Below are 111308 nucleotides of genomic sequence, written 5' to 3'. Positions count from 1 at the left end.
CAAGAGCAACCGGACCCATGCTCGGCTCAGCGCGTGGTCCAGTCGGCCAGCGCCTCGGCGCAATCGCGCTCGTCCTTGAACTGCAGCAGATCGTCGGCACGGGTGCGGCCACGGTTCAGCGCTGCCACCGGCAAGCCGGCTTTGGCTGCGGCCTGCACGAAGCGGAAGCCGGAATAGACCATCAGCGAGGAGCCCACCACCAGCACCGCGTCCGCCTGCTGCAGGTGGTCGTGCACGGCAGCCACGCGCTCACGCGGCACGTTCTCACCGAAGAACACCACATCCGGCTTCAGCAGGCCGCCGCAGTGCGGGCAGTCCGGCACCGCAAACGCGGAAAAGTCGGTTTCCAGGTCGGCGTCGCCGTCGGGCGCGATACCGGCCTCCAGCGACTCCCAGCCGGGGTTGGCCTGCAGCAGTTGCTGCTGGAAGTCCTCACGCTCGCTGCGACGTTCGCAGCCCATGCAGCGCACCAGATCCAGGCGGCCGTGCAGGTCGATCACGTTGCGGCTGCCGGCACGCTGGTGCAGGCCATCCACGTTCTGGGTCAGCAGCACCTGCAACTTGCCGCTGTCCTCCAGTGCGGCCAGCGCCTGATGCGTGCCGTTGGGCCTGGCCTGGCCGAAACGCGGCCAGCCCAGCAGGCTGCGCGCCCAGTAGCGCTGGCGGGTAGCCGCCTCGCCCATGAACGCCTGGTAGGTCACCGGCGGCGTACGCTTCCACTGGCCATCGGCATCGCGGTAATCCGGAATGCCCGAGGCGGTGCTGCAGCCTGCGCCGGTCAGCACGAACAGCCGTTGGGCGCGGTCGATGAAGTCGGTGAGCGGCAGGGTCATGGCAGTCAGATGGGGGCGCGCGGGCACCCCCGCAAGCGCGGGCTCAGGCAGCCGGGGCGGCGTCGGGCAGCCGCGGCACGGTCACCGGGTGGCCGTCCTCGCCCAGCGCGATCATCACGAAGTGGCCACGGGTGCACAGCTTGCGCTCGCCGCTGTGCAGGTCTTCGGCGATCAGCTCGACCTCGACCTTCATCGAACTGCGACCAACCTCGACGATGCGACCAATGGTCTCCACCATCTGGCCGATGCGGATCGGCAGCTTGAAATCAACCTGGTCGCTGCGCGCGGTCACCACGGTGCGGCGCGAGTAGCGGGCGGCGGCCAGGAAGGCGGCCTTGTCCATCCATGCCAGTGCCTGGCCACCGAACAGGGTGCCCATGTGGTTGGTGTGGTTGGGAAAGACGATTTCGGCCATGCGCACTTCGGTCGGCGGCACGGTCTCGGGAATGGGGGTCATGGGGGCGGTTCGGGTGTGGGGTAAGACGGATTTTAAGGCAGGTTGCGTGCAGGCGGCGCTACACTTCGGCACCCCCACTGCGTGAACCCACCATGCCCGCCACGTCCGACCTGCTGGCCTTCGCCCTTGTCTCGCTGGCCATGGTGCTGACACCCGGGCCGAACATGATCTACGTGATCTCGCGCTCGATCTGCCAGGGTCGCGTGGCCGGGTTGATCTCGCTGGGCGGGGTGGCGCTGGGCTTCGTGTTCTACATGCTGTGCGCGGCGCTGGGCATCACCGCGCTGCTGATGACCGTGCCGTTCGCCTACGACGCGCTGCGCATCGGCGGCGCGCTGTACCTGCTGTACCTGGCCTGGCAGGCGCTGAAGCCGGGCGGCCGCTCGCCGTTCGCGGTGCGTGACCTGCCGGTGGACGGCCCGCGCAAGCTGTTCGCGATGGGTTTCCTGACCAATGTGCTGAATCCGAAGGTGGCGGTGATGTACCTGTCCCTGCTGCCGCAGTTCCTGCACCCGGACAGCGAAGGCGGCGTGCTGATGCAGTCGCTGGTGCTGGGCTCCACCCAGCTGCTGGTCAGCGTGAGCGTGAACGGCATCATCGCGATGATGGCCGGCAGCATCGCCGGCTTCCTGGCGGCCCGTCCCACCTGGCAGGCAGTGCAGCGCTGGTTCATGGGCACGGTGCTGGCCGGGTTGGCCGTGCGCATGGCGGTGGATGGGCGGCGGTAGCGCCAGGCCCTACCGTAAAAACGAAAAACCCCGGCGTTGGCCGGGGTTTCTCGTTGCGACAGTCCTGACCGGTTCGATCAGAAATTCATGTCGAAGGCGACTTCACCCTTCACGCCCACCTGGTAGGCCGAGGCGCGGCGTTCGAAGAAGTTGGTCAGTTCCTGCACGTCCTGCAGTTCCATGAAGCTGAGCGGGTTGCGCACGTTGTACTTGCGCTCCATGCCCAGGCGATGGAAATGGTTGTCGGCGCAGTGCTGCAGGTACTGGCGCATGTCACGGGTGGAAATGCCCGCCACGCCACCGGACAGCACGTCCTCGGCGAACTGCACCTCACACTCGATGGCTTCGGCCAGCATGTCATAGACATCCTGCTTCATCTTGTCGTCGAACAGGTCCGGCTCTTCCTCGCGGATCACGTCCACGCACTCGAAGGCGAATTCCATGTGCGCGCTTTCGTCGCGGAACACCCAGTTGGTGCCCGAGGCCAGGCCGTTGAGCAGGCCGCGCGAACGGAAGTAGTACACGTAGGCGAACGCGGCGAAGAAGAACAGGCCTTCGATGCACGCAGCGAAACAGATCTGGTTGAGCAGGAACTGGCGGCGCTCGTCGCGGGTCTCGATGCGCTTCAGGTCCTGGATCGAGTCGATCCACTTGAAGCAGAAATCGGCCTTCTTCTTGATCGAGTCGATGTTCTCCACCGCAGCGAAGGCTTTGACGCGCTCGTCCGGATCCGGCAGGTAGTTGTCCAGCAGGGTCAGGTAGAACTGCACGTGCAGCGCTTCTTCATACAGCTGGCGCGACAGGTACATGCGCGCTTCGGGCGCGTTCAAGTGCTGGTACAGGTTCAGCACCAGGTTGTTGGACACGATCGAATCGCCGGTGGCGAAGAATGCGACCAGACGGTGGATCAGGTGACGCTCGCCCGGCGACATCTTGCTGTGCAGGTCGCTGATGTCGATCTGGAAGTTGATCTCTTCCACCGTCCAGGTGTTCTTGATCGCATTCCGGTACATGTCATAGAACTGCGGGTAGCGCATCGGGCGCAGCGTCAGTTCAAAACCGGGATCGAGCAGCATCTGCTTGGGCTTGTCGGCCATGGGTGTTTCCTTGAATTCCTGGGTGAGCGGCCGGGCATGGCCCGGCGCTACCGTGGGTGATGATCATCGGCCGGGGTTGCCGGCCAGCGGCCGGCACTACCGCGCGGCGGTGCCGCTTATTACTGGCAGGCCTCGCAGGCTTCCGGGTTCTCCAGCGAGCAGGCGATGGCCTCCTCCGGGCTGAACACCTTCTCCGGTGCAACGCTGGCCGTGTGGCTGACGGTGGTCTTGGCGATCTTGGTGGCCGGACGCGAACGCAGGTAGTAGGTGGTCTTGATGCCCTGCTTCCAGGCGTACATGTACATGGACGACATCGCGCCGATGCTCGGGCTTTCCATGAACAGGTTGAGCGAGGCGGACTGGTCGATGAAGGCGCCACGGTCGGCGGCCATGTCGATCAGCGAACGCATCGGCAGTTCCCATGCGGTGCGATAGACGTGGCGCAGCGTTTCCGGAATCTGGCTGATGCCCTGGATCGAGCCGTCGGCCAGCTTGATCGCATCGCGCATTTCCGGGGTCCAGTGGCCCAGCTTCTTCAGCTCGTTCACCAGGTAGCGGTTCACCTGCAGGAAGTCACCGGACAGGGTCTCGCGCTTGAACAGGTTGGACACCTGCGGTTCCACGCACTCGTAGCAGCCGGCGATGGAGGCGATGGTTGCGGTCGGGGCAATCGCGATCATCAGCGAGTTGCGCAGGCCGTGTTCCTTGATGCGCTCACGCAGGGCGTCCCAGCGTGCGGCATCTTCCGGCACCACGTTCCAGGCATCGAACTGCAGCTCGCCGCTGGCCGCACGGGTGTCGGCGAAGGACGGGTGCTTGCCGCGTTCCTGGGCCAGTTCCACCGAGGTTTCCAGCGCGTGGAAGTAAATGGTCTCGGCAATCTTCTTCGACAGCGCGCGGGCTTCGGCGCCATCGAACGGCAGGCGCTTACGGAAGAACACGTCCTGCAGGCCCATGCAGCCCAGGCCGACCGGACGCCAGCGCAGGTTGCCGCGACGTGCCGATTCGATCGGGTAGAAGTTCAGGTCGATCACGCGGTCCAGCTGGCGTACGGCCAGGCGCACGGTGTCGGCCAGCTTGTCGAAATCGAACTCGCCGTTGCCGTCGAAGTGGTTGCCCAGGTTGATCGAACCCAGGTTGCACACCGCAGTCTCTTCAGCCGAGGTGACTTCCAGGATTTCGGTGCACAGGTTGGACAGGTGGATCACGTTGCCGGCGCGCAGGGTCTGGTTGCTGGCGCGGTTGCACTTGTCCTTGAAGGTCATCCAGCCGTTGCCGGTCTCGGCCAGGGTGCGCATCATCCGCGAGTACAGCTTGCGCGCGGAGATGGTGCGGTTGGCCTTGCCCTGTGCTTCGGCCTGCAGGTAGGCGGCCTCGAAGGCTTCGCCGAACAGGTCGGTGAACTCGGGCACCACGCGCGGATCGAACAGCGACCATTCCTGGTCCGATTCGACACGCTTCATGAACAGGTCCGGGATCCAGTTGGCCAGGTTCAGGTTGTGCGCACGGCGCGATTCGTCGCCGGTGTTGTCACGCAGCTCGAGGAAGTCCTCGATGTCGGCGTGCCAGGTTTCCAGGTACACACAGGCCGCGCCCTTGCGCTTGCCGCCCTGGTTCACCGCAGCCACCGACGAATCCATGGTCTTCAGCCACGGCACGATGCCGTTGGAATGACCGTTGGTCGACTTGATCAGCGAGCCACGCGAACGCACGCGGGTGTAGCTGACGCCGATGCCGCCGGAGAACTTGGACAGCTGGGCGATGTCGCCGTACTTGGAGTAGATCGATTCCAGCGAATCCTGCGGCGAGTCCAGCAGGAAGCACGAGGACAGCTGCTCATGGGTGGTGCCCGAGTTGAACAGCGTCGGGCTGGACGGCAGGTAGTCCAGGTTGCCCATGCGCTTGTACAGCGCCAGGGTTTCCGGCACGTCTTCGCTCAGCGCGCTGGCGATACGCAGGAAGAACTGCTGCGGGGTCTCGATCACCTTGCGGGTGTGCGGATGGCGCAGCAGGTAGCGGTCGTACAGGGTACGCAGGCCGAAGTAATCGAAGTTCAGGTCCAGCGAGATGTCGATGGCATCGTTGAGCTTGCGTGCGTTGGTCTGCACGAAGTTCAGCAGGCGGTCGTTGATCAGGCCCACTTCGTGGCCACGACCCACCGACTGCGAGAACGCGTGGATTTCCTGGTTGGACACTTCCTTGGCGATGAAGTTGGCCAGCAGGCGCGCGGCCAGGCGGCCGTACTCGGGTTCTTCGCCGATCAGCAGCGCCGCGGTGCGGATGGACAGTTCGTCCAGCTCCTGGGTGGTGGCGCCGTTGTACAGGCCGGAAATGGTGCGGGTGGCCACGCGCATCGGATCGACGGCGTGCAGGCCTTCGGAGGAACGCTGCACCGCGCGGACGATCTTGTTCAGATCCACCAGCTCGGTCGTGCCATTGCGCTTGGTCACACTCATCGCGTTGGACGTCGGCGGCGACGTCAACAGGAACTCGCTTTCCTTCTCGATGGTGGCGCTGGTCTCGGTGGTCACGGCGTGTGTCCTCTTGGCGTGATGGATGGTGGCTCGGTGCATCGGATGACGCGGCCCGGGACGTGACACCCCAGGGTGGCAGACCGGTGTCGCAGGAATTGAGACCTGCGCCTGTGGCTGCTGCTGGCAGTGCTGACCGGTGCCGCTGCGGGCATGGAGGGCGTATCACCGGAAGGTCCGGCGATCCATTCCATGGGCCCGGCGGCTTGGGGTCCCCACAACCGACAGCCACAAGATAGTGGGGGTAGTTGGGTCCGTCAACGCCAAATGTAGTGAAATTCGGCAATCCCTTGCGCCGCAAGGATCGTGCCATCGGCGCCCGGTTTGGACGCTTTGGACCTGCTGGATCGGGCTGCGCAGTCAAGCCCGAAAAGCGTCGTGGTGGCGGTAATCAGCACCCCACCAGCGGAACAATGACAGCTTCACATGACAGGGCCGCGCAGGCGAGGGACAACTCTGTGGATAGGTGGTGGGCAGCCGGTGGGAATCCGGTGGACGGGATGACTTCCGGCCGGTGACGCCCACGCGCTGGCGGCGGATGCTGGTCCTCCGGTTCCGGAGAAGGATGTTCCGATGCGCCTGCGCTTGCCCGCCCTGGCCCTGTTGCCTGCCCTGTTCATTGCTCCGGCGCTTGCCTCCGATGGGCCGGACCTGCGCTCGGACCAGTGCGGCATCCATACCGACTACGACGTGCTGGTGGACAGCGGCGGCATCTGGCTGCGGCATGGCCCGCAGGCACCACATGAGGTGGTGTTCCACGACGGCGAGCTGAGCCTGGACGGCAGGATGGTGACGGTCAGTGCCGCCGACGCTGCGCGCCTGCGGCAGATGGAGGCCGGCGCCCGCCAGCTGATGCCGGCCGTCACCGCGCTGGCCCACGAAGTCTCGGGGGTCACCTTCGATGCGCTGGACGCCGCCTTCGAGGCCATCACCGGCAAGTCGCACAACCGCCAGATGCGCGCGATGCGCGGCGAGATGCAGACCTGGATCGACGCCAGCCTGGGCCGCGGCTATTGGGAACAGGAGTCCTTCGGCGATGGCTTCGACGCGCATATCGACCAGATGGCCGAGACGATGGCCGCGTCGATGACCCGCAGCGTTCTGTGGCAGGTGTTTACCGGTCGCGCCGGAGCCATGGAGCGCCGCGCCGACCGTCTCGACGCAGAGGTCGACCGCCGCATGGAAGCGCGCGGCCAGCAGCTGGAGGCCAAGGCGATGGCACTGTGCCCGCTGGTGCAGTCGCTGGCGGATGCTCACGACGCGCTGGAGGTACGCTACCAGGGACAGCCGCTGCGGCTGCTGGAGCGAGGTGAGAGTGTACGGGTGGAGCACGGCACCGGTTCGGGCCTGCATGTGTCGGCCCGTCCGGATGAGCGGCCACAGGGGGATGCGCTGGCGCCAATCCGGTAGCCACCGCAGCCGGTAGTGCCGGCCGCTGGCCGGCAGCCCATGGGTCCGGATGCGTCGTGCAGATGCCGGCCAGCGGCCGGCACTACCCTCGTTGTCACGCGCGGTGCGGGGTACCCAGGTACTCGGCGCTCTGCATTTCGATCAGGCGCGAGGCGGTGCGCTCGAACGCGCCCTGCAGGCGGGTACCGGTGTACAGCTCGACCGGCGAGGTGCTGGCGGTGCAGACCAGGTTGACGTGGCGGTCGTACAGCTCGTCGATCAGGTTGACGAAGCGGCGCGCGGCATCCTCGTTCAGGCGATCAAAGGCCGGAATGCCCCCCAGCAGCACGGTGTTGAACTCGTGCGCGATCTCGATGTAATCCGACGGCCCACGCGGGCCTTCACACAAGGCGGCGAAGTCGAACCAGGCAATGCTTTTGCCACGCGCGCGTACCGGGATCTTGCGGCTCTCGATCTCGATGTTGCCGGCCTTGGCCGGTTGGCCACCGCTCAGTTCGCCCCAGCGCGTGGCCAGCCATCCATCGCTGTCGTCAGCCAGCGGCGCGCGGTACACCGGTGAACGGGTCAGCGCGCGCATGCGGTAGTCCTCGGTGCCCTCGGCGTACAGCTCCACGCAGTAGCGCTGCAGCAGGCCGATGGCCGGCATGAAGCTCTCGCGCTGCAGGCCGTTGAGGTACAGGTTTTCCACCGCCGTGTTGGAGGTGGTGACCAGGGTCACGCCCTCGGCGAACATCCGCTCCAGCAGGCGCGCCAGCAGCATGGCATCGCCGATGTCGGTGACGAAGAATTCGTCCAGCACCAGCACGCGCAGGTTGCTGCGCCATTCCTGGGCGATCTTCGCCAGCGGGTCGCTCTGGCCCTGGTGCTCGCGCAGGCGCTCGTGGACGCTGCGCATGAAGCGATGGAAGTGGGTACGGTACTTCTGCTTGATCGGCAGGCCGTCGTAGAACAGGTCCACCAGGAAGGTCTTGCCGCGGCCGACGCCGCCCCAGAAATACAGGCCCTTGACCGGCTCGGGCTTCTTCCAGAACGAGGACAGGCGGTCCAGCCAGCCGTCTTCGGCGCTGTCCACCAGGGCCAGGTGGATCCGGTCCAGCTCGGCCAGGGCCGCATGCTGGGCCGGGTCGTTCTGCCAATCGCCGCGTTCCACCCCGGCCGCATAGCGTTGCGTCGGGGTCAGTTCCACCTCGCTCATGCCGCCGTGCCCAGCCAATGCTTGACGCCGTGGGTGAGCGCGCCGCGCAGGTCGATCAGCTTGCGGTGGAAGAAGTGGCTGGTGTCCGGCATGCGCACCAGCTCATGCGGCGCATCAAGGCTGTCCAGCCACTGGTAGACGGCCTGCGGGTCGACGATCTCATCCTGCTCGCCCTGGATCACCAGCCAGCGGGCCGGCGGCGCGATGCCGCCGAAGTCCCAACGGCCCGCCGGCGGCGCGATCGAGATCAGCGCTTCGGGCTGCAGCTCGGCGGCGGCCTTCAGCGAAACGAACGCGCCGAAGCTGAAGCCGGCCAGCCACAGGCGGTCGTCCGGGCGCTGCTGGCGGACCCAGGCGGTGACGGCCTTCAGGTCCTCCTGCTCGCCAACGCCATGGTCGAATTCACCGGCAGAACCACCGACGCTTCGGAAGTTGAAGCGCACCGTGGCGATGCCCAGCTCGCGCAGGGTGGTGGCGGTCATGGTGACCACCTTGTTGTGCAGGGTGCCGCCTTCGGTGGACAGCGGATGGCAGATGATGGCCACGATCGGCTGCACCGGCACATCGGCCTTGGGCAGGTCGATGAGCACTTCCAGCGGGCCAACCGGGCCCTCCAGTGCGATGCAGGCGGTTTCGCCGGGGGCGACGGGGAACGAGGGCTTGTGCATGGCACCATGATAGCGTCCCCCGCCGCTGCCCTGTGCCCGCCCCATGCTCTACCTGTCCCTGGCCGTGATCTGCAGTGTGCTGGTTTCGGTGTTGTTGAAGCTCGCTGGCCGCCGCCAGCTGGATGTTGCGCAGATGGTGACCTGGAACTATCTGGTCGCCGCGACGATGACGGCAGTGGTGCTGCAGCCGCCGCTGGACGCCTTGCGCGCACCGCACGCACCGTGGGTTTCACTGCTGGCGCTGGCGGTGGTGCTGCCCTCGATCTTCCTGGTACTCGGCCGCGCGGTGGCTGTTGCCGGCATCGTCCGCAGTGATGTGGCGCAGCGGTTGTCGCTGCTGCTGTCGCTGGCGGCGGCGTTCCTGTTCTTCGGGCAGACCGCCACGCCGTGGAAGCTGGTCGGGCTGGGCCTGGGCCTGCTGGCGATGGTGGCCATCAGCCTGCGTCCACGCGGCCCGGCAGTGGCCGCTTCCGCCGGCGGCTGGGGCTGGTTGCTGGGCGTGTGGGCCGGCTTTGCAGTGGTGGATGTGCTGCTGAAGCAGGTGGCGCTGTCGGGCACGCCGTCGATGGCGGCGGTGCTGGCCAGTTTCAGCGTGGCCTTCGTGCTGATGCTGGCGCTGCAGCTGTGGCGGCATTTCAGTGGGCGCAGCCGCCTGGCCTGGCGCAACGTCGGTGCCGGCGCGCTGCTGGGCCTGCTCAACGGCGGCAACATCCTGTTCTACGTGCATGCGCACCAGTCGATGCCGGAAAGCCCGGCCACCGTGTTCGCCGGCATGAACATCGGCGTGGTGGTGCTGGGTGCGCTGGTGGGCGTGTTCGCCTTCGGCGAGGCGACCACGCGCTGGAACCGCGCCGGCCTGGCACTGGCGGTGCTGGCGATTGGTTTGATCGCCTGGGGGTGAGTGATGCCTGGGGTCGGATCCCATTCCCACGGAATGGGCTCTGACCCCGGCGCAGGCTTATCTGTCGAAGCCGAGCAGCAGCGGGTCGTGGTCGGAGCTGCGCCATGGGCCCTGCACGTTGCGGCCCTGGTAGCCGCTGGCGTCCTGCTCGTCGGCGTTGCTGTGCCACTCGGCGGCGCCACGCAGGCGCTTGGCCATCGTCGGGCTCAGCAGCGCGTGATCGAGGCGGCCGGTATAGCCGTTGTAGACGTAGCTGTAGGGCTGTTCGACCTTGGCTACCTTGAAGGCATCCTGCCAGCCCAGGTCGTGCAGGGTGCGGATCGGATCTTCCATCGCGTAGGCGTTGAAGTCGCCCATCAGCACCACGTCCTTCACCTTCAGACGTGCGGCTTCGGCCTGCACCCAGGTGTTGAGCTGCCTGGCCGATTCCACACGGGTAGCGTTCCAGCAGCCCTGTCCGTCATTGCGGTCGGCGTCGGCACCGCTGGCCTCGCGGCAGCCCTTGGACTTGAAATGGTTGGCAACCACCATGAACGGTGCACCCTTGCCCTGGAAGGCCTGCGCCAGCGGCGCACGGCTGTGTTCGACGAAGGGACCGTCGAGCTTGGTCAGCGGCTTGCCGAGCGGTTTGAATTCGCTCCTGCGGTAGATGATGCCGACGCGGATCGGATTGCTGCCGGGGCCCTGCCCGGCATCGACGAACGCCCACTGCTTGTCGGCCGCGAGACCGACATTGAGTGCGTCCACCAGTTCGGCGATGGCCGACTGCGGGCCGTAGCCGTCGTTCTCCAGTTCCATCAGCGCGGCGATATCGGCGCCCAGCGCGTTGACGGTAGCGACCAGCTTGCCGACCTGCGCCTTGTGCTCGTCCAGTGTGCGCGCGCCGCGCAGGGTCGGGAATCCACCGCCCTGACCGTCGCCGTTGAAGAAGTTCTCCAGGTTGAAGGCTGCGATATGCAGGCTGCCGGGCACGCTCGGCACGGCCGGCCGCTGCAGTTCCGGCAGCTTCACTGTGCCGTCGACCTGCAGACTGGGGCGGCCCTGCGCATCGACGCGCACGGTGCCTTCCACGTTGCGCAGCTGCATGCCGGTACGCAGCACCGGGTTGCCCGGCAGGTAACCGACGCTGGCCGGGTCACGCGCATCGCTGCCATCGTCCAGCAGCAGGCGGCGGCGTTGGTTGTCGGCCATCACCTGTTCGATACCGGCGCTGCCGGGCACGGCCACTTCGGTCGGCTGCCAGAGGCGGCCATCAAAGGCGACGGTGAGCTGGCCGAAGCGCTCCAGACCATCGGTGCCGGCCAGCGTGAGCGGCGCGGCGATGCGCACGTGCTGGCCTTCCAGTGCACGCCAGTCGGCCGGCGCGGCCGTCAGGGTGACGGTGGCCGGGCTGCGCGGCGCGGTCGCCGGGGTCGACGCAACCTGCGGCTGAGCCTGGGCGAAAGCGGATGCTGGCAGCAGCAGGGACAGGGCAAGGGCGAGGGAACGGCGGCGCATCGACAGACGACTCCACGGAAGAGGCGCACAGACTAACCCTGAAATGTGAAACCCCGCCTGCGCGGCGGGGTTTCGGCCTTGGTCGGCAAAGGTAGTGCCGGCCGCTGGCCGGCAACCTCATGACCTCTGTGCGATGCGTGGTTGCCGGCCAGCGGCCGGCACTACCAGAGGTCATGAGGTTGCCAGCCACCCGCCGGCACCAGCGGGTGCCGCAGAACCCGTTATTTCAGATTGCCCAGCATCCAGTCCACGGTGGCGTGGATCTGCTCCTCGGTGAGCGCCGGGTTGCCGCCCTTGGGCGGCATGATGCCGCCATCCGGACCGGTGTAGCCCTCGATGGCGTGCTTGTAGAGGGTGTCCTTGCCCTGCGCCAGGCGCTTGTCCCAGTGCGAGTGGTCCAGCGTCGGCGCCATGCCCACGCCGGTGGTGTGGCAGGCGGTGCACAGGTTGTCGAAGATCACCTTGCCGTCCTTGGTACCACCGTAGGCCACCTGCGAGGCGGCCTTGGCCAGCGCGGCGGCATGCGCTGCAGCCTGCGCGGCCGCGCCGGTGCTGCCGGCGTACACCGCGCCGGTGGGCGAAATGCGCTGTTCGGTGCGTTTGGCGGCGGTGGGCGACACCTCGGGCGGAATCCGGGTGTGGATGAACGCGGCCAGGAGGATCAGACCGAGGGTGATGGCCATCAACAGCGCGATCACCATGGAGAAGCGTTTCAGGAACTCCAGATCGTAATTCCGCACTCTTCGTTACCCCTGGCTGATAGTCGTTGGACCACGGCTGAGCGACTGCGTGATGGGCCGAGTATAGAACGCACTTTGCGTGCGACAACAGGCGTCAGGGCTGGTGCGGCGCAGCATGCCTGCCCGGTAGTGCCGGCCGCTGGCCGGCATCGCCATGTCTTCGGATGCATCGTGCAGATGCCGGCCAGCGGCCGGCACTACCGGATGACGGGGGCGCCAACAGCCCGCAGGCAGAAACTGCAGATGGCCTCGACCAGCGCGCCTTCGTCGCGGTGCGCTTCACGGCTGGGCGCGGTCGGGCCGACCATCGCTTCGGTGAACGCACCCACCAGGCAGGCGGCGGCAGCGTGCGCGTCCTGCGCCGGCAGTTCACCGGCCGCCACGCCCTCTTCCACCAGGCGCAGGAATACGTCACCAAAGGCACGGCGGCCGCGCATGCGCTCGGCTTCCACGTCCGGGTCCACCGGCTCGACGATGAAGGCGTGGGCCAGCCCAGGGCCAGCCAGGGCACGGCGGACAAAGGCGGTGATGGCCTGGCGCAGGCGCACGCTGGCCGGCTCCGGGGCGCTGGCGATGCGCTCCATGATCGCCACCTCGTGGGCCACGGCGGCATTGAGCACTTCCACGAACAGCTCCGCCTTGGACGGGAAGTGGCGGTAGATCAAGCCGGTGGAGACCCCGGCCTGGGTTGCCACGGCCGTTACCGGCGCGTTGCGCCAGCCGCCGGTGGCGACCAGTTCGCGGGTGGCCAGCAGGATCCGTTCACGGGCCCCGGCCAGGCGTTCTTCCATCAATGCTGAGCGTTTATAGGCCATGTTCTGATTCTAGTTTCAATTTTTGAATTTGTATTCACTTCTTACCCGAACCCCGCTACGCTGGGGTCCAATCGCCCGCGCGGGCTGCTGCTGTGAACAGCTGCCGCTTACCCTTCCGGGTGCGTCCATTCCCCACCTTCCCTCGTGGAGCCATCGCAATGCACGTGCCATCCCTGAACTTCGACCTCGGCGAAGATATCGACCTGCTGCGCCAGAGCGTGGCCCATTTTGCCGCTGCCGAGATCGCGCCGCTCGCGGCCGAGACCGATGCGACCAACCAGTTCCCGTTGGCACTATGGCCCAAGCTGGGCGAGCAGGGCCTGCTGGGCTTGACCGTGGAAGAAGAATACGGCGGCACCGGCATGGGCTACCTGGCCCACGTGGTGGCGATGGAAGAAGTCTCGCGTGCTTCCGGTGGCATCGGCCTGTCCTACGGCGCGCATTCGAACCTGTGCGTGAACCAGCTGCGCAAGAACGGCACCGAGGCGCAGAAGCAGCGCTTCCTGCCGGACCTGTGCAGCGGCGCCAAGATCGGTGCGCTGGCGATGAGCGAACCGGGCGCGGGTTCGGACGTGGTGTCGATGAAGCTGCGCGCGGACAAGCGCGGCGACCGCTACGTGCTCAACGGCAACAAGATGTGGATCACCAATGGCCCTGACGCCGACGTGCTGGTGGTCTACGCCAAGACCGACATGGACGCCGGTGCCAAGGGCATCACCGCCTTCCTGGTCGAGAAGGGCATGAAGGGCTTCTCCACCGCGCAGAAGCTGGACAAGCTGGGCATGCGCTCCTCGCCCACCTGCGAACTGGTGTTCCAGGACTGCGAGATCCCCGAAGAGAACGTGCTGGGCGCGGTCGGTGGCGGCGTGCGCGTGCTGATGTCCGGCCTGGACTACGAGCGTGTGGTGCTGTCCGGCGGCCCGCTGGGCCTGATGGCTGCAGCGATGGACGTGGTGATGCCGTACGTGCACGAACGCCACCAGTTCGGTGAACCGATCGGCAGCTTCCAGCTGATCCAGGCCAAGATCGCCGACATGTACGTGGGCCTGGGCGCCTGCCGCGCCTATGTGTATGCCGTAGCACGCGCCTGTGACCAGGGCCGCACCACCCGCCAGGATGCAGCCGGCGCGATCCTGTACGCCGCCGAGAAGGCGACCTGGCTGACCGGCCAGGCGATCCAGATCCTCGGTGGCAACGGCTACATCAACGAATACCCGACCGGCCGCTTGTGGCGCGATGCCAAGCTGTATGAAATCGGCGCCGGCACGTCGGAGATCCGCCGCATGCTGATCGGCCGCGAACTGTTCCAGCGCACCCTGTAAGGCACCCCATGAGCATCCTAGGCAGCCAGCTGCAACCGGGCAGCGATACGTTTGAAAGCAACCGCGCGGCGATGCAGGCCGTGGTCGACGATCTGCACGCCACCCTCGCCCGCACCGCCCTGGGCGGCAGCGAAGCGGCACGCGCCAAGCACACCGCACGCGGCAAGCTGCTGGTGCGCGACCGCATCGATGCCCTGCTCGACCCGGGCAGTGCGTTCCTGGAAATCGCGCCGCTGGCCGCGCACGGCATGTATGACGACGCCGTGCCTGCTGCTGGCGTGGTTGCGGGCATCGGCCGCGTGAGTGGCGTGGAGTGCGTGATCGTGGCCAACGACGCCACGGTCAAGGGCGGCACCTACTACCCGGTGACGGTGAAGAAGCATCTGCGCGCGCAGGAAATCGCCGAGCAGAACCATCTGCCGTGCATCTACCTGGTCGATTCCGGCGGTGCGTTCCTGCCGCTGCAGGATGAGGTGTTCCCCGACCGCGACCACTTCGGTCGCATCTTCTACAACCAGGCCAACCTCTCCGCGCAGGGTATTCCGCAGATCGCCTGCGTGATGGGCAGCTGCACCGCCGGTGGCGCCTATGTGCCGGCGATGAGCGACGAGACGGTGATCGTGCGCGAGCAGGGCACCATCTTCCTCGGCGGCCCGCCGCTGGTGAAGGCGGCCACCGGTGAAGTAGTGACAGCCGAAGAGCTGGGCGGTGCCGACGTGCACACGCGCATTTCCGGCGTGGCCGACCATATGGCCGACAACGACCTGCAGGCGCTGGCACGGGTGCGCGCGATCATCGCCCAGCTCAACTGGCGCAAGCCCGAAGCAGCGATGGCGCTGCAGCCGGTGGAAGAACCGCTGCTGCCGGCGCACGAACTGTACGGGGTGATCCCGGCCGATACGCGCAAGCCCTACGACGTGCGCGAAGTGATCGCGCGATTGGTCGATGGCTCACGTTTCGATGAGTTCAAGCCGCGCTATGGCGCCACCCTGGTGACCGGCTTCGCGCATCTGCACGGCTACCCGATCGGCATCATCGCCAACAACGGCATCCTGTTTTCCGAGTCTGCACTGAAGGGCGCGCACTTCATCGAGCTGTGCACCCAGCGCAACATTCCGCTGGTGTTCCTGCAGAACATCACCGGCTTCATGGTCGGCCGCAAGTACGAACAGGGCGGCATCGCCAAGGACGGCGCCAAGCTGGTGATGGCCGTGGCCTGCGCCAAGGTGCCCAAGTTCACCGTGGTGATCGGCGGCTCGTTCGGTGCCGGCAACTACGGCATGTGCGGCCGCGCGTACTCGCCCAACTTCCTGTGGATGTGGCCGAACGCACGCATCGGCGTGATGGGCGGCGAACAGGCCGCCAGCGTGCTGGCCACGGTCAAGCGCGATGGCATCGAAGCCAAGGGTGGGCAGTGGCCGGGCGAGGAAGAGGAGGCGTTCAAGGCACCGATCCGCGACCAGTTCGAACAGCAGGGCCACCCGTATTACGCCAGTGCGCGGCTGTGGGACGACGGTGTGATCGATCCGGTCGATACCCGCCGGGTACTGGCCCTGGCCCTGTCGGCCAGCCTCAACGCTCCCCCGCAGCAGACGCGCTTCGGCGTGTTCCGCATGTGACCTGTGCCATGACCGAGTCTGTTGCCATGTTCAGCAAAGTCCTGATCGCCAACCGTGGCGAGATCGCCTGCCGCGTCATCGCCACCTGCCGTCGCCTCGGCATCGCCACCGTGGCGGTGTATTCCGATGCGGACCGCAATGCACGCCATGTGCGCCTGGCCGACGAAGCCATCCACATCGGCCCGGCGGCCGCGCGCGAGAGTTATCTGCGCAGCGATGCCATCCTCGATGCCGCACGCCGCACCGGCGCGCAGGCCATCCATCCCGGCTACGGCTTCCTCTCCGAGAACGCCGACTTCGCCGACGCCTGCGTCGCGGCGGGGATCACCTTCATCGGTCCGCCCGCCAGTGCGATCCGCGCGATGGGCGACAAGAGCGCGGCCAAGGCCTTGATGGCCAAGGCCGGCGTGCCGCTGACGCCGGGCTACCACGGCGACCAGCAGGCGCCGGCGTTCCTGCGCACCCAGGCCGATGGCATCGGCTATCCGGTGCTGATCAAGGCCAGCGCCGGCGGCGGTGGCAAGGGCATGCGCAAGGTCGAGCGCAGCGAGGACTTCGTCGATGCACTGGCCAGCTGCCAGCGCGAGGCGGCCTCGGCGTTCGGCAACGACCATGTGCTGGTCGAAAAGTATGTCGAGCGCCCGCGCCATATCGAGATCCAGGTATTCGGCGGTGGCCATGGCGAGGCGGTGTATCTGTTCGAGCGCGACTGCTCGGTGCAGCGCCGCCACCAGAAGGTGCTGGAAGAAGCGCCGGCCCCGGGCATGGGCGCCGACCGGCGCGCAGCGATGGGCAAGGCCGCCGTCGATGCCGCGCGCGCGGTGGGCTACGTCGGTGCGGGCACGGTGGAGTTCATCGCCGGCCCGGACGGCGATTTCTACTTCATGGAAATGAACACCCGCCTGCAGGTCGAACATCCGGTCACCGAGTTCATCACCGGTACCGACCTGGTGGAATGGCAGCTGCGCGTGGCCGCCGGCCAGCCGCTGCCCAAGCGCCAGGACGAACTGACCATCCACGGCCATGCGCTCGAAGCGCGCTTGTACGCCGAAGATGCCGACCGTGGCTTCCTGCCGTCCACCGGCACCCTGCGCCGCCTGCGCCTGCCGACCCCGTCGGCGAACGTGCGGGTGGACACCGGTGTGGAGGAAGGCGACAGCATCACCCCGTACTACGACCCGATGATTGCCAAGCTGATCGTCTGGGACGTGGACCGCGACGCCGCGCTGCGGCGCATGAGCCAGGCCCTGGCCGACTGCCAGGTAGTGGGTGTGACCACCAATGCCGGCTTCCTGCGCCGCCTGCTGCACACCGATTCGTTCGCCAACGCAAAGCTGGATACCGCGCTGATCGAGCGTGAGCAGACCGCACTGGCGGTGACCGGTGACGGTGAGCAGGCACTGTGGGAACTGGCAGCGATCGCCGCGGTAGCAAGCACACCGGCCGCTGCCGCCGATGTGCGCGACCCGCGTTCGCCGTGGCAGGCACAGGATGGTTGGCGGTTGGGCGCCCCTGCCGCGCGTGTGGTGCCACTGCAGCAGGGAGAGCGGGCGCACACGCTGAAGGTGTGGGCCACGGCCGATGGCTGGCGCGTGCAGTGCGATGACGCCGCGCCGAAACAGGTCGTCGGCCATGCCGATGGCCACACCCTGTTGGTGCAACTGGACGACCGTCGCTGGCGGTTGCAGCTGCAGCGCGACGGCGACCAGCTGTATCTGTTCGGCAGCGATGGCCAGCACCGCTTCACCCTGCACGACCCGGTGGGCGAATCGGAACAGGCCAGCGCCGACGCCGGCAGCCTGCTGGCACCGATGCCCGGCAGGATCGTGGCGACACTGGTGGCGGCAGGCACGCAGGTGAAGCGCGGCACGCCGCTGGTGGTGCTGGAAGCGATGAAGATGGAACACACTCTGCAGGCGCCAGCCGATGGCACGGTGAAGGGTTATCGCGCCAAGGCCGGTGACCAGGTGGGGGATGGCGCGGTGCTGGTGGATTTCGAAGCGGCGTGACCGATGGTGAGCCGGGCGCTGCCCGGCTCACCTGTTGCCCAGAGGTCAGGATTGCGAAGCCGGATTTCCGCGCCAGACCTGCTGCAGCGGGTCGAATTCACTGGTGACCTGGGTGACCGCGCGCCACCCCAGGCCACATATCATCACCGGGCTGGCGTCGATGCCATCCAGCCCCAGCGCCTTCTCCACGTTGATTTCGTTGATTGCCGCAGTCACGTACGCCGCCAGCCCAAGTTCGGTGGCTGACAGCATCCACTGTTGCGAAAGGTGCCCCGCATCAAGCAGCACGGCCCTGTAGGCCTTTGGATGGCGGCGGTATTTCCAGAAGCTGCGTGGGAAGCGTGCCACCTGGATGATGTGCAGCGGGGCGTCGGCGAACCAGTCCTGCCCGGAAACAAAACCCAGCACCATGGCGCGCAGGTCGTCGGTGGCAACGGCGACCGGTCGCAACGCGTGTTCCATCGGATGATAGTGATAGACGCCCGGCGCAAGACCGTCGACAGCCAGGGCGACCACATAGGTTTCCAGCGGATGCAGACCGCCGCCGGAAGGAATGTTCTTCTTCAGGAACTCCATGCCATCCCCCGGCCGCAGTGCAGCGTGTGCCTGCACGGTCCGCTTGAGTACCTGCGCCAACATCGGCAGCGCCAGTGCACGCTGCGCATCGAAGTTGCGGCAGGTTGCACGTTTCTGCAGAAGCTCGTCGCGCGCATCGTCAGGTGTTTCGGGCAGTGCCACAGGGGCGGTGTCTGGCGCGTCGACCGCGACGGGCGGTGCACCGAACCTGTCATGCAGATCCTGCGCCGTGACCAGCTTGCCCTCGCGCATTTCGCGCGCGCTGTTGATACCGCCCCAGCGTCCCATCCGATGCTGCAGCGCCGACAGGGGCCACCAGTTGGCGTCGCGCAGGCGCTGGTCGCGGTCTCGATGCGCTGCCTCACCCGGCTCCTGGCTGATCACCAGACCAACCTCCAGCAGCCGTGCCAGCACGGCGCCTTCGATGCCAACCTGTGCAGACTCCGCCCAGCGATCCGACTCGATGCGGCCCAGCACGTCGATTTCCTCGATGCTCACCTCCACCGGCGCCTCCAGGTGGGCAGCAAGCGCCTGCCAATGCATGCGCGTGGCCAGGCCCGCCTGGCCCTGCAGCAGCAGGGAGAGGTCCAGCGAGACTTCGCTACGGGGTTCGAACATCACGATCGCGCAACGTCGGATCTGCATCTTTCGTCATCCACCAGTGGAACCCGTAGTATGCGGGTTGCCCACATCGGCTGCGGTACTGCGGCGGTGTTCCTGTGCAATGCACACGACGCCCTAAATGCCGAGCGCTGGTGGCCGATACCGTAGGTTCTACTCTGGATGATCGACATGGCTACCGACCCCCGCCTTTCCGCTGAAGACGCCGGCGTACTGCTGGACAACCTCATCAACGATGCCGCGTTCCGCGAACGCTTCGCCGAATCACCGGCTCAGGCCCTCTCCAGCATCGGCCTGGACGCCGCCCTGGGTGAGAAGGACTGCATGAAGATCGACTCGCTCGCTTCGGTGGAGGAACTCACCCGCGTTCGTGACGGCCTGCAGAAGCACCTGGCCAGCTCGCTGACCGCGATGAATGTGGTGTTCTGCTTCGAAGCCGGCAAAGTCGACGAGCGCATCGGCGACTGATTACCGCCTCAGGGCGCGCCGGCCGCTTTGGCCGGTGCGGCCCAGGTCGATACATCGTGCACGTTCAGCGGCTGCCAGACCTGCATCGCCGTGACTTCGGCAATGGCCTGACCACGGTGACGGGCCAGCCATTCCTGTTCTCGGCGTACGCCAGCGTCATCGCGCTGCGCACGTAGTGCATGCAGCAGTACCACGTGCGCCTGCACCGGTTCGCTGCCATCCAGCATCGGCTCGATCAGCGCGCGCGCGGCGTCAGGCCGCTGTCCCTGCAGTTCGCCCATCGCTGCAACCACGCGCATCCATTTACCGACCATCGGGCTGCGCTGAGCGCGCAGCAGTGCCTCGTTCGCATGCAGCCAGCCTTCGGCAACATCGGTCTGTCCCTGCCGCTGGGCCAGATAGACAAGAGCCAGCCACTGCAGGCTGCGGGCCTGCTGCATGGGATCGTCTCGATCTTCCAGCAGCGGCTGCAGCTGCGCTGCGATGGCCTGCAGCTCGGCCTTGTCGCCCGCCGCGCACAACGTGGTCACGCTGGCATGCTGCAATCGCTGCTGCACCTGCATGTCGGCAAGCTCAGGTGCCGGCGCGTCCTCGCGCACGGCTGCCTGCATCGATGCGCAATCACCTTGGTCGGCAGCCAGCAGCAGCTGTGCACGCAGCCGCATCCGCTGCGCCAGTGCATCTCCGGTGCGCAGCTTCACCAGCAGCTGCGCGGCCTGCACATAGCGGCGCTGCGCCACGAATACATCGACCCCGGTGTCATCGGGATCATCGCGGCCACGCAGCCCTTGTGCCTGCACCAGCGTTTCGGCGGCCAACTGCGGTTGGTTGTGCGCGATCTGGATGCGTGCCAACTGCACCATCGGATACAGCCGCAGCGGATCCTGCGGTACGGACGCCGCACGTGCATAGGATTCGGCTTCGCTGAAACGATTGTCCTGCAGCAGCAGCCAGGTCGTGTTGGATAACCCGGCGAAGGAGTCGGGATAGACCTTGGCCAGCGTCCGCCATTGTTCCAGGGCCCAGCCGCCCGGTTCCAGCTCCGCCTGCCAGGCCTTCAGATACAGGCGCTCGCGCGGTGGCAGGCGTTCCTGCTGGGCGAGCGCGTGCTGCATTGCCTCGCGGGCCTGCCGCCCTTCTTCGGTGCGGGCCAGCAGCTTGGCCACGCCCATGTAGGCCAGGGCAAAACCAGGATCGATGTCGATCGCCGCCTGGTAGAGATTGCGTGCTTCCTCGAAGCGGCGCTGGCCCAGGGCATTCTCGGCCAAGGCATAGGCGCGCAGAGCGCGTAGGTCGCGGGTGGAGGCCTTCGGCAGCGGCAGGGACTGTTCCAGGCTGGCCACCGATTCACCGAGGCCGCGGCGCAGACGACCGACGACATCGTCCACCGCGAACATCATCTGGTCAGGGCCGTCGGCGGCGACAGTGAAGCTGCGCACCACCTGCCCGCTGCCGGGTGCCACCACATCGATTCCCAGCTGATAGCCCCCTGCCTTGGGACGTACGGTCGGCAGCAGGACCGCTCGTGCACCTTCGCGCATGGCCACATCGATGGCTGCACCGCGATTCAAGCGGGTATCGCCGGACAGGCGCGCCATTTCCAGGCTTTCGCGGATCTTGCCTTCGGACAGCACATTCACATAGCGCGACTGTTCCAGTGCGATCAGGATCGCGTGGCGGGTCGATTCATCGAACACCGGCTCACCGGTGAAATTCTCAAGGTCGGCCAGCACCACCCAATCGCGCTCTGAGAATGCGATAGCCGGCTCCGGGCGCAGCAGGAACCACCCCCCCACCACGACAGACGCCAGGATCAGGCTTTCCGCCAGCAGCACCACCGGCTGACGCCACAACGGCAGATCACGCCGTGCCTTGGCGTTGGCGCGTGGCAGGCGCAGCGGAGCAAAGCCGATCTCGCCAACTTCAATCACTTCCTGGACGGTCGGCATGCCTTTGAACCGCCAACGCCCGTGCGACTTCCACAGCAGGCGTTCGCCACGCTCGCCCAAGGCATCCGTGGCGCGTCGGGTCAGCGACTCGGCAACCGCCGACATCAGGATCTGGCCAGGGCGCGCCAGGGTCATCAGGCGCGCGGCCATCGGCTTCGCCAGGCCTTCGACTTCCATCGACTTGGCGCCGACCTTGACCGCTTCGGGACTGTTTTCCCAGGTCAGCACATCACCCACATGCAGGCCCGCCCGTGCACGCAGTTCAACCCTGCGCTGTTCGCCCAGCGCCTGAAGGTCGCGCTGGTAATCCAGTGCAAACCCGAGCGCGTCCACTGGGCGCTCGAACAGCAGGAACAGGCCGTCGGAACGGTCGATCAGCTGCCCGTTCCAGCGATGCTGCAACACCAGCACCAGACGGTCGTGTTCCTGGAACAGGGTGGCCGCGGCAGCGTCGCCGATACGCTCCACCAGCTGCAGCGAATCGCACAGGTCGGTAAAAAGCAGCGCCCGCAGTTGGGCGTTATGCGGGGTCGACGTTCCGTTGTCGCCATTCATCGCCTGGATCTCCGCTCATTGTCCATCCGGACCATCGGTCCACCGCAGGCAGTTGCCGCCTGCGCGCTTGGCTTGGTACAGCGCACGATCGGCGCGAGCGTACCACTCGCTCCAGTCCGCGTCAGGGGCCAGCAGGCTGGCCCCGATGCTGGCCAGGCTGACATGCGGGGTGCCATGGCTGCGCTCGAGCAGGCCGTGCACCGCGCTGAGGATGAACTCGGCAGCGTGCTGCACAATCTCGGTGCTGCCCCGGCGCAGGATCAGGCAGAACTCATCCCCGCCCAGGCGGCAGGCCAGGTCATGTTCGCCAGCCATCGAGCGCAGGATGTTGCCCATGCTCTGCAGCACCCGGTCACCCGCCTGGTGGCCGTGGCGGTCGTTGATCTGCTTGAACCGGTCGCAGTCGATTAGCAGCAGCGCCTGCGGCAGCCCTTCTTCCTGCGTACGGCATTCCTGCAGGTACAGGGCCAGGCCGCGGCGGTTGTGCAGGCCGGTCAGTTCATCGGTGCGCACCAGCTCACGCGTGTGGGTCAGCTGGTGGGTGGTGATGTACAGGTTGTCCAGCGCGGCTTCCAGGTCATGGTTGCGCCGCCGCAGCTGGCTGATCAGGGCCTGCTCATTGGTCAGCACGCGCAGGATCGTGCGCCGCAGGAAGTAGGCCACCAGGCCCGGATCGGACTCGACCAGGCGATGGAAATCAGCCGGCCCCAGTTCCAGCACGTGGCAGTCGGCCATCACCCGCGCGCTGGCGCTGCGGGGATGGTCGCCCATCAACAGGCCGAGCTCACCGAAGAACTCATGCCGGCCGAGCGTCTTGAGCACCAGGTCCTCGCCGAAATCCAGCTCGATCAGGCCTTCGAGGATGATGTACATGCACTCGCCGCGGTGGCCGCGCTGGAACAGCCACTGGCCCGCTTCCACCCTGCAGGGCTGGGCGAACCGGGCAAACAGGGCGACTTCTTCTTCGGAGAGCAGCGCATGCACGATCTCGGCCATCGCCGTCTTGGCGATACCGGTTGTCATGTCGATGTTCTCGGCCGCACCCCTGCCGGTCATTCCCTGCACCCGCCGCCAGCGTCCCCTGGTGAGCCGCGGAGCATATCAGTGAATCAAACTGTGCGCCGCTTCTCATTTTTGTGAAGACGCAGCGCTCCAGCTCATGCGCAGGGAAATGCCCCATTCACGCGTGCTGGCGGCAGAAGGAAAGCAAGCCATATCAATATCTTGGCGGCGCCGCGACACCGATTGTCGCAGCGGCCACAGATACAACGACGCCGGCAGATCCCCCGATCTGCCGGCGTCGTCTGGCCCTTCCCTGGCCACCCTGATCGGATCCGCAGCCCCGGTAGAGCCGGCCGCTGGCCGGCTGCCACGCAGCGCCCGGAGCATCGTGTGGTTGCCGGCCAGCGGCCGGCACTACCAGATCATGCTGCGCGTTCGCTGCGCCCGCCGTGGAACTGCTCCTCCTCGGTCGAGCCGGTCAGTGCGGTGGTCGAGGACTGCCCCTGCTGGATCGCCTGGGTCACCGCATCGAAGTAGCCGGTGCCGACCTCGCGCTGGTGCTTGACCGCGGTGAAGCCACGCTCGGCCGCTTCGAACTCGGCCTCCTGCAGTTCCACGAAGGCACTCATCTGCCGGCGCGCATAGCCGTGGGCCAGGTTGAACATGCCGTAGTTCAGCGCATGGAAGCCGGCCAGGGTGATGAACTGGAACTTGTAGCCGTAGCTGCCCAGTTCCTTCTGGAACTTGGCGATGGTGGCGTCGTCCAGGTTCTTCTTCCAGTTGAAGCTGGGCGAGCAGTTGTAGGCCAGCAGCTTGCCCGGGAACTTCGCATGGATCGCCTCGGCGAATTTCCGCGCGAATTCCAGATCCGGCTTGCCGGTCTCGCACCACACCAGGTCGGCATAGGGCGCGTAGGCCAAGCCACGGCTGATGGCCTGGTCCAGGCCATTGCGGGTCTTGTAGAAGCCTTCCACGGTGCGCTCACCGGTGGCGAACGGGGTGTCGTTCGCATCGATGTCGCTGGTCAGCAGATCGGCCGCTTCGGCATCGGTACGCGCGACCAGCAGGGTCGGCACACCCAGCACGTCGGCGGCCAAGCGCGCAGCGTTGAGCTTCTCGATCGCCTCTCGGGTCGGCACCAGCACCTTGCCGCCCATGTGGCCGCACTTCTTCACCGAAGCCAGCTGGTCTTCGAAGTGCACGCCGGCCGCACCGGCTTCGATCATCGCTTTCATCAGTTCGAAGGCGTTGAGCACGCCGCCGAAACCGGCTTCGGCATCGGCCACGATCGGTTGCAGGAAGTCGATGTCATCTTTGCCTTCGGCATGGTGCAGCTGGTCGGCACGCAGCAGCGTGTTGTTGATGCGCTTGACCACTGCCGGCACCGAATCGGCCGGATACAGCGACTGGTCCGGGTACATCTGCCCGGCCAGGTTGGCATCGGCCGCCACCTGCCAACCGGACAGGTAGATCGCCTTCAGCCCGGCCTTCACCTGCTGCATGGCCTGGTTGCCGGTCAGCGCGCCGAGCGCGTTGACGAAGTCGCGCTCATGCAGCGATTTCCACAGCTTTTCCGCACCCAGCCGGGCCAGCGAATGCTCGATATGGACGGTGCCACGCAGGCGCACCACGTCGGCGGCGCTGTAGTTGCGCTGGATGCCTTCCCAGCGCGGATTGGTGTCCCAGTCGTGCTGGATCTGTTCGGCAGTGGGCAGCGTGCTCATGTCTATCTCCAGTTCGGTTCGTGCGGATGCAGCGGGGAAGGAAGCGGCGAGGAAAGTGGCGTGCAGCGATCAGTCGATGCGTGCGTACGCCGGCAGGGTCAGGAAGTCGGTCAGTTCATTGCTGCGGCTCAGCTCGGCCAGCAGGGTGATGGCTTCTTCGATGCGGCCACCACCGGGCAGCGCCGAGGTATCGCCGAGGCGCGCCGGCAGCTGTGCCAGGGTGGTATCGAGCAGCGCCAGGTCGATGGCGGTGCCGTCGTCCAGCTGCTGGCCCGGCGTGTGCAGCCACTGCCACAGCTGGCTGCGGCTGATCTCGGCAGTGGCTGCGTCCTCCATCAGGTGGTGGATCGGCACGCAGCCGTTGCCATCCAGCCATGCGGCCAGGTAGCGCACGCAGACTTCGACATTGCCTTCGAAGCCAGCGCGGGTGATCGTGCCCGGCGGACGCGCGATCAGTTCGTCGCGGCCCACGCGCACGTCCTGGCGCAGCACGTGGTGCTGGTTGGGCGTGGGCATGTGTTCGTCGAAGATCGCCATCGCCACCGGAATCAGCGCCGGGTGCGCGACCCACGTGCCATCGTGGCCGGCGCTCACTTCGCGCAGCTTGTCGGCACGCACCCGCGCCATTGCCTGCTCGTTGGCAGCAGCGTCGTTGTTGATCGGAATCTGCGCGGCCATGCCACCCATCGCATGTGCGCCGCGGCGATGGCAGGTCTGGATCAGCAGTTCCGAATACGCCTTCAGGAACGGCTGGGTCATGGTCACCTGGCCGCGCTCGGGCAGCACGCGGTCAGCGTGGCGGCGGAAGGTCTTCAGGTACGAGAAGATGTAATCCCAGCGCCCGCAGTTGAGGCCGACGATGCGATCGCGCAGCGCATGCAGGATCTCGTCCATCTCGAACACCGCCGGCAGCGTCTCGATCAGCACGGTCACCTTGATCTGACCGTGCGGCAGGCCGAGCATGCCTTCGATGTGCGACAGCGCGGTCTCCCACAGCGCCGCCTCTTCCATGCTCTGCAGCTTGGGCAGGTAGAAGTACGGACCACGGTCCCTGGACTGCAGCGCGCGCGCATTGTGGAAGGCGAACACCGCTGCATCGAACAGGCCGCCGGCGAGGAACTGGCCATCGACGCGCACATGCTTTTCGTCCAGGTGCCAGCCGCGCGGACGCACGATCAGCACCGCCTGCTCGTCGTAGGGGCGCAGCGCGTAGTGCTTGCCCGCCTTGCCGTTGGACGCCGGTGCGGTGTACTGCAGGTCGCCGCGCACCGCGGCAGCCAGCGACTGCTGACCGGCCAGCAGGTTGCGCCAGGTCGGCGAGGTCGAATCCTCAAAGTCGGCCATGAACACCTTGGCGCCGGAGTTCAGCGCGTTGATGACCATCTTCGGGTCGGTCGGCCCGGTGATCTCGACGCGGCGGTCCTGCAGCGCGGCTGGCAGCGGCGCCACGGTCCAGTCACCGCTGCGGATCGCAGTGGTGTCCTGGCGGAAGTCCGGCAGGCCGCCCTGGTCAAAGAACGCCTGGCGCTCGCGGCGGGCCTGCAGCCGCGCCTGCCGGCCGGGTTCCACTGCCCGGTGCAGGGACACCAGCAGGGCCAGCAAGGGCGCCGGCAGCACGGTGGCCTGGCCCGCCACCTGGGTCGCCAGAGCGATGCCCGGCGTGGCCTTGGCGGCGGTGGAGGGGACAGCGGAAGCGACGGCGGACATGGGAGGACTCCAGCGTGGGGGAACGACTCCACCGTGCCGCCGCAGCCCTGTATTTGGCAAAACAGTTTTTGCAATGCTTTACATAAGTTGTGCTAATACTTATGACGCCATGACCACGCGCCCCTCGCCAAGCCCCCGTTTTTCCTACAAATCCGATCGGCTGAAGCCGCTGCGTGCGTTCTGTCAGACCGTGCGTCTGGGCTCGGTCTCACGGGCGGCTGAGGCGCTTTTCGTCAGCCAACCGGCCATCAGCCTGCAGTTGCAGGCGCTGGAGCGTGAGTTGGGGGTGCCCTTGTTCGAGCGCAGCGGCCGGCGCCTGGTGCCCAGCCGCGAGGGTCAGGTGCTGTATGAAATGGCGCAGCCGCTGGTGGAGAGCCTGGACGGCCTGGAAGCGCGCTTCCGCGACAAGGTGCGCGGGCTGGACGCGGGCGAACTGAACATCGCCGCCAACAGCTCGACCATCCTGTACCTGCTGCCGAAGATCGTCGAGCGCTTCCGCCAGCATTACCCCGACGTACGCCTGACCCTGCACAACGCCATCAGCGCCGACGGCACCGACCTGTTGCGCGAGGATGCCGCCGACCTGGCGATCGGCTCGATGACCGATGTGCCGGCCGACCTCAGCTACGCCCCGGCCTACCGTTTCGAACAGGTGCTGATCGCCCCGCATGACCATCCACTGGCCAGCGGTGGCGAGCTGGAACTGGCCGACATCGCCCGGTACCCGCTGGTGCTGCCGCCGAAGCGGCAGATCACTTACCGGCTGGTGGACCAGGTGTTCCAGCGCCACCGCATCGCCTACACCGTTGCGCTGGAAGTGGGCGGCTGGGAAGTGATCAAGCAGTACGTGGCGATGGGCATGGGCATTTCCATCGTGCCGGCGCTGTGCCTGAACGATGCCGACCACGAGCGGTTGGCGGCACGCTCGATGAAGCGTTGGTTTCCGGAGCGGAGTTATGGGGTGATCGTGCGGCGCGGCAAGGCGCTGTCGGCGCAGGCGCGGGCGTTTGTCGAGCTGATCCAGCCGGAGCTGTTCAGTCCGCGCGATTACGACCAGAGCGGGCATTCGGAGCGGTAAGGGGTTCTCGGCAGGGCTGCGCCCTGCACCTGCCGAATCAACGTCAACTGCAACGGCAACGGCAACGGCAACGGCCTGCATTCCGTGGATGGCGGGGTGGTGTGGGTGGGCAGGACACGCCGTAAACCCTTCCATGGGGGCTCGATGGCGCCATCCATGGCGCCAACGGTCCTGCCTACCCACACCACCCCGCCTCTGACAGATTCCTGCGATCTGTCGGGGTCGGATCCCGTTGCTGCGCAACGGGCTCTGACCCCTGCTTGGTAGGGATCGAAAACTTCGGTAGATCCACGCCATGCGTGGATGGGGACTCGTGGGGTCGGGCTGGATAGACTGCATGCATGTCCATCGAACTCCGCCATCTGCGTTACTTCCTTGCCGTTGCCGACACGCTGCACTTCGGCCAGGCGGCCGAGCGGTTGGGCATGTCACAGCCGCCGCTCAGCCAGCAGATCCGGCAGCTGGAGGAACTGATCGGTGCGCGGTTGTTCGTGCGCAGCCATCGACGCGTGCAGCTGACGCCTGCGGGGGAACTGCTGCAGGAACGTGCGCGCGGCATCGTGCAGCAGGTGGAATCGGCGGTGGATGAAGTGCAGCGCGCGCAGCGTGGCGAGCAGGGTGAGCTGCGCATCGGCCTGACCCGGGCCACGCCGTTGTCGCCGCAGATTCCACGTTCGATCCTGCAGTATCGACAACAGTATCCGCAGGTGCGGCTGCAGCTGAGCGAGATGAACACCCTGCAGCAGATCGATGCGCTGCTCGATGGCTCGCTGGACGTGGGCATCATCCGCAAGCGCACGCTGCCGGCCGAGCTGGTGGCGCACAGCCTGTTCGTCGATCCACTGGCGTTGATCGTGCATGCCGACCACCCTGCCCTGCGTCGCCTGTCGAAAGGGGGGACGCTGGCGTTGCGGGATCTGGCGCAGGAACCGTTCGTGGCATTCCGCCGCAGCGCCGGGGCGGGCATCCATGACCACATGATCGCGTTGTGTGCGGCGGCGGGTTTCACGCCACGCATCGTGCAGGAAGCCGGTGAGGCGTCGACGTTGATCAGTCTGGCTGCTGCGGGACTGGGTGCGGCGATCCTGCCTTCGTCGTGCGACCACATACGGGTGGAAGGTGCACGCTTCGTGGCGCTGGCCGATGCTGGCGCGCATTCGGAAGTACAGCTGGCATGGCGCCGCGAGGGTGTGACACCGTTGATCCGCAATTTCGCCGGGCTGCTGCGCGAGGCGTTTGCGGAGGGGTGATACGCCGCGCTGCGCGCTCGCCGGGCATGGCCCGGCGCTATCGTCATCCAGCAGGGTAGGTGCGAAACATGGGCCCGGTAGATGCCGACCTTGGTCGGCGCTTTGGTTCCGGTGCCGACCAAGGTCGGCATCTACCGGGGCAACGGCGGGTCGGATCCGGTAGTGCCGGCCGCCGGCCGGCAACTGTTCGATGGTTGCGCAGCTCACAAGGTTGCCGGCCAGCGGCCGGCACTACCCTTCTGCAGGAAGTCAGGCTGTCACCGGCTGCGGGGCGCGCTGCTGCAGCGCCCAGACGATGCCACCGCCGATCACGGTCAGCAGCGCGGCGAACGCGCACACGCCCAGCCAGTCCCACGCGGCATAGGCCAGGCCGCCCACGCCGCCCAGCACGCTTGAACCCAGGTAATAGGCGAACAGGTACAGCGCCGACGCTTCCGCACGCATCGAACCAGCGCGACTGCCGACCCAGCTGCTGGCCACCGAATGGCCGCCGAAGAAACCGAACGTGACCAGCGCGATGCCCACGGCCATCGCCGACAGCCACGGCATCGCCAGCAGCACGATGCCGGCGGCGATCAGGCCGAAGGAGATCGACAGGATGCGACCGCGCCCATAGCGCGTAGCCTGCTGGCCCATCCACGCCGAACTGATGGTGCCGACGAGGTACACGCTGAAGATCAACCCGACCACGGTCTGGCTGAGGTGGTACGGCGGCGCCAGCAGGTGGTAGCCGAGGTAGTTGTAGAGGGTGACGAACACACCCATCAGCACGAACGAGGTGGCGAACAACCAGGGCAGGCCAGGGTCGGCGAACAGCGTGCGCCAGCGCGCGGGCAACTGGCGCAGGCCATTGCGGCTCGCCTGGAAGTGGCGCGACGGCGGCAGCTGCAGCCACAGCAGCACGGTGCTGGCGACGGCGATGATCGAGACCACGCCGATGCCCCAGCGCCAGCCCCAGTGGTCGGCGATGATGCCGGCCAGAAGCCGCCCGCTCATGCCACCGATGGCATTGCCGCCGATGTACAGGCCCATCGCCAGGCCCAGCGCGCGACTGTCCATTTCTTCGACCAGATAGGTCATCGCCACCGCCGGTACGCCGCTCAGCGCCAGCCCCAGCAGGGTGCGCAGCACCAGCAGGGTGGACCAGTCATCGACCAGTGCGGTGCACAGCGACAACGTGGCCGAGGCCAGCAATGCAACGATCATCAACGGACGCCGGCCGACTGCATCGGACAGCAGGCCCGCCAGCAGCATGGCCACGGCCAGGGTGCCGGTAGTCAGCGACAGCGACATAGCACTGCCCGCAGCGGACACACCGAAGTGGCGGCTGAACTCGGGCAGCAGTGGCTGCACCGTATACAGCAGGCCGAAGGTCGAGAATCCCGCGAGGAACAGCGCCAGCGCGGTGCGGCGGAAGGCCGGCGTTCCCTGCTGGATGCGGGTGTCGGCGGTAGCGTGGTCAGTACGGGGACGGTCGGCGAGGGCCGCCGGAGTTTCGCCAGTCATGGGGGCGGTGGGCCGTGGGGGCGGCCGGAATGGAGGGGACGGGCCTCAGACTAGGCCCGTCCATCCAGTCGATCCATAACCTGATAGGTCAGGATTGATACTTTTGGCATATCGATTCAGCTTACAACCGCTGCCACTCGAAGCCCTCGCCACGGCGGTAATAGACCGCCACCGCACGGCCGTAGATCTTGTCCGCATCGACGAAGCCGAAGAAGCGCCCATCGAAGCTGTTGCCGCGATGGTCGCCCAGCACCAGCACCTTGCCGGCGGGCACCTGCAGATCCGCGATGTCCGGGCCACCGCCCCTGTCCAGGTCGAGGCTGGCGCGGCGCTCCCCGAAGGCTTCGGTGTCGGCCAGGTCAGCGATCTGCAGCGGCTGGCCATTGATGCTCAGGTGACCATCGCGCAGTTGCACGTGATCGCCTGCCACGGCAGCGACGCGCTTGATCAAGCGGGTGCCGTCGGCCGGTGAATCGAATACGGCCACTTCACCACGCTGCGGCGTGCCGGTACCCAGCAGTTCCTTGCTGGTGAACGGCAGGCGCAGGCCATAGGCACGCATGTCCACCACCACCCGGTCGCCCGGTTGCAGCGTGGGCTGCATCGAACCGCTGGGCACGACGTAGTGGTTGGCGAGGGTATCGCGGGCGGCCGCGAGCAGGCCCAACATCACCAGCAGGGGCAGTGCCTCTTTCTTCAGCCAGGTGAGCGCGCGCTCTGGGAACGGCGGACGGGCTACAGCATCCATGTCAGGCTCCGGGTGGTGGGTGGGCGTCAGACCGCAAGGGCAGGCGTGAGGTTCCCGGGCATCCTGCCGGCTTCCCTGCCCGTGCCGACCAATGGTCGGCATCCACCGGGTGCCTTCCAGCCGGACGTTATGAAGGTTTTACGCCCAGGCCCGGCACGGGGCATCGCAGCTTTACGGCCACCACGCGCATCGTGTGCCTACCGCGCCGCAGGGCGCTTTGCGCAAGGTGTTGTATGACCCTCCTGGTGATCCGGCATGCGTCGCCGTCGGTACCGCGTCCGCTGCTGCCGGCCGAGTTGTCCGGCCATCCGGTGCTGTGCACCGACTGCGCCAGCCTGGCCGATGTGCGCCAGTGCCTGTGCCAGCCGCAGGCGCGCAGCGCGGACTGGGTGCTGCTTGATGTCGGCGCGGCCGACGAGGCGCAATGGTGTGCCGAGGGCGGTGCATTGCAGGCAGCGCTGGACGGTCTGCCGGCGGAGTACATCGAACTGCAGTCACCCCATCAGCTTGGTCTGGAAGCGCGCCTGCGCCTGCAGCATGGCCCGGCCGCCGTGGTGGTCGACCAGCGCAGCCAGCAGGCGGGTTATCCGCTGTCGTTGGCCATCGTCGGCCGCCGCCTGGCACGGAAGGGCTGAGCCATGTCGATCTTCATCATCCGTGGCCCGGAAGCGGCTGGCGCGCTGATCCGTACTGCCGCGCCGCTGCCGGCGCCGGTACTGAAATCACTGGTGCACCGTGCGATCGATGCAGGCACCAGCGTGGCGATCCGCGCCTGCGGTTCGGAACAGGAACTGCTGGACGCACTGCGCGTGGCCGACCACAGCCGTGGCGAGGTAACGCTGCTGGATCCGGGCGCGTGTGCCGACAGCCTGCGCCTGCAACGGCTGCTGCCGTACCTGCACAACGCCTACGTGGAAGTGCATGACGACGGCGCGGTGGCCGAGCCGTGCCTGCCGGCCGGCGTCGGCCAGCGCCTGGGCATCGCCGCCGGCTATGGCGCGCAGAGCTATGTGCTGGCGCTGGATATCGCGCTGGATCACCTGGGGTTGGCCGAGCAGGCGAACCGGGTGCATGTAGGGACGTGATGGCCGGGCTGCGGCCGGCACCCGCGGTAGTGCCGGCCGCTGGCCGGCAACCTCAACAGCAACAGCCAAAGCCGGTTTCCTGGGGGATGGCGGGGTGGGTCCGGTTGCGGGGGACGCTGCAAGTACGTGCCTGTAAGCTCGGTCGCGCCATCCATGGCGCTCACGCCCCCGCAACCGGACCCACCCCGCCTTCGATAGATTTCCGCGAACTGTCGGAATGGCATTGTCTGCTCTTGGTGGGTGTCGACCTTGGTAGACACATGGATCCACGCCATACGTGGATGAGCGACAAACTGCGGAATCTGTCGATGGCATCGACGCAAAAAAAAACGGCGGGGTTGCCCCCGCCGTTTTTTCTTTCGTACTTCAGCCCGCGCTTACTTCAGGCCGCGGAACTTCAGCAGCGGTTCCACCGACGGGTCCTTGCCGCGGAAATCGCGGTACAGGGTCGACAGTTCCACGCTGTTGCCGCGCGAGAGGATCTTGTCGCGGAATTCCTGGCCGTTGGCGGCGTTCAGGCCACCGTGTTCGGTGAACCACTGGTAGGCGTCATGGTCCAGCACTTCGGCCCAGAAGTAGGCGTAGTAGCCGGCCGAATAACCGCCACCCCAGATGTGGTCGAAGTAGGTGGTGCGGTAACGCGGCGGCACCTGCGGCAGGTCGACCTTGAACTTCTTCAGCGCGCTGGCTTCGAAGGCGCCGACATCCTGCAGCGGGGCATCGGCCTTCTGCGTGTGCCAGGCCAGGTCGAGCAGTGCGGCCGACAGGTACTCGGTGGTCGCATAGCCCTGATTGAAGCTGCGTGCCTTGAGGATCTTGTCGACCAGTTCCTGCGGCATCGCTTCGCCGGTCTTGTAGTGCTTGGCGTAGTTGGCGAACACCTTCGGGTCCAGCGCCCAGTGTTCGTTGAACTGCGACGGGAACTCGACGAAGTCGCGCGAGGTGGCGGTGCCGGCGATCGACGGGTACTTCACGTTCGAGAACATGCCATGCAGTGCATGGCCGAACTCATGGAACAGGGTGGTGACGTCGTCGAAGCTGATCAGCGCAGGCTGGCCAGCGGCCGGCTTGGTGAAGTTGCAGACGTTGTAGACCACCGGCTTGGCACCGGTCAGGCCGTCCTGTTCGACGAACACGTCCATCCAGGCGCCACCGGACTTGCTGTCACGCTTGAAGTAGTCGGTGTAGAACAGGGCCAGCGAGGTGCCGTCCTTGTCGAACACTTCGTACACCTTCATGTCCGGGTTGTAGGTCGGAATGTCGGTGCGCGGCTTGAAGGTGATGCCGTACAGCTGGGTGGCGGCGTAGAAGACGCCGTTCTGCAGCACGTTGTCCAGCTCGAAGTACGGCTTGATCTGCGACTCGTCCAGATCGTACTTGGCCTTGCGCACCTGCTCGGCGTAGAAGTCCCAATCCGAGGCGGCTACCTGGAAACCACCCTTCTGCGCGTCGATCACCTTCTGGATCTCGCCGGCTTCGGCACGTGCCTTGGCGGTGGCGGCAGGCACGGTGTCGGTCAGCAGCTTCAGCGCGGCCGCCGGGGTCTTGGCCATCTGGTCGCCCAGCTGGTAGTCGGCGAAGGTGTCGAAGCCGAGCAGCTTGGCCTTCTGCGCACGCAGCTGGGCCAGGCGCTGCACGGTCTGCCGGGTGTCGTTGGCATCGCCGCGCTCGGCACGGGTTTCCGAAGCCTTCAGCACGGCCGCGCGCTGGTCGCGGTCGGTCAGCGAGCCGAGCACCGGCTGCTGGGTGGTGTTCTGCAGCGGCAGCAGGAACTTGCCATCCAGCTTGCGGTCCTTGGCGGCGGCAGCGGCATTGTTGACCGCGTCGTCGTCCAGGCCGGCCAGCTTGGCCTTGTCGTCCACCACGACCACGGCAGCGGCGGTTGCAGCCACCAGACGGGTGTGGAACTGGGTGGACAGCGTGGTTTCTTCCACGTTGAGCTTGCGCAGGCTTGCCTTGTCGGCGTCGGACAGCTGTGCGCCCGAGCGCACCAGGCCATCGTAGTAATGCTCGACCAGACGCTTCTGCACCGGATCCAGGCCCAGCGTCTCGCGCTGGTCGTACAGCGACTTCACGCGGGCGAACAGCTTCGGATCGAGATTGATCTCGTCCTGGTGCGCGGCCAGCTTCGGCGCCACTTCTTCCTGGATCTTCTGGCGGGCATCGTTGGTATCGGCCTGGACCAGGCCGAAGAAGATGCGCGACACGCGGGTCAGGGTCTCGCCGCTGCGCTCCATCGCCACGATGGTGTTGTCGAAGGTGGCCGGCTCGGCGCTGTCCGCGATCTTGCGCACGTCGGCCAGATGCAGGCGCATGCCTTCTTCGAAGGCCGGCAGGTAATCGCTGTCCTTGATCTTGTCGAACGGCGGTGCCTGGAACGGCAGGCTGCTGGCGGCCAGCAGCGGGTTGGTGGAGGCTTCGGCCGGCTGCTGGGCCGGTGCATTCTGGGCTTCGGACACGGGGGTGGACTCCTTGCCGGAACAGGCCGCCAGCGCCAGGCTGATGGCGGCGGCCAGGACTACGGTACGCGACATGTAAAACGCTCCTTGGGCAGACGGTACGGGATGGCAGCCGTCCACCCTACTCCTGTCACGGGCGCCCGGCATGTGCCGGACGTGGCGTCTACGCTGCCGGCAGCGATCGGCTCAGACCGTGCCGCGGGTCTTGCCGATCCAAGGCCGGTAGAACTCGCGGATGGTCGCCATGTCGGCGGCATCATCGCCGGTCGGCGTGAACAGCGGACCGATGCCGATGATCTTCTCCGGGTAATGGAAATAGGCCGCCAGGATCGGCACGTCCGCCATCCGCGCGATCTTCAGGAAGCCGGCCTTCCATTCCTTGACGGCCTTGCGGGTGCCTTCCGGAGTGATCGCGAACCACATCTTCTCGTTGTTGCGCAGCAGGTCCACGGCCTGGCCCACGGTGCCCTGCGGCGAGCTGCGGTCCAGCGGGATCACGCCGAGCCTGTGCAGCAGCGGGCCCAGTGGCCACCAGAACAGCGAGGCCTTGCCCAGCACCTTCACTTTCATGCCCAGTGCGATCTTCGCGGCCATGCCCCACAGCCCGTCCCAGTTGGACGAATGCGGGGCGATGATGAAGACCACTTTCGGCACATCCGGCAGGGTTCCGGTCACTTTCCAGCCGCCCATGCGCAGCGTGCAGCGCGCCAGCCAGCGCAGGAAACGGTTGGGCTTGACCTGCGGCATGTTCGGCGGAATGGCCGGCAGCAACGGCGTCGGGTTGTTCAAGCAATCACTCCCAGTCACGTGATGAGCGCCCGCGCTTGATCTGCGCGCGCCCGCGTTTGGCGTCCAGACGACGCAGTTTCGACCCGAAGGTCGGCTTGGTGGCCTTGCGTGGTTTGGGCACGCTCAGCCCGGCCTGGATGAAGGCCGCCAGCCGCTCGCGCGCATCCTCGCGATTGCGATCCTGGGTCCGGAAACGTTGCGCGTCGATGACCAGCACACCTTCGCCGGTCATGCGCCGGTCGCGCCGCGCCAGCAGGCGCTCGCGCAACGGCTCGGGCAACGAGGGCGAACCGGCCACGTCGAAACGCAGTTCCACCGCGGTGGAGACCTTGTTGACGTTCTGGCCGCCGGCCCCACTGGCACGCACGAAACGCTCGACGATCTCGCCGTCGGGGATTTCAAGCTGCGCGCTGATGGTGACCGGTCCACTGCCCATCCGCGCATTGTAGCGGCAGCCACGTTTCCGTGGCTGCCATCGCGCGCCGTATGCCGCCGATCAGGCACCGAACACGCCGCCTTCGCCTTTGCCGGGGGTATGCTTGCCGTCCCGTGTACTGCAGGACGCTCCGCATGATCCGCTTGGTTCCCTCCGTGTTGCGCCGCGCAACCCTGCTGCTGGCGCTGGCCGCAGCAAGCGCGCCGGTGCTGGCCGCAGCCCCCACTGATGGCGACATCAACCGCCTGCTGTCGGCCTCGCGTGCGCAGAGCATGATCGACACCATGCTGCCGCAGATCGAAGCGATGCAGCAGCAGCAGTTCCAGCAGGTCGCCGCACAGCGCCAGCTCAACGCCCAGCAGCAGGAACAGCTGCAGCGCATCCAGGCCCGTACCAGCCAGACCCTGCGTCAGGCACTGTCGTGGCAGCAGCTGCGTCCGATGTACGTGGACCTGTACAAGAAGACCTTCAGCAAGGAAGACGTGCTGGCAATGGCCGAGTTCTACGAGAGCCCGGCTGGCCAGAGCCTGCTCGACAAGACTCCGGCACTGATGCAGAACGTGATGGTGGCGATCCAGACGCGCATGCAGCCGCTGTTCGCCGACCTGCAGAAGGATCTGGAAGTGATCGTCAACGAACCTGAAAAGAAGTGAGGTAGTGCCGGCCGCTGGCCGGCAACCCCAGGACGTTGGGAACCGCGCAGTTGCCGGCCAACGGCCGGCACGACCCTCAGGCGTCGGCGACCTGCCAGCCGAACAGGTCCAGCGCCTTTTGGAACTCACCGTCGACCGGGGCGCGCACGTCCACCGTGCCGCCATCCGGATGCGGGAAGCGCAGCCGCTCGGCATGCAGCAGCATGCGGTGTACACCCTGCATGCGGAAGTTGCGGTTGTGCCGGCCATCACCATGGCTGGTATCGCCGATCAGGTGATGTGACAGGTGCTTCAGATGCCGGCGGATCTGCCGGAAGCGCCCCGTCTGCGGCTGGCAGCGCAGCAGCGCGTAGCGCGAACTGGCGAACTCCCCCACTGGTACCGACAGTTCGCCGGCTGCCAGGCGCTGGAAGTCGGTGATCGCCGGCTTCTTCACCGGCTTGCCCGGGCCGCCGTCCAGATCGTGGTCGACCTGCCAGGCCTCCTCGGCCGGCCAGCCGCGGCAGATCGCCAGATAGTCCTTGCTCACTTCGCCGCCCATCAGCGCCTTGCCCAGCATGCTGGCAGCGTCGCGGTCGAAGGCCAGCAGCAGGCAGCCGCTGGTGGCGCGATCCAGGCGATGGACCAGGAAGATCGGACGACCCAGCTGCTCGCGCAGGCGATCGGCGAGGAAATCATCTTCGCCACGGGCCAGCTTGCTGTCGTGGACCATCAGCCCGGCCGGCTTGTTGACCACGGCCAGGCGTTCATCCAGGTGCAGCAGCTGCAGGGGCGCGGTTTCAATCTCGACCGCAGCGAGGGTGTCGGGTTCGGTGCTCACCGCGCGATTATCCGGATGACACGCTGAATAGGGTAGTGCCGGCGAATAGGGTAATGCCGGCCGCTGGCCGGCAACGTTGAGGTGGCCCAATGAGTGCGGTTGCCGGCCAGCGGCCAGCACTACCGAAGCAGACCACGACCGGCGTTACAGGGGCCCGCACGGTCAGGCGTTGCGCAGCGCCAGCAGTTCGCCATTGCCCACCGGCACCAGGCTGGTGGTGAACAACGCCGCGTCGGCGGCCAGCAGGCCGCGCAGCGGCTCCATCTCAGCGGCATGCGAGGTGGCGTTGTCGACCACCAGCAGGCCACCGGGGCGCAGTACGCGACGCAACTGTGGCCACCAGCCTGCGTACTGCCCGCGATTCGAATCCAGGAACAGCAGGTCGATGCAGCCATCGGCCGCCTGCGACAGCCACTGCCCGGCATCACCGTGGACCAGTTCGATACGCTCGCCCAATCCACTGCGGGCGAAATTCGCACGGGCCATCGCCACCTTGTCGGCGGCGAACTCCAGCGTGATCACCCTGCCATCAATGGCAGCGGCGGCCTCGGCCAGCCACAGCGTGGAATAGCCATTGGACGTGCCGATCTCCAGCACGCGCCGCGCGTTGCCGAAACGCACCAGCACCGACAGCAGTTCACCGGTATCGGCGGTGATGTTGAGCATGCGCCGGCCGCGCTCGGATTCGCGAGCGTCGTTGTGGGTGCCGAAGCGGGCCAGTTCATCTTTCAGTGCAGCCAGATCCATCGGCTCGATCTCCGCAGTACGGGCAAACGCCGGATGGCGATGCGCCAGCACCATTCTCGCTGCTTCCAAAGCGCATGTCCGCATCTGTCTATTGACGTCATCGGCCTCCATGGAGCCCTGCAGCGGCTGCCGGAGGCCGATGCCTTGTCACGCCACGTTGTTGCGCGGCAAGGCCTGGGCGGAGCATCGACCCATTTTCGTAATGTTCCTAGGTCCTTTTTCACCTGGCCATTGCGATAGTCCGCGCCCGCAGCAGTGCGTTCAACGCGTCTGCCGCATTCCCTCTGGATTCCCGCAAGGACACGGCCATGGCCCACGACATCCTGGCAATCGGCGCCCACCCTGATGACATCGAACTGGGCTGTGGCGGCAGCCTGGCCAAGCTCGCCTTCGCCGGCGCCCGCATCCACGCCCTGGTACTCAGCCGGGGCGGACGCGGCTGTCACGATGGCGCTGACCGCAGCGACGAATCGCATCGCGCGCTGCGGCAACTCGGCGCCCGGCAGGTACTGCAGCATGATTTCCCGGACACCTGTTTTCCGTCCTGCCGCAACGCCATCATCAGCGCGCTGGAACAGGCGTGCGAAGCCATCCAACCGCAACGCGTCTACACGATGTGCGGCGAAGACCATCACCAGGATCATCGCACCGTCCATGAAGCCTCGATCGTTGCCTGCCGCAGCGTCCCGCAGATCCTGTGCTACGAAAGCCCAAGCACGCTGCCGCAGTTCGCACCGCAGGTGTTTGAAGACATCAGCGTGCAGCTGGAGTTGAAGATCCGCGCACTACGCGAGCACGCCAGCCAGGGGGATCGCCATTACATGCAGGAAAGCCACCTGCGCTGCCATGCCCAGTTCCGCGGCCAACAGGTGGGTATCGGCCCCAGCGAGGGCTTCCTGCCCCATCGGCTGGTGCTGTGATGAAAACCCTGCTGTTCCTGGCAATGTGCGCCTTCATCATCGTGCGTCTGCTGGTCCACGCAACGCGCAGGCCCAGTGTGAAGCTGCGCAGCATCGATGCGATCGTGCCGGCCTACAACGAAGCACCGTGTCTGCGACGCTCGCTCACCGATCTGCTGCAGAACCCCTACATCGCGCGGGTGATCTGCGTGAACGATGGCTCCACCGATACCACCGCGCAGGTGCTGGACACGCTGCAGCTGGAGTGGCCTGGTCGCCTGCTTGCCGTGCACCAGGCCAACACCGGCAAGGGCGGTGCGCTGATGCACGGCCTGCAGCATGTGACCACCGCCCAGGTATTCCTGACCGATGCTGACACCCGCGTCGATCCGCGCAGTACCGGCCTGGGCCACCTGCTGGCGGAAATCGAACAGGGCGCCGACGCGGTGGGGGGCGTGCCATCGTCATGCCTGCAGGGTGCCGGCTTCCTTCCGCACGTACGAGCCAGCCTGAAGCTGCCGATGATCGTCATCAAGCGCAGCTTCCAGCAGTGGCTGGGCGGAGCGCCGTTCATCGTCTCTGGCTCCTGCGGGCTGTTCCGCACCAGCATACTGCGCAAGGTCGGATTTTCCGACCGCACCCGGGTCGAGGACCTGGACATGTCCTGGTCGCTGGTGGCCCAGGGCTACCGGGTGCGGCAGAGCATCCGCTGCGTGGTGTACCCGCAGGAATGCAGCACGTTGGTGGAGGAATGGCGACGCTGGCGGCGCTGGATCGTCGGCTACGCCGTATGCATGCGCCTGCATCGGCGGTTGCTGCTGACCCGCTTCGGGCTCTTCAGCATCCTGCCGATGATCCTGCTGGCGCTGGTGGGGATCGCCGCTGGGCTGCAGGTGGCATTTGGCGCAGCTACGGTGCATGGCCCCGCTGGCCTGGTAGTGGCGATGGTGCCGCTGGTCTGGATCGGCATCGTGATGGCATTGGGTGTGGTCAGTGCCGTGCACCACCGGCGTCCATGGCTGGTACCGGCCGCAGCGTTCTCCGTGCTGTATGTGCTGCTGGCCTATGCGGTCTGGTTGATCCACGGACTGAAGGGGATGTTCACCGGCCGCGAGCCTGCACGCGACAAGCCGACGAGGTATCCGCATGTGGTGGAATGACCTGGAAGCAATGGCCGGCGAGCTGGCATCACTGCGGCCCCACCTCGATCCACGCGCGGATATATCGCCACAGGCCACGATACGCGGCGCGGTGCATGTCGGCGTCGGCAGCCGCATCTGCGACGGCGCCCACATCCAGGGGCCGGTGTCGATCGGACGCGACTGCCTGATCGGCAATCATGCGCTGCTGCGTGGTCCGCTGCGCATCGGTGACGGCACCCGCATCGGCTTTGCCAGCGAGCTCAAGAACTCCGTGGTTGGCCAGCGGGTCAGCATCGGTCCGCAGTGCTTCATCGGCGACAGCCGCATCGACGACGACGCCTATCTTGGCGCCCTTGTGCGCACCAGCAACCATCGCCTCGACGGCGCGTCGATCGCCGTGCATGTCGATGGCCAGATCATCGACAGCCAGCGCGACAAGCTCGGCGCGTGGGTCGGTGCAGGTGCGGCTCTGGGCGTCGGCGTGATCATCCTGCCCGGTCGCATCGTCGCACCGGGTAGCCAGTTCGGCCCGCGGATCACCGTGGAACGGAACCTCCCGGCAGGCCGCTATCGCCTGCTGCAACACCTGCATTCCCAACCCCTGGAGTAATCACCATGCGATTCATCAATCGTGGCGCGCTGCCGTGCGCCCTGCTGCTGGCTGCGGCCAGCGCCCATGCCGGTGTCGATCGTGTTTCCCTGCAACTGGACCACACCGACTACAACGAAGGCTTCGGCAAGCGCGACGTGCAGACAGTGGATGTGGCAGGTCGTACCGGCGCCAGCCGCTGGCACCTGGGCCTGGCCCACGGTGAGCGCGATTACGGCACTTCGCGCTACAGCGGAAACCGGGTGCAGGGTTCGTTGCATCACGACTGGTCAGCCACCGTCGCCACGCGTACATCGGTGATTGCGTCCAACGACGATCCGGTCTTCGTCAACCGCCAGATCAACCAGGACATTCTGTGGAAGGTGGCCGGACAGACCGTGCTGAGCGTGGGCGGCAAGTACGCCGAGTACCACGGCAGCGGCTACGTCAGCGGATGGTCGATCGGTGCCTCCCACTACTTCCCGCGGGTTACGGCATCGGTCAAGCATGAACGTCACCGCCAGTCCAACGGGCCCGATGGCCATGGCAGCACCGTGTCACTGCGTCTGAAGGACCGTCAGGGGCATGGCTCGACCCAGCTGTGGCTGGGCAGTGGCACGTCGGGCTATACCGCCGACGCCGACCCGCTGCTGCTGCGCGAGCACGATGCCAAGCGCCTGTTCCTGCGCCGCAGCCAGCCGCTGGGAGAGCACCTGGTGCTCGACGTCGGGCTGGGCAAGACCTGGCACAAGACACGCCTGGATCGCTTCCAGAGCGTGCATACGCAGGTGGGCCTGGGCTACCGCTGGTAATCCAGCCGGCGACGACGGTCCGCTGTCGTCGCCGTTTCAGCAGGCTGCGGTCATCGCCACCACGCACGCGCCAGCGCGAACACGCCAACGGTACCGGACAACCAGCTCCACGCCGGCACGTCACCCCAGTACCAGCCCGGCGGCTGCAGCACGTACATCAATGCGGCAATCGCCAGCAGACCGACGCCGGTGATCGCCCCGACCGCGCGCTTCTGCAAGCGCTGCAGGCTCGCATCGAGCGTGACCAGATCGCGCGAACGCATCGCCAGTTCATGGCGACCTTCCACCTGCTGGGTCAGCCAGGCGTGCACCAGGCGCGGCATGTCCGGCGCATGGGTCATGATTTCCGGCAGGCGCTTGCCGATCTCGCGCACCACGCGGCGCGGGCTGTAGCGCTCGCGCAGGATCTTCGCCAGTACCGGCTTGGCCACGGCCCAGATGTCGATCTGCGGATCGAGCTGGCGGCCGACGCCTTCGATGTTGAGCAGGGTCTTCTGCAACAGGATCAACTGCGGCTGCAGCGTCAACTGGTAGCGCTGGGCCACGCGGAACAGCTTCATCAGCACTTCGGCCAGCGAGATCTGCGACAGCGGGCGGGTGAAGTACGGCTCGCACACCGAGCGCACCGCTGCTTCCAGATCATCGATGCGCACGTTGTCGGGCATCCAGCGCGCCTGCACGTGCAGTTCGGCGATGCGGCGATAGTCGCGGTTGAAGATGGCCATGAAATTCTCGGCCAGGTAGTACTGATCTTCCTGCGAGAGCTGGCCCATGATGCCGAAGTCCAGCGCGATGAAGCGCGGGTTGTCGCGGCGTGCCGGATCGATGTCGACCCAGATGTTGCCGGCGTGCGCGTCGGCATGGAAGAAGTTGTCGCGGAACACCTGGGTGTAGAACACCCGCACGCCCTTGGCGGCCAGCGCCTTGCGGTCGATGCCGGCTTTGTCCAGCGCGGCGATGTCATCGGAGGGAATGCCCCACACGCGCTCCAGGGTCAGTGCACGCTCGGCGGTATGACTCCAGATCACTTCCGGCACGTACAGGTCGTCGGAGTTCTCCCAGAAACGGCGCAGCACGCTGGCGTTGGCCCCTTCGCGCTGCAGGTCCAGCTCGGCGGCCAGGGTGTTCTCGACCTCGGCCACCACTTCACGCGGACGGATCTTGTCGGCACGCGGATGGGTGCGCTCGACCAGCGTTGCCAGCGAGTTGAGCAGGGCGATGTCGGCGTCGATCTGCTTCTCGATGCCCGGGCGCAGCACCTTGACCACCACCTGGCGGCCATCGGCCAGGGTAGCCGCGTGTACCTGCGCTATCGACGCCGAAGCCAGCGGTTCGGTATCGAAACTGGCGAAGGCTTCGCTGACCGGCAGGCCGAGCGCTTCCTCGACGATGCGGCGCGCGGCGTCGCCGTCGAAGGGCTTGACCCGGTCCTGCAGCAGGGTCAGTTCATTGGCCACGTCCGGCGGCACCAGATCGCGGCGGGTCGACAGGATCTGACCGAACTTGACGAAGATCGGCCCCAGGTCCTGCAGCGCCAGTCGCAGGCGCGCACCGCGCGACTGTGCGGCGATGTCGGCCGAAGCGCGCGGCACGAACGGCTTGGCCAGGCGCAGCCAGCGCTCTGCAGGCGTGTCCTGCAGCAGGTCGTCGAGGCGGTAACGCAGGATCACCCGGCCGATGCGGCTGGCCCGCAGCAGGGCCTTCATGCGGCACCCCGCAGGCGCTGCACGCGTGCGCCGAGGCGCTCGACATCATCGCGCAGTACGTCCACGTCGTCGTGGAAGGCATCCAGTTCGGCACGTGGCACCACGTCGCGCGATTCCTCGGTGATGAATTCAGCGGCGCTGTGCGCCAGATCGATCGCGCCCTGGCGAGCGTGTTGCAGGGCACTGCGCAGAGTATTGGCCACCTGCACGCCCAGCACTTCGCCGAACACGCTGACAAACGGCTGCTGCCAGTCCGGATCGAAGCCCTTGGCCAGCTGCTGCAGGCGGCGCGCCAGTTCGGCATCGCCGGCCACGCGTACGCGGCCCTTGCTGTTGTCAGCACCTTGGCGGGCGCGCGCCAGCAGCGGCAGCTGCGCCAGCACGCCGGCCAGGCTGCTGCGCACGGCCAGGTCGGCTTCCTGAGCATCCACCGGGCCCACCCGCAACTGGTTGCCGTCGACGCTGATGCGCATCGCCAGCGGCGGTGCGTCCAGGGTCAGGTCGATATGGCGACCGTCGAGGCTGGCCAGTGCATGGCGGGTATCCGGATCCAGCGCCAGCGCGCGGTTCAGGGCGATCTGCAGAGCGCGGCCAGCGACCGGCTTGAGGGACTTGAGCAGGGAAAGAGCCATGTGCGCATTCTACCTGCGTGGGTGGTGGGCTTGGGCCGGGCTGCCGCCCGGCACCCGCAGATGCAACGTCAACGTCAACGTCAACGTCAGAAGCAGTCTGCTGAGGGAGTCGGGGTGGGTCCGGTTGCGGGGGACGCCGTAAACCCGTCCATGGGGGCTTGGCCGCGGCATCCATGCCGCGGACACCCCCGCAACCGGACCCACCCCGCCTTCGACAGGTTCCCGGCAGCCATGGTGCTTGCGGTAGTGCCGGCCGCTGGCCGGCAACCTCGAAACGGGTGATGGAACACGGGTTCATCTGTGCCTCACGCGGAAGGCAGATGAAGGTTCATGCTATGGGGCCACGCAACGCACAGGACATCGCACTTCCATGGCACGGACCCGGGTCGGCATCATCTTCGGTGGCAGGTCTTCCGAACACGAGGTTTCACTGCAGTCGGCGAAGAACATTCTCGATGCGCTGGATCGGGAGCGCTTCGAACCGGTGCTGGTCGGCATCGACAAGCAGGGCCAGTGGCACCTGAGCCAGCCGGATACCTTCCTGCTCAATGCGGATGATCCGGCGCGCATCGCCCTGCATGCTTCCGGTACCGCGTTGGCGGTGCTGCCCGGTACCGAGCAGGCGCAGCTGCAGCCGACCGATGCGGGCAGTGCGCTGGGGCAGATCGACGTGGTGTTGCCGATCGTGCACGGCCCGCTGGGCGAGGACGGTGCGCTGCAGGGGCTGCTGCGCATGGCCAACCTGCCCTTCGTCGGTTCGCCGGTGCTGGGCTCTGCGGTGGCCATGGACAAGGACGTGACCAAGCGCCTGCTGCGTGATGCGGGCCTGCAGGTGGCGCCTTGGGTGTGCATCCGTCGCCATGAAGCCGATGTGGTCGATGTCGCGGCGCTGATCGAAGTGCTTGGCCTGCCGCTGTTCGTCAAGCCGGCCAACCAGGGCTCATCGGTGGGCGTGAGCAAGGTCAAGGATGCAGAGGGTTTCGCTGCGGCATTGCAGACCGCGCTGCGCTACGACCACAAGGTCCTGGTGGAGTCGGCCGTAGTCGGCCGCGAGATCGAATGTGCGGTGCTCGGCAATGAGCGGCCGCAGGCCAGCATTTGTGGCGAGGTCGTACTGCACGACGAGTTCTATGCCTACGACACCAAGTACATCAACGAAGACGGTGCTGAAGTGGTGGTGCCGGCCGCAATCGATGCGGCAACGCAGGCGCGTATCCAGCAGATCGCGTTGCAGGCCTATCAGGCGCTGGAGTGCGCCGGCATGGCGCGGGTCGATGTGTTCCTCACCGCCGATGGCCAGATCGTCATCAACGAAGTGAACACCCTGCCCGGCTTCACCCGCATCAGCATGTATCCGAAGCTGTGGGGTGCCAGTGGCGTCGACTACACCACGCTGATCACCCGCCTGATTGAACTGGCGCTGGAACGCCACGAAGCCGATCGCGGATTGCATAGCGCGGTGCGTTGACCGCGCTTCGGTAGTGCCGGCCGCTGGCCGGCAACCCCGGGTGATCGAGGTTGCCGGCCAGCGGCCGGCACTACCCGCTCAAGCGGTCATGTGCGCTTGCGGAACATCGAGATCACGGCGAGCACCAGGAACACCACGAACAGGATCCAGGCGATGTTGCTGGCGGCACCGGCAATGCCGGAGAAACCGAGCACGGCGGCGATGATGGCGATGACAAAGAAGATGACGGCGTAATGCAGCATGGTGCTCCTCGCAGGTGGTCGGCCGTGGGTGGCGTTGGGTCCATCCTGCGCATCTGCCGGTGTGCAACCGGTGATGGCGATCTCTGCGCGTAATGAAGTCTTCAGCGCGGTGAAGCCGCCGTCATGATGCCGCCCTCAGCCGTCGCAGTCCTTCTTCGATGCTGACCTGCGGTACGTAGCCGAAATCACGACGTGCCGGCTCCATGCTGTACCAGTGCGGCGTGCACAGCTGCTCGGCCAGGAAGCGCGTCAGCGGCGGCTCGCCACGCAGGCGCAGCAGCGGCCACAGCCGCTCGCAGATCGCGCCGATGCGGTACGCCGTCTTGAAGCTGATCGCCTTGTCCACGGTTGGAGCACCCACCGCCTGCAGCAGCTTGTTGACCAGCTCGCGCATCGGCAGCGGCTCGCCATTGGAAATGAAGTACGCCTTGCCGGCGCACGCAGCGCCCGGTGCCAGCGCCTCGAAGGCGAGGAAATGCGCCAGCGCGGCGTTGTCGATGTAAGTGGTATCGACCTTGTTGTTGCCGTCGCCCACCAGGCGCAGGCGGCCAGCGCGTGCACGATCGGCCAGGCGCGGCACCAGCTGCTGGTCGCCCGGGCCCCAGATCAACCGCGGACGCAATGCCACCGTCGCCAGAGTGGCGTCATTGGCGGCCAGCACCCGCTGTTCGGCAATCGCCTTGGTCGCCGCATACGGTGCCTGGAAATCCTCGCCATAGGGCACTTCGTCCGCACCCAGTCCTTCCACCGGGTGCGTGGCGCGATGGGTCACGCTGGGCGTGGAGGTGTAGACCAGCTTGCCGATGCCATGTGCGCGGCAGGCCGCGATGACGTTGTCGGTACCGACCACGTTGGCCTGGTGGTAGCTGTCATAGCTGCCCCAGGCGCCGGCCTTGGCACCGTTGTGGAACACCGCATCGACGCCGGCCACCGCATGCAGCACCGCCTGCGGGTCGGCCAGGTCGCCGCGGATCTGGCCCACACCCAGCGCCTGCAGTTCCGGGTAATGGCTGCGGTTGAACGCCAGCACCTGGTGGCCACGTTCGACCAGGCCTCGGCACAGCGCCTGGCCAAGGAAACCACCACCACCGGTGACCAGGATCTTCATGCGCGCTTCTCCAGTTCGGCGCGGGCCCAGACGGCGAGCTTCTCGCGGCCGATCTTGGCGTTGTGACGGATATCGACGGGGAACGCCGGATGCATCAGCACGTGTTCCAGCTTCATCTCGGGCAGACGCGCAGCGGCCGTGGCCTGCAGCGCCTCGCGCAACGCAGGGCTGTCGGACTGGCCACGCTGCAGCTCCACGCACAGCACCGGCACCTGCGCACCGGCTGCGCCGACGCCGACCAACGCGGTGCGTGCCACCCCGGCCACGGTGTTGAACACCGGCTCGACCTGTTCGGTGTACAGCGGCCCGTACGCGGTTTCCACGCGATGGGTCTTGCGGCCACAGAACCACAGCCGCCCCTGCGCATCGAAGTAGCCGACATCGCCCATGCGATGCACGATGCGGACGCTGCCATCGGCCAGGGTTTCGCTGATCTTCGCCGCCGCCGTCGCCTGCGGACGGTTGAAGTAACTGTCGGTGGCGGTCGGCCCGGCCACGGTGATCTCGCCGACTTCATCCACGGCCAGCACGCGCGCCTGCGACCAGTCCGGCAGCGGCGCGTCGTCGATGGCGATGATGCGCACTTCGTTCGGTGCGACCACGCTGCCGACGCAGGTGCCGGCACCGCCCTCGGTGGCCGCGCGCGTACGCTCCAGCTCGCGCCCCTCCACCACTGCCACCGGCAGGCACTCGGTGGCGCCGTACGGTGTCCAGAACTGGGCATCGGCCGGCAGCAGGCTGCGGATGGTGGCGACCACGTCCGGCGGCACCGGCGCACCGGCCGAGGTCACCCGGGTCACCGTCGGCAACGGCCGCCCGTGCCGCGCCAGCACCCGCATCAGTGCGGGCGAGCCGAACAGCTGGGTCACGCCGAAACGCTGGATGGCGTCATGCAGGCGCGCCGGGTCGGCCTGGGCCGGCCGGGTCGGGTCCATGTCCGGAATCACCGAGGTCAGGCCCAGTGCCGGATCGAACAGCGCAAACGGCGGGAAGGTCGGCAGGTCCACCCCGCCCGCCTCCATGCCGAAGGCGCTGCCCAGCAGCTCGATCTGGCCGACGAAGTGGCGGTGGCGGTAGACCACGCCCTTGGGCACGCCGGTGGAGCCGCTGGTGAACAGGATCGCCGCCGTGTCCTCGCCATCGGTGTCGGCCAGCATCGGGCCGCTGTTGGCGCCGGCACGCTCCAGCGCGGCCAGCGTGGTACCGCCCCAGCCCAGGCGGCGACCGACCGTGACAAGACGGGTCGCCGAAGGCGCCCAGCGCAGCGCCAGCCGCGCCACGTGGGCCAGCGGGATGCCGATGAAGGCCTGCGGCTGTGCCTCGTCCAGGCACTGCTTCAGCGCGCGCTGGTCGATGCCCGGATCGACCAGCACCGGCACCGCGCCCAGCTTGAACAGGGCGAACATCAACAGGAAGAACTCCGGCGACGGCCGCACCATCACCACCGTGCGCACCCCGCGGCCGATCCCGTAACCGGCCAGGCCGGCCGCCATCGCATCGCTGCGGGCGTCCAGCTGGCGGTAATCCAGGGTCACGTCGTAGGCCGCCATGCCGTTGCCGGCGCCGCGGCGGCCGGGGCAGCGGATGGCGATCTGGTCGGGGCGTTCACGCGCCAGCTCGGGCAGCCGCGCGGCGATGTTGCAGGATCGGTTCATCCGTTCATTGTCGCCGCTTACGGAATTTCTTGCGCGGCGGCCGCCAGCGTGGAAAATCCGCATCCTCGTCCCTTCCCCGATGCCGCCCGAGGCGGCTTGCCCATGCAACATCCCTGCATGACCTGCGGCGCCTGCTGCACCCAATACCGCGTGGCCTTCCACTGGATGGAATCGGACGAGGTCACCCCCGGCGGCGTGCCGCACCAGCTCACCGAGGTGCTCGACCCGCACCGCCTGTGCATGCGCGGCACCCATTCCAAGCCGGTGCGCTGCGTGGCGTTGGACGCGCAGATCGGTGTCTATTCGCGCTGCACGATCCACCCCAACCGCCCCAGCGTGTGCCGCGAGGTGGATGCATCGTGGGAGTACGGCAAGGCCAGCCCGCAGTGCGACAAGGCCCGCATCGCCTATGGGCTGGATCCGCTGACCCTGGCCGACTGGCGCTGGCGCGATGAAGCAGGCAACGACGACGACCACCCGGATGACAACGGCAACAGCCCGTCGCCGCAGGCCCCGATCGCGGCATGACGGGTAGTGCCGGCCGCTGGCCAGCAACCTCGTGAACCCGGCGCGCGTTGCGCGCTTGCCGGCCAGCGGCCGGCACTACCGGGAATATCCGGGTAACAGGACTACAGCGGATTCGCGTCCAGGAACGCGCGGATCTCCGGCACCAGCACTTCATGCTTGTCTTCCAGCACGTAGTGGCCGGCATCCTCGAAGGCATGCACCTGCGCCTTCGGCAACGCCGCCTGGAAGCCCTTCAGGAAGTGGTGGTCGAACACGAAATCACGCAGGCCCCAGCCGAGGAAGGCCGGTCGATCGGCGAACGACGGCAGCGCCTTGCCGGCGCGCTCCAGCAGTGACCACGCCTTGTCGGCCGGCGACAGCGGAATGTCCTGCATGAAACGGATGGTGCTGATGCGGTTGGCATAGCTGTTGTACGGCGACACGTAGGCGCGGCGCACATCGGCCGGCATCTTCCGCTCCACGCCCAGCCACGAGGCACCGGAGGAGAACGCATTGAAGGTACGGATGATCCACTCGCCGATCTTCCAGTGCCGGCCCAGCGCGATCTGCCACGGCATCTTCTTGGCCGCCGGCATCGGGAACGCGGCGGTGTTGAGCACCACCAGGCGCTTGACCTGGTCGTGGTGCGACAGCGCCCAGCCGAAGCCGATCATGCCGCCCCAGTCGTGCACGGCCAGCGTCACCGGGCCGGTGATGCCCAGATGCTTCAGCAGCGCATCCAGATCATCCACCCGCGACTGCAGCGTGTACTCGTAGCGGCTGTCGTCGGGCTTGTCCGACAGGCCCATGCCGATATGGTCCGGCACGATGCAGCGGTACCTGTCCGACAGGCCGGCCACCAGCGTGCGCCAGTAATAGCTCCACGACGGGTTGCCGTGCACCATCACCACTACCTCGCCGTCGCGCGGGCCTTCGTCGAGATAGTTCATCGACAGGCCGGGGCGGACCTCGAAACGCTGCGGGTGGGCGGGGTAACCGGGAAGCTGGGACATCGGATCGCACCTGTAAAAAGGGCCGGTAAACCGGCCCTTGGAATCAACGCAGCGGGCTGCTTACCAGACCACTTCAGCCATCGAGCAGTTCAGGCCAGAACCAATGCCCAGAAGCGCGATGCGATCGCCCTTCTTCAGCTTGCCCAGCTGCTTGAGCTTGCTCAGCACGATCGGCACCGAGGCCGGACCGATGTTGCCGTGCTCACCGAAGATGGTCATGACCTTCTTCGGATCGATGCCGAAATTCTTGATGAACGCAGCGGTGTGCGGCTGGCTGACCTGGTGGATGACGAACTGGTCCAGCTCTTCCACGGCCCAGCCCAGTGCGATCTTGGCGGCGGCGAAGGTCTTCTGGGCCAGCTTGATGCCCTCGATCAGCAGCATGCGGGTGTCGGTGACCATGCGGTCCAGGTTGCCCAGGCACAGCTGGTTCCACTCGGTGGCCGAACGGGTCACGCCACCCTTGTAGCGCGGCGCGTCGGGGACCAGCTCCGAACGGGCCATCACCATCGCGGCCGCACCGGAACCGGTGGTCAGCGCCGCCAGCTCGTTGCGGAAGTCGTCGGCGGTGACGTCCGGCGCGGTCATCCGCTCCAGTGTCTTTTCGTACACCAGGTTGGCGGTCTCGCCATCCACCACCAGCGCGTAGTCGATCTCACCGCGCTCGAGCATGCGCGCCGCGATGTCCATGCCGTTGATGAAGGCCAGGCAGGCATTGGCGACGTCGAAGGTCATGCATTCGTCGCTGACACCGAGGTTGCCGGACACGATGGACGCGGTGGACGGCTCCAGGTAGTCACGGCTGACCGAGGTGTTGATCAACAGGCCCACCTGCGTCGCATCGATGCCTGCGTCTTCCAGCGCCTTGCGGCCGGCCATGGTGGCGGCGTCGGACGCCAGCACGCCGTTGTCCCACAGGCGGCGCGCGTGGATGCCGGCGATATCGCCGAGGACATCGGTACGGATACCAAGGCGATCCAGCGTCGGCTGCAGCCGTTCGTTGATTTCCTTGGTCGTCAGCGTGTGCGGCGCATCAATGTGAGCCAGGCCGGCAATCGAGACATTCTTGAAGAGCATCGAGGTTAGCGCCAAGGCTCAGGCAAAGGGGGCGCTATTCTATAACCCCCCGGGCCTTCACCGCATCTTTACGAATTCAGCCTTGGCCGTATGGTGAAGGATTCAGCGCGGCGGGCACTGGAAAGCGGCGAAGCGCTGGCTGCCATCGGCGGGGGCTGCAGCGGCCTGCACGGCATTGGCGCCGGTGGTCGGAGCCTCGTTGCGAGCCAGGGTTTCCAGCTCTTCCTGCACACGTAGCGGGTTGCGGTTGTAGAAGCCGACCTTGCTCTTCACGGTCACCACCACTTCGCCCTTGGAGATGCACCCGGCCGGTACCGGGCCTGCCGGCAGCACGCGGGTCGCCTTGCCGGCTGGTTCGATCGGCACCCAGGTACAGGCGGTGACGGTGAGCAACAGGGACGACAGCAGCAGAACGCGCATGGGCAGGATCCTGGAAGGGAATGTCAGGAGTGTGCCTGAACCGTCTGAATCAGGGATAGCCGAGGCGGGGTCGGATCCCCCGCAGGGGGCTCTGACCCCGGTTCGGAGTCACGGGGTTGCCGGCCAGCGGCCGGCACTACCGCGGCAGGCCTGCCCGCCGAAGCGGGCAGGCCTCTCCCTTATTTCTTGACCGGGTTGCCTTCGGCATCGATCACGGTCACTTCGCCCAGGTTCAAGGCGCGTACGGCCGCTTCGGTCTGCTTGAGGTCACCCACCACCACCCAGGTCAGCGCCTGCGGCTTGATCTCCGCCGCCGCCTGCTGCACCTGTGCCGGGGTCATCGCCTCGATCTCGGCCTTGCGACGCAGGACATAGTCGTCCGGACGCTTGAACTGCACGATCGTGCCGATGGTCGCGGCCACCGCGCTGGCGGTCTCGTAGGCACCGGGCAGGCTCAGGGTCTGGATGTTGCGGATGCGCGCCACTTCAGCGTCGGTCGCCGGCTTGCTGCCGTTGGCGAACTCGGCGATCTCCTTGCGCATTTCGGCCATGGCCGGGCCGGTCTTGTCGATCTGCACCGGTGCCATCGCCATCCACGGGCGCTGGCCCACGGTGTTGCTGGCGCTGGTGCGGGCACCGTAGGACCAGTGCTTGTCCTCGCGCAGGTTCATGTTCAGGCGCGAGGTGAAGTCGCCACCGATCACACCGTTGGCGATGTCGAAGCGGGTCGAGCTGGCGTCGCTGGACGGCGGCACGACCTGGCCGGCGAACAGGTTGGCCTGCACCGCGCCCGGCTGGTCGATCAGGAACACGCGCGGGCTCTTCGGCAGCGCCACGGCGGTGGTGGCCTTGATCGTCGGCGCATCACCGGTGGCCTTCCAGTCACCCAGCTGCTTGTCCAGCAGCGGCACGATCTCGGCCAGGGTGGTATCACCCACCACGATCAGGGTGCCGTCCTGCGGACGCAGCCAGTCGCGGTGGAAGTCGACCAGATCCTCGCGGCCCAGGCTGCTGATCGCCGCTTCATCACCGCTGCCGGTGAACGGAATGGCGTAGGGGTGGCCCTTGCCGTACAGCAGCGGCGGCAGCACGCGCATCGCCACCGCACCCGGGTTGACCTTCTCCTGCTGGATGCCGGCGATCCAGGTCGCCTTGACCCGGTCGATCTCGCTCTGCTCGAAGCGCGGCTCGCGCAGCAGGCTGGCATACAGCGCCAGCGACGGCACCAGGTTCTCCTTCAGCGCGGACAGTTCCACGTCCACCGAATCCAGGCCGGCGGATGCATCGAGGTCCGCACCCAGCGCATCGGCCGCATCGGCGAAGGCCAGCGAACCCAGCTTGCCGGCGCCTTCGGTCATCAGGCTCATGGTGAAGTTGGCGGTGCCCGGCTTGCGGCCCTGGTCAGCGGTGAAGCCGCCCGGGAACTGGTAGCTGAACTGCACCACCGGAATTTCATGGCGCTCGGCCAGCACCACCTGGGTGCCGTTCTTCAGCGTGGCGCGCTGCAGTGCCGGGAACTTCAACTGCGGGAACTCGCGGGTCTGCGGCACGCCGGCCTTGCGGTCCACCTGCTCGGGCAGGGTGCTGTACTTGCTGTCCACGGCCGGCACGTTGAACGGCTTCGGCGCCTGCGACGGATCTTCCTTCAGCGCAACGCGCTCACCCGGCTCGACCACCAGGGTGTGGCTGCCCTTGTCCAGCCACTGCGCGCCCAGGCGCTTGAGGTCGGCAGCAGTGGCCTTGTCGATGTTGGCCAGCGAGGTGCGGAAGCAGCCCGGGTCGCCGGTGTACACCGTGCATTCGGCGAGCGCGTCGGCCTTGCCGCCGAAGCCGCCGATGCGCTCGATGCCGCGGATGAAACCGGCACGGGAGCCGGTCTTGGCGCGTGCCAGTTCTTCGGCGGTCGGGCCCTCCTTGAGCAGGCGCTCGATTTCCTCATCGATGATCTTTTCGACCTTGGCCGGATCCTGGCCCTGCTTCACGGTGGCCATCACCATGAAGTTGGAACCCAGCTGCGAGGCATAGGCGCCGGCGCTGATGTTGTCGACCAGCTTGTCCTGGTGCTGCAGGCGCTGACTCAGGCGCGAAGACTTGGCGCCGCCGAGCACGTAGGCCAGCAGCTGCAGCTGGTCGACGTCGGTGGTGCCGACCTGGGCGACGTTCCAGGCGCGGTAGATGCGCGCCTGCGGCACCTTGTCGGTCATCACCTCGCGGGTGTCGGCCGGGCGCTTGGCCACGTCCACCTTCGGCTGCGCCATGCTCGGGCCGGCCGGGATGCTGCCGAAGTACTTGGCCGCTTTCTCCTTGGCCGTGGCCAGATCGATGTCACCGGCCAGCACCAGCACTGCGTTGTTCGGGCCATACCAGGTGCGGAACCAGGTCTTGACGTCATCCAGCGAGGCGGCGTTGAGATCGTTCATCGAGCCGATCACGCTGTGGTGGTACGGATGGCCCACCGGATACAGCGCGCGGTTGAGCTGTTCCCACACCTGGCCATAGGGCTGGTTCTCGCCCTGGCGCTTCTCGTTCTGCACTACGCCACGCTGCTCGTCCAGCGCAGCCTGGTCGATCGCGCCAACCAGATGGCCCATTCGGTCCGATTCCATCCACAGCGCCATGTCCAGCGCGGTGGTCGGCACGTTCTCGAAGTAATTGGTGCGGTCGGTATTGGTGGTGCCGTTCTGGCCGGTGGCACCCACCTGCTTGAAGGGCTCGAAGTACTCGCCGCCGTGGTTCTCGCTGCTCTGGAACATCAGGTGTTCAAACAGATGCGCGAAGCCGGTACGGCCGGCGGGCTCGTCCTTGCTGCCGACGTGGTACCAGATGTTGACCGCAACGATCGGTGCCTTGCGATCGGTATGCACCACCACGCGCAGGCCGTTGGGCAGGGTGAACTGCTCGAACGGGATATCGACCTTGCTGGTCGCGGCCGGCTTGGCCGCCAGCGCGTAGGTGGGCGCAAGCGTGCCGAGAGCAGTACTGAGAGCAACAGCGAGCAGCGCGGCGCGCGGGCGCAGGGTGAGCGACATATCCGGGTCCTTGGTCACGTAGGTGAATCCCGATCCTAGCGCGGGCGTGCCACCACCGGTATCGGCCACCAGTCACTGGGGGTGATCGGCCACATCGGCCATCGCGATCGGCTTTTCGGGGTCACGAACGGCGGTGATTCACGTCCGGACAGTGTCCGCGGCACCCCGAATGGACAGGTGTCCGCCCGGCGGACACTTTTCATACGCCATAAAACCCTTATGAATCAATGATTAAAAGTTGGCACGGGGATTGCTCTGTCCTTCCTGCGCCAGCAAGGGCTTCAGACAAAACCTGACTAAAGACTGAACAAAAGCAGGAAATCGAAAATTCCGCTTGCATCCCCAGAACTGGTGTTCTACCTTACTACCACACCACCTCTCACCAACACTAAACAGGCCCCGTCATGAACGCCAAGACCATTGCCATCGCCATCGCCCTGATCGCCGGCACCGCGGTTGTTTCGTCGGTGCAGGCCTCCGAATCCATCAAGACCCTGTCCACCGTGCAGGTCCGCCCGGCCGCCGACCAGCTGGTCCAGCAGGCCTGGGAACAGGCCAGCGGCATCCGCACCCTGGCCACCGTTGAAGTGCGCCCGAGCGCAGACCAGCTGAGCGAGCGCGACGGCTTCATCGCCGCCCCGGTCGTCGCCGCGCTGCCGATCACCACCCTGGCCTCGGTTGAAGTGCGCCCGAGCCTGGAGCAGCGTGTCGCCCTGGCTGCCGAGCACGAAGCCCAGCGCTACGCCGCCACCCTGGCCGCCGCCGCCACCAGCGTCGCCAACCAGGTGATCGTCAACCTGCCGGCCCTGCAGGTGCGTCCGAGCGCCGCCCAGCTGCAGGCCTTCGCTGCCGAAACCGCCCAGGTCCTGCTGCGCCCGTAAGCGACGTCCGCCCTGCCCATCCCAGGGCGTGCGTCGTAAAGGCGGCGGCCGTCGCAGGTACACTGCGCCGATGAATGCCGCGCCCCAGTTCCACGTGATCCTGTTCCAACCGGAAATCCCGCCCAACACGGGCAATGTGATCCGGCTCTGCGCCAACACCGGCGCGCAGCTGCACCTGGTCGAGCCGCTCGGCTTCGCACTGGAAGACAAGCAGCTCAAGCGCGCCGGCCTGGACTACCACGAGTACTCGCGCCTGCAGGTGCATCCAGACCTGGACACTGCGCTGGCACGGATCGCACCGAAGCGGTTGTTCGCCCTGAGTACGCGTGCCAGCGTCCGCTATGACAGCGTGGCGTTCGAAGACGGTGATGCCTTCCTGTTCGGCCCGGAAAGTCGTGGCCTGCCGCAGGACGTGCTCGATGCCCTGCCCGATGGTTGTCGCCTGCGCCTGCCGATGCGGCCGGACAACCGCAGCCTCAATCTGTCAAATACCGTTGCGGTGGTGATGTACGAAGCGTGGCGCCAGCACGGGTTTGCCGGCGGCCAGTAGATCCACGCCATGCGTGGATGCCCTTCGCGGGTAACCCCAGCGCCAACCAAGGTTGGCGACTACCGCCATCCCGGTAGATCCACGCCATGCGTGGATGGATTTCAGAACGCGTTGATGCCGGTCAGCTCACGCCCGATCACCAGCTGGTGTACGGTCTCGGTGCCTTCATAGGTGATCACCGATTCCAGGTTCAGCGCATGGCGGATCGCCACGTGCTCGGTGGTGATGCCAGCGCCGCCCAGCAGATCGCGGCATTCGCGGGCGATGTCGATCGCCATGCGGCAGTTGTTCCACTTGGCCAGGCTGACCTGCTGCGGCTGCACCTGCCCCGCCTCCTTCAGGCGACCGAGCTGCAGCGCCAGCAGCTGCGCCATGGTGATGCGCCGGGCCATCTCGGCCAGCTTGATCTGCGCGCTCTGCGTGGCGGCCAATGGACGGCCGAACAGCACGCGCTCCTTGGCATAGCCCAGCGCTTCGTCCAGGCAGGCGATGGCCGAGCCGATCGGGCCCCAGCTGATGCCGAAGCGTGCCTGGGTCAGGCAGCCCAGCGGACCCTTCAGCCCCTTCACGTTCGGCAGGCGGTGGCTGTCGGGCACGCGGACGTCGTCGAAGAACAGCGCGCCGGTCAGCGACGCGCGCAGGCTCATCTTGTGCTTGATTTCCTGCGTGGTGAAGCCGGGCATGCCCTTCTCCAGCACGAAGCCCTGGATGCCGTCTTCGGTCTGCGCCCAGATGATGGCCAGGTCGGCCACCGGGCCGCTGGTGATCCACATCTTGCTGCCACTGATGCGCCAGTCGCTGCCGTCGCGCACCGCGCGGGTCTTCATGCTGGCCGGGTCGGAACCGCCGTGCGCTTCGGTCAGGCCGAAGCAGCCGATCAGTTCGCCGCGCGCCATCGCCGGCAGCCACTGCCGACGCTGTTCTTCACTGCCGTACGCATAGATCGGATACATGCACAGCGAGCTCTGCACCGACACGAAGCTGCGCAGGCCCGAATCACCGCGCTCCAGCTCCTGGCAGATCAGCCCGTAACTGACCGCGCCCAGGTCACCGCCGCCGTACTCGGCCGGCAGCGTGGCGCCGAGCAGACCCAGCGAAGCGATCTCCGGCACCAGCTCCGACGGGAACCGCGCCTGGTCGAAGGCATCGCCGATGATCGGCAGCACGCGCTCGTTGGTGAAGCGGGCCACGCTCTCCTGTACCGCGCGCTCTTCCTCGCTGAGCAGGGAACGGACATCGAACAGGTCGTACGGATCCAAAGCCATGGCACTCACACGCAGTCGGGACCTGGCCATTGTCGGTCATCCGGGTGGGTTTGGTATGCCGGTAGCGGCCGACCTTGGTCGGCGCTGGGGTTTCAGTGGACGCCAACCAAGGTTGGCGGCTACCGAAGCCACGTACGCTGCATTGCAGCAATCGCGGTGTGAACATCGGCGATCTAGCTCGATCACGCGCAGCCCGGTACCCTGACAACATTCAAACAACCGTTTCGCCCGTGGCTGCACGCGCGATTCCCAGGCAACCGCCGGTGGCCCCGATGCCGGCACTACCCACGAGTCATGCAATCGATGAGTGCTGAAGCCAACGCCCTGCCCCCGCGTGAAGTCATGGAATTCGACGTGGTCATCGTCGGTGCCGGCCCGGCCGGCCTGGCCACCGCGATCCGTCTGCGCCAACGCGCGATCGAAGCCGGTCGTGAGCTGTCGGTCTGTGTGCTGGAAAAGGGCTCGGAGCCCGGCGCGCACGTGCTGTCCGGCGCGGTGATGGACCCGCGGGCGCTGACCGAACTGTTCCCGGACTGGGCCGAGCGCGGCGCACCGCTGAAGCAGAAGGTCACCCGCGACGAGTTCCTGTTCCTCAGCGAGACCGGCGCGCGCACCACCCCGCACGCGCTGCTGCCCGAGTGCTTCCACAACGAAGGCAACTACATCATCAGCCTGGGCGAGGTCACCCGCTGGCTGGCGCAGCAGGCCGAAGCGCTGGAAGTGGCGATCTTCCCCGGCTTCGCCGCCGCCGAAGTGCTGTACGGCAACGACGGCGCGGTGATCGGCGTGGCCACCGGCGACATGGGCATCGAAAAGGACGGCAGCATCGGCCCGGCCTTCGAACGCGGCATGGCGCTGCAGGCGAAGTACACCGTGTTTGCCGAAGGCGCGCGCGGCCATCTCGGCCGCCAGCTAATCAGCCGTTTCAAGCTGGACGAAGGCAAGGACCCGCAGGCCTACGGCATCGGCATCAAGGAACTGTGGCAGATCGACCCGGCCAAGCATGAGCCGGGCCTGGTGGTGCACGCCGCCGGCTGGCCGCTGGACACCGATACCTACGGCGGTGCGTTCCTGTATCACGCCGACGGTGGCAAGGTCGCCATCGGCTACGTGGTCGGCCTGGATTACAGGAACCCGTGGCTGAGCCCGTTCGAGGAGTTCCAGCGCTTCAAGACCCATCCGTCGATCCGCAAACACCTGGAAGGTGGCACCCGCATCGGCTACGGCGCGCGTGCGATCACTGCCGGCGGGCTGATGTCGCTGCCGAAGACCGTGTTCCCCGGCGGTGCACTGGTCGGCTGCGAGGCCGGCTACCTCAACGTCAGCCGCATCAAGGGCAGCCACGCGGCGATCAAGACCGGCATGCTGTGCGCCGATGCCGCCTTCGACGCGCTGGTGGCCGATCGCCAGCACGACGAACTCAGCGCCTACCCGGCCGCCTTTGAAACCAGCTGGCTGCACGACGAACTGAAGCTGTCGAAGAACTTCAAGCAGTGGTTCAAGAAGGGCCAGACCGTGGCCACGCTGATGACCGGCATCGAGCAGTGGCTGCTGCCGAAACTGGGCGTGCGCAATCCGCCGTGGACCCTGCGCCACAGCATTCCGGACCATGCCTGCCTGGAGCCGGCATCGAAGCACACGCGCATTGCCTATCCCAAGCCCGATGGCGTGCTGACCTTCGACCGCCTCAGTTCGGTGTTCCTCAGCAGCACCAATCACGACGAGAACCAGCCCAGCCACCTGACACTGAAGGATGCGAGCATCCCGGTGAAGGTGAATCTGGCCGAGTATGCCGGTCCGGAAGCACGCTACTGCCCGGCAGGCGTGTACGAGTTCGTCGGTGACGGCAACGATGCGCGGCTGCAGATCAACGCGCAGAACTGCGTGCACTGCAAGACCTGCGACATCAAGGATCCGACCCAGAACATCGTCTGGGTGACCCCGCAGGGCGGCGGCGGACCGAACTACTCCGGCATGTGACCGGTGATGGGGCTGCGACTGCCGGTCGCAGCCCCACGGCGCATGCGCCCGTTATCCTGCTCGCCCATGCGCGCCCTTCGTCTGCTTCCCGCTGTTGCCACGATCCTGGTCGCCACCGCGTGCCAGCGCCCGCCGGCTGCGCCCAGTACGCCCGAACAGGCACGCCAGCAGGCCATGCAGCAGGCGTTCGAACTGTGTGCCGGCTGCCACACCGTCAAGGCGGGCGGCATCCATCGCTTCGGTCCCAACCTGCATGGGGTGATCGGCCGCCGTGCGGGCAGCCTGCCCGACTACGGATATTCGCAGGGCATGCGCCGCGCCGACTTCGTGTGGAGTGCGCAGACGCTGGATACGTTCCTGCAGTCACCCACCCATCTCGTGCCCGGCACGCGCATGTACAACGCATTCCCCAGCGCGGAGCGTCGCGCACGGGTGATCGCCTACCTGCAGGAACACGCAGCTCAATGAGCCAGGCGCTGCAGCTGTTGCTGCAGATGCGCCGCGAACTCCCCGGCGTCGGCGATCGCCGATGTGATCTCTGCATCGCCTGCGGCCTGCAACCGTTCGACCAGCGCGTTGGCGCGATCGGCCAGGCTACGTGCACCCACCGCGCCCAGCGCGCCGGCCTGCCGATGCAGGTGCAGCGCGGCCGTCACCCGGTCGCCTTCGTGCAGCGCGCGCTGCAGCACGGCGATGTCCTCGTCACTGGCCTTCAGCAGACTGTCGCGCAGTTGCAGGGCGATCTCGCGCGAGCCAAAGCGCCGCTGCAGGGCCGCCAGATCGGGCAGCCCCTCGTCGCCATCTGGCTCATCGTCGCTGGCCACATCGGTCTGATCATCCTCGGCACCGTCGGCACGCGGCAGCCAGCGCAGCAACGCCTGCCGCAGGGTCGCCAACGACAACGGCTTGGCCAGCATGTCGTCCATGCCGGCCTCGCGGCAGCGGCGTGCGTCGTCGTCAAGCACGCTGGCGGTCAGCGCCAGCACCGGCATCCGCGGTTGGCCGTTGCGGCCCTCGCGCTCACGCAGCAGGCGGGTGAAGCCGAAGCCATCCAGCACCGGCATGCGGCAATCGGTGATGACCAGATCGAAGGATTCCTCAGCCAGCCGGTCCAGTGCCTGCTGCCCGTCATCGACCAGCACATGCGGCACGCCCAGCTGCTGCATGCGCCAAGCCATCATCGCCTGGTTGGTGGGATGGTCTTCAATGACCATCACCCGTGCCTGGCGCAGATCAGGGGGCAGCAGCGCGATCTGCTGATGCTCGGCCTGCAGCGCCATCACATCCTCGCTGCGTGCCTCCACCAGCGACAGCAGCACCTCGACCCGCGTCCCTTCGCCCAGCGTGCTTTCCAGCTTCAGTTCGCCGTCCATCTTCTGCACCAGGCGCCGGCAGATGCTCAGGCCCAGCCCGGTGCCCCCATGGTCGCGCTGGATGTACGCACCGGCCTGGGTGAAGGGTTCGAACAGGGTCGGCAACTGCTCGGGAGCAATGCCGATGCCGGTATCGGTGACGCTCAGGCGCAGCGGCTGGCTGCCATCCTCCGCAGTAGGCCCCAGCACCTCCAGCTGCAGCCGCACCGAGCCCTTCAAGGTGAACTTGATGGCATTGCTGAGCAGGTTGAACACGATCTGGCGCAGGCGCACGCCATCCACTTCATGGGCCTGGGCCAGGTGTTCGTCGATGTCCAGCTGCAGGTCCAGGCCCCGCGCCGTGGCCTGCGGCAACAACAACCGATGGACGCCTTCCAGCAGGGGCCGCACCGGCAGCGGTACCGGCTCCAGCCGCAGCGCGCCCGCTTCCATCCGCGAATAGTCGAGGATGTCGTCCAGGATCTGCCGCAGCATCTGCGCCGAGTCTTCGATCACGCCGAGGATGCGTTGCTGCTCGGCATCCAGCGGCGAATGCGCCAGCACTTCCAGCATGCCCAGCACACCGCTCATCGGCGTGCGGATTTCATGGCTCATCGTGGCCAGGAAGCGCGATTTCGCCGCCGCCGCCTGTTCGGCTTCGACCATCGCCGCAGCCAGCGCGTCAGCCTGCGCGCGCGCCTGGCTCACGTCCACCCAGTAGCCACTCCAGGTCACCGCGCCCGCTTCCGTTGAATACGGGTGTGCCTGGCTGCGCACCCAGCAGGGCGCGCTTCCGTCGCGATGGATACGGAACTCGAAGGAAAGCGGTGCAAAGTTGCGCGCCGCCAGCTCCATCGCATGCAGCACCTTTTCACGGTCCTCGGCATCGATGCAGGCCAGCAGCGCCTGTCCATCCGCCTCCGCCTCCTGCCGGCTGATGCCGAACATCGACTGCACATCGCCGGCAATGAAGGGGAAGCTCAAGGTGCCGTCCGCTTCGCGGCGGGCCTGGTAGACGATGGCAGGCAGGTTGTCGGTCACCTCGGCCAGGCGCTGCTCCAGCTCACGGCGGCTGGCCACTTCGCGGCGCAACCGCCAGTGCCCCAGCCCGTGCACCGCCACCGCAGTGGCCAGCACCAGCAGCAGCGGAAGACCCCAGCGCAGCAGCGTGCCCCAGTCCACTCCACCGCGATATTCCACTGACAGCCAGTCGCCGCGCAGGGCTTCGCGGCGGCGGGGCCCCATCTGCAGCAGCAGGCGGTCGAAGGTGGTGGCCAGGGCCGCATGGCGGCGCTCCACCGCCAGTGTCAGCTGGTCATTGAACCCGGCTGGTGCGGCCAGCTGCAGGCGTCCCGGAAAGCGGGTGCGCAGCAGCTGGTCGACCAGCGCCAGGTTGCCCACGTAGGCGTCGGCCTCACCATCGGCAAGGCGTTGCAGGGCCTGTTCGGCACTGCGCGCGGCGACGATCTTCACCAGCGGCGCCTGCTGCTGCACGTAGCCGCGGATGCGCTCCGGATCGGACAGCAGCACGCGTTTGCCGTCCAGGTCCGACAGGCCCAGCATCGACGGACTGTCAGTGCGGGTGACGATCACATTGGGCACGGTGATGAAGGGCTGGCTGAACACCCATTCCGGCCCCAGGTAGCGCGAATCGGCAGGAATGCCGATCACCGCCTGCAGTTCCCCGCGACGCGCCTTCTCGCGCACCTCGTACCAGTCATGGCTGTTTTCAACCTGCAGGTTGGCGCCGGCCTGCAGCAGGCGCTGCAGGTATTCGTTGGTCAGGCCACTGGGCTTGCCATTCCTGTCGGCAAATGACAGGGGAGCTGCGTTGGGCGCAAAGCCGATCTTCAGCGGCTGCTGCAGCACGCGTTTCTCGGCTTGGCTCAATGCCAGCTGCGCCGACGCCGACCACTGCGGCGGTGGCAGCCAGCGCTTCGCGAGCGCGTCGCGCTGGGCTTCGCTGACGGCGGCAAGCGCCAGATCCAGTGCTTCGGACAACGGCTGTTTGCTGTTGGGCACACCGAAATGCAACTGCTCCAGGGGCAGATCGCTGGGCCGCAGCAATGCCACACCCTTCAGCCCAGCGGCGGCAATCAGTTCCGTTGCCACATAGGCATTGCCGATGAAGATGTCGGCCTTGTCGTCTCTGACCATACGCAAGGCGGTCAGCGTGTTGTCTGCGACAAGTTGTCGTGCCCTGGGGAACCGCGCACGCACCTGCGGCCCGGTCATGAAGTCCTGCTCGACCACGACGCGCAGCCCATCCAGATCCGGTGCCTCCGAAGCACGCAGGTCCTGAGGACGTCCGACCATGGCCAGCGGTGCCTCGGCATAGGCGGCGGTGTAGACCATGCAACGGGTACGCTCGGCGCTGAGCGCGATGTTCATTACCACGTCGATCTCGCCGCGGCATGCCGCATCCAGCACCGAGGGCCAGTCCGGAAAACGGCGCGCCTCGATTTTCAGTCCGAGCTGCCGGGCCGAAAGCGTCAGGTAGTCCGGGCCGAGGCCCACCTGCTTCCCGTCCTGGATCGACTCAAAAGGAGGCCAGCCACTGTCATACTGTCCAACAACGACAACAGGATGTGCGGCCAGGTACTCGCGCTGCAGGGGGCTGAGCGGCAACGGTCCCGGAGCGGACGCGGGCTGGGCCAGCGCCGGCAGAGCCAACAGGGTCGTCAACAGGATCAGTCCACGAGCCGCCCAGCTGCGCATCTGCAACGATCTCCTGGAAGTCCTGCCAGGGACCGCGACAGTCGCGGTCCGGCGTGCCGGTGGCCATACTAGAGCATGACCTTGCGCATCATCATCGCAGACGATCACCCCGTGGTCCGCATCGGTACCCGCGCCGTCATCGAGTCCAGCGGCGTTGGCAGAGTCGTTGGCGAGGCCGACAACGCCCAGGCGCTGATGACCCTGCTGACCACCCAGCCCTGCGACCTGCTGGTCACCGACTATTCGATGCCCGGCAGCCCCCAGGCCGATGGCTTCGCCATGATCGGCATGATCCGCCGCCGCCATCCCGACCTGCCGGTGCTCATGCTCAGTGTCTCCAACAACCTGGCGATCCTGCGCATGGTGCTCGACAGCGGCGTGCTCGGCCTGGTCGACAAGAGTTCGTCGATGGATGAACTGCCACAGGCCATCCAGGCGGTCTATCGCGGCCAGTCCTACATCAGCCGCAGCCTGCGCGAGCGGGTGGAGGAAGCCGGCAGCTGGCGCATGCGCGAGGGCGATGGCAAGCCGTTGTCACCGCGCGAAGTGGAGGTGCTGCGCCTGCTGGGCACCGGCATGACGGTGAAGGAAATCTCGCTGCAGCTGCACAAGAGCGTCAGCACCATCAGCCGTCAGAAGGGCGATGCCATGCTCAAGCTGGGCCTGAAGGGCGACGCGGAACTGTTCGACTACCTGCGCGACGGCAGGATCTGAGACGCTCTTCACGGCTCGGAGGGCAGGCGGCCCCCTACCCCCCTGTGATCGACGTCGCATCTATGCCATCATCGGCCCTGATGCGCTCTCCTATGCGAGGTCGAAGGAATCGACCGGCTCATCATGACGTTCCCCCTCATGGAGGGTGGAGCGTGTTCTGCGTTGGCTTTCCTGCCCGACGCCCGCAAACCATGGAGAGGTGCATGAAGATCCTTCCGGAATCCCGTTTGGCCCGTGTCCGCCCACGTCTGTGTGCGACGTTCGCCGGCCTGCTCGTTGCGCTGCTTGCCAGCGCCTGCACCCCCTCGACTTCGACCGCGTCACCACAGGGCGCCACCGCGCCACGACAGGATGTTGCCCCGATGCAGAGTTCCGCCACACCCGCCACCACGGCCACCGCCACGCCCCCCGATGCCGGCAGCGTGCTGTATTTCATCTACGACGTCGACGGCGATGGCGCCGTTTCGTATGAAGTAGCCAATGGCAGTGTCGCCACCTTCTGGTTCGGCCATGCCTTCGAAGTGGCCGGCACCCGCTATTACACCGGCTTTGCCTGGAACACACCGCAGAAGTACGGCAAGCCCGGCGAAGACGATGTCGGTCCGGACAGCCAGGTCACCCTGACCGAGGCCACCTTCACCCTGACCGGCGACAAGCCGGATCGGCCGTGGGTGTTCAAGGGTGCCGAGCCGTGGATCGGCACCGTCGGCGCCAACGGCACCGCGCCGGACATCGACAGCAAGCGCAAGCCGCTGGAGTACCGCACCCCGGCCGGCAAGCTGGTGCTGGCAGTGCCGACCAGCACCTTCGCCACCGGTACCAGCATCGAAAGCTATGCCGTGCTGGTGTTCAACCCGGACTACGAGAAATCCGAAGACGGCCAGGTCTGGACCAGCCTGGGCACGGTGATCACCGGTGAAGACAATTCGGCCGCCTGCGACGACGGCCAGGTGATGCCGTGCGTCAGCAACCGGGGCGTTCTGGCCTTCAACGCCGTCGCCGGCAGCGACCTGCCCACCCTCAGTGTCACCGCCACCGGCACCACCATTTCCGGCCCGGGCCAGACCCGTGCGCTGGGTGCGGCCGATGCGCGCCAGTACCACTACGACGCCGCCCGCAAGGCCTACGTCGAAAAGTAAGACGCAACACCCCGCAGCACCTGTTGACCGACATGTTGAAGACTCACGGATGAGTCCGGTTGGCGTATCGCGGCAAAGGCCGCTCCATCAACCCCAGAGGAAATGTCATGGCACAACGTGACTACAGCAAAAAGGAAGTTCTCGACATCATCGAGCAGGTTGCACAGCGCAAGGGCATCGCCAGCGAGGACTTCCTGCGCTTTGCCCACATCGAGACCGGTGGCCGCTTCGACGAACGCGCGCACAACGACAAGACCGATGCCAAGGGCCTGTTCCAGTTCCTGCCGTCGTCGGCCAAGCAGTACGGCCTGACCGGCCACGAGTACGACCCGACCCGCAACACCGAAGCGGCAGCGGAGATGTTCAAGCGCAACCTGGTGGACATGGAAAAGCGCCATGACCGCACCGGCCACCCGTACCTGTCCGGTGATGACACGCCGAGCGGCCTGGACCTGTATCTGGCACACCAGCAGGGTGCGGCTGGCTACGGTTCGATCCAGACCGCGATCGCCACCGGCACGTTCGGCGTCGTGCGCGACGGCCATGGCGATCCGATCGACATGCGCCCGCGCATCATGGGCCAGATCGGCGGTGACGTGGAAGCGCTGACCGGGCATACGCGCACCGAGATGCGCACGATGAATGACCGTGACCTGGCCAGCACCTTCGCCCAGTACTACGACCGCAAGTACGACGCGATCAGCATCCCGGAAAAGAACATCGCACCGATCACCGAGGCCCAGGCACGTCCGGCACCGGTGCAGGCCGCACCGACGCAGACCGTGACCCTGGCCGCGCAGGCAGCCGTCGCCGCGGGTGCGGCAGCCATCGCCGCCACTGCCACGGCTGCCGCTGCCAAACCGGATGCACCCGGTATTTCGCTGGATGCGGCGTACAACGCGGGCGTGAAGTACGACAACGTCAAGTACGCGATCAACATCGAATCCAGCCAGTACTACCGTGGCAACGGCGTCACCGGCAAGAACGTCGACCAGGGCTACATCGACTGCTCCGGCTGGGTCGGCACGATGCTCAACAAGACCCAGGACGAGATCAACCAGAAGGCCGGCCGCGCGGTGTTCGCCGACGCCGACAAGATCAAGCTGGGCTTCGCCGGCTCCGGCGGTATCGTGCATGACGCCTACAAGGACTCGGGCGTGCTGCTCAAGCGCGACGACATCCTCAAGCCGGATGCGCTGAAGGAAGGCATGGTCATCGGCCTGGATACGGCCAAGACCAAGCACGAGCACTGGAATGGCATCGACCACATCGTGATGGTGGTGCGTGACCCGAACACCGACAAGCTGCTGATCAGCCAGTCCACCGGCAAGCTGGGCGTGCACACCATGCCGGTGGAGGATTACCTCAAGCAGGTGAAGGACCACCCGAACTGGAAGCTGTTCGCTTCCGATCCGCTGCACCAGGCACGCGACCTGCTGGAAAACCGCAGCCAGACGCACGAGCAGGCGCAGGCCAAGGGCGCGTCCGAGCCGAAGCCGGCCGCGCAGGAAAAGCCGCAGACCAGCAATGAAGTGCATAAGCAGGGTGCGCACGGCGAAGGTGTGCGCAGGGCGCAGGAGCAGCTGGGCCACCTGGGGTATGTGGGTGCCGACGGCAAGCCGCTGGTCGAGGATGGAAAGTTCGGTCGCAACACCGAGGCTGCCGTGCGCCAGCTGCAGAAGGACAACGGCCTGGCGGTGGACGGCATCATCGGCCCGAAGACGCTGGATGCGATCAAGGACGCGCGCGAGCGCCCGCTGCTCAATGACGAGCGCCATCCGCAGAACCCGATGTACAACCAGGCCGTGAAGGGCATGGAAGGCCTGCCGGCAGGCACCTTCAAGGACCGCCATGCACTGGAAACCGCCGCCGCCGCGCTGACCAAGGAAGCGCAGGCCAGCGGCATGCAGCGCATCGACTCGGTGGTGCCCAGCACCAACGGCGAGCGCATGTTTGCCGTACAGGGCACCGCCGGCGACCCGGCCGCCTGCCGCGCGGCGGTGGACACCCGTGCTGCCAGCGAGCAGAGCATGGCGCTCAGCAGCGGTGCGGTGCACGGCGCACCGAACGTGCTGCAGCAACAGCAGGACGCCCAGCAGGAACAGGTGAAGCAGACCCAGCGCGCCATGGGCCACTGAGCCAGACCGGAGAGACCAGGGGAAGGGCCGCTTACTGCGGCCCTTTTCCTTTCTGGCAGCTGAGCGGCCGCAGCGCTTTCAGCCTCGCTTCATGCCGCCTGACGCTAGATGAATGCGCAAGCCGCACGGGGATCGCGCGCAATGTTCCGGCAATGTCCGGGCACCAGCGTAGTCCCTACGGCAGCCGGGGCGCCCAGCGCCCTCCCTGCCCACCGTGGCATGCACCTCACAGGAGAACCCAACATGCTCAGCACTTCCGCACTCAGCTTCCGTGGTCTGGCGATGGCCCTGGCACTTCTTGCCGGCGTGGCCGTGGTCAGTGATGCCAGCGCGATGTCGAGGAAGGACAAGCGCACCGTGGTCGGTGCCGTCGTCGGCGGCGTGGCGGGTCACCTGATCTCCAACGGCGACCCGGCCGCCACCGTCGGCGGCGCGGTTGCCGGCGGCGCCATCGGCAACCTCACCACCTCCGACCGCCATGATCGCCGCTACGACGGGCGCTATGACCGCCGTTACGACCGTGGCTACGACCGCCGCTATGACCGGGGCTACAACCGCGGTTATGGCTACGACCGCCGCGATGACCGTCGCTGGCAGCGCGAGCGCCATGACAACCGCTACTACCACGACCGCGGCCGCCATCGCGGCTGGTAAGCGCGTCGGCCACAGGCCGCACATGATGTCCCTGACGGGCGGGTCGATGACCCGCCCGTTTGCGTCTGCGGCGCCCATGGCGTTGAATGCGCAGCCTTGGATGTTCCTTTACTCAGCAGCGGCCGTGGCATGACCTCTTCCCCCCATCGCGTGCAGGGCCTCAACAACGACGAGGTCGCCGCCGACTGGCCGGCGATCGACGCGCAGGAGATCACTTGGCTGCGTGGCCACTTTCCGCAGCTGGGCGCGGACAGCACGCTGCGCTGGCACAGCCCGCGTCCGTTGTCGGCCGCGGCCATCGTCGACGGCACGCGCGGTCCGGTCTTCATCAAGCGCCATCACCACAGTGTGCGCAGCGCGGGAAGCCTGGAAGAAGAACATCGTTTCATCGCGCATCTGGCGACTGCCGGCATACCGGTGGTGCAGGTGCTGGCCAGCAACGGCGGCCGCACCGCACTCGAACACGGCCAGTGGACCTACGAGCTGCATGCGGTGGGCGCTGGCAAGGACCTGTATCGTGAGCTGCCGTCGTGGTCGCCGCTGACCGACATCGCCCAGGCCCGCGAGGCAGGGCGCATGCTGGCCACGCTGCACCGCGCGGCAGCCAGCTACCACGCCCCGCAACGCAGCACCCATCTGCTGGTGGCACGCGACGACCTGATCCGCGCCGATGACCCGATCGTCGCGCTGAAGGCCGACCTCGACAACCGCCCCGGGTTGGCCCGCTACCTGGCGCGCATTCCCTGGGAAGAACAGTTGCGCCGCGACGTGCTGCCCTGGCACCACGGCGTGGCCGCACGCCTGCAGGACGAACCACGACTGTGGGCGCATAACGACTGGCACGTCTCCAACCTGCTGTGGAACGACGACGGCACGATCGCCACGGTGCTCGATTTCGGCCTGGCCTCGCCGACCAGCGCGCTGTTTGACCTGGCCACCGCGATCGAACGCAACGCAGTGGCCTGGCTGCAACTGGAGCGCGGCACCGACGCGGTACGCATCGATATCGCCCTGGCCCTGCTGGAGGGTTATCGGCAGGAACTGCCGCTGTCGCCCACGCGCGTGCACCTGCTGGCCGACCTGCTGCCGATGGTGCATTTCGACTTCGCTCTGTCCGAAGTGGAGTACTTCGAGGGCGTCACCGGCTCCACCGCGAATGCCGACGTCGCCTGGCAGCCGTTCATGCTCGGGCATCCGGCCTGGTTCGCCACGGCCCCCGGCCAGGCCCTGCTGGCGGCCCTGCACGCCGCTGCGTGAGCCGCGAGCCACCCAACACGCTGGGTACCCGGTAGATCGACGTCATGCGTCGATGATGCGCTCGGCCGGGGTCAGATCGCTTTCCGCTGGAAGGGGATCTGACCCCGGCTGAAGGGCGGTGGCTCGCAAATCCGTACCATTTGTAGTGAAATGGTCACCTGAAGCGGGGGTGCCTGGATTTGCCAGGCTGAGAGAGTCCCTTGGAACCTGATCCGGTTTGCACCGGCGTAGGGAGCTTTGAGCCGCAGCCACACCCCCGTCATGGGCCGGTGCACCTGCGCGCCGTCGCTTCGTCTCCCTTGTTGTCTGAAGACGAATCGAATGAACCGCTGCCTGCGCCCCACCCTGCTCGCCCTTGCCCTCTGCGCTGCCCTGCCGCTGTACGCCAGCGAGGCAGGCACCGACGCCGTTGATGCTCCGCCGTCCTCGCCCACCGAGCTGGCGGCGGTACGCGTGCAGGCCGGCAAGCCGGCCACCGACACCTCGCGCATCAGTGCATTCGGTGGCGGCTCCTGGAAGGACACCCCCGCCTCGGTCAACGTGCTGGAGCGCGACTACCTCGACCGTCGCCAGGTGCGTTCGCTGTCCGAGCTGGCCAGCAATGACGCCTCGCTGGGCGATGCCTATGCGCCGGTGGGCTACTACCAGAACATCGCCATCCGCGGCTTCGCGCTGGATGCGGCCACCGGCTACCGCTTCAACGGCATGTCCATCGCCGGCGAACAGCGCCTGGCGCTGGAGAACATCCAGGAAGTGCAGATCCTGAAGGGCGAAGCGGGCCTGGCGGCTGGCGTGATGGCGCCGGGCGGCATCATCAACTACGTGGGCAAGCGCGCGGCGGAAGTGCGCACGGTCACCCTGGGCACCGATTCGGAAGGCTCGCGCTATGCCGCCGTGGATGTCGGCCACTGGCTGACCCCGCGCTTCGGCGTCCGCTTCAATGCCGCCTGGGATGCCAGTGATTCCTACGTCGAGCATGCCGACGGTCGCCGCAACTTCTATTCGCTGGCCACCGACTGGCTGATCGGCGAACACGGCAAGCTGGAAGTGGATGCCAACTACCAGACCAGCTCGCAGCGCTCGGTGTCCGGCTTCCAGCTGCTGGGCGCGCGCGACCTGCCGCGCGGCGTCGACCGCGAGCGCCTGCTCGGCTACCAGCCGTGGCAGCGGCCGGTGGACATCGCCAGCACCAACATCACCGCCCTGCACACCTACGACTTCAACGACGCCTGGCAGTCGCGGCTGTCGATCGGCCACAGCCGTTCGGTGATCGATGACAACGTCGCCTTCGCCTACGGCTGCTACTACACCGCAGGGTGCGCCGACGGCAGCGTGCCGGGCAACTATTTCGCCCCCAACGGCGACTACGACATCTACGACTACCGCAGCCCGGATGACACGCGCCGCAACCAGCAGGCGCGTGCCGAACTGCGCGGCAGCTTCGACACCGGCAGCGTCGGCCACCAGCTGAGCATCGGCGCGGACTACTTCCGCCGCACCGTCGACAAGCGCCCCAGCGTCAACGAGTACGTCGGCACCAGCAACATCCACGATGCGCAGGTACCGGTGTTCGAGCCCTCACCGAAGATGCCGGGTGCATCGGCACGACGCCTGGACAGCCGCCAGACCGCGTTCTTCGCGCTGGACCGGATGAGCTTCGGCGATGACTGGCAGTGGCTGGCCGGCGGCCGCTTCGTGCGCCTGGACGAGCGCGCCTACGACAAGCGCGGCACGCCGCAGCGCCACAGTCGCCTGTCGCGCTTCCTGCCGCAGACCGCGCTGGTGTGGAAGGCCACCGATCAGCTCAACGCCTACGCCAGCTACGTGCGCGGCATTTCGCTGGGCCAGGAAGCACCGTTCTGGACATCCAACGCCGACACCTTCCTGCCGTCGATGCAGTCGCGGCAGCTGGAAGTGGGCGTGAAGTACGTGCCGGTGGACGCCCTCACCCTGGGCGCCGCAGTGTTCCGCACCACCCAGCCCTACCAGTACGCGAAGCCCGACGGCAGCGAGGTTGGCTACACCTTCGTCGAAGAAGGCAAGCAGACCCATACCGGCCTGGAACTGACCGCCAACGGCCAACTGACCGACGCGCTGCAGATTGTCGCCAGCGCCAGCGTGCTGCAGGCGCGCGCACGCGACACCGGCACCCCGGCCTATGAAGGCCATCAGCTGGTGAACGTGCCGAAGGTGCGTGCCAGCGTGCACCTGGCCTACGCGCTGCCGTTCGCCGAGGGCTTGGACGTGACCGGTGGCTGGCGCTATGCCTCCGCCAATGTCGCCCGCGCCGATGGTGGTGTACGCGCACCGGACTACTCGGTGTTCGACGCTGGTCTGCGCTTCCAGCATCGCTTGCACGACCACGCGGTCAGCTGGAACCTGTCGGTGGACAACCTGTTCAACCGCTTCTACTGGCGCGACACCGGCAGCAGCGGTGGTGACTACTACCTGTTCCCGGGTGCGCCGCGACAGGCACGCCTGTCGGTGACGTTCGCGCTGTGAGCGGCGTGTTGCTCGAGTGGACCGCGGCCCTCTTCAGCATCCTCGGGGTGTGGCTGATGGCGAAGCGACGGCTGGCCGCGTGGCCGGTCGGCCTGCTGTCGGTCGCGCTGTATGGCGCAGTGTTCGCCGAGGCCAAGCTGTACTCGGACACGCTGTTGCAGGTCGCCTTCGGTGGATTCCTGGTCTACGGCTGGATCAACTGGCGCCAGCACGCGGCCGATGAAGGCAGCATCCGCATCGTGCCGCTCGCGCGCGGCACGCTGCTGCGCGACCTCGCCATCGGCCTGTGTGGCGGCGTCGCGCTTGGTGCCGGCATGCACACCTTCACCAATGCGGCGCTGCCGTGGCTGGACGCGATGCTGACCGCGCTGAGTCTGGTCGGGCAGTGGTGGCAGGCACGCCGACACGCCGCCTGCTGGTGGGTGTGGATCGTGGTGGACGTGGTCTACGTGGGCGCGTACCTGTTCAAGTCGCTGCACGTGACTGCTGCGTTGTACGTGTTCTTCCTGGGCCTGGCACTGTTCGGGCTGCGGGCGTGGCGTGCCGCTGCGCGGGAACCGCAGGTAGCAACGCAGTAGAGCCACGCCATGCGTGGCTGTTGTGGGGTGACCGGCGCGCCATCAACGCATGGCGTGGATCTACGGGTAGTCGCCAACCTTGGTTGGCGCTCACGTGCCGACCAAGGTCGGCATCTACCAAACGCATCCACGCGTGGCGTGGATCTACTGGGTAAGCACCAGCCCCAAGCGCAGCGGTTGGCGCATGTCCTTCGGCGGTGCCGCCGGCAACGCCGTGGCCTGTAGCGTCGCGCGCAGATCGGCATCCACCTGGACATCACCCAGGCTGTCGAATTCCAGTTTGGAGATCGCGCCATCGCGGGCGATCCACACGCTCACCACCAGCGGTGTCGGCGTATCAGGATGTTCCTGCAGCCAGACCAGCAGGCGCTGGGCGCGTGGATCCTGTTCCTGCTGAAGGCGCTGCTGCAGTTCACCGCTGACAGAGGCGGCATAGGCCATCCAATGCGCAGGCGCGTCCTGTGCGGACACGCTGGCGCTCCCCAGCGCCAGCAGGCCCAGCAACCATGCCAACGGGCGCCAGCCGCGGCGCGTAGTGCGCCGGTTGCCTGCAGAAACCATCACCACGTCTCCACTTCCGTCCAACGCGTCATGGTCGGTGCTGTAGATGACAGGCAGATGGCGGATGCCAAAGCAGTAGAGCCACGCCATGCGTGGCTGTTCTGGGCAACCGGTTGATCCATCCACGCATGGCGTGGATCTACCTGGCTGCCCCACCCGGCATGATCAGTCCCCCAGGTCGGCCAGCACCTTGCGCGAGGGGGCGAAGAAGGTGACGCCGGTGGTCGCGGTGGAGAAATCAAGAATACGGTCGTGCAGCGGCGCGGGGTTGCCGATGAACATCCGCTCCAGCATCTTTTCGATCACCCACAGCCGACGTGTGTAGCCGATGAAGTAGGTGCCGTACTCGCCGCGCCCCGGGTTGGCGAACGGCATGTTGTCGCGCAGGATCTCGTGCTCGCCGTCGGCATCCTCGATGGTGCACAGCGTCTTGTGCGACTTCTGCGCGTCGGCCGGCGCGTCGTCCAGCTCCATGTTGTCGTGCTTGGTGCGGCCGATGATCGCTTCCTGCGCTTCAGTCTTCTGCGCACGCCAGGCATCGAGGTTGTGCAGGTATTTCTGCACCACTACGTAGCTGCCACCGGCATGGTCGGGATCTTCGCCGCCGACGATGGTCGCCTCCGGTAGCGACAGCCCCTCCGGGTTGGCGGTACCGTCGACGAAATCGAGCAGGTCGCGGCCGTCGAAGTAACGGAAACCAGCCACGTCATCCACCGCTTCCACGGCATCACCGAAGGCCAGCAGCAGGTTCTTCTCGAACGCGACGATCAGGTCCATCGTGCGCGCACGGATGTGGTACAGCAGGTCGCCCGGCGTGGACACCGCCGTATGGGCAGCACCCTTCACTTCCTGGAACGGCTTCAATTCGCGCGGCGGCGTGCTGCCCACCAGTGGCGCCCACACGCGGTGGCCGATGGCCACGTTGCAGGTGAAGGTGCGCTCGATCTCGCGGATGGCAGTGTTCTTGATCAGGTCATCGGTGCTGGCCAGCACCTCGCGCACCTTCGCCAGCGACGCCTCATCGTCCTTCACCGTCAGCACCAGGAATGCAGCCGAATGGGTCAGCGGCGCGGTGATCTGCTGCGGCTCGTTGTCGAGCGTGTGGTTGAGGGCGGTGATGGGTGCGGGCTGGGCGTTCACGGCAGTTCCTGCTGGCTTGAGGCGGGCACATCGCATGGGGCGATGTGCGGGCGATCATAGCGGAACGATCCTGCCGACGACGGAGCGGTTCTCAGTTCGTGGCGAGCGCGAGCCATTCGTCGGCAAGCGCGCGTGCGCTCTGTTCGCTGTCGGTAATCGAACGCTCCGGTTGCTGCAGCCACCACTCCCCCTGCCACTGCGGCTGCATGTGTCCGCGCAGGAAACGCGCGACGCGGAAGCCCTGCCCGGCACCATGGATGCAGGCCAACCGCGTGCGGTCCTGCGAGACGACCGAATCCAGCAGTTGCCAGCCATCCGCAGCATCGCGCAGCAGATGCGCCCCGGCGATCTCGATCACGTCCATGCTGTGCGGCTACTCCGTGGTCACTGTGAACTGCTGCGGCGTGCGCCACGCAACCCGGAGGTAGGGCCCGTCCAGCAGACCGCTATCGCGAAGGTGTTCGAACATTTCGGCCGGGCACCACTCCCTGCCCGCCGAAAAGGCGACGCCGAGATCACGCAGCCGGATGAAGACGGCGGCCTTGGCTGCGTCGTCGGCGACAGGCAGGGTGAGGGTATCTCCCTCATCAGTGGTGAAGCCCAGCGCCTGCAGCGCGGAACGCGAGCGGTCATTCAGCAGCATCACGTCGATGCGGTTGCCATCGGCCTGCTTCACGTACGCGTCAATGTGCGATTCCATTTGCGGATTGTAGTTGCAGCGCGCGCCCAGGGGCATCGCGCTGCGGACCGGCGATCAGGTAGCGTCGCTCCACACCGCCAGCACATACCCGTCCAGATCGCGGAAGTGGAAGCGACGGCCACCGGGGAAGGCGAACACGGCCTGCACGATTTCGCCGCCGGCCGCGACGATGCGCTGCTGTGCATCTGCCAGATCCGAACAGTAGAGAATCACCAGCGCGCCTCCCGTGGCTGTCACCGCCTCGTCAGCAACGAAGCCACCTTTGAGGCGACCATCGTCGAACTCGGTATAGGCAGGGCCGTAGTCGGTGAAAGACCAGCCGAAGACCTGCCCATAGAACTGCTTGCTGCGGGCGATGTCGGCGACGTTGAATTCGATGTTGTCGATGCGGCGTTCGGCATCGGCGTTGGTTGCGTGGCTCATGGTGGGCTCCGTGATAGGAGCGCCCAGCATCGGTCAGGGTTGAGCAGTCGTCTTGAACGAAACGGCCATCAACGCCCCCACTCCTGGCGCAGCGCACTGGCCGTCAGGCCGGACAACTCACGAGCCTCACGGCTGAGGTGCGCCTGATCGGCATAGCCCGCTTCGGCGGCCAGCATCGCCAGACTGTGCGCGGGCTGTGCCTGGCTGCAGCGCAGGAACCGCTGCAGGCGCAGGATCCGCTCCAGGGATTTTGCGCCGTAGCCGAACTGCGCCTGGCTGAAGCGACGCAGGGTGCGCGGGCTCATCGCCAGGTGTGCGGCGAGTGCATCGAGGCTGGCGTCGCCCTTGGCGGCGTGCGCGAACAGCGCATGCGCACGTTTCGTCTGTTCGTCCGCCACGGCCGCAGGCATGTTCTGTTGCAGGCAGTCGGCCAGGCGTTGCAGCCGCTGCTCAGGCGCGGCCTCACCGATCGAGGCTGCAACCTGCGTTGCCCACCGGGCATTGAATTCAATCAGCGGCACGGCCTGACTGACGATGTCGGACAAGTCGATGCCGAGCGCAGCCGATGCCTGGCCTGGCCGGAAACGCGCGCCCAGCACCTGCGCACCGGGCGCCAGTTGCGGGTGTGCGGCGGTACGGTCCGGCCCCACCACAAACAACGCGCCCTCACGCCAGAGGATATCCACGCAGCCATCCGGCAGCACGGTGATGCTGCCGCTGGCGTCGGCCGACAACTGGCTCTGCCAGAGCTGACCGAACTGGCCACGCAGCGGCAAGGGCGCCAGGTGTTCCTGGTAAGCCGTGCCTGTGCCAGCGAGAGTGGAAGGTTCGCCCATGCCCCATTGTGGCAAAGCGAAACCGGAAAAAGAGAAGCCCGGCACGAGGCCGGGCTTCACTGGCGTATGGGAGAGAGGTCACACGCCAGTTACACGCACTAACGACAGGCGTTTGTTACCAGCTGAAACGCGGGCCCACGAACCACTCGCGGTCGCCGGCCTTGGCCAGCTTCACTTCGCCACTCAGGCCCCAGTTCTGGTTGAACTTGGCGGTGGCACCGACGCGGCCGTAGAACTCGCCGTCCGGGTTGATACCGTGCTTCTTGCTGTAATCCTCGTAACCGGCCAGCGCATAGCCTTCCAGGTACGGGTTGAACGCGGTGCGCACGCCCACTTCAGTGGAGTAGCCGTTGAAGTCCAGGCCGTGCTTCATATCAAACTTCTGGTACGCAACACGAGCCACCAGGTCGGTGTTCGGTGCGATGCCGTAGTTGTAGCCGGCACCGATGCGCCACTGGGCGACATCATTCTTGAAGGTGTCGGTTTCCTGCTTGCTGTAATCACCGAAGACGTGGAAGTTCGGGTGCACGGCAACCGAGCCCTTCACGCCCCAGCCATCAGCGTCGCCGCCCTTGGCATCGGTGTTCACATAGCCGCCTTCAACGTAGTTGTACGACAGGCCATCGGCAGCCGATGCGGCGAACGGCAGCGCGGCCAACAGACCCAGGGCAAGCAGCGAATTCTTGATCATCGGGATACACCTTTAATTATTTTGGTTTCGTCGAACGCCCCTCGGGAGGGGGAGAGAGAAGGGGCGTTCGACAGGTGTGAATTATCCGTTTGTTGATGAAATCGGCCCTGAATATTGAACTGACCGGTACATGAATGAGGTTCCTGTTCAGGGAACTCTCGATACGCCATCAGCAGAGCGCTACATGGCTTTTCAAAAAATCCTTATATCCACAAGGATTCTTCGTACGTTCTGTTTCTTTTCAAAGAAATCCTGACTTTTTTGAGGATTTTTCGGGAGTCGAGCATCTTTCTAAAGAAATCCTCACGATGATAAGGATTTTAGTGAAAGCAATGGGATTCGACGCAAAATCCTTTCGATCATCAGGATTCAAGGGTATAGACTGTCCGCTGGATACAGAAAGTCACACGCTCATGAGGATTTTCCCTTGAAGATCAGGTTGGAGAACGCTGAAGCACTGGGGCCACTGGTCAGGGCTGCGCGCAAGCACCAAGGCCTCCGCCAGGACGCAACTGCAGAGGGCATCGGTGTCAGCGAGAATTTCCTGGCCAAGATCGAGCGCGGCGGCACCACGGTGCAATGGGGCAAGCTGTTCACCGTGCTCCATGAGCTGGGACTGCATGTCGAAATCGACGTCCCGGAAGAGGCGATGGCCGCCCCGGCCAAGCGTCACAAGAAGACATCCCGATGAGCGCCTCCCACATCGATCTCAAGGATGTAGTGAAGGTGACCACGCTGTCTGGGCTCCACTATCCGCGCCAACTGCAAGTCAGCATTGACGACACACCGGTAGGCGTCCTAGCCGAGGCCGCCAATCTCTGGCGCTTCACCTACTCATCCCAGTGGCTGACCAACGCGAGCGCCTTCTCGCTGGCGCCCGCGTTGCCGCTGCAGGACACCGCCATCATCGATGGCGGCAGCGAGCGCCCCGTGCAGTGGTACTTCGACAATCTTTTGCCAGAAGAGCAGCAGCGCATGCTGATGGCCACGGACGCCCACCTGGACAGTGCCGATGCCTTCGCACTGCTGAAGCACTACGGCGCAGAGTCCGCGGGCTCACTCACGCTGCTGCCACCCGGTCAGACCCTCCCCCCAGGCAGTCTTGCGGACCTCCCCGATGCGGAGCTCTCACAACGCATCCAGGGGTTGCCCCATACCTCCCTGGCCGCAGGTGCCGCCAAGCGCATGTCGCTTGCCGGCGCCCAGCACAAGCTGGCAATCGTCGAGCGCGCGGGACACATCTACCAACCGCTGGGCACCCAGCCCTCGACCCATATTCTCAAGCCAGACAGCACCAGCGAGGGTTACCCGCACAGCGTGGCCAATGAATGGTTCGTGATGCGCCTTGCGCAGCGCATGGGCCTGCTGGTTCCGCATGTGGAACGGCGCTACGTGCCGGAGCCGGTCTTCATCATCGAGCGCTTTGATCGTGTCATCACGCCCAGCGCCATTCATCGCCGGCACGCGGTCGATGCATGCCAGCTGCTGAACCTGGCCGGCAGCTTCAAGTACGCGCTTGGCAGCATGGAGACATTGGCCGCTATCGTCCAGCAGTGCAGAAGCAAGCTCAGAACGCGCATGCGGCTGTTCGACTGGCTGGTCTTCAATGTACTCACCGGCAACAACGATGCCCACCTGAAGAACCTGAGCTTCTTGGTCGACAATGCGGGCATCGAGCTGGCGCCGCACTATGACCTGCTCTCCACCGCATGCTATGAGACCCGCGCATACGAGGGTGAGGGCGCCCGCTGGCCCGAGAGTTCGGAGTTGGCATGGCCCATTCTCGGCGTTAGGCATTTCCGCGACATGCGCTTCCAGCATCTGGTGGAAGCAGGGGAAGCGTTGGGCCTGACACGACAGGCAGCCACCAGGCAGTTGATGCGACAGCTTCAGCACATTGCCGGCGAGGCCCGGTCGCTGTACGAGCAAACACAGAGAGAGAACGAGCAATGGCTGCACCGATTCGACATCGGTGCAACCGTGGAGGGCGAAGCGCGGTTCCTGCGTACGCTGACGCACGTGATCATCAATGAAATGGTCGGACAGCTTGCACCGGCGTGAGGTGGAAATCAGGGCCGGATACCAGTGCCGACAACGCTGGCCTCGCCCTCGTGTTGCGCCATGCTCATCTGCCCCCAATGAGAGGGGCACCGTGAGTCGGCTTCATCCTGATGAATTGGCGGTATCGAAGTGGCACAAGGACATCAACCGATGCAGCAGAGCTCGCTTGTTCCCGCTTGTTAAGGTTCGCTGATTGCCGCACCTTCACAGCCCATCCACGTCTTCCAACTGCAGCTGAAAGCACTTCGCAGCGCCGGGAACAAACGCCGCTATATTCCAGACTCCCCAGACGAAGGAGGGAGTGGAATGTTCCTGACCAAGCAGCACTTGAACGCGGCACGTGCCGTCACCGTAGCCATCGTTGCTACCGTAAGCCTCGGTGCTTGCGCCACCTACAAAGACGAGTTCGCATCGATCAACTCACGTCTCGACCAGCTCGACGTGAAGGTGCAGGGCGCGGCGCAGAGCGCCGAATCCGCCAACCAGTCCGCACAGCAGGCCAACCAGCGTCTGGATCAGATTGAAGGCCGCGTCCAGCAGCTCGAAAGGGTCCCGGGCCGCAAGCCGCGCGGGTAACCGCTCTCTCACTCACCATTTGATGAACGCTTGAACCAGACACCAGTGGCCTTCGCCGGCCACTGGTGTCTTTCAGCCTCTCGGTTTTCATCCGAAGGAGCCGTCCCATTCGTACCTACTCATACCCTGCACGCCGGGCCGTGTCGGCTGCGCTGACCATCGCGCTGGCATTGGCAAGTATCGGCGTGGCCAACGCAAAGAAGGCCAAGGATGTGCCTGCGGAAACGGCTACCGCTGCCGCCGCCGATGAACTTCCGCAGGGCCAGGAAGTATCGGAGACCGTGATTGAACTGGCCGGCTGGGTAGTCGCCAGCAAGGACAACCAGGGCTATCCGTTCGCGATCATGGACAAGTCCGCTGCACAGGTGCTGGTGTTCGGCGGTGACGGCAAGCTGCGTGGCGCGGCGCCGGCATTGTTTGGTTCGGCCATTGGTGATCACTCAGCGCCCGGCGTCGCCAAGCTCGCGCTGAGCGCGATTCCAGGCCACGACCGCACCACCCCGGCTGGCCGTTTCATTGGCGGCTATGGCCCGTCCGAGGACGCCGGACGCGTGCTGTGGGTGGATTACGATTCGGCTGTCTCGATGCACCCGCTTCCACCCGGCACCCCGAAAGAGAAGCGCAGCGAACGACTGGCATCCGCCACGCCGAACGACAACCGTGTCACCCACGGCTGCATCAACGTCTCACCCGCGTTTTATGAGCAGATCGTCCATTCCACGTTCGAGAAGGGCGGCGTGTTCTACGTGCTGCCGGACAAGGACTCGATTGAAGCAACGTTCCCGGCGTTCGCGCAGAGTCGCGCAGCTGCGAAGGGCGACGATGAAAGAGACGCGCGACACGCCCGCAAGTGATGGGCACGGCGGCCTATTGGCTCTGCTCTGCGGCGCAGTGATGGTGGTTTCCTATTCTCCACCCCGGGATGACAGGCTGTCCCAGATCCTCCCCTTACGTTGCTCGGGGGTGGTGACATTGATGACCGCCTGTTCGCCCAAGCGATCACGCAACTGCCGCAGATACAAGCTGCGTGGCGTAACGACCTGCCCCACCGATTGCACGATGCCGGCCGGCTCCTCTGGCGGGAACTTGCCTGCGGCGATGGAACCGACCTGTCCCACACTCCAGTTCATCGCAAACGGCGGCGCCTGCACGACGTAGATGTCGTGCTCGGTGTTCCAGAACATTTGCTGTGCGCCCGCCCAACCGTGCCCCGTTCCGCTGTACCGCCGGTTCTGTGCCCGCAGCATGTAACCCTTGGTGTTGTCGTACAGGGTGCCGGTGGACCAGCGGTGATGCGGACCACTGTCGTTGCTGTCGCCTACAGCGAGGCAGTCCAGGAATACGTTGGGGCCAGGTACCCGCGCGCCGATGACGAAAGTATGTCTACCACCTTGGTTGTAGCAGCGCTGGATGAGGTTGAAGGCGGAGTTTCCCTCATACAGGAATACATAGCGGCGCGCGCCTTGGGTTTCGCCGTAGCGCGGGTCGAGATAGGCAATATCCTGGAGGGTATTGAAGTAGGCGCCGCTTCGGGTAACGAATCCATGCGACACGTAGCGCACGGTGACATTGCGTACCCACGAATCGCGAATCGCGCCGAGACGGATGGCAGTGAACGGGCCGGTGTCAGCGGTGCCGTTGACCGTACTGGTTTCAGGATTGCCCTCAACGCGCAGATCTTCGAGGCCAACCTCGGAGATGCGGCTGGGGTTCGTGCGATAGATGCTGCCGCCACCGAAGCGCGTCTCGATGGCATCCATGATCGGGGCATCGAGGGTCAGCGTGTCATGCTTCACCGCAGTAACGACCCGTTCGCTGTACACCGCATAATCGCTGGGGGTCCAGCGGTAGCGCGCAGTATCGATACCTTCGGGGCCGAGCCATCGGGCATTGGGCTCCCTGACGATGGCCACAGTGTCACCAACGCGATAGCCCGCTGCGGACTTCACAGTGATCCGCATTGCCCCCACGGGCACGTAGTCCATGGTGATCGCGGTTCGGCGCGCGTCGCGGGCTGCGCGCGGCGCCGCCGATTCCTTCTCGCCCAGATCAATGATTCTGCCCTGCTGCTCGCGGACCTCAGAGCGGATCACGGTGCCGTCGGCACCACGACCTTCGCCGCGTAGCACCACGCCGCTGGATCGAATGACCAGCGTCTGGCTCAGCGTGTAGCGGCCGCGCAGCAGCAGGACTGCACCGCGCAGGCCGCGGTGGTCACTGGACCGTGCGGCGACCGCGTCGATTGCGGCCTGGATGCGCGGGTAGTCGTCACCATTGGTGTTTGGCTCGAGAATTTCGATCACAGGAATGTTCGCTCGGTCGGGCAGACTGACACCGCCCCCCCGATAACCTGCGCGGGAAAAATCCGGAACGATGTTGCGTGCGCTGCTGGCACCGCGTTCGCGGTAAAGACCGTATTGCAAGCGCTTGCCGTCGTTTTCCATCGCAACCAGCGGCGCATCCGCCTGCCGGTTGATGGGGTGCGTGAACGGCCCCTGCCCGCTGCTTGTGTCGCTCAGGTTGCTGGCTTTCTGCGTCTCAGCTAACGGCGCGTCATTCGACGACAGCGCGTCCTCGCTGAAGCACGCCAGGATACAGACGAAGAGAAGTTCAAGCGCGCGCGTCAAGATGCACCGGCCAGCCTGCTGTCGAGCCTGCACCGTATCACGGCCGATGAGCCAAGCATGCGCCGTTTGTTCAATCCAACGCGTGCTCGGCCAGACATGATCTATCGGTCCCAATGCAATCTCGCACCGATGACAGATTCCGACCCGTGCCGTTCGCCAGTCCAAAGTACCTTCCGACGTTGTGTCATCGGCGGAGAGCGAAGGGACAGATCGGCACCACCGCAGGTTACGGATGGGGCGATAGCCTTCTCGACCCTGTCTTCCCTGGCCGCAGTATTGAGCGATGAGAACCGCCGGCTATTGCGCCTGCTACGCGAACTTCAACCCAAGTCCCTCACCCAGCTGTCTGAGCAATGCGGGCGCAAGGTTCCGAGCCTTTCTCGTACTCTTCGGATGATGGAAGGCTATGGACTGGTTGAACTGAAGCGGGTCGGGGCGTCTGTCGTGCCATCTGCCATGGCCACGCGCTTTCTCATAGAGCTCGACTAGAACCACGTTGTACCGCCCAATCGCGGAGCTCTGTCGTCATTGCCTCGCTGAGGTGACAGCGCACTACGCTGACAACCACGACGCATGTCGCATATCCCTCTATCGCTCAGGGCCCTTGCGCCATCGGCGTCTGGGGCGGCTTAACAGCATGCAAGAATGCCGAAAGCGTCCTGCATCAAGCGTTGAATGCAACTCTTCTGATTGGCGCTACGCAGTGGCAGCGGTACAGATGACGGGCCATCAAGAAAAGATGGCCGGGCCTCGAAAACCCGTGCTTCTGTTTGATTACGCTTGCCGGCCGGCGTCACCCCGTGTGGCGCCGGCCGGCAATCCGTCTGCCGGCTATGGCGGGCGGAGCGTGGAGGCCTTGTGCCTGCCGGTTCAACAGAAGCCCGGTTTTCGAGCCACGTCTCCGCCCGCCACCTTTGTGTGGCGGCTACCGTCTGTCCTGCACGGAGCTCCAGCCATGACCACACCGGAATTCCCCCGCCCCCACCCCTATCGCGCTGCGGACGATGGGGCACCGGAACAAACGCCTGCGCTCGACCCCACGGCTTTCATCGCCACCCTGACGCGGATTGGCAAAGGCGCAGCTGCCGATGGCCAACCCTGGCCGGAGCGTCACCAGATGCCCGGCCGGCGCATGGCACTGGCCGATGCGGACTGCGCACTGGCAGGCCTGCGCATCGCGCTGGAGATGCTGCTGGCGGCCGAGCGGGTCCGCCAGAACGGCCCGGACGGCGAATACGTGGGCGATCGGGTGATGGAGGGTTTGATGATGGCGTGCCTGGCGCTGACCGCGCAGGTCAGCGCACGGATGCGGCCGGAAGAGTAACGCCGGAAAATCTTCCGGCGTTACCGCCCATCATTCGCAGGGATCGCCTTCTTCCTTCAGCATCGCCTCGTCCACCGGCCGCTCGCGATCGATCAGGGCACGCTGCTCCGCAGTCGGCTCGCCCAGCCACCACACTTTGCAGCGGGCGGTAAGGCGACCGACCATCTTCGATTGGCTCGGTGAGTACAGCATCGCCAACGCGGTGGTCGGGCACTGGTGCGCCTGGCAAGCGGTGTAGAGCCACCACGGCTCGCCCTGCAGCACCATCAGTTCGCCAGGCCCGCTGGGACCGCTCAGCAGGCGTTCGCGCAGGGAGGGGATGCTCTTGTCGGGCGATTCGGCCGCCACAGTGTTCTTCATCAGGGCATTGAACGCGGCCAGCACCTTCGGGTCCTTGCGGCCGCAGTCGTCCACGGTATTGCCGCCGACCAGGGTGAAGAAATAGGTGGCCAGCGGATTGTCCTTGCAGGTGAGCTCCGCGCCGGGGCTCTCTCCTTCCGGCTCACCTTCGTTGTCCCACACCGAGGGATCCACGCCGTCTTCGATGGACGGCTCGTTTTCGACCACTGTAGCGGTGGCGGCTGGAGCTTCTGTCGCCGGTGCGGCGGTAGCGGCGGGCGCGGCAGCGGTGCCTGCGTCCGGTGCGGGTGCCGGCGTCTGCGTGCACGCGGCCAGCAACGCGACCATCGCCGCCATTCCAATCATTCGAGACGTCATTCCCTGTCCTGTATGCATTCGCCCAGCTGGCGCCCGCGTGATTCTACCCGCCAGCCAAGACGGATACTCTGGCAGTCACGCCTTCCATCACCGCCAGGATGCAGACACATGCGCCGTTCAAGACTTGCCGTGATTCTCATCAGTGGCCTGTTGCTGGCCGCGCCTGTCGTTGCGCAGGAGGCCGCTGCGCCCTCGCCCGCCGCACACCTTGCCGATGTCGCCCTGCCCGCTGCGCTGGATCGGGTGCTGCGCGATTACGAACAGGCGTGGCGCACGGGTAATGCGAAGGCATTGGCCAAGTTGTTCGCCGAGGACGGTTTCATCCTGCAGAGCAACCAGCCGCCTGTGCGCGGGCGCGCGGCGATCGAGGCGGCGTATGCCGGCCAGGGAAGCAGCCCGTTGCGGCTGCGCGCGCTGGCCTATGCCGCCGAGGAAACCACGGGCTACATCATCGGTGCCTACACCTACGGCAACAACGTGGGCGATACCGGGAAGTTCACGCTGACGTTGAAGCGGAAGGCGGATGGGCCGTGGATGATCTTTTCGGACATGGACAACACCAACGCACCGCCGCGGCCGCGGTGATCGCATTCCGGGCGCCAACCACGGTTGGCATCTACCAGAAGCGGGTTGCGTAGTAGATCCACGCCATGCGTGGATGGGTCGCGCACAAAAAAACCCCGGCGCTGGGCCGGGGTTTTCGGTTCACTTGAACAGCGTATCCGGATACTCCGGCTTCTGTTCGCGTGCCAACAGCGCACGCAATCCTTCTTCCGGCGTCTGCTCGCCATGCAGCACGGCGCGCACGCGGTCGGAGATGGGCAGGTCGATGCCATGACGGCGCGCCTGTCGCATCACTTCGTCGGCGGTCTGCACCGACTCGACCACCTGACCGATTTCGCGGATGGCGTCCTGCAGCGTCTGCCCGCGGCCCAGGGCCAGGCCCAGGCGACGGTTACGCGACAGGTCGCCGGTGCAGGTCAGCACCAGGTCGCCCAGGCCAGCAAGGCCCATCAGCGTTTCCGGCTTGGCGCCGATTGCTGCGGCCAGGCGCAGCATCTCGTTGAGGCCACGGGTGATCAGGCCGGCACGGGCGTTCAGGCCCAGCTGCATGCCATCGGCCACGCCGGTGGCCACGGCCAGCACGTTCTTCATCGCACCGCCCAGCTCGGCACCGACCATGTCGTCGCCGGTATAGGCGCGGAACGCCGGACCATGCATCGCCTCGGCCACCGTCTGCGCGAACTCGGGCACGTCGCCGTGCACGGTGATCGCGGTCGGCAGGCCCAGGGTTACTTCCTTGGCGAATGACGGCCCGGTGACAACGGCCAGCGGCACGTCCTCACCCAGCACTTCACGCGCCACTTCATGCAGGAAGCGGCCGGAGCCGGGCTCGAAGCCCTTGGTTGCCCAGGCCACGCCAGCACCAGCCGGACGCAGCGGCGCCAGCGCGCGCACGGTTTCACCGAATGCATGCGACGGGGTCACCACCAGGATCCAGGCGGCACCTTCCACCGCCGACGCGAGGTCGGTAGTGGCACGCAGCGATTCCGGCAGCGGAATGCCCGGCAGGTAGCGCGGATTCTCGTGGCGCTGGTCGATGGCTTCAACCACGGCGGCATCGCGCCCCCACAGCACGGTCTGGCGACCGTGCCGGGCGAGCAGCGTAGCCAGCGCGGTTCCCCAGGAACCGGCGCCGAGTACGGCAATCTTGTCAGCGGTAGTGCTCATCCGTGACGTCGCAGCCGGGATCAGGCGTTGCCGACCGGCTCGGAGTCAGCCAGCGACGGTGCGTCGCCCTGCTCCTGGCGCTGGCGCAGGGTTTCTGCGTACAGGCCTTCGAAGTTGATCGGCTGCAGGAAGAACGGCGGGAAGCCGCCGGCCTGGATCAGGTCGCTGACCAGCTGGCGCACGTACGGGAACAGGATGTTCGGGCACTGGGTGCCGAGCAGCACGTCGATCGACTGCGGGTCCAGGCCGACCAGGCCGAACACGCCGGCCTGCTTCACTTCGGCCACGTACGCGGTGCGCTCGCCGGCCTGGCAGGTCAGGGTCACGGCCAGCACGACTTCAAAGGCATTCTCGCCCAGACGCTGGACCTGCTGGTTCAGGTTGAGCTGCAGTTCCGGCTGCACCTGGTCGTTGAAGATCGACGGGGCATTCGGCGACTCGAAGGAAACGTCCTTGACGTAGATCTTCTCGACGGTGAACGCGGGGCCGGTGGCGGCATCGACCGGCGCGACAGCGCCGTTGGTGGTCTCTTCGGACATTTCCAGTAACTCCAGTGAATGCAATGAAAACGATGGTCGAATTACTGCGATGGGGGCGGCGGAGGGCGCAAACAAGGCCACTTCCGCCACCACCTGCGATCAGTTGCGGCCCTTGACCAGCGGCAGTTCTGCCTGCTGCCACGCGGGGATGCCGCCGTCGAGCACGAAGACCTTCTCGAAGCCGGCCTTCTTCAGCGCCTTGGCGGCGGTCTCGGACGCGTTGCCGCTACGGCACACCAGTACCACCGGGGCCTGCTTGGCGTTGGCCACCAGCTTGTGCTCGGGGCCGAACGCGCTGGCCTGGGCACTGCGGCTGCCGGCGATGTGGCCCTTTTCGAAATCGGCGCTGGGCGACAGATCAACCACCACCGTGCCGCCCGCGTTGATCAGCTGGGTCAGTTCGGCGGGCTTGATGCCCTTGAAGCCCCGGAACAGGCGGCGGATTTCGGTGACGATGAGGGCCACGGTCAGGCCGACCAGGGCCGCGGACAGCATCGGGTTTCGGCCTGCGAAGGCCAGCAACTCTTCGTAATTCACTCAGGTCACGGGTCGATTAAGCGGGCGCCGATTGTCGCACAAGCCGGACGCGACCCGTCACTGCCCCTGCCAGAGGTCCGGCAGGCCCGCGCTTTGCCACCAGCGTTTGGCTTCCGGATCCCAGCGCCAGCGCTCGGTCACCACCACGGTGCGCTCGGCCTGGGTGTTCTGGTTGATCACCCCGATTTCGACCCGGCGCTCGACCAGGCCGCCCTCCAGCGCTGCCGTGCTGCGCTCGCGGTAGGACGACACGCGCAGCTGCGCATAGCGGTTGAGCTCGAACTCGGTTGGCGGCTTGGACTTGCGCAGCTGCGGGTCCAGGTAACCGATGGCATCGTCCATGCTGCCCCAGCGGATGGTGGCGCCGTAGGCGATCTGGGTCTCTTCCAGCAGCTTGCGCTGCTTGCGGCTGAGGTCGTCGGCGGCAGCACCGGCGGCGGCGCTGAGCAGCAGCAGGGAACACAGGAGGATCTGGATGAGGCGGCGCATCGGTGGGTTCCGCAGGGCGTCAGCCTGCCATCCTACCCTTTGGCGAAGGCAACGAAACGACCACTGAATTCGGCCGCGGCCTTGCCATCGGCGCCGGGCTGGGTCGCGACAATGCTGATGCGGGCCTTGCCGCGCTGGCGGAACGTGGCCAGGAAGGTGTCCCAGGCGCCGCTTCCGGTGGCTTCTGCGTGGGCATGCAGGTCTTCATAGACCGGCGCCAGGTAGCGCAGGTTGCTGTCGGCCACGTAGACCTCGGCGTCGTGGCCGGCCAGGCGCAGGCGCAGGCTGACCAGTGCCCAGCCGGACAGGGTCAGCACCGAGGCCAGGCTGCCGCCGAACGCGTTGCCCTTGTCGTTGACGTTGGCCACCAGCGGCGCGGTGATGCGCAGCACGCCGTCGGCATAGCCATCCAGGCGGATCTGCATCGCGCGGACCGCCGGCATGCAGTCCAGCACGTCCTGCAGGGCAGCCAGCGAAGAGGTCAGGGCATCAACAGCCATCAGCAGCAACCACGACAACAAAGGGCCCGCATAATGACGGGAATGGCCAACCATACGATACCCACTGGCTGGACCCTGATCTCACTGCGCCCGCAGGGTCAGCAAGCGGCGCTGCGCCACGCCGCAGCAGGACTGGGAGGCCGTACCGTCGCGCTTTCGCCCTGGCGGCTGCAACGTCTGCAGGGCATTGCCGCATTGCAGCAATTACAACGGGCGCTGACCAGCGATCGGGTGGTGTTCACCAGCCCTGCGGCCGTGGCGGCGGCGGCCAGCCTGATACCGCTGGCGGCAGCGCAACGCAGCCCCTGGCTGACCGTGGGAGAAGGCACTGCGCGCGCGCTGCTGGCGCACGGTGTCGCCGACGTCCATGCGCCCCAGCGGATGGACAGCGAAGGCCTGCTGGCGATGCCCGTGCTGGGCGATGTGCGGGGCATGCAGATCGGGCTGGTGACCGCGCCGGGAGGCCGTGGCCTGATTGCCGCCGAACTGCAGGCCGCAGGCGCACAGATCACCCGCGCCGATGTCTATCAACGGCTGCCGCTGCGCTTGTCGCGGCGCATGCTGGCGCGCTTGGCCCGTTCCCCGACGCCTTGGCTGCTGGCCATCAGCAGCGGCGAGGCGTTGCAGCGTTTCTGGCAACAGTTGCCGGCGCACTGGCAGCAGCGGCTGCAGGCGAACGCGATCGCGCTGGTGGCCAGCGACCGGCTGGGCGCGCAGGCGCAGGCGCTGGGGCTGACCCAGGTCGTGCGCAGCGAGGGTCCCACCCATCTTCAGTTGATCGCCGCTGCACACACGGCGCTCACCGGCCCGGCAGCGACCTGAACAGGCACCCGGCCGTGGCTTGCCGGTGTCGTTGGCAACAGTGATGCTGTGCACAACGCTGCCTGCCGGATCTGTTCCGGTGTTGCCGCCGACAAGGAAGCCCGATGAACGACACTTTGCTGCCCACTCCATCGCCCCATCGCCCCATGCGCTGGCTGCTGCCGCTTGCCGTGCTGGCGGTGCTGGGCGCGGGCGGCTATGCCGGTTACCACTATTGGCAGAAGCAGCAGAGCGACCAGCTGGCGCAGGCACAGACCACCGCCGTGCAGCTGAAGGGGCTGGAGGCTACGGTCGAGGCCTTGCGCCGCGACCAGCGTGCCGCCAGCCAGCGCCTGCAGGATGCAGCCACCACCAACCGGGTGCTGCGCGATGAAATGCTGGGCCTGTCGCAGCGCAGCGCCTTGCTGGAAGAAAACCTGGCCAAGCTGGCCGACAGCGCCAACCAAGGCCGCCAGGCGGTGCAGCGCGACGAGGCCGAACTGCTGCTGACCCAGGCCGCGCAGCGCCTGGCCTTCGCCGATGACGTGGACGGCTCGCGCCGGCTGTATGCGCTGGCCGCCACGGCATTGGCCGATCTTCCCGACAGCGACGGCCTGAACCTGCGCCAGGCACTGGTGCAGGAACGCAACGCGCTGGATGCGTTGGGCGCTGGCCCTCGCGTGCTGTCCCTGCAACGCCTGGACGCGCTGGGTAAGGCCCTGCAGGGCCTGCCTTCGCAGATCGCGCAGACGCCGGCCGACAACACCGCAAAACCGTGGTGGCAGGCCGCGCTGGCGCCTTTCGTGGACATCACCCCGAGCCGTCTGAACGGTCCGCTGACCTCGGCCGAGCGCACCACCATCGACACGGCGCTGCAGCTGGAACTGACCCTGGCCCGCGCAGCGATCGAGCGCGGCGACGGCAGCGGCCGCGATGCCGCGCTGAACAGAATCGATCTCTGGGCGCAGCGGCGCTGGCCGGATTCACCGGACCTGCGCGCGCAACGTGCTGAACTCCATGCCCTGCGCACGCTGCCATTGCAGGCCGATGACACCGTGCTTGGCAGCACCCTGCAACAACTGCGTACCCAGACCGACCGGAGGTAAGCCCGTATGAAACCCCTGCAATCACTGGTCGTGCTGTTGCTGGCAGTGGCGATTGGCGTAGTTGCCGCGCAATGGCTCGGCACCGATGACCTGAACCGCTACGGCGAAGTGACCCTGCGCTACGCCGGCTACGACTACCACAGCAACCTGCCGAAGGTGGCACTGCTGTCGGTGATCGGCGTGCTGGTGCTGTGGCTGCTGTGGAGCCTGATCGCCGCACCGTTCCGTGCCTGGGGCCGCTACCGCCGCAAGCAGGGCCGGGTGCGCCTGATCGATGGCCTGCTGGCGTACGAGCATGGTCAGTGGCAGCGTGCTGAGAAGCTGCTGGACGGCGCCGCCAAGGATCCGGAAGTCAGTGGCGTTGCGCTGGCCAATGCCGTGCGCAGTGCGCAGGTGCGCGCCGATGCACCCGCTGCCGAGGCGCTGCTGCAGCGTCTTGGCGAAAGCGATGCGACGTTGCAGGCGCTACTGCGTGCCGAACAGCTGCTGGCCAACGATCTGCCGGTGGATGCGATCAACGCATTGGACGTGGCGGCTATCCAGCCGCTGCCGCCGCGTGGTCTGTGGCTGCGTACCGAAGCGCTGGCCCGTGCTGGCCGTGCGCACGAGGCTTATGGCCAGCTGGGTGCACTGCGCCAGACCAAGGTGCTGCCGGCCGAGGCCAGCAGCGAACTGGAAGCACGTCTGGCCGCGCAGGCACTGCTGGAAGCGGGCGACGTCAACGCGCTGGCTGCGCAATGGGAAGCCACGCCGAAGGCGTTGCGACCGACCCCGGACGTGGTTGCCGCCTACGCCACCCGTGCGGTTGCACTGGACTGGGACGAACCGGCACTGCTGGCGCTTGAGCAGGCGCTGGACCATCGCTGGGATGACGAACTGGTGACGCTGTATGGTCGCCTGCCGGCCGAGCGTCTGGCCACGCGCCAGGCCAATCTGCAGCGCTGGCGCAACGTGCACGACGATTCGGCAGCTCTGCGCCTGGCCCAGGGCCGCATCGCGCTGGCGCAGCAGCAATGGGATGCCGCCGACGCGTTCCTGCATGAAGCCATCGCCGCTGGTGCGGGTGCACCTGCATGGGAAGCGCTGGGTGAAGCGTTCGCACAACGTGGCGAGCACGTGCTGGCCGCGCAATGCCTGACCAACGCACTGCGCCTGCAGCGCGGCGAAGACAGCGTGGCACTGGTGCGGGCATCGGCAGCGGCCACTGAGACGCCGCTGCATGCGACCGTCGAAGAACAGTCGATTGCACCGTTGCCGCCGGTGTATGACGCCAACGAGGAACGCGACGAGTTCGGCAATCCGCGCTTGCCGTAACCGGCTTCGGTAGTCGCCAACCTTGGTTGGCGCGCGGTGGCACCCGTACAACGAGAACGCCGCCCATCGGGTGGCGTTCTCAGTTCCAGCGTTGCCGGCCAGCGGCCGGCACTACCACTGTCCATGGCGCCAATGAAGAGCGCGACGCTGCCGTAGCCGGCTCCGGTAGTCGCCAGCCTTGGTTGGCGTGTGGTCGCACCCGTCTAACGAAAACGCCGCCCATTGGGCGGCGTTTTCAATTCCAACGTTGCCGGCCAGCGGCCGGCACTACCGTGGTGTTCAACGTTCGACGATCGCCACCACGCCCATACCGCCGGCGGTGCAGATCGACACCAGCGCACGGCCACCGCCGCGCTCGGCCAGCTGCTTGGCCGCCGTGGCAATCACGCGTGCACCGGTGGCGGCGAACGGGTGACCGGTGGCCAGCGACGAACCCAGCAGATTGATCTTGTCCGGGTCGATACGCCCCATCGGTGCATCCAGGCCCAGGCGATTGCGGCAGTAATCCTCACTCTCCCACGCGCGCAGGGTGCACAGCACCTGCGCGGCGAAGGCTTCGTGGATCTCGTAGATATCGAAGTCCTGCAGGGTCAGGCCGTTGCGCTTGAGCATCTCCGGCACGGCCACGGTCGGTGCCATCAACAGGCCTTCGCCGTGCACGAAATCGACGGCCGACACGTGTGCGTCGCGCAGGTAGGCCTGCGGCTCGTGGCCATGTGCGCGTGCCCACTCTTCGCTGGCCAGCAGCACGGCGGCAGCGCCATCGGTCAGCGGAGTGGAGTTGGCAGCAGTGAGGGTGCCGCGGCCGGATACCTTGTCGAAGGCCGGCTTCAGCGTCGCCAGCTTCTCCAGCGAGGTGTCCGCGCGCAGGATGTTGTCGCGCTCGACGCCGCGGAACGGTGCGATCAGGTCGTTGAAGAAGCCGCGCTCATAGGCGGCCGCCAGCTTCTTGTGCGAGGACACCGCCCACTCGTCCTGCGAGTCGCGCGAGATGTTCCACTCCTTGGCCATGTCCTCGCAGTGGTCGCCCATGCTCTTGCCGGTACGCGGCTCGGCCACGCCCGGGAACTCCGGCTTGAGCTCGGCGAACTTGAAGCCGGCGGTCAGCGCGCGGATCTTGTCGCCGGTGGTCTTGGCCCGGTTGGCGGCCAGCAGGCGCGCGCGCAGCTTCTTGCCGTACACGATCGGCACGTCGGAAGTGGTATCGGAACCGCCGCCGATGCCGGACTCGATCTGGCCCAGCGCAATCTTGTTGGCAACCGTGATGATGCTGTCCAGCGAGGTACCGCAGGCGCGCTGCAGGGTGATGCCGGGGGTCAACGGCGACAAGCCCGAGGACAGCGTGGCTTCGCGGCCCAGGTTCCAGTCGCTGGAGTGCTTGATGACTGCACCCATCGCCACTTCGCCCAGCTGCTGGCCGTGCAGGCCGAAGCGCTCGACCAGCGCTCCCAGCGTGCGCACCGACATGCCGAGGTTGCCGACATCCGAATACGCGGTGTTCTGGCGGCAGAACGGAATGCGGACGCCACCGAGGATGGCGACGGGACGAGCGTTGGGCATGGAGATACCTGGCATGGATGAGGGTGTCTGCAACATGGCCTGCACGACAGAGCAGGCATAATGGGGCCAAGTGTAGCTGCCGCCCTGTGATGGGCCAACCGTGGAACCATGAGCAAACCCGACCCTGCGATGAATGCCCTTGGCGTGCTGGCCCTGGAACTGGCCGGCGGCGAAATCCCCCGCCAGGCGGTGCTCAGCGCTGAACAGGCCGGTGAACTGGCCGAACGCGTCGGCCGCGACCTGTCCAAGCTGGTGCCACAGGTGGCCGAGCTGGACTTGGTGTTCGCCGCCGCCCATTTCGATCCGGCCGAAGTGCTTCGCCCGGGCTGGCCGATCCATCGCCGCCTGGAAGAACTGCAGATGCGTGCGCCCGGTCGCAACCAGGGCCCGCGCGTGCTGGCCTTCGGCGCCGATGCCAGGGGTGACGTGCCGCTGCCATTCCAGGCCGACGCCACCCTGGTAGGCGGTGGCCTGCGGGTGGTGCCGTTCCTGCTGACCGGCAGCGAGGTGGCAACCACGGCGGCCGTGGCCGATGCACTGGAAGAAGTGCTGCTGGCCAATGGCATGGCCCATGCCGACACCGCGCTGATGGCACAGAACACGTTCGGTGCGCGCGTCGAGCATGCGCGCTATTTCACCGTGAACGACCTGGCCGCGATGATGTCGATGCAGTACGACAATCAGGGCCTGGCCGCGCTGTGGCCGCTGATTGAAACCGCGATCATGGCCCCGGGCCAGGACGAGTGGCTGAGTGACGCCCCCGAGCCGCTGCTGCGCTATACGCAGGGTGAAGCGCGCATGGCGCTGTTCGACCCGGCCGGCTGGTGCGCGCATTACAACCACGGCAAGGGCGATTGCGAACGCCTGCAGGGCATCTACGAGCAGTTCCTGATGCGCCAGCGGCAGATGGCCGCGGTGCTGGAAGCGCACGGTGTGCCGGTGCTGTTCGTGCATTGCGAAGCTGGGCAGGACGCACGCGAGCTGCTGGCGCGCTGATCTGACGATACCCATCCGCCGGGCGATGTGTGTCCGGCGTCGATACCTGTTTATAGAGCCGGGCAATGCTTGGCCCAGAACGACCGACGCGCGGCCGGGCGTGGCTCGACTGCGCGGAAGGGCGACTGCCGGCTGCCTCAGGAGATTTCCGGATGACCCTTGCTGTTTACCGCGGTGCCTGTTGCCTGCTGGGGCTTTCGCTGTCCTTCTTCGCCCATGCCATCGCCCCCGTGCGCGGTGGCGATGACAGTCAGCCGCTGGAATACGCCAACGTTGCCGCATTCGTTGAACAGCTGCCCAAGCGCAAGGATGTCGAGCGACTGTCGTTGCCGACACCGGCTGGTATGAGCCTGCTGCAAACCAGCAAGAAGAGCGTCGAGAACGATCCGGACTACACTGCCACCACCTGGGTGCTGTTCACCGCGCCACATGCGCTGGCGCCTTCGGTGGTGCGCATGCGCACGGCGATCGGCTGGGATCGCGAACATCCGTTCCGCCGCACCCGGAAGATAGCCACGCTCTGCGAAGGCAGCGCGGCAACCTGTGATGCGTTGGCGGCGCAAGCCAAGCAATTGGCTGCGGCGCCTTTGTAGGACAGCGTAAGAAAACGCCGGCTTGCGCCGGCGTTTTCCTTTTCTTACGGGGCCTTGCTGATCACCGCGCAGGCCAGTCGCGCACCGGCGTTGCCTGTCGGCTGGGTCTTGTAGTCGTCCGCGTCGGCGTGGACGATCAGGCCGCGGCCGATGATGTCGAAATCATCACCCTTGCCGATGTTGACGTTGCTCGACACCGGGCCATCGATGGTGGCTACGCCCTTGTCGTCGGCCTTGATGTTGGGCATGTCGCCGCCGTGGTGCGGATCGGTGGCCACGTTGCCGTGGTCCTGCTTGCCCGGGTTGAAGTGGCCGCCGGCGCTCATGCCGTCCGGCGCGCTGCAGTCACCCTTCTCGTGGATGTGGAAGCCGTGCTCGCTGCCCGGCTTCAGGCCGGTGATCTGGCCCGACGCGTGAACCTTGCCGTCGACCAGCTTGAAGATGATCGAACCCTTGGTTTCATTGCCCTGGGTCGGTGCCAGTTCGGCAGTGGCCGAGGTTTCGGTGGTTGCTGCCGGGGCTGCGGCCGGCTCAGCCGGGGCCGCGGTGCCTTCAGCCGGGGTGGCCGCCGGGGTTTCGGTGGCCGGTGCGGCCGGCTGCTGGTTGCAGGCGGCAAGGCCCAAAGCAGCGATGGCCGCGAAAAGCGAAGTGTGGATCAGACGCATGGAAACTCTCCTTGGAAAATGCCGGGGGTGTGATCAGCGGATTACCCGGATCACGCCGCAGGCGATGCGGACGCCGGCATTGCCGGCGGGCTGGCTGCGATAGTCGTCGGCCTTGGCATGCACCACCAGTGCACGTCCGGCGATATCCGTGGCGGCGCCTCCGCCCAGGGTAACGCCCTTCAGATGCACATCGATGTTGGCACGGCCCTGCGCATCGGCCTGCAGGTTGTCGATGTCACCGAGGTGGTGCTTGCCGCTGCCGGCACGACCGTGCGCAACACCGGCGGGATTGAAGTGATTGCCGGCGCTGCTGGCGTCCACCGCGCTGCAGTCGCCGCGCTCATGGATGTGGAAACCGGCCTGCTGCATCGGCTGCAGACCTCCCACCAGACCGGTGAGATGCACGCCACCGGGTTCCACCATCAACGCCAGGCGGCCACTGACGATGCTGGCCGAGGCAGGCGCCAGGTTGGCCTCGGCCTGCTTGGCGGTGCTGACCACCGTTGCCGGAGGCGGTGTGGGCTGCGGCTTCTTCGGCGCGCTGCCACAGGCAGACAGGAGCACGGCGGCAGACAGCGGCAGAAGGGCGAAGGACAAACGCATCGAGGACTCCTTGCAGGTAACACTACGGACGGCATCGTCCATGGAGGATCAACAGTTCGGCAAGCGGGTGCGAGGATCGCGTGCAGGCACCGTTCAATGGCCGCCGCGGCGGCGACCGGCGCCCAGCTTGCGGGTAAGCGTATTGCGGCCGAGGCCCAGCCGCGCGGCGGCTTCGGCGCGGCGACCGTGGGTGATCTGCAGCGCGGCCTCCAGCAGGGCGTGGTCGACCCGCTCGCGTACCTGTGCGTGCAGGCCCTCGGTGCCTTCGGCCAGCTGCCGGCGTGCCCATTCGGACAGCAGCGCTTCCCATTGGCCCGGATCACCGGCGGCCGTGCTGCTGCGCCGGCTGCGGGTACGGTTGAGTGCGGTATCGACATCGGCCACGCCAATGGTGTCTGCGGCAGCCAGTGCAGCCATGCGCCAGCACACGTTTTCCAGTTCGCGGACATTGCCCGGCCAGTCGTGCTCGCGCAGCGCCTGCAATGCGGCCGCGGTCAAGCGCTTGGGCGGTGTATCGAGCTTGCGTGCGGCCGCAGCCAGGAAGGTGGTGGCCAGCTGCGCGATGTCCTCGCGGCGCTCGCGCAGCGGCGGCAGCTGCAGGCGCACCACGTCCAGGCGGTGCAGCAGGTCGGCACGGAATTTTCCCTGCGCGACCAGGCCTTCCAGATCCTGGTGGGTGGCGGCGACCACGCGTACATCGACGCGGATCAGCTCACGTCCGCCCACGCGGAAGAATTCGCCCTGGGCAAGCACGCGCAGCAGGCGCGTCTGCAGCGGCAACGGCATGTCGCCGATTTCATCGAGGAACAGGGTGCCGCCGTTGGCCTGCTCGAAGCGGCCGATGTGGCGCCGCTGCGCGCCGGTGAACGCACCCGCCTCATGACCGAACAGCTCGCTTTCCAGCAGCTCGGCGGGAATGGCGGCGGTGTTCAGCGCGACGAACGGTTGCTGCGCACGCGGCGATTCGCGGTGCAGCGCATTGGCCACCAGCTCCTTGCCGGTGCCGGTCTCGCCGATGATCAGCACCGCCAGCGGCGCCTGCGCGAGGCGACCAATGGCGCGGAACAACGCACGCATCGGTGGCGTGTCGCCCACCAGCTGCGGCGGCTGGTCGCTGGGTGCGTCTGCGGCAGGCGTGGGCGCGGCCATGGCCGGCGCCACTGCAGGCAACACGCGCTGGGCCAACGCCACCGCATCGTCCAGGTCGAACGGCTTGGACAGGAACTCGTGCGCACCGCCGCGGAACGCACCAGCTGTACTGGCGACATCGGTGTAGGCCGACATCACCACCACCGGCAACTGCGGCAGCGCGGCCTTCAGCTTGTCCAGCAGCACCAGGCCATCGTCGCCGGGCATGCGCACGTCGGTGAACAGCAGCGCAGGCGGCGGGCTTTCGGCCAGCGCCTGCAGTGCGGGGGCGGCGCTGTCGAAGTCGACCACCTGGTAGCCGGCCTCGCGCAGCGCGGTGCACAGCACGAAGCGCACAGCGCGGTCATCGTCGACGACCCAGATACACGGTGCGGACGAGGAAGACTCAGACATCGCGCGGGGCCTCCTCGGCGGCAGCGGTGCCATTGCCGATCGGCAGCAGCAGGGTGAATACGGTATGGCCCGGGCGCGACCGGTAGGTCAGCGTGCCGCGATGTTCGCGTGCGACCTGTTGGGCCAGCGCCAGGCCCAGGCCAGTGCCTTCGGCGCGACCACTCACCAACGGCAGGAACAGGTGCTCAGCCAGTTCTTCGGGCACACCACGGCCGTCGTCGGCAATTTCCAGCCGCAACGCCAGGGTGTGCAGCTGTTCGGCAATGCGCACACCGTGTTCGACGCGGGTGCGCAGGGTGATGTTGCCGGCGCCGGCCTGGATTGCATTGCGCACCAGGTTCCATACCGCCTGGGTGAGGCGGTCGGCGTCGCCGTAGAATTCGGGGATGCTGGGGTCGTAGTCGCGCTGCAGACGCACCGCCCAACCGGCCTCGTTCTCGGCCAGACGCAGCACGCGTTCCAACGCGGCGTGGATGTTCAGCGCCGCATGCGGCGCGGCCGGCGCCGGTGACAGCAGCTGCTCCAGCAGGCCATTGAGCCGCTCGATCTCCGAGCCGATCAGATCGATCAGTTCGCGTTCGCTGGCGTCGCGCTGGGCCGCGCGGCGGGCCAGCAGCTGCGCGGCGCCCTTCAACCCGGCCAGCGGATTACGCAGCTCATGCGCCAGGCCCTTCAGCGCCGCACTGAGCGCGCTGGGCAGGGCCTGGGTCGGGTCCAGCCCGGGAAACTCGTCGACCGGATGCGCCTCCAGCAGCCAGCCGCCATCGTCGCGGCGGCTCATCCAGCCTTCGGCAAAGCGCGCGCCCTCACCGGGCAAGGCCAGCGCCAGCCGGTTCAGGCGCAGGCTGTCGCGCTCGTCGCGGGCCAGGAAATGGGCCAGCGCCTCACCCTGCACTTCCAGCGCGGCCAATGGCTGACCGAGCAGGCGCCGGCCGCTGACGCCCAGCCAGCGCGCGAAGGCCGGGTTGCAGCCGGCAATGCGGCCATCGGGCCCGGCCCAGGCCAGCGGCGTGCCGAGGGCATCGAGGGACGGCGGGGGTGCAGGGTCGGACATTGCACCAATGTAGTGCAAAACCGGGGCACGGGGTCAGCGCCCTCTCCGGTCGGAAAGGGATCTGACCCCTTGCGCAGGTCGAGCAAGCTCGACCGCTACCGGCGTTGCGGTTACAGCTTCATGTTGAGGCCGACGAAGACCGCGCGGCCCGGGGCGGGCGAGAACATCGGTCGGGCGCTGTCCCAGAAGAAGCTGTCGTACCACGCGTAGGCGTACTCACGGCCGGTGACGTTCTTCAGCTGCAGGTCCACGCTCCAAGCCGGGGTGATCTGGTACTTGGCGCTGAGGTCGAGCACGGCGAAGCCGCCGAACTTGCCCGTGACGTTGCGCTCTTCCAGGTAGTAATCGCCCTGCGCACGCGCCTGCAGGCCCAACTGCAGTGCATCGCTGGTCTGGTAGTCCAGACCGAGATTGCTGATGTGGCGTGGGGTGGCCGCGACTTCGCGTCCCTGCAGCGACACGCCGGGCGTGCGGTCGTCGCGGGTGATCTTCGCCTCCTGGTAGGCATGCGAGACCCACAGGGTCCAGGCGTCTCCCAGCTGCGCGCTGATCTGCGCATCCACACCGCGGCGACGGGTCTTGCCCAGCGTGACCGTCGTGCCGGTGGCCGGCATGTTGGACACTTCGTTTTCCGCGTCCTGCTGCCAGACCGCCAGACGGGCCTGGCTGCCGGCAAAGGGCTGGAACTTCAGGCCCAGCTCCATGCCCGTGTTGGTGGAGGGCTGCATCGGTGCCTGCCCCGGGGTGAGGTAGGCCGGCGCGGTGGAACCGGTCAGCACCTGGAACGTGCGGCCCCAATTGGCGTAGACGTGAGTGTGCTCACCCAGGCTGTGGATGACGCTCAGCTTGGGCTGGCCGATGCTGCCGTAGTCCTGCAGGCGACCGGCGGTGCCGTTCATCAACCGGGTGTGGCCGCTGAAACGGTCCACACGGTAGGCCGGGACGATCTTCCATGCGTCGGCTGGCTGGTAGATCGCCTGCACGTACGCGCCCCAGTTGTCGAAACTGTGGCGGTCATTGTTCTGCACGCGTGCCGGCGGACGGCTGAAATCGGTGGGTTCGGCGTAGGCGTAGCGCTCGCGGATGTAGCCGTTGTCCTGCTGCTCGTAGTTCAGCCCGCCCTCCACGGTAAGCGTCGGGTTGGCCTGCCAGGTGAGCGTGCCGAGCAGGCCGGTCTGGCGCTCGTCCCACACACGGCGCTGTCGCGGCAGATTGCCGGTGGGCAGATCGCTGAAGGTCACCCGGCGGTCGTCTTCATAGCGGTTGTAGTACAGCCGCGTGCCGAAGGTCACCGCGTCGCTGAGCTTCATGTCCAGGTGCGCGGCGAACTGGCGCATGTCGCGGTCATCGCCGTCATTGGCGTTGCGCAGGTCGCTGTGGCGGCGGCCTTCCTGCAGCTCTTCCGCCGTCATGAAACCAGGCTCGTCGGCCTCGTGGTGATAGGCGCGCGCGGTCAGGCCGATGCGAAGTCCATCCTCCAGCGAACCGAAGAACCACTTGCCGCCCAGTGAGTACTTTTTCGAGCTGTCGTGGTCGCGGTAGCCGTCGCTGGCCTGGGTGCCGACAAAATAGTTCTGCGCGAAGCCGTTGGCTTCGCGGCCCACCGCCAGCTGCATATCGCGGGTGTTGTAGCTGCCATAGGCCAGTCGCGCGTCGGTGTAGGTGCCGCCCTGGCGCGTACCGAAGTTCACGTTGCCGCCGATGTTGTGCAGGCCGTAGCGCGGGTCGTTGGTACCACGCACCACTTCGATGTAGCTGATTTCCAGCGGAAACAGCATGTCGATGAAGCGCTGGTTGCCGCTGTTGACGTTGCTGGGGATGCCGTCGATCAGCGTCTTGATGGCATTGAGGTAGCCCTCGCCGTTGAAGGCGCGGAAGCTGACCTTGCCCGACTCGGCGCCCTGCCGGGTTTCGGTCAGCTGGATGCCGGGCATCTGCCCGAGCAGCTCCCAGCTGTGCGACACATTGCGGTTTTCGATCTGGTCCGCGCCCAGCACGTCCACCGAGGTCAGCACCTGGTGCGCGCTTAGTTGCCCCTCGCTGTGCTGGTGCACATCGACCTTGCCCAGGGTGAGCGCGGCGTCGGCGGACTGGGCGAATGCTTCAGGGGCGAACGGGGCGGCCGCGAGCGCGGCCACCAGCGTGGGAGTCTTCATCGGGAGGCGGGCTGGATGCTGGAAATGAAACTTTATAACATTTCGATTCCGCCAGCCATCCGATGATTGCAGGCCCCTCGACCTTAAACGGGGTAGCCGGTGGCTTCCCGGGCCTTCTTCCAGGCGATCTCAAACTCGCGTGCGCTGATCTCGTCGTCTTCGTCGAAATCCATGAACGACACCGGCTGGTCAGCCAGCAGGAAACGATCATCGCTGTGGGCATGCTCATCGGCCCAGACCATCTTGGTGCCGTAGATTTCGACCTGGCGCACGATCTTCTCGCCACGGGCTTCCATCAGCACGTTGCCCTTGCCCAGGCCCGACTCGGCCCAGTGCTTGTAGTACTTCTTGGTGTTGGATTTTGCGTTGTTCTTTGCGTATTTCATTGCATTTGTCCTGGCCGCAGGTGCGGTCGGAGAGATCGGAAGGGCGCCATTATCAGGCATATGGGGTCAGATCCCTTTCCTGCGGAGGGGGATCTGACCCCTGCTGACCTACTGCGGCAACGCCACACCCTTCGGCCACAGCATCCACAGGTTGCCCTGCTGCTTCATGTCGCCGGCCAGCTTGCCGGCGGCATCGCCACTGCCCCAGTACAGATCGGCGCGCACCTCACCGGCAATGGCGCCACCGGTATCCTGCGCGGCCACCGGGCGCACCACCGGCGTGCCGTCCGGGCGCGTGGTCGACAGCCACAGCAGGCTGCCCAGCGGCACCACGGTGCGATCCACCGCCACGCTGTAGCCGGCGGTGAGCGGCACGTTCAATGAACCACGCGGGCCTTCCGGGCTGTCCGGGCTGCGTACGAAGAACACGTAGCTGGGATTGCTGCGCAGCAGCTCCGGTACGCGTGCCGGATGTGCCTTCGCCCATGCGCGGATCGTGTCCATGGTGACGTCTTCCTTCTTCAGCTCGCCCTGCTCCACCAGCCAGCGGCCGATCGCGCGATAGGGATGGCCGTTCTGCTCGGCATAGGCCAGCCGCACCTGCTTGCCATCGGCCAAGCGCACGCGGCCCGAGCCCTGGATCTGCAGCAGCTGCAGGTCCATCGGATCGGTCAGCCAGGCCAGCACCGGCGCCTTGGCACCCTTGCTGGCGATGCTGCCGGCATCGTCGTAGGGCTTGAGCACCTTGCCCTCCACGCGACCGCGCAGGCGCTTGCCCTTCAGTTCGGGATAGACACTGTCCAGCTGCACCACCACCAGATCATCGGGTGTGCCGTACACCGGCACGGTGGCCTTGTCGGTGCGGGTGAGGCTGCCCGGGTAGATGGGCTCGTAATAGCCGGTGATCAGGCCGTCGGCGCGATGGCCACCGGCGCGCAGGGAATAGACATCGAGATCGCGCTGCAGGAATGCGCGGATCGCGCTGGCGTCCTTGTCGGATACGGTGCTGGCAGTCGCGCAGGGCTTGGCCCAGGTCGCATTGTTCTTCAGCCGGGTGCAGCTGCTGCGCCACGCGGCGAAGCCTGCCTGCAGGTCGGCATCGGATACGGCCGGCAACGTGTTCCAATCGACCTTGGCGTAGGTGGCGGCAGGCGTTGCTGCGGCCGGCGCTTCGGGACGGGTGCCGGTGGTGGAACAGCCAGCAAGCACGGCAAGCGCAAGAAGGCTCCAGCACGTGCGGTTGAAGGGGGCGATGAGGTCAGTCATTGCCCCAATGTAGTGCAATCGGGCGTGGCGCAGGACCGGGATCGCATCCTGCGCCACACGATGGGCCCTATCGTTTGCCGCCCAGCAACTCACTGCTGCGGGTGGCGAACACCGGCGGCGGCACATCCAGTACGGTATCGCGCACGACGCGACCGGCGAGGAAGTCGACGATGCTGCGGGCGATGGCCGGGTTACCTGTCCACAACTCGTTGTGATGGCTGGCATTGCGCACCAGCAGCGAGTGGCCGTTGCTGAAGCCCGGCCGCAGTGCCTCGGCATTGGCCGGGGGCGTACGCCCATCCAGCGTGCCGCTGATGAACAGCACCGGCACGTCGCTCTGCAGCGGGCCGCGGAAGCCCTCACCCAGATCGGCCAGGCCGAGGCGGTCGCCGATGGCCGGGAACGGGAAATTCAGCCCGTCGCCGAACAGGCTCTGGCGCGCCTGTGCTTCGGCCAACGCCCGGCGCTGCGGGCTCTGCCCGGAGGCGACGTCCATCGCCAGCCCCATGGCCGGGAACTGCGCGTACTGGGCGCGCCCGATCAGCACCATATCTGCCAGCGGGTCGTAGTTGCCCGTCTCGGCCTCACGCAGCACCAACGGCAGCCATTGCTGGGGGATGCGTTGCCCCAGCATGTTGGCGATGACGGTCTGTGCGTCGTACAGGCCGATGATGACCTGCTTGCCCTCATGCATGTGGCTGCGGCCCTGCCGCGGCTGCTCACGCAGCGCCTGCAGCACGCGGGTGACCGATCCTGCGAGGTCATCGAAGCCATCCTTGCGGGCAAGCACCGCCAGCTCCTGCAGCAATGCGTCGCTGCTCAGCGGCAGCTTCAGCGTGTCGTCGGGACCTTCGGATCCCATCAGCACCACGCGCTCTAGACCGGCACCGTGCAGGCGCACCGTGGCCAAGGCCAGATGGGTGCCATAGCTCATGCCCCATAGGCTGATCTTCGGCACGTCCAGCGCGCGCCGCAGGTCGTCGAGGTCACCGGCACTCTCGGCCGTGGTGTAAGCGCCAAGGTCGACACCGGCCTGCCGCCAGAACGCTACGCACTTCGCCGCCGTGGCCTGCACTGCGGCCAGGGCCGTATCGCGCTGCAGCGGTTGGGCGTCGTCGAAACGTGTTTCATGCGGACATTCCGGCGGCGGCTCTGACAGGCCAGCACCGCGCTGGTCGAGCAGCAGCACGTCCGCCTCGCGCCGCACCTGGTCGAACACCGGCCAGCGCGGACCGCGCGCGGTATCGATACCAGAACCACCCGGACCACCGGCCAGGTAGACCACCGGTGCGGCGCGACCATTGCCGGCCGTCGCACGCAGGCGCACCACCTTCAAGTGCAGGCGCGGACCGTCCGGCTCGCTGTGCCGACGCGGTACCTCCAGCGTGGCGATCTCGGCAGGAATATCGCCATGGTTCTTGGTCTGCAGCGTGTAGGGCTCGAAGACCAGCGCCGCCGGACCGGCCTGCGCGGGAAGGGCAGCGGCGAGGGCCAGGCAGAGCGCGGCGAGGGTGACGGCCATGACAGGGCGACGAAGCGGGAAGCTGCCGGAGGAAGTAGAAGCGCTGCGGGTCATGTTGGGCTCCGATGGAAGGATGTGCGTCGTCAGCATCTGCCTCCCCGCCGCGCTGCGGACGTGTCCATCTGCCGAACGTCTCCAGACGGCAGCCCAATGTCTCCGTGCAGCCGATACGATGGCCGCCATGCAGATCCCACGAACCCTGGCTGTCCTTGCTGTACTGCTTGCGGCCGTGGCTGCCTGGCTGATCGTGTCGACGCCGCCACCGGAAATGAGGGTTGTGCAGGGCGCACAGATGGCACCCGCGAATGTCGGGGCATCCGGCGGTCTGCCAACGCACCCACCGCAGAACCTGGCTTGGCGGCCGCTGGACCAGCAGCAGCTGGCGGAGTGGCATGGCCCGTACTGGCTGCGCTGGCATGTGCCAGCGCCGGAAAGCGGCGCCGATCATGGACGTACAGTGAGGCTGTCGTTGCGCGCTGCCAGCCAGCTGTACTGGAACGGGATGCCATGGATCAGCAATGGCGCCGTTGGTCGCACGCCGGAAGAAGAGAAGCCGGGGCGCGTAGACGTCGTGCGCGTGCTACCGCCGCCGTCGGGCAACGCTACCGATGAACTGCTGGTGCTTGCATCCGGCCAGCAGCAGCGTTTCGCCCTGCATGGCGCAGATGCGATGCTGCTGATCGCGCCAGCCCCCGTGCTGTACGGCCAGATCATCCTGCCATGGCTGATCGCGGGCTTCGCCACCGGTGCGCTGGCAGCCGCATGCCTGTATTTCCTGGCGGTGCTGCGTGGGCAGACACGCACGCCCGGCGCGCGCCTGCTGCTGGCATTGGGTGTGGTGGGGCTGGCGCTGCCCGCGGTCGAGGCCTGGCGATCATTGCTGGGCTACCCCTACCCGTGGCACGGCGTTCGCCTGGTCGCGCTGCTTGCGCTGCATGTCATCGCGGCCGTGCTGCTGCCGGCCTATCTTGCGCGTCGCTTCGAGGTGGCCGTGCCCAAGGCGGGTGGTTTCATCTATCTGGCGCTGATCATGGCCGCGGCCATCGCACTGCCCGGCTTCGACACCCGCTCAGCGGCGGTGCTGCTGTTGAGCCTGCTCGCCTCGATGTGGGTGCTGCTGCGCACGCCTTCCGGGCAGGAAGACCGATGGCCGATCCTGGCGCTGCTGTCTGCGGGCCTGGTGGCGCTGCTGGTCGCACACGGTGCCTTCCTTGATGGCCCTTACTTCCTGCTGCTGGCGGTGCTGATGGTGTTCCTGCTTCTGCGCCACGCAGCCCAGTTGCAGGCGCTGGACCGGCACAACGCCTGGCTGCGCGAAGAGCGCGCGCGGCTTTCGTTGCAGTTGTTGCAACGGGGTATCCAGCCGCACTGGCTGATGAACACGCTGACCTGCCTGCAGGAACTGATCGAGCAGTCGCCGATGCGCGCCAGCCGCCTGGTGGAGTCGCTGGCCGATCAGTTCGATCGCCTGCGCGACAGCAGCAGCCGGCAGAGCGTTCCCTTGCAGGACGAACTGGCGTTGTGCCGCAGCCATCTGGATATCGTCGGCCTTGCCCTGGACCAGCGCATGGTGCTGGAGGTTGATGGCGAGGATGCGGCGATTTCGCTGCCGCCAGGCATCCTGCACGCACAGGTGGAAAATGCACTGACCCATGCCGGCGCTGGTGCCTGCGCACGGCACCCTTTCCGCCTGCACGTGCAGCGCGACAACGCGCGCTGGATACTGGAACTGCGCAGTGCGCGAGGCTCAGCCCCGCACCGCGGCCGTGGCACGGGTACGCGTTACATCGAGGCCAGCCTGGCGGCGGCCAGCCCCACCGGCTGGAGCTTCGTGCAGGGCGTCGACGGTGACCATTGGTGTGGCCGGATCGAGCTGACATGCGCATCCTGATCGTCGAGGACGAACCCCTGGTGCGGCAGCGCTTGCTGCGCCTGTGCAGCGAATTGGTCGGTGCACGGGCGCGTTTCGATGCGGTAGCCGATCTGGAAGCGGCCGGTGACCGGTTGCAGCGCAGCGTCTATGACGGCCTGCTGCTTGACCTCAACCTTGGCGGCGACGATGGCTTCGAGCTGCTGCGCCGTGCTGTTGCCGGGCGCTACCAGTGCGTGGTGGTGTCGGCACACCGCGAGCGCGCATTGCAGGCGTTCGAACATGGCGTACTCGACTTCGTGCCCAAGCCTTTCTCACGCGAGCGCTTGGCTCAAGCGCTGGAGCGGCTGCTCGACACCGGTGGTGTCCGCGCCGGCCGCGCGCGGTATCTGGGTATCTGGCGCGCGCAGGGCACAGCGACCGTCGAACTGGCGGACGTACTCTGGATCCGCGCCGACGGCGACTACAGCCAGGTGCGCTTGCGCGACGGCCGCAGCGAACTGCATGACAAATCCCTGGCCGCGCTGGCCACGGTACTGCCTGCGGATTTCGTCCGCTGCCACCGTTCCTACCTGGTCAACCTGCGTCAGATCCGCACGCTGCACGCGGCCTCAGGCAGCCGCTACTGGCTGGTGTTGAGCGACGGCAGCGAGTTGCCGGTTGGGCGTGCGCATGTGGCGGCAATACGCGCTGCGCTGGGAATGGAGTGAGGCTGCCAGCCATGGGCTGGCACTACTGGCTCATGGGGTCTGCAGCAGCAGCGAGTGCAGGATGCGTGCGTCTTCGGCGTCGAGTGTTTTCGGCAGGGTGTCGCTGGCACGGAAACGGCGGTGGAACGCCCGTACTGCTGCTTCGCGGTTGTCGAGCGGATAACCGAAACGCGCCAGCGCGGCCCATGCATCGAAGCCGTCCGGCGCAGCACCATCGGCAGCGCGCGGCCACACGCCGAAACCGGCTTCAGCCAGCTGCTGCCACGGGAAGAAGCGGCTGGGATCTTCCTTGCGCGTCGGCGCCAGGTCGGCGTGGCCGATCACCTGCCGCGGTGGGATGTTCAGCCGTTCAGTGAGATCGCGCAGCAGCACGATCAGCGATTCGATCTGCGCGGGGCTGAAGGGTGTACGACCGTCATTGTCCAGCTCGATGCCGATGGATGCGGAGTTGAGGTCGGTGATGGTGCCCCAGCGCCCGGAACCGGCATGCCAGGCGCGGCGCTCATCGGCTACCAGCTGGTAGCGGTGGCCATCGGCGCCGATCAGATAGTGCGCACTGACCCGCCCGCCGCTGTTGGCGGTACGCAGCGTGTGCAGGCTCTGCTGCACCGATTTCTGCTCGGTATGGTGGATGACGATGATGACCGGCGTGCGCGCGTTCTGGTTCGGTGACGGCACCCAGGTGGCGAGCGGGTTGCGGATTTCCTGCGGCGTGGAGGCGCAGGCGGCCAGCAGCAGGCAGGCCGAGAGCATCAGGGAGGTGCGGATCGGGTGCATGCCCTGATTGTGCGCGATAAGCCCGGACGATGCAGTAGAGCCACGCCATGCGTGGCTGGGCCACCGACCGTGCCGACCAACGGTCGGCACCCAACAGGGCAGGAGCAGTGCCAAGCAAGCTTGGCAGCTACCAGAACGGGCGGGCGGCCCGTGCGGGCCGCCCACCACTGCATCAGGCCTCGTAGGCCGATTCACCATGCGAGGTCACATCCAGGCCGGTACGCTCGGCCTCCTCGGTCACCCGCAGGCCGACCACCACCTTGACCAGCAGCAGGATGGCCGCGGTCACCACGGCCGACCAGACCACGGTGAGGCCGACGCTGACCACCTGCACCCATACCTGGTGGCCGATATCCAGATCGGCCTTGGTGCCGCCCAGCGACTGCGCGCTGAACACGCCGGTGAGGATCGCGCCGACGATACCGCCCACGCCATGCACACCGAACACGTCGGCAGTGTCGTCCACCTTCAGCAGACGCTTGAGGCCGGTCACGCCCCACACGCAGACCACGCCGGCCACCAGGCCGATGACGATCGCGCCGAGCGGGCCAACAGTGCCGCACGCCGGGGTGATGCCGACCAGACCCGCCACCGCACCCGAGGCTGCGCCCAGTGCCGACGGCTTGCCCTTGCTGATCGCTTCCACCAGCGTCCAGCCAAGCACCGCGGCAGCGGTCGCCAGCACGGTGTTGAGGAAGGCCAGCGAGGCAACCGTGTCGGCTGCAGCGGCAGAACCGGCGTTGAAGCCGAACCAGCCGACCCACAGCAGCATCGCGCCGATATAGGTGAATGGCACGTTGTGTGGCTTCAGTGCAGTCTGCCCATAGCCCAGGCGCTTGCCGACGAACCATGCAGCCACCAGACCGGCCACGCCGGCGTTGATGTGCACCACGGTGCCACCGGCGAAATCGATCGCGCCCATCTCACCCAGGTAACCACCACCCCAGACGATGTGTGCCATCGGGATGTAGCTGAGGGTGAACCACAGCGCAGAGAACAGCAGCACCGCGCGGAACTTGATGCGCTCGGCGAAGGCACCGACGATCAGCGCGGTGGTGATGCCGGCGAACGTCGACTGGAAGGCGACGAACAGGTAATCCGGCAGGCCCTTGATCGGCGTGTTGCCCACCGACTCCGGGGTGAAGCCCTTGAGGAAGGCGAATTCGGTGAACGAGCCGAAGAACGGATTGCCGGCACTGAACACTGCGCTGTAGCCATAGGCCACCCACAGCAGCAGCACCAGCGAGAACACCACCAGGATCTGGCTGAGCACCGACAGCACGTTCTTCGAACGCACCAGGCCACCGTAGAACAGGGCCAGGCCCGGCACCACCATCAGCAGCACCAGCAGGGTGGAGGTGAGCATCCAGGCGACGTCGCCATGGTCATAGGCGGGCGCAGCCACCGCTTCAGCAGCAGCCGGCGCAGCGGCAGTCGGGTCCTGCAGGGGTTCGACGGCCACGGCCTCGCTCTGCAGCGGCGTGACCTGGGCCTGGGCATGTGCAGTGCCCGGCCAGACACCGGCGGCCAACGTGCTGAACAGCATCAGCAGGCACACCAGATGGAACCGGGCTTGCCACCCGGTGAGTAGGCGCATCTTCATGGGGGAGTCTCCGGAAGGGGGCTTACAGTGCGTCGGCGCCGATTTCGCCGGTGCGGATGCGGATGACCTGCTCGACAGCGGTCACGAAGATCTTGCCGTCGCCGATCTTGCCAGTGCCTGCAGACGACTGGATCGCTTCGATCACGGCGTCGGCACGCTCGTCGGTGACGACGGTTTCGATCTTGATCTTCGGCAGGAAGTCGACAACGTACTCGGCACCGCGATACAGCTCGGTGTGGCCCTTCTGGCGGCCGAAGCCTTTCACTTCGGTCACGGTGATGCCCGACACGCCGGCATCGGACAAGGCCTCGCGGACCTCGTCGAGCTTGAACGGTCGGATGATGGCGGAGATCAGTTTCATGCGCATGTCCCGATGGTGGATGGGGCCAGCGCGCGAACGCGCGATGGCATCAGGCAACCACGGGCCATCGTGGTGATGGCCGTGGCTGTTGCACCGGACACGAACCGGGCCGGGACAGCCGTGCCTCTCTCCTTGCACGGCCGACGCGGGAGGGAGGGCGGCCCATGTCGCGTATCCGGTCTCTCTCTTGCCCCTGGATCAGGGGTCCTTGGCGTGGGGTCAGAGCCCTTTCATGCATGAAAGGGATCCGACCCCGTGCAACGACCCCGATCTGACCGCGGCTCCCCAGCCGCGAAGACGGAGGCGATGGCGGCAGGTGGGAGGGGTTACCCACCGCCATCGCAACCGGTCAGCTGGCGTAGTACAGCTGGTATTCCAGCGGGTGGGTCGCCGCGCGGAACTTGGTCACTTCCTGCATCTTCAGCGCGATGTAGCCGTCGATGAAGTCATCGCTCATCACGCCACCGGCCTTGAGGAACTCACGGTCCTTGTCCAGCGCTTCCAAGGCCTGGTCCAGCGAGGAGCAGACCTGCGGGATCAGCTTCTCTTCTTCCGGCGGCAGGTCGTACAGATCCTTGTCGCTCGGTGCGCCCGGGTCGATCTGGTTCTTGATGCCGTCCAGGCCGGCCATCATCAGCGCGGTGAAGGTCAGGTAGCCCGACTGGATCGGATCGGGGAAGCGCATTTCAATGCGGCGTGCCTTCGGGTTGGACACCCACGGAATGCGGCACGAGGCCGAACGGTTGCGCGCCGAGTAGGCCAGCATCACCGGCGCTTCGTAGCCCGGCACCAGGCGCTTGTAGCTGTTGGTGCCCGAGTTGGCGAAGGCGTTGATGGCCTTGGCGTGCTTGAAGATGCCGCCGATGTACCACAGCGCCATCTGGCTCAGGCCGCCGTAACCGTCACCGGAGAACAGGTTGGTTCCGCCCTTGGACAGCGACTGGTGCACGTGCATGCCGCTGCCGTTGTCGCCGACGATCGGCTTGGGCATGAAGGTGACGGTCTTGCCGTTGCGGTGGGCGACGTTCTTGATGACGTACTTCATCCGCAGCAGTTCGTCGGCCTTCTGCACCAGGGTGCTGAACTTGGTGCCGATTTCGCACTGGCCGGCGGTGGCCACTTCGTGGTGCTGCACTTCCACTTCGATGCCGACCTGTTCCAGGGTCTTGCACATCTCCGCACGCAGGTCGTGCAGGGTGTCGGTCGGCGGAACGGGGAAGTAGCCGCCCTTCACGCCGGGACGGTAACCGCTGTTGGCGCCGTCGTACTTGGCGCCGCTGTTCCACGCCGCTTCTTCCGAATCGACCTGGAAGAAGGTGTGGCCCATTTCATTGGCGAAGCGCACCGAATCGAAGATGAAGAATTCCGGCTCCGGGCCGAAGAACGCGGTTTCGGCGATGCCCGAGGACTTCAGGTAGGACTCGGCGCGCTTGGCGATGCCGCGCGGGCAACGGCCATACGGCTGCATGGTGGCCGGGTCGAGGATGTCGCAGCTGATCACGATGGTCGGATCGGCGTAGAACGGGTCGACGTAGGCGCTGGCGGTATCCGGCAGCAGCACCATGTCCGATTCGGCGATGCCCTTCCAGCCGGCGATCGAGCTGCCATCGAACATCTTGCCTTCTTCGAACAGCGACGGCTCGACGATGCTGACCGGGAAGGTCACATGCTGTTCGACACCACGCATGTCGACGAAGCGCAGATCGACGAACTCGATCTGGTTGTCCTTGATCAGCTTCTCTACGGTTTCCACGGACATCGGTACGACCTCGGATGGGGATGAATGCCTGCTGAGGTACAGCAATGACCGTGCCAACTTTTCTGCCTTCACAAGTCGTTGATTTCAAAGATCCCGCACCGCCAGGGTGCAAACCAGCGCGCACCAAAGCAGTGCGCGGATGTCCGCACGCACCCGTTTGGTGCGGCATGGATCGTCTATTCTTTCGAGCTTCTTCCGCCGCCCGCGCCCGCACCGTCCATGTCCGATCTGCTCTCCGCCCTGCTGCTGGGCATCCTCGAAGGCTTGACCGAATTCCTGCCGATCTCCAGCACCGGCCACTTGCTGATCGCCCAGCACTGGCTGGGCGCGCGATCGGATTTCTTCAACATCATCATCCAGGCCGGTGCGATCCTGGCCGTGGTGCTGGTGTTCCGCCAGCGCCTGCTGCAGCTGGCCACCGGCTTCGGCCAGCGCGAGAACCGTGAGTACGTGTTCAAGCTCGGCGCGGCCTTCCTGGTGACCGCTGTGGTCGGCCTGGTGGTGCGCAAGGCTGGCTGGTCGCTGCCGGAAACCGTGAGCCCGGTGGCCTGGGCGCTGATCATCGGCGGCATCTGGATGCTGCTGGTGGAGGCCTATACCGCGCGCCTGCCTGATCGCGACCAGGTGACCTGGACGGTGGCCATCGGCGTCGGCCTGGCGCAGGTGGTGGCCGGTGTGTTCCCCGGTACCTCGCGCTCGGCCTCGGCGATCTTCCTGGCCATGCTGCTGGGCCTGAGCCGCCGCGCGGCCGCTGCCGAGTTCGTGTTCCTGGTCGGCATCCCCACCATGTTCGCCGCCAGCGCCTACACCTTCCTGGAACTGGCCAAAGAAGGAAACCTGGCCAGCGAGAACTGGACCGACGTCGGTGTCGCCTTCGTTGCCGCCGCCATCACCGGCTTCGTCGTAGTGAAGTGGCTGATGGGCTACATCAAGTCGCACCGCTTCACGGCCTTCGCTCTTTACCGCATCGCCCTGGGCGCTGCGTTGCTGCTGTGGTTGCCCTCCGGCAGCTGAACAGCGCCGGGGCACGGCAACCCCGTTGCCGGCCCCGATCCGTTTCCCCCTCGGTTCCCCAAGGAGAATCACCATGAACCGCAAGCTCACCCTGCTCCTCCCGCTGGCCCTGCTGGCCGCCTGCAGCCAGACCCCCGCCCCGGCCGGTACCGGTGGTGACGACCTGGCCCCGGCTG

The 111308-nt window shown here is 66.4% G+C and carries 104 protein-coding genes and 1 riboswitch (1 of these 105 cut by a window edge); of the genes, 45 read left to right on the top strand and 59 right to left on the bottom strand.

The window, feature by feature from the left end:
- Nucleotides 1–26 precede the first annotated feature (26 nt).
- Nucleotides 27–833: an NAD-dependent protein deacetylase gene (locus tag ACQ5SA_RS16925; protein ID WP_499315122.1), complete on the bottom strand. Its 807-nt coding sequence runs from the start codon at nucleotides 831–833 to the stop codon at nucleotides 27–29.
- Between the two features lie 43 nt (nucleotides 834–876).
- Nucleotides 877–1290 (bottom strand): acyl-CoA thioesterase, encoded by a 414-nt coding sequence (locus tag ACQ5SA_RS16920; protein ID WP_499315120.1) that lies wholly within the window; start codon nucleotides 1288–1290, stop codon nucleotides 877–879.
- A gap of 92 nt (nucleotides 1291–1382) precedes the next feature.
- On the opposite strand from ACQ5SA_RS16920, the gene ACQ5SA_RS16915 reads away from it, so the two are divergent.
- The gene (locus tag ACQ5SA_RS16915) at nucleotides 1383–2018 is read left to right on the top strand and encodes a LysE family translocator (protein WP_089241505.1); all 636 of its coding nucleotides are present in this window, start codon (nucleotides 1383–1385) and stop codon (nucleotides 2016–2018) included.
- 77 nt (nucleotides 2019–2095) lie between these two features.
- On the opposite strand, the gene ACQ5SA_RS16910 is transcribed toward ACQ5SA_RS16915, so the two are convergent.
- Together ACQ5SA_RS16910 and ACQ5SA_RS16905 are read right to left on the bottom strand one after the other, a co-directional pair.
- Nucleotides 2096–3115, bottom strand: a complete 1020-nt coding sequence (locus tag ACQ5SA_RS16910) for a ribonucleotide-diphosphate reductase subunit beta (RefSeq protein ID WP_089241511.1) — start codon at nucleotides 3113–3115, stop codon at nucleotides 2096–2098.
- Between the two features lie 119 nt (nucleotides 3116–3234).
- The gene (locus ACQ5SA_RS16905; RefSeq protein WP_230110227.1) at nucleotides 3235–5646 is read right to left on the bottom strand and encodes a ribonucleoside-diphosphate reductase subunit alpha; all 2412 of its coding nucleotides are present in this window, start codon (nucleotides 5644–5646) and stop codon (nucleotides 3235–3237) included.
- A 573-nt stretch (nucleotides 5647–6219) separates the two neighbouring features.
- On the opposite strand from ACQ5SA_RS16905, the gene ACQ5SA_RS16900 reads away from it, so the two are divergent.
- Nucleotides 6220–7056, top strand: a complete 837-nt coding sequence (locus ACQ5SA_RS16900; RefSeq protein WP_499315119.1) for a DUF2884 family protein — start codon at nucleotides 6220–6222, stop codon at nucleotides 7054–7056.
- A 94-nt stretch (nucleotides 7057–7150) separates the two neighbouring features.
- Here the strand turns inward: ACQ5SA_RS16900 and zapE are convergent, their stop codons facing one another.
- Together zapE and ACQ5SA_RS16890 are read right to left on the bottom strand one after the other, a co-directional pair.
- Nucleotides 7151–8251, bottom strand: a complete 1101-nt coding sequence (gene zapE / locus ACQ5SA_RS16895) for a cell division protein ZapE (protein ID WP_499315118.1) — start codon at nucleotides 8249–8251, stop codon at nucleotides 7151–7153.
- Nucleotides 8248–8919: an alpha/beta hydrolase gene (locus ACQ5SA_RS16890; RefSeq protein WP_499315117.1), complete on the bottom strand. Its 672-nt coding sequence runs from the start codon at nucleotides 8917–8919 to the stop codon at nucleotides 8248–8250. The genes zapE and ACQ5SA_RS16890 overlap by 4 nt, the downstream gene beginning before the upstream one ends.
- Before the next feature lie 43 nt (nucleotides 8920–8962).
- Between ACQ5SA_RS16890 and ACQ5SA_RS16885 the strand changes: the two genes are divergently transcribed.
- The gene (locus ACQ5SA_RS16885) at nucleotides 8963–9820 is read left to right on the top strand and encodes an EamA family transporter (protein ID WP_499315116.1); all 858 of its coding nucleotides are present in this window, start codon (nucleotides 8963–8965) and stop codon (nucleotides 9818–9820) included.
- A 57-nt stretch (nucleotides 9821–9877) separates the two neighbouring features.
- Here the strand turns inward: ACQ5SA_RS16885 and ACQ5SA_RS16880 are convergent, their stop codons facing one another.
- The 3 genes from ACQ5SA_RS16880 to ACQ5SA_RS16870 form a co-directional block, all read right to left on the bottom strand.
- Nucleotides 9878–11317: an ExeM/NucH family extracellular endonuclease gene (locus tag ACQ5SA_RS16880; protein WP_499315115.1), complete on the bottom strand. Its 1440-nt coding sequence runs from the start codon at nucleotides 11315–11317 to the stop codon at nucleotides 9878–9880.
- A 221-nt stretch (nucleotides 11318–11538) separates the two neighbouring features.
- Nucleotides 11539–12057: a c-type cytochrome gene (locus ACQ5SA_RS16875; RefSeq protein WP_088100772.1), complete on the bottom strand. Its 519-nt coding sequence runs from the start codon at nucleotides 12055–12057 to the stop codon at nucleotides 11539–11541.
- 197 nt (nucleotides 12058–12254) lie between these two features.
- Nucleotides 12255–12872: a TetR/AcrR family transcriptional regulator gene (locus tag ACQ5SA_RS16870; protein ID WP_230110220.1), complete on the bottom strand. Its 618-nt coding sequence runs from the start codon at nucleotides 12870–12872 to the stop codon at nucleotides 12255–12257.
- 158 nt (nucleotides 12873–13030) lie between these two features.
- Between ACQ5SA_RS16870 and ACQ5SA_RS16865 the strand changes: the two genes are divergently transcribed.
- From ACQ5SA_RS16865 to ACQ5SA_RS16855, 3 genes are read left to right on the top strand one after another with little or no spacing between them, the layout of a single operon-like run.
- Nucleotides 13031–14194, top strand: a complete 1164-nt coding sequence (locus tag ACQ5SA_RS16865; protein ID WP_312787401.1) for an isovaleryl-CoA dehydrogenase — start codon at nucleotides 13031–13033, stop codon at nucleotides 14192–14194.
- 8 nt (nucleotides 14195–14202) lie between these two features.
- Complete coding sequence (locus ACQ5SA_RS16860) at nucleotides 14203–15813, top strand: carboxyl transferase domain-containing protein (protein ID WP_230110218.1); 1611 nt, start codon at nucleotides 14203–14205, stop codon at nucleotides 15811–15813.
- A 26-nt stretch (nucleotides 15814–15839) separates the two neighbouring features.
- The gene (locus ACQ5SA_RS16855) at nucleotides 15840–17822 is read left to right on the top strand and encodes an acetyl/propionyl/methylcrotonyl-CoA carboxylase subunit alpha (RefSeq protein WP_499315114.1); all 1983 of its coding nucleotides are present in this window, start codon (nucleotides 15840–15842) and stop codon (nucleotides 17820–17822) included.
- Nucleotides 17823–17867: 45 nt separating this feature from the next.
- Here ACQ5SA_RS16855 and ACQ5SA_RS16850 read toward each other — a convergent pair whose 3' ends face one another.
- Complete coding sequence (locus ACQ5SA_RS16850) at nucleotides 17868–19043, bottom strand: putative peptide maturation dehydrogenase (RefSeq protein WP_499315113.1); 1176 nt, start codon at nucleotides 19041–19043, stop codon at nucleotides 17868–17870.
- Between the two features lie 147 nt (nucleotides 19044–19190).
- Here ACQ5SA_RS16850 and ACQ5SA_RS16845 point away from each other — a divergent pair, with 147 nt between their 5' ends.
- On the top strand, nucleotides 19191–19487 hold the full coding sequence (locus ACQ5SA_RS16845) for an NHLP-related RiPP peptide (RefSeq protein ID WP_353100439.1): 297 nt from the start codon (nucleotides 19191–19193) through the stop codon (nucleotides 19485–19487).
- A gap of 8 nt (nucleotides 19488–19495) precedes the next feature.
- Here ACQ5SA_RS16845 and ACQ5SA_RS16840 read toward each other — a convergent pair whose 3' ends face one another.
- The 4 genes from ACQ5SA_RS16840 to aceB all read right to left on the bottom strand — a co-directional run bounded on the left by ACQ5SA_RS16840 (nucleotide 19496) and on the right by aceB (nucleotide 26424).
- Complete coding sequence (locus ACQ5SA_RS16840; RefSeq protein ID WP_353100437.1) at nucleotides 19496–21991, bottom strand: putative peptide modification system cyclase; 2496 nt, start codon at nucleotides 21989–21991, stop codon at nucleotides 19496–19498.
- 15 nt (nucleotides 21992–22006) lie between these two features.
- The gene (locus ACQ5SA_RS16835; protein ID WP_499315112.1) at nucleotides 22007–23047 is read right to left on the bottom strand and encodes a GGDEF domain-containing protein; all 1041 of its coding nucleotides are present in this window, start codon (nucleotides 23045–23047) and stop codon (nucleotides 22007–22009) included.
- A 368-nt stretch (nucleotides 23048–23415) separates the two neighbouring features.
- Nucleotides 23416–24717, bottom strand: coding sequence for an isocitrate lyase (gene aceA, locus ACQ5SA_RS16830; RefSeq protein WP_099819578.1), 1302 nt, complete (start codon nucleotides 24715–24717; stop codon nucleotides 23416–23418).
- 69 nt (nucleotides 24718–24786) lie between these two features.
- A complete protein-coding gene (gene aceB / locus ACQ5SA_RS16825) occupies nucleotides 24787–26424 on the bottom strand; it encodes a malate synthase A (protein ID WP_230110212.1) in 1638 nt (545 codons plus the stop codon).
- Between the two features lie 109 nt (nucleotides 26425–26533).
- On the opposite strand from aceB, the gene ACQ5SA_RS16820 reads away from it, so the two are divergent.
- Nucleotides 26534–27502 (top strand): LysR family transcriptional regulator, encoded by a 969-nt coding sequence (locus tag ACQ5SA_RS16820; protein ID WP_499315111.1) that lies wholly within the window; start codon nucleotides 26534–26536, stop codon nucleotides 27500–27502.
- Between the two features lie 341 nt (nucleotides 27503–27843).
- Nucleotides 27844–28752 carry a LysR family transcriptional regulator gene (locus tag ACQ5SA_RS16815; RefSeq protein ID WP_499315110.1) on the top strand — a complete coding sequence of 303 codons (909 nt, stop codon included), beginning with the start codon at nucleotides 27844–27846 and terminating at the stop codon, nucleotides 28750–28752.
- A gap of 249 nt (nucleotides 28753–29001) precedes the next feature.
- On the opposite strand, the gene ACQ5SA_RS16810 is transcribed toward ACQ5SA_RS16815, so the two are convergent.
- The gene (locus tag ACQ5SA_RS16810; RefSeq protein WP_499315108.1) at nucleotides 29002–30258 is read right to left on the bottom strand and encodes an MFS transporter; all 1257 of its coding nucleotides are present in this window, start codon (nucleotides 30256–30258) and stop codon (nucleotides 29002–29004) included.
- A 121-nt stretch (nucleotides 30259–30379) separates the two neighbouring features.
- Nucleotides 30380–31006, bottom strand: coding sequence for a signal peptidase I (lepB, locus tag ACQ5SA_RS16805; RefSeq protein ID WP_499315106.1), 627 nt, complete (start codon nucleotides 31004–31006; stop codon nucleotides 30380–30382).
- A 233-nt stretch (nucleotides 31007–31239) separates the two neighbouring features.
- Between lepB and ACQ5SA_RS16800 the strand changes: the two genes are divergently transcribed.
- Both ACQ5SA_RS16800 and ACQ5SA_RS16795 read left to right on the top strand, forming a co-directional pair.
- Nucleotides 31240–31641 carry a hypothetical protein gene (locus tag ACQ5SA_RS16800; protein WP_499315104.1) on the top strand — a complete coding sequence of 134 codons (402 nt, stop codon included), beginning with the start codon at nucleotides 31240–31242 and terminating at the stop codon, nucleotides 31639–31641.
- Nucleotides 31642–31644: 3 nt separating this feature from the next.
- Complete coding sequence (locus tag ACQ5SA_RS16795) at nucleotides 31645–32091, top strand: hypothetical protein (protein ID WP_025875822.1); 447 nt, start codon at nucleotides 31645–31647, stop codon at nucleotides 32089–32091.
- Between the two features lie 377 nt (nucleotides 32092–32468).
- On the opposite strand, the gene dcp is transcribed toward ACQ5SA_RS16795, so the two are convergent.
- The 3 genes from dcp to arfB form a co-directional block, all read right to left on the bottom strand.
- On the bottom strand, nucleotides 32469–34625 hold the full coding sequence (gene dcp / locus ACQ5SA_RS16790) for a peptidyl-dipeptidase Dcp (RefSeq protein ID WP_499315102.1): 2157 nt from the start codon (nucleotides 34623–34625) through the stop codon (nucleotides 32469–32471).
- A 111-nt stretch (nucleotides 34626–34736) separates the two neighbouring features.
- Complete coding sequence (locus ACQ5SA_RS16785) at nucleotides 34737–35339, bottom strand: lysophospholipid acyltransferase family protein (protein WP_089241558.1); 603 nt, start codon at nucleotides 35337–35339, stop codon at nucleotides 34737–34739.
- Nucleotides 35340–35343: 4 nt separating this feature from the next.
- Complete coding sequence (gene arfB / locus ACQ5SA_RS16780) at nucleotides 35344–35775, bottom strand: alternative ribosome rescue aminoacyl-tRNA hydrolase ArfB (RefSeq protein ID WP_176019334.1); 432 nt, start codon at nucleotides 35773–35775, stop codon at nucleotides 35344–35346.
- Nucleotides 35776–35909: 134 nt separating this feature from the next.
- On the opposite strand from arfB, the gene ACQ5SA_RS16775 reads away from it, so the two are divergent.
- Complete coding sequence (locus ACQ5SA_RS16775; RefSeq protein ID WP_499315100.1) at nucleotides 35910–36428, top strand: DUF2059 domain-containing protein; 519 nt, start codon at nucleotides 35910–35912, stop codon at nucleotides 36426–36428.
- A gap of 76 nt (nucleotides 36429–36504) precedes the next feature.
- On the opposite strand, the gene ACQ5SA_RS16770 is transcribed toward ACQ5SA_RS16775, so the two are convergent.
- Both ACQ5SA_RS16770 and ACQ5SA_RS16765 read right to left on the bottom strand, forming a co-directional pair.
- The gene (locus ACQ5SA_RS16770) at nucleotides 36505–37248 is read right to left on the bottom strand and encodes a pseudouridine synthase (protein ID WP_499315099.1); all 744 of its coding nucleotides are present in this window, start codon (nucleotides 37246–37248) and stop codon (nucleotides 36505–36507) included.
- Nucleotides 37249–37410: 162 nt separating this feature from the next.
- On the bottom strand, nucleotides 37411–37995 hold the full coding sequence (locus ACQ5SA_RS16765) for an O-methyltransferase (RefSeq protein WP_499315209.1): 585 nt from the start codon (nucleotides 37993–37995) through the stop codon (nucleotides 37411–37413).
- A gap of 308 nt (nucleotides 37996–38303) precedes the next feature.
- On the opposite strand from ACQ5SA_RS16765, the gene ACQ5SA_RS16760 reads away from it, so the two are divergent.
- Genes ACQ5SA_RS16760 through ACQ5SA_RS16745 form a run of 4 tightly spaced genes read left to right on the top strand, consistent with a single transcriptional unit; the run spans nucleotide 38304 to nucleotide 41437 of the window.
- Nucleotides 38304–38915 carry a PIG-L deacetylase family protein gene (locus tag ACQ5SA_RS16760; protein ID WP_089242010.1) on the top strand — a complete coding sequence of 204 codons (612 nt, stop codon included), beginning with the start codon at nucleotides 38304–38306 and terminating at the stop codon, nucleotides 38913–38915.
- Complete coding sequence (locus ACQ5SA_RS16755) at nucleotides 38915–40054, top strand: glycosyltransferase family 2 protein (protein WP_312108685.1); 1140 nt, start codon at nucleotides 38915–38917, stop codon at nucleotides 40052–40054. The genes ACQ5SA_RS16760 and ACQ5SA_RS16755 overlap by 1 nt, the downstream gene beginning before the upstream one ends.
- Entirely contained in the window at nucleotides 40041–40646 is a 606-nt protein-coding gene (locus ACQ5SA_RS16750) for an acetyltransferase (RefSeq protein ID WP_499315097.1), read from the top strand. The genes ACQ5SA_RS16755 and ACQ5SA_RS16750 overlap by 14 nt, the downstream gene beginning before the upstream one ends.
- Before the next feature lie 5 nt (nucleotides 40647–40651).
- Nucleotides 40652–41437: a YaiO family outer membrane beta-barrel protein gene (locus tag ACQ5SA_RS16745; protein WP_312108689.1), complete on the top strand. Its 786-nt coding sequence runs from the start codon at nucleotides 40652–40654 to the stop codon at nucleotides 41435–41437.
- Nucleotides 41438–41487: 50 nt separating this feature from the next.
- Here the strand turns inward: ACQ5SA_RS16745 and ubiB are convergent, their stop codons facing one another.
- Together ubiB and ACQ5SA_RS16735 are read right to left on the bottom strand one after the other, a co-directional pair.
- The gene (gene ubiB / locus ACQ5SA_RS16740) at nucleotides 41488–43143 is read right to left on the bottom strand and encodes a ubiquinone biosynthesis regulatory protein kinase UbiB (RefSeq protein WP_499315095.1); all 1656 of its coding nucleotides are present in this window, start codon (nucleotides 43141–43143) and stop codon (nucleotides 41488–41490) included.
- Nucleotides 43140–43775: a ubiquinone biosynthesis accessory factor UbiJ gene (locus ACQ5SA_RS16735; RefSeq protein WP_230113293.1), complete on the bottom strand. Its 636-nt coding sequence runs from the start codon at nucleotides 43773–43775 to the stop codon at nucleotides 43140–43142. The genes ubiB and ACQ5SA_RS16735 overlap by 4 nt, the downstream gene beginning before the upstream one ends.
- Before the next feature lie 370 nt (nucleotides 43776–44145).
- Between ACQ5SA_RS16735 and ddlA the strand changes: the two genes are divergently transcribed.
- Nucleotides 44146–45243, top strand: coding sequence for a D-alanine--D-alanine ligase (gene ddlA / locus ACQ5SA_RS16730; protein WP_499315093.1), 1098 nt, complete (start codon nucleotides 44146–44148; stop codon nucleotides 45241–45243).
- 86 nt (nucleotides 45244–45329) lie between these two features.
- Here ddlA and ACQ5SA_RS16725 read toward each other — a convergent pair whose 3' ends face one another.
- From ACQ5SA_RS16725 to oleC, 3 genes are all read right to left on the bottom strand, one after another.
- The gene (locus ACQ5SA_RS16725) at nucleotides 45330–45485 is read right to left on the bottom strand and encodes a DUF1328 domain-containing protein (protein WP_025875842.1); all 156 of its coding nucleotides are present in this window, start codon (nucleotides 45483–45485) and stop codon (nucleotides 45330–45332) included.
- Between the two features lie 121 nt (nucleotides 45486–45606).
- A complete protein-coding gene (oleD, locus tag ACQ5SA_RS16720; protein WP_499315091.1) occupies nucleotides 45607–46593 on the bottom strand; it encodes a 2-alkyl-3-oxoalkanoate reductase in 987 nt (328 codons plus the stop codon).
- Nucleotides 46590–48248, bottom strand: coding sequence for an olefin beta-lactone synthetase (gene oleC, locus ACQ5SA_RS16715; RefSeq protein ID WP_499315089.1), 1659 nt, complete (start codon nucleotides 48246–48248; stop codon nucleotides 46590–46592). Before oleC ends, oleD begins: the two co-directional genes overlap by 4 nt.
- A 102-nt stretch (nucleotides 48249–48350) precedes the next feature.
- On the opposite strand from oleC, the gene ACQ5SA_RS16710 reads away from it, so the two are divergent.
- Nucleotides 48351–48776, top strand: a complete 426-nt coding sequence (locus tag ACQ5SA_RS16710; RefSeq protein ID WP_004135417.1) for a YkgJ family cysteine cluster protein — start codon at nucleotides 48351–48353, stop codon at nucleotides 48774–48776.
- A 101-nt stretch (nucleotides 48777–48877) separates the two neighbouring features.
- Here ACQ5SA_RS16710 and ACQ5SA_RS16705 read toward each other — a convergent pair whose 3' ends face one another.
- From ACQ5SA_RS16705 to ACQ5SA_RS16690, 4 genes are all read right to left on the bottom strand, one after another.
- Entirely contained in the window at nucleotides 48878–49768 is an 891-nt protein-coding gene (locus ACQ5SA_RS16705; protein ID WP_499315087.1) for an alpha/beta fold hydrolase, read from the bottom strand.
- A 60-nt stretch (nucleotides 49769–49828) separates the two neighbouring features.
- Complete coding sequence (locus tag ACQ5SA_RS16700) at nucleotides 49829–50845, bottom strand: 3-oxoacyl-ACP synthase III (RefSeq protein WP_499315085.1); 1017 nt, start codon at nucleotides 50843–50845, stop codon at nucleotides 49829–49831.
- Nucleotides 50846–50947: 102 nt separating this feature from the next.
- Nucleotides 50948–51265 carry a DUF4156 domain-containing protein gene (locus ACQ5SA_RS16695; RefSeq protein ID WP_025875855.1) on the bottom strand — a complete coding sequence of 106 codons (318 nt, stop codon included), beginning with the start codon at nucleotides 51263–51265 and terminating at the stop codon, nucleotides 50948–50950.
- A gap of 179 nt (nucleotides 51266–51444) precedes the next feature.
- Entirely contained in the window at nucleotides 51445–54294 is a 2850-nt protein-coding gene (locus ACQ5SA_RS16690) for a M16 family metallopeptidase (RefSeq protein ID WP_353098158.1), read from the bottom strand.
- Between the two features lie 404 nt (nucleotides 54295–54698).
- Here ACQ5SA_RS16690 and ACQ5SA_RS16685 point away from each other — a divergent pair, with 404 nt between their 5' ends.
- Nucleotides 54699–55175: an XAC0231 family protein gene (locus tag ACQ5SA_RS16685; RefSeq protein WP_499315083.1), complete on the top strand. Its 477-nt coding sequence runs from the start codon at nucleotides 54699–54701 to the stop codon at nucleotides 55173–55175.
- Nucleotides 55176–55245: 70 nt separating this feature from the next.
- Nucleotides 55246–55725, top strand: coding sequence for a tRNA (cytidine(34)-2'-O)-methyltransferase (locus tag ACQ5SA_RS16680; protein ID WP_165375963.1), 480 nt, complete (start codon nucleotides 55246–55248; stop codon nucleotides 55723–55725).
- 101 nt (nucleotides 55726–55826) lie between these two features.
- On the opposite strand, the gene ACQ5SA_RS16675 is transcribed toward ACQ5SA_RS16680, so the two are convergent.
- Nucleotides 55827–56990 (bottom strand): acyl-CoA dehydrogenase family protein, encoded by a 1164-nt coding sequence (locus ACQ5SA_RS16675; protein ID WP_428706132.1) that lies wholly within the window; start codon nucleotides 56988–56990, stop codon nucleotides 55827–55829.
- 303 nt (nucleotides 56991–57293) lie between these two features.
- Between ACQ5SA_RS16675 and ACQ5SA_RS16670 the strand changes: the two genes are divergently transcribed.
- Nucleotides 57294–58970, top strand: coding sequence for an electron transfer flavoprotein-ubiquinone oxidoreductase (locus ACQ5SA_RS16670; RefSeq protein WP_499315081.1), 1677 nt, complete (start codon nucleotides 57294–57296; stop codon nucleotides 58968–58970).
- Between the two features lie 66 nt (nucleotides 58971–59036).
- Nucleotides 59037–59438: a c-type cytochrome gene (locus ACQ5SA_RS16665; RefSeq protein WP_499315079.1), complete on the top strand. Its 402-nt coding sequence runs from the start codon at nucleotides 59037–59039 to the stop codon at nucleotides 59436–59438.
- Here ACQ5SA_RS16665 and ACQ5SA_RS16660 read toward each other — a convergent pair.
- Nucleotides 59432–63040 (bottom strand): ATP-binding protein, encoded by a 3609-nt coding sequence (locus ACQ5SA_RS16660; RefSeq protein WP_499315077.1) that lies wholly within the window; start codon nucleotides 63038–63040, stop codon nucleotides 59432–59434. The genes ACQ5SA_RS16665 and ACQ5SA_RS16660 overlap by 7 nt on opposite strands.
- Before the next feature lie 75 nt (nucleotides 63041–63115).
- Here ACQ5SA_RS16660 and ACQ5SA_RS16655 point away from each other — a divergent pair, with 75 nt between their 5' ends.
- The 7 genes from ACQ5SA_RS16655 to pnuC all read left to right on the top strand — a co-directional run bounded on the left by ACQ5SA_RS16655 (nucleotide 63116) and on the right by pnuC (nucleotide 72022).
- A complete protein-coding gene (locus tag ACQ5SA_RS16655) occupies nucleotides 63116–63754 on the top strand; it encodes a response regulator (protein WP_025875871.1) in 639 nt (212 codons plus the stop codon).
- Between the two features lie 203 nt (nucleotides 63755–63957).
- Nucleotides 63958–64893: a hypothetical protein gene (locus tag ACQ5SA_RS16650; RefSeq protein ID WP_499315075.1), complete on the top strand. Its 936-nt coding sequence runs from the start codon at nucleotides 63958–63960 to the stop codon at nucleotides 64891–64893.
- Nucleotides 64894–65000: 107 nt separating this feature from the next.
- Entirely contained in the window at nucleotides 65001–67031 is a 2031-nt protein-coding gene (locus ACQ5SA_RS16645) for an XVIPCD domain-containing protein (protein WP_499315074.1), read from the top strand.
- Nucleotides 67032–67274: 243 nt separating this feature from the next.
- Nucleotides 67275–67685 (top strand): glycine zipper 2TM domain-containing protein, encoded by a 411-nt coding sequence (locus ACQ5SA_RS16640; protein ID WP_059063181.1) that lies wholly within the window; start codon nucleotides 67275–67277, stop codon nucleotides 67683–67685.
- A 129-nt stretch (nucleotides 67686–67814) separates the two neighbouring features.
- Entirely contained in the window at nucleotides 67815–68942 is a 1128-nt protein-coding gene (locus ACQ5SA_RS16635) for a phosphotransferase enzyme family protein (RefSeq protein ID WP_499315072.1), read from the top strand.
- A gap of 155 nt (nucleotides 68943–69097) precedes the next feature.
- Nucleotides 69098–69193, top strand: a riboswitch (TPP riboswitch).
- 70 nt (nucleotides 69194–69263) lie between these two features.
- Entirely contained in the window at nucleotides 69264–71444 is a 2181-nt protein-coding gene (locus tag ACQ5SA_RS16630) for a TonB-dependent siderophore receptor (protein ID WP_499315070.1), read from the top strand.
- A gap of 8 nt (nucleotides 71445–71452) precedes the next feature.
- Nucleotides 71453–72022 (top strand): nicotinamide riboside transporter PnuC, encoded by a 570-nt coding sequence (pnuC, locus tag ACQ5SA_RS16625; protein ID WP_499315068.1) that lies wholly within the window; start codon nucleotides 71453–71455, stop codon nucleotides 72020–72022.
- Nucleotides 72023–72166: 144 nt separating this feature from the next.
- On the opposite strand, the gene ACQ5SA_RS16620 is transcribed toward pnuC, so the two are convergent.
- From ACQ5SA_RS16620 to ACQ5SA_RS16590, 7 genes are all read right to left on the bottom strand, one after another.
- A complete protein-coding gene (locus tag ACQ5SA_RS16620) occupies nucleotides 72167–72583 on the bottom strand; it encodes a hypothetical protein (protein ID WP_499315208.1) in 417 nt (138 codons plus the stop codon).
- 165 nt (nucleotides 72584–72748) lie between these two features.
- Nucleotides 72749–73723 carry a Dyp-type peroxidase gene (locus ACQ5SA_RS16615; RefSeq protein ID WP_499315066.1) on the bottom strand — a complete coding sequence of 325 codons (975 nt, stop codon included), beginning with the start codon at nucleotides 73721–73723 and terminating at the stop codon, nucleotides 72749–72751.
- A 91-nt stretch (nucleotides 73724–73814) separates the two neighbouring features.
- A complete protein-coding gene (locus ACQ5SA_RS16610; RefSeq protein WP_499315064.1) occupies nucleotides 73815–74081 on the bottom strand; it encodes a hypothetical protein in 267 nt (88 codons plus the stop codon).
- Between the two features lie 15 nt (nucleotides 74082–74096).
- Nucleotides 74097–74423 (bottom strand): hypothetical protein, encoded by a 327-nt coding sequence (locus ACQ5SA_RS16605; RefSeq protein WP_499315062.1) that lies wholly within the window; start codon nucleotides 74421–74423, stop codon nucleotides 74097–74099.
- A 54-nt stretch (nucleotides 74424–74477) separates the two neighbouring features.
- The gene (locus ACQ5SA_RS16600) at nucleotides 74478–74846 is read right to left on the bottom strand and encodes a VOC family protein (protein WP_499315060.1); all 369 of its coding nucleotides are present in this window, start codon (nucleotides 74844–74846) and stop codon (nucleotides 74478–74480) included.
- Between the two features lie 68 nt (nucleotides 74847–74914).
- Nucleotides 74915–75682 (bottom strand): DUF6597 domain-containing transcriptional factor, encoded by a 768-nt coding sequence (locus ACQ5SA_RS16595; protein WP_499315059.1) that lies wholly within the window; start codon nucleotides 75680–75682, stop codon nucleotides 74915–74917.
- Nucleotides 75683–75797: 115 nt separating this feature from the next.
- Complete coding sequence (locus ACQ5SA_RS16590) at nucleotides 75798–76370, bottom strand: OmpO family porin (protein ID WP_176022450.1); 573 nt, start codon at nucleotides 76368–76370, stop codon at nucleotides 75798–75800.
- A gap of 430 nt (nucleotides 76371–76800) precedes the next feature.
- On the opposite strand from ACQ5SA_RS16590, the gene ACQ5SA_RS16585 reads away from it, so the two are divergent.
- The 4 genes from ACQ5SA_RS16585 to ACQ5SA_RS16570 all read left to right on the top strand — a co-directional run bounded on the left by ACQ5SA_RS16585 (nucleotide 76801) and on the right by ACQ5SA_RS16570 (nucleotide 79864).
- Nucleotides 76801–77064: a helix-turn-helix domain-containing protein gene (locus ACQ5SA_RS16585; protein WP_499315057.1), complete on the top strand. Its 264-nt coding sequence runs from the start codon at nucleotides 76801–76803 to the stop codon at nucleotides 77062–77064.
- Nucleotides 77061–78434 (top strand): HipA domain-containing protein, encoded by a 1374-nt coding sequence (locus ACQ5SA_RS16580; RefSeq protein ID WP_499315056.1) that lies wholly within the window; start codon nucleotides 77061–77063, stop codon nucleotides 78432–78434. Before ACQ5SA_RS16585 ends, ACQ5SA_RS16580 begins: the two co-directional genes overlap by 4 nt.
- Nucleotides 78435–78740: 306 nt before the next feature.
- The gene (locus ACQ5SA_RS16575; RefSeq protein WP_499315055.1) at nucleotides 78741–79010 is read left to right on the top strand and encodes a hypothetical protein; all 270 of its coding nucleotides are present in this window, start codon (nucleotides 78741–78743) and stop codon (nucleotides 79008–79010) included.
- A gap of 158 nt (nucleotides 79011–79168) precedes the next feature.
- The gene (locus ACQ5SA_RS16570) at nucleotides 79169–79864 is read left to right on the top strand and encodes a hypothetical protein (RefSeq protein ID WP_499315206.1); all 696 of its coding nucleotides are present in this window, start codon (nucleotides 79169–79171) and stop codon (nucleotides 79862–79864) included.
- Between the two features lie 51 nt (nucleotides 79865–79915).
- Here ACQ5SA_RS16570 and ACQ5SA_RS16565 read toward each other — a convergent pair whose 3' ends face one another.
- Entirely contained in the window at nucleotides 79916–81637 is a 1722-nt protein-coding gene (locus tag ACQ5SA_RS16565) for a hypothetical protein (protein ID WP_499315053.1), read from the bottom strand.
- A 57-nt stretch (nucleotides 81638–81694) separates the two neighbouring features.
- Between ACQ5SA_RS16565 and ACQ5SA_RS16560 the strand changes: the two genes are divergently transcribed.
- Both ACQ5SA_RS16560 and ACQ5SA_RS16555 read left to right on the top strand, forming a co-directional pair.
- Nucleotides 81695–82126, top strand: coding sequence for an HVO_A0114 family putative DNA-binding protein (locus ACQ5SA_RS16560; protein ID WP_312704926.1), 432 nt, complete (start codon nucleotides 81695–81697; stop codon nucleotides 82124–82126).
- 466 nt (nucleotides 82127–82592) lie between these two features.
- Complete coding sequence (locus tag ACQ5SA_RS16555) at nucleotides 82593–82961, top strand: hypothetical protein (protein ID WP_312786275.1); 369 nt, start codon at nucleotides 82593–82595, stop codon at nucleotides 82959–82961.
- Nucleotides 82962–82991: 30 nt separating this feature from the next.
- Here ACQ5SA_RS16555 and ACQ5SA_RS16550 read toward each other — a convergent pair whose 3' ends face one another.
- Nucleotides 82992–83678, bottom strand: a complete 687-nt coding sequence (locus ACQ5SA_RS16550) for an Ivy family c-type lysozyme inhibitor (protein WP_499315051.1) — start codon at nucleotides 83676–83678, stop codon at nucleotides 82992–82994.
- Nucleotides 83679–83786: 108 nt separating this feature from the next.
- Here ACQ5SA_RS16550 and ACQ5SA_RS16545 point away from each other — a divergent pair, with 108 nt between their 5' ends.
- Nucleotides 83787–84263, top strand: a complete 477-nt coding sequence (locus tag ACQ5SA_RS16545; protein ID WP_499315049.1) for a YybH family protein — start codon at nucleotides 83787–83789, stop codon at nucleotides 84261–84263.
- Nucleotides 84264–84383: 120 nt separating this feature from the next.
- Here ACQ5SA_RS16545 and ACQ5SA_RS16540 read toward each other — a convergent pair whose 3' ends face one another.
- The 5 genes from ACQ5SA_RS16540 to ACQ5SA_RS16520 form a co-directional block, all read right to left on the bottom strand.
- The gene (locus tag ACQ5SA_RS16540) at nucleotides 84384–85409 is read right to left on the bottom strand and encodes an NAD(P)H-dependent glycerol-3-phosphate dehydrogenase (protein WP_025875929.1); all 1026 of its coding nucleotides are present in this window, start codon (nucleotides 85407–85409) and stop codon (nucleotides 84384–84386) included.
- 20 nt (nucleotides 85410–85429) lie between these two features.
- A complete protein-coding gene (gene secB, locus ACQ5SA_RS16535) occupies nucleotides 85430–85948 on the bottom strand; it encodes a protein-export chaperone SecB (protein WP_165375942.1) in 519 nt (172 codons plus the stop codon).
- A gap of 99 nt (nucleotides 85949–86047) precedes the next feature.
- Nucleotides 86048–86485: a rhodanese-like domain-containing protein gene (locus tag ACQ5SA_RS16530; protein WP_025875933.1), complete on the bottom strand. Its 438-nt coding sequence runs from the start codon at nucleotides 86483–86485 to the stop codon at nucleotides 86048–86050.
- Between the two features lie 57 nt (nucleotides 86486–86542).
- On the bottom strand, nucleotides 86543–86974 hold the full coding sequence (locus tag ACQ5SA_RS16525; RefSeq protein ID WP_140226083.1) for a hypothetical protein: 432 nt from the start codon (nucleotides 86972–86974) through the stop codon (nucleotides 86543–86545).
- A 32-nt stretch (nucleotides 86975–87006) separates the two neighbouring features.
- Nucleotides 87007–87474 carry a YiiD C-terminal domain-containing protein gene (locus ACQ5SA_RS16520; protein WP_089242022.1) on the bottom strand — a complete coding sequence of 156 codons (468 nt, stop codon included), beginning with the start codon at nucleotides 87472–87474 and terminating at the stop codon, nucleotides 87007–87009.
- A gap of 33 nt (nucleotides 87475–87507) precedes the next feature.
- Here ACQ5SA_RS16520 and ACQ5SA_RS16515 point away from each other — a divergent pair, with 33 nt between their 5' ends.
- The 3 genes from ACQ5SA_RS16515 to ACQ5SA_RS16505 all read left to right on the top strand — a co-directional run bounded on the left by ACQ5SA_RS16515 (nucleotide 87508) and on the right by ACQ5SA_RS16505 (nucleotide 90695).
- Nucleotides 87508–88296 carry a uroporphyrinogen-III synthase gene (locus ACQ5SA_RS16515; RefSeq protein WP_230110656.1) on the top strand — a complete coding sequence of 263 codons (789 nt, stop codon included), beginning with the start codon at nucleotides 87508–87510 and terminating at the stop codon, nucleotides 88294–88296.
- A gap of 104 nt (nucleotides 88297–88400) precedes the next feature.
- Nucleotides 88401–89381 carry a uroporphyrinogen-III C-methyltransferase gene (locus ACQ5SA_RS16510; RefSeq protein WP_499315047.1) on the top strand — a complete coding sequence of 327 codons (981 nt, stop codon included), beginning with the start codon at nucleotides 88401–88403 and terminating at the stop codon, nucleotides 89379–89381.
- A 6-nt stretch (nucleotides 89382–89387) separates the two neighbouring features.
- Nucleotides 89388–90695, top strand: coding sequence for a heme biosynthesis HemY N-terminal domain-containing protein (locus tag ACQ5SA_RS16505; protein ID WP_499315046.1), 1308 nt, complete (start codon nucleotides 89388–89390; stop codon nucleotides 90693–90695).
- Between the two features lie 279 nt (nucleotides 90696–90974).
- Here ACQ5SA_RS16505 and ACQ5SA_RS16500 read toward each other — a convergent pair whose 3' ends face one another.
- Complete coding sequence (locus tag ACQ5SA_RS16500; RefSeq protein WP_230110659.1) at nucleotides 90975–92270, bottom strand: acetyl-CoA C-acetyltransferase; 1296 nt, start codon at nucleotides 92268–92270, stop codon at nucleotides 90975–90977.
- Nucleotides 92271–92363: 93 nt separating this feature from the next.
- Here ACQ5SA_RS16500 and ACQ5SA_RS16495 point away from each other — a divergent pair, with 93 nt between their 5' ends.
- Both ACQ5SA_RS16495 and ACQ5SA_RS16490 read left to right on the top strand, forming a co-directional pair.
- Nucleotides 92364–93251 carry a hypothetical protein gene (locus ACQ5SA_RS16495; protein WP_499315044.1) on the top strand — a complete coding sequence of 296 codons (888 nt, stop codon included), beginning with the start codon at nucleotides 92364–92366 and terminating at the stop codon, nucleotides 93249–93251.
- Between the two features lie 152 nt (nucleotides 93252–93403).
- Nucleotides 93404–93844 (top strand): hypothetical protein, encoded by a 441-nt coding sequence (locus ACQ5SA_RS16490; protein ID WP_353098187.1) that lies wholly within the window; start codon nucleotides 93404–93406, stop codon nucleotides 93842–93844.
- Nucleotides 93845–93888: 44 nt separating this feature from the next.
- Here ACQ5SA_RS16490 and ACQ5SA_RS16485 read toward each other — a convergent pair whose 3' ends face one another.
- The 8 genes from ACQ5SA_RS16485 to ACQ5SA_RS16450 form a co-directional block, all read right to left on the bottom strand.
- Entirely contained in the window at nucleotides 93889–94509 is a 621-nt protein-coding gene (locus tag ACQ5SA_RS16485) for a superoxide dismutase family protein (protein WP_353098188.1), read from the bottom strand.
- A gap of 33 nt (nucleotides 94510–94542) precedes the next feature.
- Nucleotides 94543–95112 carry a superoxide dismutase family protein gene (locus tag ACQ5SA_RS16480; protein ID WP_230110662.1) on the bottom strand — a complete coding sequence of 190 codons (570 nt, stop codon included), beginning with the start codon at nucleotides 95110–95112 and terminating at the stop codon, nucleotides 94543–94545.
- Nucleotides 95113–95205: 93 nt separating this feature from the next.
- Nucleotides 95206–96654: a nitrogen regulation protein NR(I) gene (gene ntrC / locus ACQ5SA_RS16475; protein ID WP_499315042.1), complete on the bottom strand. Its 1449-nt coding sequence runs from the start codon at nucleotides 96652–96654 to the stop codon at nucleotides 95206–95208.
- A complete protein-coding gene (locus tag ACQ5SA_RS16470) occupies nucleotides 96647–97708 on the bottom strand; it encodes a two-component system sensor histidine kinase NtrB (protein WP_499315040.1) in 1062 nt (353 codons plus the stop codon). Before ACQ5SA_RS16470 ends, ntrC begins: the two co-directional genes overlap by 8 nt.
- Nucleotides 97709–97818: 110 nt before the next feature.
- A complete protein-coding gene (locus ACQ5SA_RS16465) occupies nucleotides 97819–99864 on the bottom strand; it encodes a TonB-dependent receptor (RefSeq protein WP_499315038.1) in 2046 nt (681 codons plus the stop codon).
- A gap of 83 nt (nucleotides 99865–99947) precedes the next feature.
- Nucleotides 99948–100250 (bottom strand): hypothetical protein, encoded by a 303-nt coding sequence (locus tag ACQ5SA_RS16460; RefSeq protein WP_089241703.1) that lies wholly within the window; start codon nucleotides 100248–100250, stop codon nucleotides 99948–99950.
- Between the two features lie 108 nt (nucleotides 100251–100358).
- A complete protein-coding gene (gene mltA, locus ACQ5SA_RS16455) occupies nucleotides 100359–101516 on the bottom strand; it encodes a murein transglycosylase A (RefSeq protein ID WP_499315037.1) in 1158 nt (385 codons plus the stop codon).
- Between the two features lie 67 nt (nucleotides 101517–101583).
- The gene (locus tag ACQ5SA_RS16450) at nucleotides 101584–103092 is read right to left on the bottom strand and encodes an alpha/beta hydrolase (RefSeq protein WP_499315035.1); all 1509 of its coding nucleotides are present in this window, start codon (nucleotides 103090–103092) and stop codon (nucleotides 101584–101586) included.
- Nucleotides 103093–103219: 127 nt separating this feature from the next.
- On the opposite strand from ACQ5SA_RS16450, the gene ACQ5SA_RS16445 reads away from it, so the two are divergent.
- Nucleotides 103220–104929 (top strand): histidine kinase, encoded by a 1710-nt coding sequence (locus tag ACQ5SA_RS16445; RefSeq protein ID WP_499315033.1) that lies wholly within the window; start codon nucleotides 103220–103222, stop codon nucleotides 104927–104929.
- Nucleotides 104917–105618 (top strand): LytR/AlgR family response regulator transcription factor, encoded by a 702-nt coding sequence (locus ACQ5SA_RS16440; protein ID WP_108266496.1) that lies wholly within the window; start codon nucleotides 104917–104919, stop codon nucleotides 105616–105618. Before ACQ5SA_RS16445 ends, ACQ5SA_RS16440 begins: the two co-directional genes overlap by 13 nt.
- Before the next feature lie 30 nt (nucleotides 105619–105648).
- On the opposite strand, the gene ACQ5SA_RS16435 is transcribed toward ACQ5SA_RS16440, so the two are convergent.
- The 4 genes from ACQ5SA_RS16435 to glnA form a co-directional block, all read right to left on the bottom strand.
- Nucleotides 105649–106395 carry an N-acetylmuramoyl-L-alanine amidase gene (locus ACQ5SA_RS16435; RefSeq protein ID WP_108266497.1) on the bottom strand — a complete coding sequence of 249 codons (747 nt, stop codon included), beginning with the start codon at nucleotides 106393–106395 and terminating at the stop codon, nucleotides 105649–105651.
- A gap of 172 nt (nucleotides 106396–106567) precedes the next feature.
- A complete protein-coding gene (locus tag ACQ5SA_RS16430; RefSeq protein ID WP_499315031.1) occupies nucleotides 106568–107998 on the bottom strand; it encodes an ammonium transporter in 1431 nt (476 codons plus the stop codon).
- A gap of 22 nt (nucleotides 107999–108020) precedes the next feature.
- Entirely contained in the window at nucleotides 108021–108359 is a 339-nt protein-coding gene (locus ACQ5SA_RS16425) for a P-II family nitrogen regulator (protein WP_004134334.1), read from the bottom strand.
- Nucleotides 108360–108708: 349 nt separating this feature from the next.
- On the bottom strand, nucleotides 108709–110118 hold the full coding sequence (glnA, locus tag ACQ5SA_RS16420) for a type I glutamate--ammonia ligase (protein WP_089241713.1): 1410 nt from the start codon (nucleotides 110116–110118) through the stop codon (nucleotides 108709–108711).
- A gap of 219 nt (nucleotides 110119–110337) precedes the next feature.
- Between glnA and ACQ5SA_RS16415 the strand changes: the two genes are divergently transcribed.
- A complete protein-coding gene (locus ACQ5SA_RS16415; RefSeq protein WP_089241715.1) occupies nucleotides 110338–111132 on the top strand; it encodes an undecaprenyl-diphosphate phosphatase in 795 nt (264 codons plus the stop codon).
- A 73-nt stretch (nucleotides 111133–111205) separates the two neighbouring features.
- Nucleotides 111206–111308: the start of an META domain-containing protein gene (locus tag ACQ5SA_RS16410; RefSeq protein WP_499315029.1), read on the top strand. Its footprint extends 722 nt past the window's final position; 103 of the gene's 825 nt are visible here — the first part of the coding sequence; it begins with the start codon at nucleotides 111206–111208; its stop codon lies off the right edge, out of view.

The sequence above is a fragment of the Stenotrophomonas indicatrix genome, from assembly GCF_050573115.1.
Lineage (GTDB): Bacteria > Pseudomonadota > Gammaproteobacteria > Xanthomonadales > Xanthomonadaceae > Stenotrophomonas > Stenotrophomonas lactitubi_A.
The sequence above is the reverse complement of the archived record's forward strand: the minus strand, read 5'-3'. Positions and strand labels throughout refer to the sequence as shown.

Bases quoted from the DNA above. Each gene is read 5' to 3' on its own strand.
- ACQ5SA_RS16925 (WP_499315122.1), bottom strand. From the start codon at position 833: ATGACCCTGCCGCTCACCGACTTCATCGACCGCGCCCAACGGCTGTTC.
- ACQ5SA_RS16920 (WP_499315120.1), bottom strand. From the start codon at position 1,290: ATGACCCCCATTCCCGAGACCGTGCCGCCGACCGAAGTGCGCATGGCC.
- ACQ5SA_RS16915 (WP_089241505.1), top strand. From the start codon at position 1,383: ATGCCCGCCACGTCCGACCTGCTGGCCTTCGCCCTTGTCTCGCTGGCC.
- ACQ5SA_RS16910 (WP_089241511.1), bottom strand. From the start codon at position 3,115: ATGGCCGACAAGCCCAAGCAGATGCTGCTCGATCCCGGTTTTGAACTG.
- ACQ5SA_RS16900 (WP_499315119.1), top strand. From the start codon at position 6,220: ATGCGCCTGCGCTTGCCCGCCCTGGCCCTGTTGCCTGCCCTGTTCATT.
- zapE (WP_499315118.1), bottom strand. From the start codon at position 8,251: ATGAGCGAGGTGGAACTGACCCCGACGCAACGCTATGCGGCCGGGGTG.
- ACQ5SA_RS16890 (WP_499315117.1), bottom strand. From the start codon at position 8,919: ATGCACAAGCCCTCGTTCCCCGTCGCCCCCGGCGAAACCGCCTGCATC.
- ACQ5SA_RS16885 (WP_499315116.1), top strand. From the start codon at position 8,963: ATGCTCTACCTGTCCCTGGCCGTGATCTGCAGTGTGCTGGTTTCGGTG.
- ACQ5SA_RS16880 (WP_499315115.1), bottom strand. From the start codon at position 11,317: ATGCGCCGCCGTTCCCTCGCCCTTGCCCTGTCCCTGCTGCTGCCAGCA.
- ACQ5SA_RS16870 (WP_230110220.1), bottom strand. From the start codon at position 12,872: ATGGCCTATAAACGCTCAGCATTGATGGAAGAACGCCTGGCCGGGGCC.
- ACQ5SA_RS16865 (WP_312787401.1), top strand. From the start codon at position 13,031: ATGCACGTGCCATCCCTGAACTTCGACCTCGGCGAAGATATCGACCTG.
- ACQ5SA_RS16860 (WP_230110218.1), top strand. From the start codon at position 14,203: ATGAGCATCCTAGGCAGCCAGCTGCAACCGGGCAGCGATACGTTTGAA.
- ACQ5SA_RS16855 (WP_499315114.1), top strand. From the start codon at position 15,840: ATGTTCAGCAAAGTCCTGATCGCCAACCGTGGCGAGATCGCCTGCCGC.
- ACQ5SA_RS16850 (WP_499315113.1), bottom strand. From the start codon at position 19,043: ATGCAGATCCGACGTTGCGCGATCGTGATGTTCGAACCCCGTAGCGAA.
- ACQ5SA_RS16845 (WP_353100439.1), top strand. From the start codon at position 19,191: ATGGCTACCGACCCCCGCCTTTCCGCTGAAGACGCCGGCGTACTGCTG.
- ACQ5SA_RS16840 (WP_353100437.1), bottom strand. From the start codon at position 21,991: ATGAATGGCGACAACGGAACGTCGACCCCGCATAACGCCCAACTGCGG.
- ACQ5SA_RS16835 (WP_499315112.1), bottom strand. From the start codon at position 23,047: ATGACCGGCAGGGGTGCGGCCGAGAACATCGACATGACAACCGGTATC.
- aceA (WP_099819578.1), bottom strand. From the start codon at position 24,717: ATGAGCACGCTGCCCACTGCCGAACAGATCCAGCACGACTGGGACACC.
- aceB (WP_230110212.1), bottom strand. From the start codon at position 26,424: ATGTCCGCCGTCGCTTCCGCTGTCCCCTCCACCGCCGCCAAGGCCACG.
- ACQ5SA_RS16820 (WP_499315111.1), top strand. From the start codon at position 26,534: ATGACCACGCGCCCCTCGCCAAGCCCCCGTTTTTCCTACAAATCCGAT.
- ACQ5SA_RS16815 (WP_499315110.1), top strand. From the start codon at position 27,844: ATGTCCATCGAACTCCGCCATCTGCGTTACTTCCTTGCCGTTGCCGAC.
- ACQ5SA_RS16810 (WP_499315108.1), bottom strand. From the start codon at position 30,258: ATGACTGGCGAAACTCCGGCGGCCCTCGCCGACCGTCCCCGTACTGAC.
- lepB (WP_499315106.1), bottom strand. From the start codon at position 31,006: ATGGATGCTGTAGCCCGTCCGCCGTTCCCAGAGCGCGCGCTCACCTGG.
- ACQ5SA_RS16800 (WP_499315104.1), top strand. From the start codon at position 31,240: ATGACCCTCCTGGTGATCCGGCATGCGTCGCCGTCGGTACCGCGTCCG.
- ACQ5SA_RS16795 (WP_025875822.1), top strand. From the start codon at position 31,645: ATGTCGATCTTCATCATCCGTGGCCCGGAAGCGGCTGGCGCGCTGATC.
- dcp (WP_499315102.1), bottom strand. From the start codon at position 34,625: ATGTCGCGTACCGTAGTCCTGGCCGCCGCCATCAGCCTGGCGCTGGCG.
- arfB (WP_176019334.1), bottom strand. From the start codon at position 35,775: ATGGGCAGTGGACCGGTCACCATCAGCGCGCAGCTTGAAATCCCCGAC.
- ACQ5SA_RS16775 (WP_499315100.1), top strand. From the start codon at position 35,910: ATGATCCGCTTGGTTCCCTCCGTGTTGCGCCGCGCAACCCTGCTGCTG.
- ACQ5SA_RS16765 (WP_499315209.1), bottom strand. From the start codon at position 37,995: ATGGATCTGGCTGCACTGAAAGATGAACTGGCCCGCTTCGGCACCCAC.
- ACQ5SA_RS16760 (WP_089242010.1), top strand. From the start codon at position 38,304: ATGGCCCACGACATCCTGGCAATCGGCGCCCACCCTGATGACATCGAA.
- ACQ5SA_RS16755 (WP_312108685.1), top strand. From the start codon at position 38,915: ATGAAAACCCTGCTGTTCCTGGCAATGTGCGCCTTCATCATCGTGCGT.
- ACQ5SA_RS16750 (WP_499315097.1), top strand. From the start codon at position 40,041: ATGTGGTGGAATGACCTGGAAGCAATGGCCGGCGAGCTGGCATCACTG.
- ACQ5SA_RS16745 (WP_312108689.1), top strand. From the start codon at position 40,652: ATGCGATTCATCAATCGTGGCGCGCTGCCGTGCGCCCTGCTGCTGGCT.
- ubiB (WP_499315095.1), bottom strand. From the start codon at position 43,143: ATGAAGGCCCTGCTGCGGGCCAGCCGCATCGGCCGGGTGATCCTGCGT.
- ACQ5SA_RS16735 (WP_230113293.1), bottom strand. From the start codon at position 43,775: ATGGCTCTTTCCCTGCTCAAGTCCCTCAAGCCGGTCGCTGGCCGCGCT.
- ddlA (WP_499315093.1), top strand. From the start codon at position 44,146: ATGGCACGGACCCGGGTCGGCATCATCTTCGGTGGCAGGTCTTCCGAA.
- ACQ5SA_RS16725 (WP_025875842.1), bottom strand. From the start codon at position 45,485: ATGCTGCATTACGCCGTCATCTTCTTTGTCATCGCCATCATCGCCGCC.
- oleD (WP_499315091.1), bottom strand. From the start codon at position 46,593: ATGAAGATCCTGGTCACCGGTGGTGGTGGTTTCCTTGGCCAGGCGCTG.
- oleC (WP_499315089.1), bottom strand. From the start codon at position 48,248: ATGAACCGATCCTGCAACATCGCCGCGCGGCTGCCCGAGCTGGCGCGT.
- ACQ5SA_RS16710 (WP_004135417.1), top strand. From the start codon at position 48,351: ATGCAACATCCCTGCATGACCTGCGGCGCCTGCTGCACCCAATACCGC.
- ACQ5SA_RS16705 (WP_499315087.1), bottom strand. From the start codon at position 49,768: ATGTCCCAGCTTCCCGGTTACCCCGCCCACCCGCAGCGTTTCGAGGTC.
- ACQ5SA_RS16700 (WP_499315085.1), bottom strand. From the start codon at position 50,845: ATGCTCTTCAAGAATGTCTCGATTGCCGGCCTGGCTCACATTGATGCG.
- ACQ5SA_RS16695 (WP_025875855.1), bottom strand. From the start codon at position 51,265: ATGCGCGTTCTGCTGCTGTCGTCCCTGTTGCTCACCGTCACCGCCTGT.
- ACQ5SA_RS16690 (WP_353098158.1), bottom strand. From the start codon at position 54,294: ATGTCGCTCACCCTGCGCCCGCGCGCCGCGCTGCTCGCTGTTGCTCTC.
- ACQ5SA_RS16685 (WP_499315083.1), top strand. From the start codon at position 54,699: ATGAACGCCAAGACCATTGCCATCGCCATCGCCCTGATCGCCGGCACC.
- ACQ5SA_RS16680 (WP_165375963.1), top strand. From the start codon at position 55,246: ATGAATGCCGCGCCCCAGTTCCACGTGATCCTGTTCCAACCGGAAATC.
- ACQ5SA_RS16675 (WP_428706132.1), bottom strand. From the start codon at position 56,990: ATGGCTTTGGATCCGTACGACCTGTTCGATGTCCGTTCCCTGCTCAGC.
- ACQ5SA_RS16670 (WP_499315081.1), top strand. From the start codon at position 57,294: ATGAGTGCTGAAGCCAACGCCCTGCCCCCGCGTGAAGTCATGGAATTC.
- ACQ5SA_RS16665 (WP_499315079.1), top strand. From the start codon at position 59,037: ATGCGCGCCCTTCGTCTGCTTCCCGCTGTTGCCACGATCCTGGTCGCC.
- ACQ5SA_RS16660 (WP_499315077.1), bottom strand. From the start codon at position 63,040: ATGCGCAGCTGGGCGGCTCGTGGACTGATCCTGTTGACGACCCTGTTG.
- ACQ5SA_RS16655 (WP_025875871.1), top strand. From the start codon at position 63,116: ATGACCTTGCGCATCATCATCGCAGACGATCACCCCGTGGTCCGCATC.
- ACQ5SA_RS16650 (WP_499315075.1), top strand. From the start codon at position 63,958: ATGAAGATCCTTCCGGAATCCCGTTTGGCCCGTGTCCGCCCACGTCTG.
- ACQ5SA_RS16645 (WP_499315074.1), top strand. From the start codon at position 65,001: ATGGCACAACGTGACTACAGCAAAAAGGAAGTTCTCGACATCATCGAG.
- ACQ5SA_RS16640 (WP_059063181.1), top strand. From the start codon at position 67,275: ATGCTCAGCACTTCCGCACTCAGCTTCCGTGGTCTGGCGATGGCCCTG.
- ACQ5SA_RS16635 (WP_499315072.1), top strand. From the start codon at position 67,815: ATGACCTCTTCCCCCCATCGCGTGCAGGGCCTCAACAACGACGAGGTC.
- ACQ5SA_RS16630 (WP_499315070.1), top strand. From the start codon at position 69,264: ATGAACCGCTGCCTGCGCCCCACCCTGCTCGCCCTTGCCCTCTGCGCT.
- ACQ5SA_RS16620 (WP_499315208.1), bottom strand. From the start codon at position 72,583: ATGGTTTCTGCAGGCAACCGGCGCACTACGCGCCGCGGCTGGCGCCCG.
- ACQ5SA_RS16605 (WP_499315062.1), bottom strand. From the start codon at position 74,423: ATGGAATCGCACATTGACGCGTACGTGAAGCAGGCCGATGGCAACCGC.
- ACQ5SA_RS16600 (WP_499315060.1), bottom strand. From the start codon at position 74,846: ATGAGCCACGCAACCAACGCCGATGCCGAACGCCGCATCGACAACATC.
- ACQ5SA_RS16595 (WP_499315059.1), bottom strand. From the start codon at position 75,682: ATGGGCGAACCTTCCACTCTCGCTGGCACAGGCACGGCTTACCAGGAA.
- ACQ5SA_RS16580 (WP_499315056.1), top strand. From the start codon at position 77,061: ATGAGCGCCTCCCACATCGATCTCAAGGATGTAGTGAAGGTGACCACG.
- ACQ5SA_RS16575 (WP_499315055.1), top strand. From the start codon at position 78,741: ATGTTCCTGACCAAGCAGCACTTGAACGCGGCACGTGCCGTCACCGTA.
- ACQ5SA_RS16560 (WP_312704926.1), top strand. From the start codon at position 81,695: ATGCGCCGTTTGTTCAATCCAACGCGTGCTCGGCCAGACATGATCTAT.
- ACQ5SA_RS16555 (WP_312786275.1), top strand. From the start codon at position 82,593: ATGACCACACCGGAATTCCCCCGCCCCCACCCCTATCGCGCTGCGGAC.
- ACQ5SA_RS16550 (WP_499315051.1), bottom strand. From the start codon at position 83,678: ATGACGTCTCGAATGATTGGAATGGCGGCGATGGTCGCGTTGCTGGCC.
- ACQ5SA_RS16545 (WP_499315049.1), top strand. From the start codon at position 83,787: ATGCGCCGTTCAAGACTTGCCGTGATTCTCATCAGTGGCCTGTTGCTG.
- ACQ5SA_RS16540 (WP_025875929.1), bottom strand. From the start codon at position 85,409: ATGAGCACTACCGCTGACAAGATTGCCGTACTCGGCGCCGGTTCCTGG.
- secB (WP_165375942.1), bottom strand. From the start codon at position 85,948: ATGTCCGAAGAGACCACCAACGGCGCTGTCGCGCCGGTCGATGCCGCC.
- ACQ5SA_RS16525 (WP_140226083.1), bottom strand. From the start codon at position 86,974: ATGCGCCGCCTCATCCAGATCCTCCTGTGTTCCCTGCTGCTGCTCAGC.
- ACQ5SA_RS16520 (WP_089242022.1), bottom strand. From the start codon at position 87,474: ATGGCTGTTGATGCCCTGACCTCTTCGCTGGCTGCCCTGCAGGACGTG.
- ACQ5SA_RS16515 (WP_230110656.1), top strand. From the start codon at position 87,508: ATGACGGGAATGGCCAACCATACGATACCCACTGGCTGGACCCTGATC.
- ACQ5SA_RS16510 (WP_499315047.1), top strand. From the start codon at position 88,401: ATGAACGACACTTTGCTGCCCACTCCATCGCCCCATCGCCCCATGCGC.
- ACQ5SA_RS16505 (WP_499315046.1), top strand. From the start codon at position 89,388: ATGAAACCCCTGCAATCACTGGTCGTGCTGTTGCTGGCAGTGGCGATT.
- ACQ5SA_RS16500 (WP_230110659.1), bottom strand. From the start codon at position 92,270: ATGCCAGGTATCTCCATGCCCAACGCTCGTCCCGTCGCCATCCTCGGT.
- ACQ5SA_RS16495 (WP_499315044.1), top strand. From the start codon at position 92,364: ATGAGCAAACCCGACCCTGCGATGAATGCCCTTGGCGTGCTGGCCCTG.
- ACQ5SA_RS16490 (WP_353098187.1), top strand. From the start codon at position 93,404: ATGACCCTTGCTGTTTACCGCGGTGCCTGTTGCCTGCTGGGGCTTTCG.
- ACQ5SA_RS16485 (WP_353098188.1), bottom strand. From the start codon at position 94,509: ATGCGTCTGATCCACACTTCGCTTTTCGCGGCCATCGCTGCTTTGGGC.
- ACQ5SA_RS16480 (WP_230110662.1), bottom strand. From the start codon at position 95,112: ATGCGTTTGTCCTTCGCCCTTCTGCCGCTGTCTGCCGCCGTGCTCCTG.
- ntrC (WP_499315042.1), bottom strand. From the start codon at position 96,654: ATGTCTGAGTCTTCCTCGTCCGCACCGTGTATCTGGGTCGTCGACGAT.
- ACQ5SA_RS16470 (WP_499315040.1), bottom strand. From the start codon at position 97,708: ATGTCCGACCCTGCACCCCCGCCGTCCCTCGATGCCCTCGGCACGCCG.
- ACQ5SA_RS16465 (WP_499315038.1), bottom strand. From the start codon at position 99,864: ATGAAGACTCCCACGCTGGTGGCCGCGCTCGCGGCCGCCCCGTTCGCC.
- ACQ5SA_RS16460 (WP_089241703.1), bottom strand. From the start codon at position 100,250: ATGAAATACGCAAAGAACAACGCAAAATCCAACACCAAGAAGTACTAC.
- mltA (WP_499315037.1), bottom strand. From the start codon at position 101,516: ATGACTGACCTCATCGCCCCCTTCAACCGCACGTGCTGGAGCCTTCTT.
- ACQ5SA_RS16450 (WP_499315035.1), bottom strand. From the start codon at position 103,092: ATGACCCGCAGCGCTTCTACTTCCTCCGGCAGCTTCCCGCTTCGTCGC.
- ACQ5SA_RS16445 (WP_499315033.1), top strand. From the start codon at position 103,220: ATGCAGATCCCACGAACCCTGGCTGTCCTTGCTGTACTGCTTGCGGCC.
- ACQ5SA_RS16440 (WP_108266496.1), top strand. From the start codon at position 104,917: ATGCGCATCCTGATCGTCGAGGACGAACCCCTGGTGCGGCAGCGCTTG.
- ACQ5SA_RS16435 (WP_108266497.1), bottom strand. From the start codon at position 106,395: ATGCACCCGATCCGCACCTCCCTGATGCTCTCGGCCTGCCTGCTGCTG.
- ACQ5SA_RS16430 (WP_499315031.1), bottom strand. From the start codon at position 107,998: ATGAAGATGCGCCTACTCACCGGGTGGCAAGCCCGGTTCCATCTGGTG.
- ACQ5SA_RS16425 (WP_004134334.1), bottom strand. From the start codon at position 108,359: ATGAAACTGATCTCCGCCATCATCCGACCGTTCAAGCTCGACGAGGTC.
- glnA (WP_089241713.1), bottom strand. From the start codon at position 110,118: ATGTCCGTGGAAACCGTAGAGAAGCTGATCAAGGACAACCAGATCGAG.
- ACQ5SA_RS16415 (WP_089241715.1), top strand. From the start codon at position 110,338: ATGTCCGATCTGCTCTCCGCCCTGCTGCTGGGCATCCTCGAAGGCTTG.